Source organism: Amycolatopsis palatopharyngis, from assembly GCF_003385185.1.
GTDB classification, from domain to species: Bacteria; Actinomycetota; Actinomycetes; order Mycobacteriales; family Pseudonocardiaceae; genus Amycolatopsis; species Amycolatopsis palatopharyngis.
Genome location: NZ_PQHZ01000010.1, coordinates 1 through 114175, shown reverse-complemented (window position 1 = coordinate 114175; position 114175 = coordinate 1). Strand labels below are relative to the sequence as shown.

The 114175-nt window shown below is 67.3% G+C and carries 101 protein-coding genes and 1 pseudogene (1 of these 102 cut by a window edge); 48 read left to right on the top strand and 54 right to left on the bottom strand.

All coding sequences use genetic code 11. The annotated features are described in order from the left end of the window. The 3 genes from D0C15_RS10430 to D0C15_RS10420 form a co-directional block, all read right to left on the bottom strand. Positions 1-658, bottom strand: the 5' end (the start) of a protein-coding gene (locus D0C15_RS10430) for a glycoside hydrolase family 84 protein (RefSeq protein ID WP_116043450.1). The gene continues 1781 nt to the left of window position 1, outside the view; 658 of the gene's 2439 nt are visible here — the first part of the coding sequence; its start codon is at positions 656-658; its stop codon lies beyond the left edge, outside the window. A 79-nt stretch (positions 659-737) separates the two neighbouring features. Further along, positions 738-998 (bottom strand): type 1 glutamine amidotransferase family protein, encoded by a 261-nt coding sequence (locus D0C15_RS10425; protein ID WP_116043447.1) that lies wholly within the window; start codon positions 996-998, stop codon positions 738-740. Between the two features lie 123 nt (positions 999-1121). Continuing rightward, entirely contained in the window at positions 1122-3941 is a 2820-nt protein-coding gene (locus tag D0C15_RS10420; protein ID WP_116043444.1) for a translocation/assembly module TamB domain-containing protein, read from the bottom strand. A gap of 228 nt (positions 3942-4169) precedes the next feature. Between D0C15_RS10420 and D0C15_RS10415 the strand changes: the two genes are divergently transcribed. Together D0C15_RS10415 and D0C15_RS10410 are read left to right on the top strand one after the other, a co-directional pair. Further along, positions 4170-4586: a hypothetical protein gene (locus D0C15_RS10415; protein ID WP_162829990.1), complete on the top strand. Its 417-nt coding sequence runs from the start codon at positions 4170-4172 to the stop codon at positions 4584-4586. Between the two features lie 135 nt (positions 4587-4721). Continuing rightward, positions 4722-5036 (top strand): hypothetical protein, encoded by a 315-nt coding sequence (locus D0C15_RS10410; protein WP_116043438.1) that lies wholly within the window; start codon positions 4722-4724, stop codon positions 5034-5036. Positions 5037-5155: 119 nt separating this feature from the next. Here D0C15_RS10410 and D0C15_RS10405 read toward each other — a convergent pair whose 3' ends face one another. Beyond that, positions 5156-6037 (bottom strand): polysaccharide deacetylase family protein, encoded by an 882-nt coding sequence (locus D0C15_RS10405; protein ID WP_116043435.1) that lies wholly within the window; start codon positions 6035-6037, stop codon positions 5156-5158. After that, on the bottom strand, positions 6034-7506 hold the full coding sequence (locus D0C15_RS10400) for a purine-cytosine permease family protein (protein ID WP_116043432.1): 1473 nt from the start codon (positions 7504-7506) through the stop codon (positions 6034-6036). The genes D0C15_RS10405 and D0C15_RS10400 overlap by 4 nt, the downstream gene beginning before the upstream one ends. A 125-nt stretch (positions 7507-7631) precedes the next feature. Between D0C15_RS10400 and D0C15_RS10395 the strand changes: the two genes are divergently transcribed. Further along, complete coding sequence (locus D0C15_RS10395; protein WP_116043429.1) at positions 7632-9185, top strand: PucR family transcriptional regulator; 1554 nt, start codon at positions 7632-7634, stop codon at positions 9183-9185. A 13-nt stretch (positions 9186-9198) separates the two neighbouring features. On the opposite strand, the gene D0C15_RS10390 is transcribed toward D0C15_RS10395, so the two are convergent. From D0C15_RS10390 to D0C15_RS10375, 4 genes are all read right to left on the bottom strand, one after another. Then, complete coding sequence (locus D0C15_RS10390) at positions 9199-10008, bottom strand: IclR family transcriptional regulator (protein ID WP_116043426.1); 810 nt, start codon at positions 10006-10008, stop codon at positions 9199-9201. Positions 10009-10100: 92 nt separating this feature from the next. Then, positions 10101-11330 (bottom strand): M24 family metallopeptidase, encoded by a 1230-nt coding sequence (locus D0C15_RS10385; RefSeq protein ID WP_116043423.1) that lies wholly within the window; start codon positions 11328-11330, stop codon positions 10101-10103. Positions 11331-11364: 34 nt separating this feature from the next. After that, the gene (locus D0C15_RS10380; RefSeq protein WP_116043420.1) at positions 11365-12705 is read right to left on the bottom strand and encodes an MFS transporter; all 1341 of its coding nucleotides are present in this window, start codon (positions 12703-12705) and stop codon (positions 11365-11367) included. Between the two features lie 176 nt (positions 12706-12881). Beyond that, entirely contained in the window at positions 12882-13787 is a 906-nt protein-coding gene (locus tag D0C15_RS10375) for a LysR family transcriptional regulator (protein ID WP_116043418.1), read from the bottom strand. Positions 13788-13888: 101 nt separating this feature from the next. On the opposite strand from D0C15_RS10375, the gene D0C15_RS10370 reads away from it, so the two are divergent. The 6 genes from D0C15_RS10370 to D0C15_RS10350 all read left to right on the top strand — a co-directional run bounded on the left by D0C15_RS10370 (position 13889) and on the right by D0C15_RS10350 (position 18972). Beyond that, positions 13889-14812, top strand: coding sequence for a pseudouridine-5'-phosphate glycosidase (locus tag D0C15_RS10370; protein WP_116043415.1), 924 nt, complete (start codon positions 13889-13891; stop codon positions 14810-14812). Then, positions 14812-15696: a carbohydrate kinase family protein gene (locus D0C15_RS10365; RefSeq protein ID WP_116043413.1), complete on the top strand. Its 885-nt coding sequence runs from the start codon at positions 14812-14814 to the stop codon at positions 15694-15696. The genes D0C15_RS10370 and D0C15_RS10365 overlap by 1 nt, the downstream gene beginning before the upstream one ends. Positions 15697-15746: 50 nt before the next feature. Beyond that, a complete protein-coding gene (uriT, locus tag D0C15_RS10360) occupies positions 15747-17225 on the top strand; it encodes a uridine transporter UriT (RefSeq protein WP_116043410.1) in 1479 nt (492 codons plus the stop codon). Continuing rightward, a complete protein-coding gene (uriH, locus tag D0C15_RS10355) occupies positions 17222-18157 on the top strand; it encodes a uridine-preferring nucleoside hydrolase UriH (RefSeq protein ID WP_116043407.1) in 936 nt (311 codons plus the stop codon). The genes uriT and uriH overlap by 4 nt, the downstream gene beginning before the upstream one ends. A gap of 140 nt (positions 18158-18297) precedes the next feature. Beyond that, positions 18298-18465 carry a Rho termination factor N-terminal domain-containing protein gene (locus D0C15_RS34030; protein WP_162829989.1) on the top strand — a complete coding sequence of 56 codons (168 nt, stop codon included), beginning with the start codon at positions 18298-18300 and terminating at the stop codon, positions 18463-18465. Between the two features lie 105 nt (positions 18466-18570). Beyond that, positions 18571-18972, top strand: a complete 402-nt coding sequence (locus D0C15_RS10350) for a DUF302 domain-containing protein (protein WP_116043603.1) — start codon at positions 18571-18573, stop codon at positions 18970-18972. A 141-nt stretch (positions 18973-19113) separates the two neighbouring features. Here D0C15_RS10350 and D0C15_RS10345 read toward each other — a convergent pair whose 3' ends face one another. Together D0C15_RS10345 and D0C15_RS10340 are read right to left on the bottom strand one after the other, a co-directional pair. Then, positions 19114-20238 carry a M14 family zinc carboxypeptidase gene (locus D0C15_RS10345; protein WP_116043404.1) on the bottom strand — a complete coding sequence of 375 codons (1125 nt, stop codon included), beginning with the start codon at positions 20236-20238 and terminating at the stop codon, positions 19114-19116. Between the two features lie 147 nt (positions 20239-20385). Continuing rightward, positions 20386-21450: a LacI family DNA-binding transcriptional regulator gene (locus D0C15_RS10340; RefSeq protein WP_245975690.1), complete on the bottom strand. Its 1065-nt coding sequence runs from the start codon at positions 21448-21450 to the stop codon at positions 20386-20388. Between the two features lie 169 nt (positions 21451-21619). Here D0C15_RS10340 and D0C15_RS10335 point away from each other — a divergent pair, with 169 nt between their 5' ends. From D0C15_RS10335 to D0C15_RS35670, 7 genes and pseudogenes are all read left to right on the top strand, one after another. Further along, positions 21620-22639: an asparaginase gene (locus D0C15_RS10335; RefSeq protein ID WP_116043402.1), complete on the top strand. Its 1020-nt coding sequence runs from the start codon at positions 21620-21622 to the stop codon at positions 22637-22639. A 39-nt stretch (positions 22640-22678) separates the two neighbouring features. Then, positions 22679-23557, top strand: a complete 879-nt coding sequence (locus tag D0C15_RS10330) for a polysaccharide deacetylase family protein (RefSeq protein WP_116043399.1) — start codon at positions 22679-22681, stop codon at positions 23555-23557. A 163-nt stretch (positions 23558-23720) separates the two neighbouring features. Then, on the top strand, positions 23721-25001 hold the full coding sequence (locus D0C15_RS10325; protein ID WP_211323144.1) for an MFS transporter: 1281 nt from the start codon (positions 23721-23723) through the stop codon (positions 24999-25001). Between the two features lie 11 nt (positions 25002-25012). Continuing rightward, a complete protein-coding gene (locus tag D0C15_RS10320; RefSeq protein WP_116043395.1) occupies positions 25013-25816 on the top strand; it encodes an SDR family NAD(P)-dependent oxidoreductase in 804 nt (267 codons plus the stop codon). Positions 25817-25833: 17 nt separating this feature from the next. Further along, positions 25834-26583: an SDR family NAD(P)-dependent oxidoreductase gene (locus D0C15_RS10315; protein ID WP_116043392.1), complete on the top strand. Its 750-nt coding sequence runs from the start codon at positions 25834-25836 to the stop codon at positions 26581-26583. A gap of 93 nt (positions 26584-26676) precedes the next feature. Further along, on the top strand, positions 26677-27153 hold the full coding sequence (locus D0C15_RS10310) for a hypothetical protein (protein WP_162829988.1): 477 nt from the start codon (positions 26677-26679) through the stop codon (positions 27151-27153). Between the two features lie 195 nt (positions 27154-27348). Continuing rightward, positions 27349-27618, top strand: a pseudogene (locus D0C15_RS35670) (hypothetical protein); the annotation flags it as partial. A 99-nt stretch (positions 27619-27717) separates the two neighbouring features. Here the strand turns inward: D0C15_RS35670 and D0C15_RS10300 are convergent. Next, complete coding sequence (locus D0C15_RS10300; protein ID WP_116043384.1) at positions 27718-29205, bottom strand: purine-cytosine permease family protein; 1488 nt, start codon at positions 29203-29205, stop codon at positions 27718-27720. A gap of 127 nt (positions 29206-29332) precedes the next feature. Between D0C15_RS10300 and D0C15_RS10295 the strand changes: the two genes are divergently transcribed. Next, positions 29333-30982: a CocE/NonD family hydrolase gene (locus tag D0C15_RS10295; protein ID WP_116043381.1), complete on the top strand. Its 1650-nt coding sequence runs from the start codon at positions 29333-29335 to the stop codon at positions 30980-30982. Continuing rightward, positions 30979-31656 (top strand): GntR family transcriptional regulator, encoded by a 678-nt coding sequence (locus D0C15_RS10290; protein ID WP_116043379.1) that lies wholly within the window; start codon positions 30979-30981, stop codon positions 31654-31656. Before D0C15_RS10295 ends, D0C15_RS10290 begins: the two co-directional genes overlap by 4 nt. On the opposite strand, the gene D0C15_RS10285 is transcribed toward D0C15_RS10290, so the two are convergent. Beyond that, on the bottom strand, positions 31647-32915 hold the full coding sequence (locus tag D0C15_RS10285; RefSeq protein ID WP_116043376.1) for a Glu/Leu/Phe/Val family dehydrogenase: 1269 nt from the start codon (positions 32913-32915) through the stop codon (positions 31647-31649). The genes D0C15_RS10290 and D0C15_RS10285 overlap by 10 nt on opposite strands. Continuing rightward, positions 32915-34273, bottom strand: coding sequence for a 4-aminobutyrate--2-oxoglutarate transaminase (gene gabT, locus D0C15_RS10280; RefSeq protein ID WP_116043374.1), 1359 nt, complete (start codon positions 34271-34273; stop codon positions 32915-32917). Before gabT ends, D0C15_RS10285 begins: the two co-directional genes overlap by 1 nt. A gap of 107 nt (positions 34274-34380) precedes the next feature. Between gabT and D0C15_RS10275 the strand changes: the two genes are divergently transcribed. The 3 genes from D0C15_RS10275 (at position 34381) to D0C15_RS10265 (ending at position 38272) form a co-directional block, all read left to right on the top strand. Then, entirely contained in the window at positions 34381-35859 is a 1479-nt protein-coding gene (locus D0C15_RS10275) for a PucR family transcriptional regulator (RefSeq protein WP_162829987.1), read from the top strand. Positions 35860-36009: 150 nt separating this feature from the next. Continuing rightward, on the top strand, positions 36010-36906 hold the full coding sequence (locus tag D0C15_RS10270) for a carbon-nitrogen hydrolase family protein (protein WP_211323143.1): 897 nt from the start codon (positions 36010-36012) through the stop codon (positions 36904-36906). Further along, the gene (locus D0C15_RS10265) at positions 36896-38272 is read left to right on the top strand and encodes an APC family permease (protein WP_116043368.1); all 1377 of its coding nucleotides are present in this window, start codon (positions 36896-36898) and stop codon (positions 38270-38272) included. Before D0C15_RS10270 ends, D0C15_RS10265 begins: the two co-directional genes overlap by 11 nt. A 143-nt stretch (positions 38273-38415) precedes the next feature. Here D0C15_RS10265 and D0C15_RS10260 read toward each other — a convergent pair whose 3' ends face one another. Together D0C15_RS10260 and D0C15_RS10255 are read right to left on the bottom strand one after the other, a co-directional pair. Continuing rightward, complete coding sequence (locus tag D0C15_RS10260) at positions 38416-39285, bottom strand: diacylglycerol/lipid kinase family protein (RefSeq protein ID WP_116043366.1); 870 nt, start codon at positions 39283-39285, stop codon at positions 38416-38418. After that, complete coding sequence (locus D0C15_RS10255; RefSeq protein ID WP_245975689.1) at positions 39285-40880, bottom strand: FAD-binding oxidoreductase; 1596 nt, start codon at positions 40878-40880, stop codon at positions 39285-39287. The genes D0C15_RS10260 and D0C15_RS10255 overlap by 1 nt, the downstream gene beginning before the upstream one ends. Before the next feature lie 38 nt (positions 40881-40918). Here D0C15_RS10255 and D0C15_RS10250 point away from each other — a divergent pair, with 38 nt between their 5' ends. Further along, positions 40919-41536 carry a TetR/AcrR family transcriptional regulator gene (locus D0C15_RS10250; protein ID WP_116043363.1) on the top strand — a complete coding sequence of 206 codons (618 nt, stop codon included), beginning with the start codon at positions 40919-40921 and terminating at the stop codon, positions 41534-41536. Then, positions 41533-43065: a glycerol-3-phosphate dehydrogenase/oxidase gene (locus tag D0C15_RS10245; protein WP_116043361.1), complete on the top strand. Its 1533-nt coding sequence runs from the start codon at positions 41533-41535 to the stop codon at positions 43063-43065. The genes D0C15_RS10250 and D0C15_RS10245 overlap by 4 nt, the downstream gene beginning before the upstream one ends. A gap of 91 nt (positions 43066-43156) precedes the next feature. Here D0C15_RS10245 and D0C15_RS10240 read toward each other — a convergent pair whose 3' ends face one another. From D0C15_RS10240 to D0C15_RS10200, 9 genes are all read right to left on the bottom strand, one after another. Beyond that, the gene (locus tag D0C15_RS10240; protein WP_116043358.1) at positions 43157-43948 is read right to left on the bottom strand and encodes an ABC transporter permease; all 792 of its coding nucleotides are present in this window, start codon (positions 43946-43948) and stop codon (positions 43157-43159) included. Further along, a complete protein-coding gene (locus D0C15_RS10235) occupies positions 43945-44907 on the bottom strand; it encodes an ATP-binding cassette domain-containing protein (protein ID WP_116043356.1) in 963 nt (320 codons plus the stop codon). Before D0C15_RS10235 ends, D0C15_RS10240 begins: the two co-directional genes overlap by 4 nt. Positions 44908-44936: 29 nt before the next feature. Next, complete coding sequence (locus D0C15_RS10230) at positions 44937-45788, bottom strand: DUF4097 family beta strand repeat-containing protein (protein WP_116043353.1); 852 nt, start codon at positions 45786-45788, stop codon at positions 44937-44939. A gap of 79 nt (positions 45789-45867) precedes the next feature. Then, complete coding sequence (locus tag D0C15_RS10225; protein ID WP_116043351.1) at positions 45868-46386, bottom strand: Arc family DNA-binding protein; 519 nt, start codon at positions 46384-46386, stop codon at positions 45868-45870. Between the two features lie 119 nt (positions 46387-46505). Further along, entirely contained in the window at positions 46506-47174 is a 669-nt protein-coding gene (locus tag D0C15_RS10220; RefSeq protein WP_116043349.1) for a hypothetical protein, read from the bottom strand. Further along, positions 47174-48142, bottom strand: coding sequence for a membrane dipeptidase (locus tag D0C15_RS10215; protein ID WP_245975688.1), 969 nt, complete (start codon positions 48140-48142; stop codon positions 47174-47176). The genes D0C15_RS10220 and D0C15_RS10215 overlap by 1 nt, the downstream gene beginning before the upstream one ends. A 2-nt stretch (positions 48143-48144) precedes the next feature. Continuing rightward, a complete protein-coding gene (locus tag D0C15_RS10210) occupies positions 48145-49863 on the bottom strand; it encodes a hypothetical protein (protein WP_162829986.1) in 1719 nt (572 codons plus the stop codon). 8 nt (positions 49864-49871) lie between these two features. Then, a complete protein-coding gene (locus tag D0C15_RS10205; protein WP_116043342.1) occupies positions 49872-51449 on the bottom strand; it encodes a BCCT family transporter in 1578 nt (525 codons plus the stop codon). Between the two features lie 40 nt (positions 51450-51489). Beyond that, a complete protein-coding gene (locus tag D0C15_RS10200) occupies positions 51490-52947 on the bottom strand; it encodes an aldehyde dehydrogenase family protein (protein WP_162829985.1) in 1458 nt (485 codons plus the stop codon). Positions 52948-53072: 125 nt separating this feature from the next. On the opposite strand from D0C15_RS10200, the gene D0C15_RS10195 reads away from it, so the two are divergent. After that, positions 53073-53966, top strand: coding sequence for a LysR family transcriptional regulator (locus D0C15_RS10195; RefSeq protein WP_116043337.1), 894 nt, complete (start codon positions 53073-53075; stop codon positions 53964-53966). A gap of 91 nt (positions 53967-54057) precedes the next feature. Here the strand turns inward: D0C15_RS10195 and D0C15_RS10190 are convergent, their stop codons facing one another. The 3 genes from D0C15_RS10190 to D0C15_RS10180 form a co-directional block, all read right to left on the bottom strand. Next, positions 54058-55491 carry an LVIVD repeat-containing protein gene (locus D0C15_RS10190; protein WP_116043334.1) on the bottom strand — a complete coding sequence of 478 codons (1434 nt, stop codon included), beginning with the start codon at positions 55489-55491 and terminating at the stop codon, positions 54058-54060. Between the two features lie 102 nt (positions 55492-55593). Then, entirely contained in the window at positions 55594-56844 is a 1251-nt protein-coding gene (locus D0C15_RS10185; protein WP_162829984.1) for an LVIVD repeat-containing protein, read from the bottom strand. Between the two features lie 306 nt (positions 56845-57150). After that, positions 57151-58737, bottom strand: coding sequence for a PucR family transcriptional regulator (locus D0C15_RS10180; protein WP_116043328.1), 1587 nt, complete (start codon positions 58735-58737; stop codon positions 57151-57153). 98 nt (positions 58738-58835) lie between these two features. Between D0C15_RS10180 and D0C15_RS10175 the strand changes: the two genes are divergently transcribed. After that, positions 58836-60359 (top strand): CoA-acylating methylmalonate-semialdehyde dehydrogenase, encoded by a 1524-nt coding sequence (locus D0C15_RS10175; protein WP_116043326.1) that lies wholly within the window; start codon positions 58836-58838, stop codon positions 60357-60359. Continuing rightward, positions 60352-61719: an aspartate aminotransferase family protein gene (locus tag D0C15_RS10170; RefSeq protein WP_116043324.1), complete on the top strand. Its 1368-nt coding sequence runs from the start codon at positions 60352-60354 to the stop codon at positions 61717-61719. The genes D0C15_RS10175 and D0C15_RS10170 overlap by 8 nt, the downstream gene beginning before the upstream one ends. 19 nt (positions 61720-61738) lie before the next feature. Here the strand turns inward: D0C15_RS10170 and D0C15_RS10165 are convergent, their stop codons facing one another. After that, on the bottom strand, positions 61739-62635 hold the full coding sequence (locus D0C15_RS10165; RefSeq protein ID WP_116043321.1) for a LysR family transcriptional regulator: 897 nt from the start codon (positions 62633-62635) through the stop codon (positions 61739-61741). A gap of 157 nt (positions 62636-62792) precedes the next feature. On the opposite strand from D0C15_RS10165, the gene D0C15_RS10160 reads away from it, so the two are divergent. Then, positions 62793-64259: an NAD-dependent succinate-semialdehyde dehydrogenase gene (locus D0C15_RS10160; RefSeq protein ID WP_116043318.1), complete on the top strand. Its 1467-nt coding sequence runs from the start codon at positions 62793-62795 to the stop codon at positions 64257-64259. An 11-nt stretch (positions 64260-64270) separates the two neighbouring features. On the opposite strand, the gene D0C15_RS10155 is transcribed toward D0C15_RS10160, so the two are convergent. Together D0C15_RS10155 and D0C15_RS10150 are read right to left on the bottom strand one after the other, a co-directional pair. Next, positions 64271-67087: an FAD-binding and (Fe-S)-binding domain-containing protein gene (locus D0C15_RS10155; protein WP_116043315.1), complete on the bottom strand. Its 2817-nt coding sequence runs from the start codon at positions 67085-67087 to the stop codon at positions 64271-64273. Positions 67088-67259: 172 nt separating this feature from the next. Continuing rightward, on the bottom strand, positions 67260-69779 hold the full coding sequence (locus tag D0C15_RS10150) for a beta-L-arabinofuranosidase domain-containing protein (RefSeq protein WP_116043313.1): 2520 nt from the start codon (positions 69777-69779) through the stop codon (positions 67260-67262). Between the two features lie 270 nt (positions 69780-70049). Here D0C15_RS10150 and D0C15_RS10145 point away from each other — a divergent pair, with 270 nt between their 5' ends. After that, positions 70050-72653 (top strand): PA14 domain-containing protein, encoded by a 2604-nt coding sequence (locus D0C15_RS10145; RefSeq protein ID WP_162829983.1) that lies wholly within the window; start codon positions 70050-70052, stop codon positions 72651-72653. A gap of 54 nt (positions 72654-72707) precedes the next feature. On the opposite strand, the gene D0C15_RS10140 is transcribed toward D0C15_RS10145, so the two are convergent. The 6 genes from D0C15_RS10140 to D0C15_RS10115 all read right to left on the bottom strand — a co-directional run bounded on the left by D0C15_RS10140 (position 72708) and on the right by D0C15_RS10115 (position 78381). Then, positions 72708-73502, bottom strand: coding sequence for an acetoin reductase (locus D0C15_RS10140; RefSeq protein WP_116043309.1), 795 nt, complete (start codon positions 73500-73502; stop codon positions 72708-72710). Positions 73503-73536: 34 nt separating this feature from the next. Beyond that, the gene (locus tag D0C15_RS10135) at positions 73537-73869 is read right to left on the bottom strand and encodes a putative quinol monooxygenase (RefSeq protein ID WP_116043307.1); all 333 of its coding nucleotides are present in this window, start codon (positions 73867-73869) and stop codon (positions 73537-73539) included. 57 nt (positions 73870-73926) lie between these two features. Continuing rightward, entirely contained in the window at positions 73927-74952 is a 1026-nt protein-coding gene (locus D0C15_RS10130) for an NAD(P)-dependent alcohol dehydrogenase (RefSeq protein ID WP_116043304.1), read from the bottom strand. Beyond that, positions 74949-75710: a metal-sulfur cluster assembly factor gene (locus D0C15_RS10125; protein ID WP_116043301.1), complete on the bottom strand. Its 762-nt coding sequence runs from the start codon at positions 75708-75710 to the stop codon at positions 74949-74951. The genes D0C15_RS10130 and D0C15_RS10125 overlap by 4 nt, the downstream gene beginning before the upstream one ends. 1 nt (position 75711) lies before the next feature. Then, a complete protein-coding gene (locus tag D0C15_RS10120) occupies positions 75712-76710 on the bottom strand; it encodes an amidohydrolase family protein (protein ID WP_116043298.1) in 999 nt (332 codons plus the stop codon). A gap of 231 nt (positions 76711-76941) precedes the next feature. After that, complete coding sequence (locus D0C15_RS10115; protein ID WP_116043296.1) at positions 76942-78381, bottom strand: AAA-type ATPase lid domain-containing protein; 1440 nt, start codon at positions 78379-78381, stop codon at positions 76942-76944. 387 nt (positions 78382-78768) lie between these two features. Between D0C15_RS10115 and D0C15_RS10110 the strand changes: the two genes are divergently transcribed. Further along, complete coding sequence (locus D0C15_RS10110; RefSeq protein WP_162829982.1) at positions 78769-79764, top strand: sodium:calcium antiporter; 996 nt, start codon at positions 78769-78771, stop codon at positions 79762-79764. Positions 79765-79778: 14 nt separating this feature from the next. On the opposite strand, the gene D0C15_RS10105 is transcribed toward D0C15_RS10110, so the two are convergent. Then, on the bottom strand, positions 79779-81338 hold the full coding sequence (locus D0C15_RS10105) for a substrate-binding domain-containing protein (RefSeq protein WP_162829981.1): 1560 nt from the start codon (positions 81336-81338) through the stop codon (positions 79779-79781). A gap of 231 nt (positions 81339-81569) precedes the next feature. Then, positions 81570-81950 (bottom strand): SRPBCC family protein, encoded by a 381-nt coding sequence (locus D0C15_RS10100; RefSeq protein WP_116043292.1) that lies wholly within the window; start codon positions 81948-81950, stop codon positions 81570-81572. Positions 81951-81973: 23 nt separating this feature from the next. Here D0C15_RS10100 and D0C15_RS10095 point away from each other — a divergent pair, with 23 nt between their 5' ends. Then, positions 81974-82543 carry a TetR/AcrR family transcriptional regulator gene (locus tag D0C15_RS10095; protein ID WP_245975687.1) on the top strand — a complete coding sequence of 190 codons (570 nt, stop codon included), beginning with the start codon at positions 81974-81976 and terminating at the stop codon, positions 82541-82543. A 24-nt stretch (positions 82544-82567) separates the two neighbouring features. Here the strand turns inward: D0C15_RS10095 and D0C15_RS10090 are convergent, their stop codons facing one another. Together D0C15_RS10090 and D0C15_RS10085 are read right to left on the bottom strand one after the other, a co-directional pair. After that, complete coding sequence (locus D0C15_RS10090) at positions 82568-83575, bottom strand: Gfo/Idh/MocA family protein (protein ID WP_116043289.1); 1008 nt, start codon at positions 83573-83575, stop codon at positions 82568-82570. Beyond that, positions 83572-84591 carry a LacI family DNA-binding transcriptional regulator gene (locus D0C15_RS10085; protein ID WP_116043581.1) on the bottom strand — a complete coding sequence of 340 codons (1020 nt, stop codon included), beginning with the start codon at positions 84589-84591 and terminating at the stop codon, positions 83572-83574. The genes D0C15_RS10090 and D0C15_RS10085 overlap by 4 nt, the downstream gene beginning before the upstream one ends. Before the next feature lie 114 nt (positions 84592-84705). Between D0C15_RS10085 and D0C15_RS10080 the strand changes: the two genes are divergently transcribed. From D0C15_RS10080 to iolD, 8 genes are read left to right on the top strand one after another with little or no spacing between them, the layout of a single operon-like run. Beyond that, positions 84706-85644, top strand: coding sequence for a sugar phosphate isomerase/epimerase family protein (locus tag D0C15_RS10080; RefSeq protein WP_116043287.1), 939 nt, complete (start codon positions 84706-84708; stop codon positions 85642-85644). Then, a complete protein-coding gene (locus tag D0C15_RS10075; RefSeq protein WP_116043285.1) occupies positions 85625-86650 on the top strand; it encodes a sugar ABC transporter substrate-binding protein in 1026 nt (341 codons plus the stop codon). Before D0C15_RS10080 ends, D0C15_RS10075 begins: the two co-directional genes overlap by 20 nt. Further along, positions 86647-87693 carry an ABC transporter permease gene (locus D0C15_RS10070; RefSeq protein WP_116043283.1) on the top strand — a complete coding sequence of 349 codons (1047 nt, stop codon included), beginning with the start codon at positions 86647-86649 and terminating at the stop codon, positions 87691-87693. Before D0C15_RS10075 ends, D0C15_RS10070 begins: the two co-directional genes overlap by 4 nt. After that, a complete protein-coding gene (locus D0C15_RS10065; protein ID WP_116043280.1) occupies positions 87690-88490 on the top strand; it encodes an ATP-binding cassette domain-containing protein in 801 nt (266 codons plus the stop codon). Before D0C15_RS10070 ends, D0C15_RS10065 begins: the two co-directional genes overlap by 4 nt. Beyond that, positions 88487-89422, top strand: coding sequence for a 5-dehydro-2-deoxygluconokinase (gene iolC, locus D0C15_RS10060; protein ID WP_116043278.1), 936 nt, complete (start codon positions 88487-88489; stop codon positions 89420-89422). The genes D0C15_RS10065 and iolC overlap by 4 nt, the downstream gene beginning before the upstream one ends. Further along, positions 89419-90309: a Cgl0159 family (beta/alpha)8-fold protein gene (locus tag D0C15_RS10055; protein ID WP_116043276.1), complete on the top strand. Its 891-nt coding sequence runs from the start codon at positions 89419-89421 to the stop codon at positions 90307-90309. The genes iolC and D0C15_RS10055 overlap by 4 nt, the downstream gene beginning before the upstream one ends. After that, the gene (iolB, locus tag D0C15_RS10050; protein WP_116043274.1) at positions 90306-91172 is read left to right on the top strand and encodes a 5-deoxy-glucuronate isomerase; all 867 of its coding nucleotides are present in this window, start codon (positions 90306-90308) and stop codon (positions 91170-91172) included. Before D0C15_RS10055 ends, iolB begins: the two co-directional genes overlap by 4 nt. Continuing rightward, complete coding sequence (iolD, locus tag D0C15_RS10045; RefSeq protein WP_116043272.1) at positions 91172-93028, top strand: 3D-(3,5/4)-trihydroxycyclohexane-1,2-dione acylhydrolase (decyclizing); 1857 nt, start codon at positions 91172-91174, stop codon at positions 93026-93028. Before iolB ends, iolD begins: the two co-directional genes overlap by 1 nt. A gap of 68 nt (positions 93029-93096) precedes the next feature. On the opposite strand, the gene D0C15_RS10040 is transcribed toward iolD, so the two are convergent. From D0C15_RS10040 to D0C15_RS10025, 4 genes are all read right to left on the bottom strand, one after another. Beyond that, positions 93097-94266, bottom strand: a complete 1170-nt coding sequence (locus D0C15_RS10040; protein ID WP_116043269.1) for an MFS transporter — start codon at positions 94264-94266, stop codon at positions 93097-93099. A gap of 85 nt (positions 94267-94351) precedes the next feature. Beyond that, the gene (locus D0C15_RS10035; protein ID WP_116043267.1) at positions 94352-94699 is read right to left on the bottom strand and encodes a DoxX family protein; all 348 of its coding nucleotides are present in this window, start codon (positions 94697-94699) and stop codon (positions 94352-94354) included. Positions 94700-94902: 203 nt separating this feature from the next. Then, on the bottom strand, positions 94903-95943 hold the full coding sequence (locus D0C15_RS10030; protein ID WP_116043264.1) for a hypothetical protein: 1041 nt from the start codon (positions 95941-95943) through the stop codon (positions 94903-94905). A gap of 202 nt (positions 95944-96145) precedes the next feature. Beyond that, complete coding sequence (locus tag D0C15_RS10025; protein ID WP_116043261.1) at positions 96146-96730, bottom strand: DUF4232 domain-containing protein; 585 nt, start codon at positions 96728-96730, stop codon at positions 96146-96148. Positions 96731-96913: 183 nt separating this feature from the next. On the opposite strand from D0C15_RS10025, the gene D0C15_RS10020 reads away from it, so the two are divergent. Further along, positions 96914-98107: an aminotransferase-like domain-containing protein gene (locus D0C15_RS10020; protein WP_342768568.1), complete on the top strand. Its 1194-nt coding sequence runs from the start codon at positions 96914-96916 to the stop codon at positions 98105-98107. Between the two features lie 14 nt (positions 98108-98121). Here D0C15_RS10020 and D0C15_RS34665 read toward each other — a convergent pair whose 3' ends face one another. The 4 genes from D0C15_RS34665 to D0C15_RS09995 all read right to left on the bottom strand — a co-directional run bounded on the left by D0C15_RS34665 (position 98122) and on the right by D0C15_RS09995 (position 101432). Next, positions 98122-99132, bottom strand: a complete 1011-nt coding sequence (locus tag D0C15_RS34665; RefSeq protein ID WP_211323142.1) for a DUF6801 domain-containing protein — start codon at positions 99130-99132, stop codon at positions 98122-98124. A gap of 241 nt (positions 99133-99373) precedes the next feature. Then, on the bottom strand, positions 99374-100015 hold the full coding sequence (locus D0C15_RS10005; RefSeq protein ID WP_116043255.1) for a dienelactone hydrolase family protein: 642 nt from the start codon (positions 100013-100015) through the stop codon (positions 99374-99376). Further along, positions 99999-100931 carry a non-homologous end-joining DNA ligase gene (ligD, locus tag D0C15_RS10000; RefSeq protein WP_116043253.1) on the bottom strand — a complete coding sequence of 311 codons (933 nt, stop codon included), beginning with the start codon at positions 100929-100931 and terminating at the stop codon, positions 99999-100001. Before ligD ends, D0C15_RS10005 begins: the two co-directional genes overlap by 17 nt. 81 nt (positions 100932-101012) lie before the next feature. After that, positions 101013-101432: a WGxxGxxG family protein gene (locus D0C15_RS09995; RefSeq protein ID WP_162829979.1), complete on the bottom strand. Its 420-nt coding sequence runs from the start codon at positions 101430-101432 to the stop codon at positions 101013-101015. A gap of 268 nt (positions 101433-101700) precedes the next feature. On the opposite strand from D0C15_RS09995, the gene D0C15_RS09990 reads away from it, so the two are divergent. The 3 genes from D0C15_RS09990 (at position 101701) to D0C15_RS09980 (ending at position 104138) form a co-directional block, all read left to right on the top strand. Further along, the gene (locus D0C15_RS09990) at positions 101701-103026 is read left to right on the top strand and encodes a YjiH family protein (protein ID WP_116043248.1); all 1326 of its coding nucleotides are present in this window, start codon (positions 101701-101703) and stop codon (positions 103024-103026) included. Positions 103027-103160: 134 nt separating this feature from the next. Continuing rightward, entirely contained in the window at positions 103161-103679 is a 519-nt protein-coding gene (locus D0C15_RS09985; protein ID WP_162829980.1) for a hypothetical protein, read from the top strand. Between the two features lie 237 nt (positions 103680-103916). Next, on the top strand, positions 103917-104138 hold the full coding sequence (locus D0C15_RS09980) for a DUF3072 domain-containing protein (RefSeq protein ID WP_116043243.1): 222 nt from the start codon (positions 103917-103919) through the stop codon (positions 104136-104138). A gap of 11 nt (positions 104139-104149) precedes the next feature. Here the strand turns inward: D0C15_RS09980 and D0C15_RS09975 are convergent, their stop codons facing one another. Then, positions 104150-104626, bottom strand: coding sequence for an Lrp/AsnC family transcriptional regulator (locus D0C15_RS09975; RefSeq protein WP_245975686.1), 477 nt, complete (start codon positions 104624-104626; stop codon positions 104150-104152). A 99-nt stretch (positions 104627-104725) separates the two neighbouring features. On the opposite strand from D0C15_RS09975, the gene D0C15_RS09970 reads away from it, so the two are divergent. Together D0C15_RS09970 and D0C15_RS09965 are read left to right on the top strand one after the other, a co-directional pair. Next, complete coding sequence (locus tag D0C15_RS09970; protein WP_245975685.1) at positions 104726-105694, top strand: threonine ammonia-lyase; 969 nt, start codon at positions 104726-104728, stop codon at positions 105692-105694. 59 nt (positions 105695-105753) lie between these two features. Then, on the top strand, positions 105754-106101 hold the full coding sequence (locus D0C15_RS09965) for a DUF3817 domain-containing protein (protein ID WP_245975684.1): 348 nt from the start codon (positions 105754-105756) through the stop codon (positions 106099-106101). Positions 106102-106188: 87 nt separating this feature from the next. Here D0C15_RS09965 and D0C15_RS09960 read toward each other — a convergent pair whose 3' ends face one another. Genes D0C15_RS09960 through D0C15_RS09945 form a run of 4 tightly spaced genes read right to left on the bottom strand, consistent with a single transcriptional unit; the run spans position 106189 to position 110106 of the window. Then, on the bottom strand, positions 106189-108516 hold the full coding sequence (locus D0C15_RS09960) for a heavy metal translocating P-type ATPase (protein ID WP_116043238.1): 2328 nt from the start codon (positions 108514-108516) through the stop codon (positions 106189-106191). 25 nt (positions 108517-108541) lie between these two features. Then, positions 108542-109516, bottom strand: coding sequence for a hypothetical protein (locus tag D0C15_RS09955; protein ID WP_116043236.1), 975 nt, complete (start codon positions 109514-109516; stop codon positions 108542-108544). A gap of 51 nt (positions 109517-109567) precedes the next feature. Then, positions 109568-109774, bottom strand: a complete 207-nt coding sequence (locus tag D0C15_RS09950; RefSeq protein WP_116043234.1) for a heavy-metal-associated domain-containing protein — start codon at positions 109772-109774, stop codon at positions 109568-109570. A gap of 50 nt (positions 109775-109824) precedes the next feature. Then, on the bottom strand, positions 109825-110106 hold the full coding sequence (locus D0C15_RS09945) for a metal-sensitive transcriptional regulator (RefSeq protein ID WP_116043231.1): 282 nt from the start codon (positions 110104-110106) through the stop codon (positions 109825-109827). Positions 110107-110469: 363 nt separating this feature from the next. On the opposite strand from D0C15_RS09945, the gene D0C15_RS09940 reads away from it, so the two are divergent. From D0C15_RS09940 to D0C15_RS09925, 4 genes are all read left to right on the top strand, one after another. Beyond that, entirely contained in the window at positions 110470-111924 is a 1455-nt protein-coding gene (locus D0C15_RS09940) for an MFS transporter (RefSeq protein WP_116043229.1), read from the top strand. A gap of 25 nt (positions 111925-111949) precedes the next feature. Further along, entirely contained in the window at positions 111950-112474 is a 525-nt protein-coding gene (locus tag D0C15_RS09935) for a carboxymuconolactone decarboxylase family protein (protein ID WP_116043226.1), read from the top strand. A 157-nt stretch (positions 112475-112631) separates the two neighbouring features. Next, on the top strand, positions 112632-112979 hold the full coding sequence (locus tag D0C15_RS09930; protein WP_116043223.1) for an NADH-quinone oxidoreductase subunit A: 348 nt from the start codon (positions 112632-112634) through the stop codon (positions 112977-112979). A 208-nt stretch (positions 112980-113187) separates the two neighbouring features. Then, positions 113188-114175, top strand: a 988-nt coding sequence (locus D0C15_RS09925) for a proton-conducting transporter transmembrane domain-containing protein (protein WP_281270682.1), incomplete at its 3' end; no start/stop codon positions are given.

Genomic DNA, 114175 nt, shown 5'->3' with positions numbered 1-114175 from the left:
AGGCGAGCTGGTCGAGCCGTTCGGCATGGGTCCACGGGGAGCCGTAGAAGCCTTCGATGGTGCCGCGCAGCGGCATGCCCGGGTAGTCGGTGACGCTGACGCCCGCGATACGCCAGCCACCGTCGTCGGCCGGGACGAACAGCTGCCGCAGCGTCTGAACGGAGTAGTACTGACCTGCTGCGTCGACCCCGCCAAGGGCCACCGAACCGAGCGCGTGTCCCGTGCTGTCGATGTTGAGTGCGTAGCCTTCCGCGACATCGGGGACCTCGGTGTCGCCGAGCGACCGTGCGACGCCGGGCCGGTCAGCGGGTCCGAGGTGGACGACCAGTGGCGCGTGCCCCGAAGCCGTGGCTCGGATCTCCACCCGGTCGGCGCCATGCGCGCGCAGTGTTCGCACCAGAAGCTCGCGAGCGGCGGGATCGGTGGCGCCGTCGGCGACGACCTCGACCCTGCCCGGCACTACGACGTCGGGACCGCTGCGCTGCAATCGTTGTGGTGTCGGGGAAACCACCGGCAACGAGCCGCTCGACGAGCCTGCGACCTCCGGATGCGGACCTGCGTGCGTGCGGGCGACGGCAGTGGATGCACCAGACAACATCCCGGTCACCAGGGTCACCACGGCTGCGAGTGCCACCAGAGTTCTGCGGAACCGGGACATACGGTCTCCCTATGCGAGGCGGCAGGGTCGGCATGGTCTAGACCAGCACGAACACCTTCACCTGTCTGATCACTTCATGTCAAGACGCCGGACGGGCTCCGTCCGGCGTGCCCGCGGGCTGATCGAACCGCGGCGTCTCACCGAGCAGGGCGGACAGGTCCGCTCCCGGCGCGATCTCCTGCGCCTGAACTCCTCGCCGGAACAGCCGGGCACCGGTCTTCCCGCCGAGGGTGGCGCGCTCGTCGCGCACCGACAACCACGCGGCTTCGCGCAGCCCCAGGACCGCGACGTCGTTCTCCTCGTGAAACTCGGCCAGTCGCTCCTCCCTGGTCTCAACCATCGACAAGAGTCGTGGCGTTCGGGTTTTCGTCGTCTCCTGATGGACCGGCGTCCGAGCAAGGCAAGAACCCTGATCGGCACGAGATGTACGGCCGCGAGTTTCGCGAGCGCGGCTATCCGTGTGTCACCAGAGCGTGTCGTCCTCGCTGTCGGATTGGATCGTCGTGATCGCGATAGCGAGCGCATCGAGCGCCTGGCGAGGTTTCTTCTGGATCTCCGGGAAACGTTCGAGTGCGGCGATCTCCAGCTGGGACAGGTTCCGCGAGAGCACGATCGGTCCACTGTCACCCGGATACTTCACGATCATGATGGAACCGACGCGCAAGCAGGCCTGGGGAACGTCCTGCAGCGCCGCCAGCAACTGGGCAACCGCCTCCGCGGACCGAACGTCAACCTCCGCCTGCTGCCGATCGAGGGTAGCGACCTCGATCGCACGCTCCACCTTGATCAAACGCGTTGCCAACTCCTCAGAGGCCACGGCACGGCCGAGAGCCGCCTTCGCCCGGCGCCACCACGAGCCTCGCTGTAGCTGCTCCCACTCGGGGCGTTCGAATCCGAGCACCGAAGCCATATGGTCCAGTGCGGACAGAACCGCGCGGGCCGTCACGAAATCGTCGATGTCGAGGTAGGCGTCCACAACCAGGGCGCCCTCGATGACCTCGTCGTCCCGGCCACCGATGTGCTGCTGCTCGACAACCACAGCGAGGCGGTTGATCTCATGCCGAAGTGCCGCGATCTCGCTGGTGACCGAACGACTTCCACCGCTGCGATCGGACACGGACAGTCGTTCGCCGCGACGGTGAACCGCGGCGGTGAACAGGGCGAGCAAGAACACCAGCGACACGACGACAGTGACCAGCAGCAGCCATCTGCCTACCGTCCCGCCGGCCACGAGGGCCCCCGCCGACACGGCGATACCCAGCAGCACCACGAGCCAACCGAATGCGCGCGACGGCCGGTAGCCGTAACCGACCATGGATCGCTGCAACCAGCTCCAGAACCAGATTCCGCCACCGAGCAGCCGTGAGCCGTGGGCCAGCGCCTCGTAGCGGAACTGCTGCTTCTTCAGCTGAACGGTTCCAGCTTGCCGCTCGTGCCCGTGTGCGCGCAGGATCTCGGACAGCTGGTCGTAGGGACCTGGCCGAAAGCCGTCCATCGCGTCGTGCAGCATCGTCAGCCGCGTCCGGACGGTTGTGTCGACGTTCGGGGCGATCGGGATGTCGAGAGTGTCGTAACTGAAGTCTTCCAACCGGATGCCGCCGGTCGCCTGCCACAGTGCGGGTGTGTCGTTCAGCTTCCCGCACCGGGCGCGGCGCAGTACGACCTCGCCCGTCGGCGGCACATCTGGCCGCAGCTCGAATTCCGCGGCGCCGGCGCCGCTGGCGTCGAGTGCTATCCCGTGCTCTGGAAGAGATTCCAGGACAGCGCCGCTGAAATCCATTCGTTGTGCCACATTCGCGCCGGCCACGGTGACCCCGCCCGCCGCGTAGAAGCGACGATCGCCCGACGTGGTGATGTTGATGCTGTCGCCTACCTGCACGGAACGCAGATCGACCGACCAGCTCGACCCGGTCACCTCGGGTTGCAGCGCCTCCGTACCACGCAGATCGATACTGCCGCCAACGTTCATGCCCTGAAGGCGAAGACTGCCGGCCACAGTGGAATCGGTGAGCAGGAAGTTTCCGGACACCGTGCTGCGCCGGAACGAAATGGCGTCGCATCGCGGATGAAAGAAGTCCGCGTTGCGTATCACCACGTCGCCACGCACGGACACATCGGGCAGCCGGAGCTGTCCCACGATTCGCAGGTCCCTGCTGTCGATGCCGCCATCGATCGTGCTGCCGTCGAGTTGGATGGCACCCGCATGGTGGTTGGGACTCGGGCCCTGCGGAACACGCACCCGCGCGTCAGCCAGCCGCAGCGCCCCGCCGAGATGCGCGTTGAGCATGCGGATACTCCCCGTGACGTCGAACTGGTCGCTCAGCTCGACGTTGCCGTCCACGCGCATTCGGTCGGCGATCAGCGCAGGACGCGGGCCCAGGTACCAGTCGCCGGACTTCCATACGTCCGCGACGGTGTCGCCGACCTGGTCCACCTCCAGCCGCGCACCACGAAACACGATGTCGCCCACGACCCGGAGCCTGGGCATGAACAAAATTCCCCGTGCACTGAACCGGCGCAGGCGCGAGCGCGACCCGACGCTGTCGAAGTCGCAGCGCAGGCTGCCACCGACCCGCAGGTCACTGCCGTTGAGCGCGAGGCCCTCCTGGTTGTCGAGAGTCGCGCCGGAGAAACTGACGTCGCCCCCGGCTCGCAGGCCGGTGATGCCGACCTCGCCACGGGTTTCCAGCCGGCGGGCGATCAGGGAGCCGGTAACCACGAGACGGTCGGCCTGGACCGCGTTGCCACCAGGATTGCTGATCCTGGTCCCGCTGAGGACGAGCGAGCCGCCGATGGTCGCGTCGATGAGGTTCACCGCGGCCGGCGAGCCGCGCTCATCTCTGGCGGTGTACCGCGATGTCTCCTTGGTACCGGGGCTGTCCGCGCCGGCTCGCACAACGCTTCGGATCAGCTGGAGGTCGTTGTGGGTGCGCAGGTTGCCGGCTTCCAGGCCCGGCAGCCAGCACCTACGGAAGACCAGTTCCACCAGGTTCGCGTTGCGTACGTCTGGCGGCTGCTCGAATCGGCAGCGCACGAAGCGGAACAGGTACGGCAGATCGGCGGCACGGAGATCGAACACCCCGGTGATATAGGCATCCTCAACCTCCACGATCGGCGCTTTGGTAGTGGCCGGCTCGCGTCCGCCCACCGGCTCGGAGTCGTCCGGTTCCACGAACGTGCGCAGCAGGTCAGCAGCCCTGACCTCGTACCGGGGATGCGGATCTGGCAGGAACGGATCCAACGGAGGACGTGCGGATTCTGTCGGTTCTTCGCCATCCGCCATCAGCGCCTCCTCCGCCAGACCTGGCTCACCCTACTGCGACGACGAACGCATCGGACACGTTCCGTTTCCGGGTGTGACGGTCTCAAGCGGGTGCTCAGCGAGGACTTGTCGCGACCGATGCGCTCACCGCCGAACTCCGCTCCAGGGATTCGCGGCCACCTTCTCCCGATGACGATCGTGGGTACGCGGTGTCGATACTCGGCCCGCGATGATCGGGCCGGCGATACGATGACGCCTCCGACTCGCGAGGAGACCATGAACGCCGAACGGCCCCCACACAACTTCGGCCCGCCACCCTTTCCGCCCCCTTACCCGGCTCCGGGACAGTTTCCGCAACCACCTGCGTCGTATCCGAAGCGGACCAGCGGCACGACGTCGTTCGGGCGGTGCCTTCTCGCGAGCCTGGTCTGGGTCGGCGTGACACTGGTGATCAGTTTCGCGGCTCTCGGCCCGCCGAGCTCCGGGCGGGCTTTGGGGCAGGTGCTCGGCGGGATGCTGATCCCACTTCTGCTCGCCGCCCTCACCACGTGGCTCTTCTTCCGCCGCAAGCACACCGCGTTCTGGATTCTCGCGATCACCGCACTACCGGCGTTCGTCATCCTCGTTTTCCTGGTCACTGCCGCCCGCCTCGCCGGCCAGCAGTGACCTTCTGTACCGCTGTGGGCACCGGGATGTAACGGACTCGCGTTGATCCCGATTCCCGGAGATATGAACATCGGTGGCAAGTAGTGCGGGTTTCACGTCGCCCGCCCATCCGGAAGACAGCGAGCCCCGGCCGCCGTGAGTGAGGCCGCGAGCGAGCCGGCGGTCATCGGATGGGACGGAGATATCCGATTCCAGCCCTGGCAGGACGGGCTGGTCTATCAATGCCGGCGTGACATCCAGGAGTTGCAGCAACGTGCGATCGACACCGGCCACGGCAACTGCCTGTGGGAGGGCAGCCCCGGAGAATGCCTGGACGACCACCTGACAACGGTCATCTACTGGTGCCGGGATCATGATGAGGCGATGTACCTCGATCTGGAGTGCGTCCGCGACGCCTGCCGTGACTGCTCACCAGAACCAGCGTTCTACACCGGCGAGGGAAACCGTTGACCCCATCTCCCACTACCGACAACGCCGATCCCACACTCGGCCGGCGATGCGGGGCAACCGGCCGAGTGGGACGGGACGCTCGCGGAGCCTGGCGGGTCCCTCAACGAGACGAAGCCCAACTACCCGGGCGACAGTGTGGCCGGAACCAGGCCGGGGCTTTCGACTCGCCTCATCAGCCGGACCCCGGTCAAGGACGTCGCGGCCCATCCCGCGATCTCACTGAGTGTGGTGATCCACATGCCGTCGAGCGTGCGGACATCCTCTATGAGTCGTTCCAATGCGACCGCCTTCGATGGCCGGCCCGAAATGAACGGATGGTTCGTCAATACGAAGCAGCCGCCTTCCGCGTGGTGCGCCTCGGCTTCCAGCAGCCACATCTCGTGAACCTTTCTGGGGCTCTCGATCACTCCGCTGCCGGTCCAGCCCGGATAGAACGCGTACTGCTCCCAATCGTCCAGTGCCCAGTCCACCGGGATCTCCACCAGGCTCCCCTGCCGGCTCCCACCCTGGAGTCGGTATGGGACATCGTCGTCCAGCAGGCTCGAGTCGTAGAGGAACCCGCGTTCGATCAGTAGGTCCGGCGTATGCCAGTTCGTCTCCCACCAGGGGGCGCGATAGCCGACGGGCCGCACACCCAGTCGATCCAGTGCTTCGAGTCCACGATCGATATAAGAGGCCTCCGTCCGCGCGGAGATGCCTTGCATCGGCTCGTGGAGGTAGCCGTGATGCGCGACCTCGTGCCCGGCGTCCACGATCCGGCGCACCGTGTCGGGGTAGGTGTCGGCCGTGAACCCGGGCACGAAGAAGGTCGACGTGACCTGTTGCCGATCGAGCAGTCGCAGTAGCCGGGGAACTCCGACCCGTGGTCCGTACGACTGGTGTGTCATCAGGGACATGCGCGATGACGCACCCGGGTCGTGCGCCAGCACGCAGGACTCGGCGTCGACATCGAACGTGAACGCGGCTGCGGCTCGGTAGCCGTTCGGCCACAAGAAGCTCATACTCCCACCTCCGGCTGCTTGGCGACCGCCGGCACGGGGGCGCGCTGATATTTGGCCGCTGCGATCGGGCCGAGCACGGCGTACACGGACGCACTGGTGAGGCCGCCAGCCAGCCAGCTGAGGTCCACTCCGCCCATGGCGGTGGCGATTGGGCCTCGGAACAACGGGATGAGCCCGTACATGAACAACCACGTCGCGAGAATTCCCGCGAAGAACGCGGTGTAGCCGGCCCAGTTCACGTCGGCGATACGGGACGTCCTGACCGGCTCGAAGAGCCTGTCCACATCAAACCGGCCACGCTCGATCCGGTAGTAGTGCACGAGCATGATGCCGCCCCAGGTCGCCACCCAGGCGACGAGACCGACGAGCCACGTGTCCAGTACCGCGGCGAAGTCTTCCTGGAAGATGAGGAAGATGACCGCGACCATCGCCAGTACGCCGACGAACGCGCTGAGAGTTCTACGAGGCAGCTTGATGTCGAGCGCCTGAGTCGCGACCGTGAACGTGTAGATGTTGAGGATGTTCGTCGCAATCGGACCGTGCAGCACGAGCAGCAGCACGGGGACGGCCAGTACGCCGTAGTTCTCCGCGATGAGCTGCCCAGGATCGACGTCTCCGTTCTTGGTCGCCAGGGTGGCGCCGAGGACGCCGAGCCACACAACGGGAATGAACTGGCCGAGGGTACTGGCCAGGTAGAGCCGCCGCCGCGGCATCGCGGTGCTGACGAAACGCGAGTAGTCGGCGGCATAGGTGAACCAGGTGATCCCCCAGCCGATCCCGATAGCGGTCATGATGGCCGTCATCGCCGCGATTCGCTCGCTCCCGGCGAGCACCGCATTCTCCGGTCCGGCATATGACCAGTCGATGTCGAGGAAGAACCAGGCGACCACCGACATCAGGACCAGCACCACGATGGTCGGCGGGACGGTCCATCGCTCGAACGCCGAAATAGCGCGGTACCCGAGCCACGAGATGATCACTTGAATCGCCATCAACAGGGCCGCGACCCCGATTCGCGCGGCGTAGTTGTGGGCCGCGGGATCGACCAGGCCCAGTTCCCCCAGGAGTGCCATCACCAGGTCGAGGATGATCCAGGTGTTCACCGCACACCAGCCGATGGCCAGAGTGGCCTGGATCAGTGCGGGCAGGTAGTTGCCGCGCCTGCCGAACGCTGCCCTGGACAGGACCATTCCCGTGACGCCGGTCTTCTGCCCCATGAGCACGAAGAGGCCGAATACCGACATGCCGATCAGGTTCCCTGAGATCAGAACGATCAACGTGTCAGCGAGGCCCAGTCCGAGGTTGACGCCGAGAGCGCCGAGGACCCAGTTGATCGGTGCGATGTTCGCACCGCACCAGATCCAGAACTGCCCGGACACGCTGGCGGTCCTGGCCTCCTCGGGAATGGGTTGGAGTCGTTGTTCGACGTCGACGATGCTCGACGTCTCGCTGGCGGATTTGCGGGACATGCGCGAGAACCTCCGAGAGAAGTGGGGAGGGGCGGCGGCTGTGGCAGTCCATCTTGCGTGGTGCCGATCACACACAACAAGATGCATAATGTCAGGATGATTGGCCGATTAGTGGACGTTTCGTCGTGACTCTGACGCTGAGTCAGGTTCTCGCTCACCCGAGCCTTACTGTGGCGGACCCGGCGGTGCTCGCGGGTTCCAGCAATCTGGAACGAAGGGTGCGATGGATCCACTCGAGCGAGGTTCTCGACATAGCAACACTTCTGCGCGGTGGTGAACTCCTGCTCACCGGTGGCCAGGTACTCGGCACCGCCTCGGAGTCCGAGCAGCGTCGCTACATCCGGGGATTGTCCGAGCGCCGGGTCGCGGGTGTGGCGATCGAGACCGGGCCGGACCTGCCGGCCGTTCCCGGCGTGGTGCTCGATGAAGCGCGGGCATACGAGTTCCCGGTGATCGAGCTGCGCCGGGTCGTCCCCTTTGTCGGGGTGACCGAGGCCGTGAACGCGGAACTGGTCAACAACTCCGTGGCAAGGTTCAGGTACGGCGGCGAGCTCGCTCATTCCTTGGCCGCCATTCTCAGCAGGGGCGGCGGTGTGCAGTCGTTGCTCGAGGAGTTGGCTCACCGCACCACCTCCTCCGTGGCACTGTTCGACAGTGCTGGTGAACTGATCACGGAGGCGCATCCGGACGAGGAGGCACCGGCCGTATCGCCACTCAACGGGATGACCAGCCGGATCACGATCCGAGGCGCGCACGCCGCCACACTGATGTTCTATCCGAGCCAGGACTCCGATGTGGACCTGCTCGCCGTGGCAGGCGATCGGGCGGGTGAGGCGATCACGCTCGCGTTGTTGCGCACCAATCCCCCGTCGCCTCGGGACTTCGCCGCCAGCGAACTCGCACGCCTGACGGCTCGCGCCCCGGACCAGCGCCACCGGATTCTGCACCTCGGCGAAGTGGTCGGCCTGCGCGTTGACGACCCTGTGGTGGCCGTCGCGATTCATGGCCCGGCCGGCAGTCCGGCGCTACCCGGATTGGACGGAGTACTTCGCCGGTACGGCCGCGTGGCGCTCGACATGGGGGAAGCCGAAGTGCTCGGCGTCGTATCGTTGACCGATCGCAGCAACGCCGCCGTTGTGCGCAACGCCCTGATCTCCGGCCTTACGGCGTGGGCACGGGACGTCGACGAACTGGTCGTGGCGATCGGCCCCGTCGTGCCCGGCCTTTCGGCCGCGCCCGAATCGATGAGCCCCGCACTGTCCTGTCTGGAGCACAGAGTGGCGTACGGCGGCAGCGTGGTGGTCGATGCCGCCGCCACCATGGTCCTCGACTGGTTGCGCTCGGAAGCCCTCAGGCCGAAGGCGGAACAGATCGCCTACTCTCAGCTGGCCATGCTGAACGCTCTTCGCCGTCGCGAGGCGGATGTCTTGATGAGCACGCTCGAGGCGTACTTCGATGCGGGATGCAACAAGACCCGCACCGCGGAGGCGTTGCACCTGCAGCGGCAGTCCCTGTACGGACGTCTCGAGCGGGCGTTCGCGATGCTGGGCGGTGACCCAACCGGAACCGAACGCGCATTGGCGCTGCACCTCGCCTTGAAGCTGCGCCACATCCCTCGCGGTCTGGCCGGATTGCCCGGCGAATCGCCGATACACGGCCGGCGGATGCCCGACATCTGAACCGAACAGAGCGTCAGGCTGCGCCACCGAGCCGGGAACTGATCTCCCGGGCAGCTTCCGTGATCGCCTCGCCGATGACCGTGACCTGCTCGGCGGAGATTCGGAAGCGTGGAGCGGAGACGAGCACGGCCGCCACCGGGATTCCGCGGTGGTCTGTCACCGGAGCCGCGACGCCCACCTCCTCGAGCGAGGTCTCGCCGTAGTTCACGGCGAATCCCCGCTCGGCGACCTCCTGGAGGCGAGCCAGGTACGCGTCGAAGGCGACCTCGTCCAGATGTGGATGGTCGATCGTTCCGTTCATCAGCAGGCTGCGCGCGGTGAAGTTGTCGGTCTGGGCCAGAAACACCTGCACCGAGGAACTCAACGCGGTGTTGTAGCGGGTTCCCAACGGTGTCGTGTGCTTGACCTGGTGACGGCTGGGGACCTGCTCGACGCAGACGGCCTCGCGGCCGTCCCACACCATGAGCGCCGCGGTCTCACTGGTGCGGCGGCTCAACTCGGTCAGGACCGGATAGGCGACCCGGCGTACATCGAGGTCGGCCAGCAGCGGGCCGGCCATCCCGATGACACCGAGCCCGAGCCGGAACCGCTTGGTGCCGGCATCCCGCTCGACCAGTTCCTCGAGTTCCAGGGTGGCCAGGATGCGTGACACCGTGCTCTTGTGCAGACCGACTTTCGCGGCGATGTCGGTGACGCCGAGCGACGGCTGATCGACGCTGAAGCAGCGGAGGACGGCGAGACCGTTACGCAGTACGGAGATGCCGCGGGATTCGCCGCTGTCGTCGTCATCCTCACCGGAAGCGGTGTTCTTCGATGCCGTCATGGTGCCCCATCCTTGCGTATCGTCCGGGCCGGGACCGGGCCAGGCCGCAGCGAGATCTGCGATGCGGCCTGGCCGGACGGAAACAGCGGTGGTCAGGCCTGCAGAATGTTGTGTTCCGGGCCGAAGGGGAACTTGGTGATGTTCTCGATCCCGTCCTCGTGGATCACGAGAATGTCGTGCTCGCGGTATCCACCGGCGCCCGGCTGGCCCTCGGGCATCATGATCATGGGCTCCATGGAGACCACCATGCCCGGTTGCAGCACCGTGTCGATGTCCTCACGCAGTTCCAGTCCCGCTTCCCGGCCGTAGTAGTGGCTGAGCACCCCGAAGGAGTGTCCATAGCCGAAGGTGCGGTGCCCCAGCAGATCGTGCCGAAGGTAGATCTCGTTGAGCGTGTGCGCGATCTCGGAGCATGTGACTCCCGGCTTGATCAGCTCCAAGCCGGCACGGTGCACCTCGACGTTGATCTCCCACAACTCGAGCGACCGCTTGTCGGGCTCGCCGTAGAACATCGTCCGCTCGAGCGCGGTGTAATAACCCGAGGTCATCGGAAAGCAGTTCAGGCTCAGAATGTCACCGCGACGCACTCGGCGCGTGGTCGGCCAGTTGTGCGCTCCGTCGGTGTTGATGCCGGACTGGAACCAGACCCAGGTGTCCCTGATCTCGGTGTGCGGGAAGGTCCGAGCGATCTCGCGGACCATCGCGTTCGTACCGGCCAGCGCGACCTCGAATTCCTGGACGCCTTCGGATATCGCCTCCCGGATCGCCTCCCCTCCGAGGTCACCGATGCGGGCGCCCTGCCTGATGACGTCGATCTCCTCGGCGGACTTGATCATCCGCTGGCGCATCAGGCCCTGGGAGACATCGGTCACGACGGCATCGGAGAAGGCTGCCTCGAACTTCTGCCGCATCTGCAGGGGCACACTGTCGTCCTCCACACCGACGCGGGACGGCGAGATTCCGCGCGAACGCAGGCTCTCGCGGATCACCCAGATGTAGTTGTCACGATGCCAGTCGGTGTAGACGACGTTGTCGCCGAAGGTGCGGCGCCACGGCATACCGGCGTCGATGTTCGCGGAAACGGTGAACTGCTCGTCCTGGGTGACGACGTAGGCATAAGGCCTTCCGAACGAGGTGTAGAGGAAGTCCGAGTAATACTTGACGTTGTGGTAGGACGTCAGCAGGACGACGTCCACACCCTCGTCGGCCATGAGCTTGCGCAGACCCGAGAGCCGCCGCCGCATCTCCGCCGCGGAGAATGTCTGCCGCTCCTTCTCACCGTTGGGGATCAATTTCAGACGTTCGAGTTCGGTGATCGACATTCGGACGCTCCTTTTCGTGTTGCGTGTGGTGGAGTCAGTTCTCCCGAAGGGGTTCGCGGGAGGTCTCGCGGCTCGCGAGTACCGCGACAAGGGAGACGGCGGCTGCCGCGACGAGGTACCAGGCCGGGGCGATCTCGCTACCGGTCTGGGAGATGAGCAGGGTCGCCACGAACGGCGCGGTCCCACCGAAGATCGCGTTGGCCAGGTTGAAGCTGACCGCGAATCCGGTGTACCGGACCCTGGTCGGGAACATCTCGGCGAGGAAGCTCGGCAGGGCACCGTCGTTGACGGTGAGCATCGCCGCGAGCACGACCTGCAGCAGCAGTATCGTCAGGAAGCCGGCGCCGTCGAGCAGGACGAAGGTGGGCACCGCGGCGACGATGAACAGAACCGACGCCAGGATCAGCATGGTCCTTCGACCGAACCGGTCCGAGGCAAGACCGGTGAGGAACGTGAAGCCGACGTAGGCGGCCAGAGCGACGGTGGTCGTCACCAGGGACTCGGTCGCGCCGAAGCCGAGTTCCTGCGCGAGGTAGGTCGGCATGTAGCTCAGCAGCATGTAGAAGGCGACGGCGTTCAACAACGTGGCACCGAGTGCGAGCAGCAGTGGCTTCCGGTAGACCCTGAACATCTCCTTGACGGGAGTCTTGGAGACCTCTTCGCCGACCTCCAGCGCCTTGAACACCGGAGTGTCCTCGAGCCGGTACCTGATGTAGCGGCCGATCAGGCCCATGGGAGCCGCCAGCAGGAACGGCAGACGCCAGCCCCAGTCGTGCATCTGCGCGTCGGAGAGCAGTGCGGTGAGTAGTGCCGTCAGGAGCGAGCCGAACAGCAGACCTGCCGCGGTGCTGGCGGGTACCACCGCGGCATAGAGACCGCGCCTGCCGTCGGGCGCGTATTCGACCAGAAACGACGAGGCGCCCGCGTACTCCCCGGAGGCGGAGAAGCCCTGCACGATACGGATCACGAGCAGCAGGATCGGGGCGGCGATTCCCACGGCCGAGTAGGTCGGGAGGAACGCGATCGCGAACGTGGCGATCGACATGATCAGGATCGAGTAGGAAAGCGCCGCCCGTCGTCCGACCTTGTCCCCGATGTGGCCCCACACGATGCCACCGAGCGGCCGGACGAGGAACGAAATGGCAAAGACCCCGAACGTGAGCAGCAGACCGGTGGTCGGGTCGCTGGCCGGGAAGAAAACCGTCGAGATCGTGGCAGCGAGATAGCCGTAGACGGCGTAGTCGAACCATTCGACAAAGTTGCCGACGAAGCTGGCGGCAACGACTCGGCGCCTCGTGCCGCGATCCACCACGAGGGACTTCGTGTCAGCCGTGGACCCGACCGTTTCGGGCCCGGGAGTCGCAGGAGTGGTCATCGGGCACTCCATCCAGAGAAGGACTAGGAGTTGCGTGTGAAGCAACCCAGTTGCACTGTAGAAGTGAGAGAGGTCACCGTCAAGACTGATTCCCGCTCCCGTTCCCGGGCGACCCAACTACCTTGTTGCTTTACAGACAACCCGGTTGCCGGTTATGGCTGCCGCTGGACCCCGCGTCAGGCATCCTGCTCCCGTGCGCTCGTCGCGACCTTCTCCACCTCCTGAAGCAGGATCCGCGACGCCGGCGACAGCGGATCGACCCAGGCGACATCGAGCGGCAGCCAGCCAGGGACGCTGAGTGGAACGGCGCGCAGGTCAGGCGCCTCCGCGAGGGCGAAGTCCCGTGGAACCAGGGAGAACGCTCGACCGTCGTGCAGGAAGTACGACCGCGATCCCGAGATCCGTGAGGTTCCGGTGAGAATCAACGGGTCCAGGCGCCTGTCGTGGCAGATCGTGAGGAGCGCGTCGTAGTACGCGGGGTTGTGCTCGCGCGGCCAGAGCAGCAGTGGCAGCTTTTCCAGGCGGGCGAGATCAACAGCCGCTACATCCGGGCCGACCAGTTCCTCGGCGATGAGGACGTACACCTCGTCGTGGCCGATCGTGCGCACGTGTCCACTGTGCACAGGACCCACGTGATGGCCGAGCCCGACATCGGCCTCGCCGTTCTCGACCGCCTGACCGACCTCGCCCGTTTCCACCTCGACCGTGGTGATGCTGAGCTGGGGATGGGCGACTTCGAGGTAGCGCAGGATCTCGGGCATGAGCCGGTTGACGATGCTGGGAGAGGTGGCGACGCGCACTTCCGACGCGAGCCGTCGCTTGACGGTCGAAGCCGCCTCACCGAGGCGCGCGAGCGCATCGAGGGCCCGTTCGGCATGCGGCAGTAGTTCTTCGCCCTCCGCGGTGAGCGCTGTCCCCCCGGACGAGCGCTGAAACAGCTCGAGGTCGAGCGCTCGCTCCAGGCGGTGCAGCTCTTTGCTCACCGTCGGTTGCGACAACCGCAGCGAGGATGCGGCCCGGCCGAAATGCAGCTCCGTGGCGACCGCCCGGAACGCCTCAAGCTGACGCACCGTGAACTTCATAGACAAACACTATCAAGACATTCCTTCTTGATTCTCGACTGGAATGGGAAGCGTTCCTACGATGAGCCGGCAAGCAGTCAGATCGCGAGTAGAGGAGCAGCATGAGGGCACCGTCGGCCATTCGTCTCGGAGACCACGTCGCCAACGCGCTCAAGAACGACGTTCCGGTCGTCGCCCTGGAGTCCACCATCTTCACCCACGGTCTGCCGCGTCCGCGCAACATCGAGGTCGCCATCGAGGGTGAGGAGATCATCCGCGCGGCCGGTGCCGTCCCCGCCACCATCGGTGTGCACCGCGGGGTTCCGGTCGTCGGCCTGACACACGAGGAGATCAGCGAGCTCGCCGAGGACGACGACGCCGACAAGGCATCAATCCGGGAGCTGCCGCTGGGCGCGGTCACGAAGAAGAACGCCGGCACGACGATCGCCGCGACCGCGTTTCTGGCCAAGGCCGTGGGGATCGATGTCTTCGCCACCGGCGGGCTGGGCGGGGTGCACCACGGCGCCGAGAAGACCTTCGACGAATCCGCCGACCTGGTGGCACTTTCGAAGACCTCGATCGTCCTCATCAGCTCGGGCGCGAAGGCGATTCTCGACATCGGTGCCACCCTCGAACGCTTCGAAACCCTCAGCGTCCCGGTCGTCGGCTACCGCACCAACCGCTATCCGGGCTTCTACGTCACGGACTCGGGTTTCGAGGTGAACGCGCGCGCGGACTCGCCGGAGGACATCGCCACCATGCTCACCGCGCAGCGCGACCTCGGGATCCGCAGCGGCATTCTCATCGCCAACCCTGTGCCGGAGGACGAGCAGCTCGACCCCGCCGAGCTCGACGGCGTCGTGGAACGCGCGTGGGCCGCGGCCGAGAAGGACGGCATCAAGGGACAGGCCTCTACCCCGTACCTGCTCGACTTCATCCGTCGCGCCACGCAGGACCGCAGTCTCGAGGTCAACGTCGCGCTGTACAAGAACAACGTCCGCCTCGCGTCCGAGGTCGCAAAGGCGCTGATCGATCGGGAGAACTAGTGCTCGGCGTCGTGGGCGACATCGTCCAGGATGTCGTCGTCTGGCAACTCGAGCGGAGCCGCGAAGCGACCGACACGAAGGCCGAGATCTCCATGCAGCGCGGCGGATCGGCCGCCAATGTCGCCGCATTCGCAGGACCTCGGTACCCGACGCGCTTCATCGGCTGCGTCGGTGACGACCTCGGCGGGCCGGTTCTCCGTAAGGACCTCGAGGATCGTCAGGTGGAGGTGAAACTCCAGGTGCGGGACAGGACCGGAATGATCGTGGTCCTGATCGACGAGCAGGGGGAGCGGAAGATGTTCCCCTCACGGGGCGCTTCCGCCTGTCTCGAGCCGATCGAGCCGTCGTGGCTCGACGACCTCGAGATCCTCCACGTGACCGCCTACTCGTTCGAATCGGGATCCACCCCCGGAGCCGTCATGCACGCGGTTCAGGAGCACAAACGGCGCGGCGGCAAGGTGTCCATCGACGTCTCGTCGACTGGCATGATCGAGCACTACGGAGTCGACGCGTTCCTCGGCCTCATGACCGAATGCGACCCGGACTTCATCTCGGCCAATCGCGATGAAAGCCGCTTGCTCGGCCTGGCCGACGGAAACGAGCCCGGCGCCGGTCTCGCCCGTTTCCCCCGTGCGACGCTGCTGGCGCGCGACGGCAAGGAACCCACCAACATCTTCACCGGAGGGAAGCTGGCCGCGAGCGTGCCTGTCGCCCCCGTCCACGATGTCCGCGATCTGACCGGCGCGGGCGACTCCTTCAACGCGGGCTTCCTCGCGTCGTACCTGCGCACAGGCGGAGATCTGACCGCCAGTTGCGAAACGGCGCACGCCCTCTCCGCTCGGGTCCTGCGCTGCCCTGGCGCGACGGAGCCCGACACCGACTGACCGGCGGTTCCACACAGAAGTCCCCATCACACAGAGAGGTGTGACGTGACATGACGGATCAAACCGTCTCCCGCTCGCGTGGCAGCAACGTATTCGCGGTCGTCCTCGCGCTTCTGGCGGCGATCTTCGCTTTCCAGCTCAACGCCTCGATGCTCTCGCCCGCACTCGCCACCATGCGGGAGGAGTTGAGCGCCACCGACGCGGAGATCGGGCTGACGCAGACCGCGTTCTTCACGGCGGCGGCGCTCTTCTCGCTCTTCCTGCCGCGCTGGGGAGATCTGATCGGCCGGCGTCGCGTCATGATCGGGATGCTCGTGGTCACCATCGTCGGCAGCGTGGTCGCGGCGCTCGCGACGAACGTGACGATGTTGTTCGTCGGGCGGGTCGTGCAGGGGGTGTCGGGTCCCATCGTGCCGATGTGCCTGATCATGTTGCGCGTCCAGATCCTCGACCAGAAGCGATACGCGACGCTGCTCGGTGTGCTCACCGCGGTCAACGGCGGGATCGCCGGCGTGGACGCACTGGCGGGCGGCTGGCTCGCCGAGCACTTCGGCTTCCGTTCCATCTTCTGGGTCATGGCCGTCGTCGGCCTGGTGGCAGTGGTCGCGATCCGGTTCGCCACCGTCGAGTCGACCGCGACCGAGACGCCACCCATGGACTGGAAGGGCGTCGTTCCCCTGGTCATCGCACTCGGCACGGTCCTCACCGCCTTCAACGAGGCCGGAAAACTCGGGGAGGCCAACTGGCCGATCGTGGCGGTCCTCATCGTCGCAGGCATCGCGGCGTTCGCCGTTTTCTGGCGGATCGAGCACCATTCCGCGCATCCGCTGGTCAGCACGACCTACATGCGGCAGCGCCGCACCTGGGCACTGCTGCTCACCACGCTGCTGACGATGACCGGGGTCTTCGCGGTCATGAACGGCCTGATCCCCAACTTCGCGCAGGACAGCGCGGTCGGGGCGGGTATCCACGCAGACACCGTGTCCTGGGTGACGCTCACGCCGTACGCGCTCGCGGGTCTGGTCATGGGCCCGATCGCCGGGCGTCTTGCGGCATCGCTCGGCTACAAACGTGTCCTGCAGATCGGCCTGATCGGCACGGCCTTCGGCCTCGGGATCGCGGTGCTCGTCGTCGATGAGCCCAGCGGCGCGATGTTGCTGTTCATCTCGACCTTCATCGGCATCACCTACGCGGGAATCAGCAACATCATGCTCAACGGGCTCGGCATCGTCCTGAGTCCCAAGGACAACCAGGGATACCTGCCGGGCATGAACTCCGGTGCGTTCAACCTCGGTGCCGGGCTGAGCTTCGCGATCCTCTTTGCCGTGAACACCTTCCTCACCACGAATTTCGGCGCCGAAGCCGGCTACCGGGGTGGCGTCCTCACCGGCGCCGCCATCCTGCTGCTGGCCTTCGCCGTGTCATTCCTCATTCCCAGCGAGATTCCCGATTCCGAAGTGGAACGCGAGGACGCAGCCGTCGTCGGCGCGAACGCGCGACAGGAACGAAAGGCACGTGGAGCGGCATGACACGCAAGATCATCCTCGACTGCGATCCCGGGCACGACGACGCCATCGCGATCATCCTGGCGCTGGGCACTCCCGGCATCGACGTCCTGGGCATCACGACCGTCGGCGGAAACCAGACCCTGGAGAAGGTGACACGAAACGCCCTGAGCGTGCTGCGTGTCTGCCGGGACACCGATCTCCGGGTCTATCCAGGGTGTGCACGTCCGCTGGTCCGGCAACCCGAAGCCGCCCCCAGCATTCACGGCGAGTCCGGCCTCGACGGTGTCGAACTGCCCGAGCCGGCAGGTCCGCCGCAGGACGAGCACGCGGTCGACTACATCATCCGAACTGTGATGGAACACGAACCGAACACGGTCACGCTCGTGCCGACCGGCCCGCTGACCAACATCGCCCTCGCCGTCCGGCGAGAACCACGCATCGTGGAGCGCGTCCGGGAGGTCGTGCTCATGGGCGGCGGCTATCACACCGGCAACTGGAGTGCGACCGCCGAGTTCAACATCAAGGTCGACCCCGAGTCCGCGCACATCGTGTTCAACGAGCCGTGGCCGCTGACCATGGTCGGGCTCGACCTGACGCACCAGGCGCTCGCGACGCCAGAGGTCGAGGAACAGATCCGCGCCATCGGCTCCGACTGCGGCGGATTCGTACTCGGCCTGCTGGACTTCTTCCGGCAGAGCTACCGGGCGAACCAGGGCTTCGAGCACCCGCCGGTCCATGACGCGTGCGCCGTCGCCTACCTCGTCGACTCGTCCGTCGTGACCACCCGCCGGGTGCCACTGGATGTGGAACTACGCGGGGAACTGACGGTCGGCATGACGGTCGCCGATTTCCGGATGCCCGCCCCGGAGAACTGCACGACACAGGTCGCGGTCGACCTCGACCACAGGAAGTTCTGGCGCATGGTGACGGAGGCCATCGCGAGGGTGTCCTGACCCGAGCACTCGCACGCCTGCCGTCCACAGCAGATCGGCGGTCGGCGATCCTGACTGACCGAAGCCATCGAACTCCAAGGTTTGCTGATGCGCGATGGGGGTAGTCACGGCGTCAATGTGCCGGATCAGGAGGGTGTGTGATGAGCGATCGGGATCCGACCTGGCAGGACCTGCGGGATCAGGCCGAACACCTTGGCATCGAGAACTGCGCCTCGCTCACGACCGAACAGTTGCGCGCCGCCATCGACGAACGCCATCGCGCGGATCCGCCTCGATCGTCGAACCACGACGACGACCAGCGGCAGTAGCTGGCGGGAAGCGAGACCGGCGCTGCGCGCGGGACACCAGCCGTGATCAGCGCGGCCGCGGTCAAGCGCGCGCAACATCGCAACCCACGCGTCAGGAGGACCAACATGGACTACGCCCGTACGATCACGCTCGATCTACCGTACGAACAGGCCGTGCCGACAGTGAAGGAAGCGTTTCAGGCGCAGGGATTCGGAACGCTCACCGAGATCGATGTGCGGGCCACACTGAAGAACAAGCTCGACGCCGACGTGGAGCCTTACGTCATCCTCGGCGCTTGCAATCCCCAACTCGCGCATCGCGCCCTCGACATCGACCGGCAAATCGGACTGCTTTTGCCCTGCAACGTCGTAGTCCGCGCTGACGGGGAGGACAGGACCGTGGTCCAGGCTCTCGATCCCCAGGTCATGGTCACCGTGCCCGGACTCGACCAGCTTCAGCCCATCGCCGACGAGGCCGGACAACGTATCGACTCCGCCCTCGAAGCTCTGAGCCAGCGCGGCGGTTAGCGGTATCGCAGGCAGTGGAGCCCGGGGACGCAACCGAGCACGGGCCACCATTCGGAGCCGGAGGACCGTCCACGTGGACAACGACGGCCCCGTGCCGGTGCGACTTCCACCGGCACGGGGCTGTTCGCCGTTACCGCTCGCTCACTCGTGCGGGTCGGAGATGTAGTCGCCTCGCTCGCGGATCTGCTCGACCGGCTCCAGGCTCGTGGTCTCCCACGACCCGTCGGCCACGGCCTCGAGCACGGACATACCCGCGACCTCGGCGGTCTTGGTGATGTAGCCGTTGGACTTCGCGTCGATACCGCCGCGCATCTCGAACAGCACCGAAGCCGATCCCAGCAGGCCGTACGCGTTGCGTGCGATGCCGGGAGTCGTCGTGCTGGGATAGCGGGTGATGTTGGCGTAGCCGTACTGCTCCAACTCGGTGAGCATCACCGACACCGCCCGCTGTGACCTGGTGATCGTCTCGGCGAACTCGTCCTCGATGCCGAGTGCTTCCGCCTCCTCCAGGGCGTTCGGCCACATCGTCGACCCGGTGATCATCCGGCCGTCCTCGTCGACGTAGGTGCCCTGGTGGTGGAAGTCCATGACGAGCTCTGGCTTGCGCTCCTCCCAGAGCAGGCGCATGGCGATCGACTCGGGAACGGGGTTGAGGTTGTCGTCGCCTTCCAGGTACGGATGGTCGTACGCGTTGTCGCTGTAGGAGTGGTAGCGGTTCATGTCGTAGCCCCTGCCCACCTCGTAGAAGGGGTCGCAGGGTTCAACGGTGCAACTCGGGTCGTAGTTCTGCCGCCACGGCGTGGTGTTGCCTGCCGCGTCCTGAACATCGGCGTCGAACCCGTCGACGTTGACCCGCGGCACGATGGTGACGGTCAGGGCGTCGCGCATGGCCGTGGCCGTCGGCGAGTTTCCGCTGATGTTGCGCACCAGGTTGATCATCGCCTCGGAGACGACGTACTCGTTCCCGTGCTGGTTGGCGACGTACATGACCGACGTGGGCCCGTCCCCGACGGTGACGACGGGGATCTCCCGGCCGGTGTTGCTCTTGAGCGGCGCGGACGACAGATCGAACGCTCCCTTGGCGTGGTTCTCGATGCGCTCCAGCGCGTCCCACAGCTCTTCATAGCTGTGGATCGCGGCCAGATTGGACGAGTTCTCCCCCGGCCACGGGCCGTTCGGGGTGCTCTGTGGCTCGGCCACCGCGGTCGCCATGAGTCCCATCGGGACCAGGGCGACCGCGGCGGCAAGGGTGACCAGACGTTTCATAGCAAGCCTCCGGTAGAGAAGCAGCGTCGCGACGTTTACAGGGCTTCCACCTTCTACCGGCAACTCGTTAGCCAACGCAACGGTCTGGCCGGATTTCCACGCTTACGCCAACTCCGGTCGCCCTGCTGCTTCCCTCTCCAGCCGTCGTCATCGTCTCGATTGGAGACTCGACGCGCGTGCCTTGAGCTCAGGCTGGAGCGCGATCGATTCGCAATCCTCGCCGTCGATGAGGCGAACGAGGGTGCGTGCCGCTTCATGGCCCATCTCCCACATCGGCGAGCGCACCGAGCTCAGCGGCACCGAGAGTTCGGCGGCGAGTGGCACATCATTGAAACCAACCACGGCCACGTCCTGTCCCACCTGCAGTCCCGAGTCCCGAATCGCCCCCATCGCACCTATCGCGGCGAAGTCGTTGACCACGAACAGGGCTGTCGGTCTCGGGTCGCGCCGTAGCAGAACTTCTGCGGCTTCTCTGCCTCCCCGGACGTCGAAGCGCGAGTGCAGAACATGCGTGTCCGGGATCTCGACGCCCTCCTTCGCGCAGACCTCGCGAAAACCCTGTGTCCGATCGATCCCGGTAGAGGCGTACGGCTCGCCGGCGATCACGGCGAGATGGCGATGGCCGAGTTCGAGTAGATGCTCGGCGGCGAGCCTGCCTCCGAGCAGATCGTCGCAAGTGACCGACAGGATGCCTGGTATCCGCCGAGAAGTGAGCACCACTTTGCTTCCGCGGTCGATCAGCCCCTGTATCAGTGACGAGTCATTGCGCGCGTCACCGAGGATCAACCCGTCGACCCTTGCGGCGAGCAATGCCTCCACCCGCACTCGCTGGGTTTCCCGTTCGTCGCCACTGTTGGCCACGACGGCCTGGTAACTGGCTCCCGCCGAGCCGCTTTCGATGCCCTCGTAGATCGTGGCCAGCACTATGTCGGTCAGTCGCGGAACGACGACGCCGATCATCTTCGACCGGCCGGTGCGCAAACTCGTTGCCCCCGGATGAGGCAGATAACCCAGTTCTGCGGCCACGACACGAACACGTTCCGCCGTCTTGCGCCCGACCCCCTCACCACCACGCAAGGCTCTGGAAACGGTCGTGACATGCACCCCGGCGGTCTGTGCGATGTCGGCGAGTGTCGCGGGCCGCGAGATGCCGGTCGAAGGCCCCCGCTTCGAGGCCCCGGTCGCCTCGAGATCGGCCGAGCTGTCACTCAACGTTTTCCTGCCCCTTCCGCGCAGCCGCAGTATCCCGCATTGTCTCCCATCCCCTGCCCAACGCGAATCCTCCTCGGATCCGGTCCGGCGAAATTCCCCTTGACTGTCGTCCGTCGGTCAGCTCATGATACTACGCAATCGTTAGCGCTAACGTTAGCGAAGGAGGACAGTGCGACATCTTGCTCTGCTAGGTACGGGCGGCACCATTGCCACCCGTGGCACCGCTTTCGGCCGCAAGGTCGAGGTTGGGGCTGCCGAGCTGCTCCGGACCGCGAGGGACACCTGGGACCTCAGCGGTATCCAGGTCGAGGCCAGGGATCTGGCCGGTATCCCCAGCTTCGCCGCTTCAGTTCCCGATGTACTCGCGCTGGTCGAGGCCGTTCGCTCCGCGGCCGAAGAGGTCGACGGTGTCGTGGTCACGCACGGAACCGACTCGCTCGAGGAAACGGCGTTCCTGCTGGCTCTGGCTCACTCCGGACCGCAGCCCGTGGTGATCACCGGCGCACAGCGCCCTTTCGACGATCCGTCGCCGGACGGACCGCGCAACCTCGCCACAGCGCTGCGCTGGGCGGGGGCGCCGGAAGCGGAAGCGACCGGAGTCAGCGTCGCGTTCGCCGATGAGATCCTGCCCGCGGTCGGTGTGCGCAAGTCGCACAGCCTGGCACTTCGAGCCTTCTCCGCACCGGGCCGGTCGCCGATCGGTCAGGTCGACGAAGCGGGTGTTCGTGCGCACGGATCGGCCCCCCGCGTGGCTCTGCTGCGGCCAGGCACGACAGAGCTGCCCAAAGTGGACGTCATCCCGCAGTACCTGGGCGTGGACGCATCGGCACTGGACCACGCCGTTGCCGGTGGCGCGCGCGGTCTCGTGATCGCTGGTTTCGGCTCCGGCAACACCACCCCGGCAACGACACAAGCGTGTCTGCGACTGCTGTCCGACGGGGTCCCCGTGTTGATCACCAGTCGTACCGGCGCGGGACCAGTCACCGGGCTTTATGCCGGGGGCAGCACCGACCTCGCGGCAGCAGGAGCGGTGTTCGCGGGAGACCTTTCACCCTGGCAGGCCCGGCTGCTACTTGCCGCCGCCCTGTCGGTCGAGGAATTCCAGGACCGGGCGGCCCAGAGATGCCTGACCTGGCTACGCGAGACACATGTGGTGTCAGCCGACTACCGACTGGGCGTAGCCGAATAATTCGCAATTCACGCCCGTCTACGAAAGGAAGTGAATACCATGGCCAAGGAAATCCTCGTGGCGTACGGGGTTGACGTCGATGCGGTCGGCGGATGGCTTGGATCGTACGGGGGCGAAGACTCGCCTTGCGATATTTCCCGCGGCCTGTTCGCCGGCGAGGTCGCCGTCCCTCGGATGCTGGAAATGTTCCGGCGCGCGGACCTGCCGACGACCTGGTTCTGGCCGGGCCACTCGATCGAGACGTTTCCTGAGCAGTTCGACGCCTGCGTCAACGCCGGCCACGAGATCGGTGTACACGGATACAGTCACGAAAACCCAATCGCGATGTCTCGTTCGCAGGAATCCGCCATCCTGGACCACTGCATCGAACTGATCGAGACCCGCGCGGGCAGGCGACCCACTGGGTACGTCGCGCCGTGGTGGGAATTCTCCCCGGTCACCAACGAACTACTGCTCGAACGGCGCATCAAGTACGACCACTCACTGATGCACCGGGACTTCGAGCCGTACTACGTCCGCGTTGGAGATTCCTGGACCAAGATCGACTATGCAGAGCCTGCCGAAACCTGGATGAAGCCGTTGGAACGGGGCAAGGAAACCGGCCTGGTCGAGATTCCGGCTTCCTGGTATCTCGACGACCTGCCGCCGATGATGTTCATCAAGGCAAGCCCGAACAGCCACGGCTTCGTCAGTCCTCGCGATCTCGAAACGATGTGGCGAGACCAGTTCGACTGGGTCTATCGGGAGTCCGACTATGCGGTCTTCACGATGACCGTCCACCCGGACGTGTCGGGACGTCCGCAGAATCTGCTCATGCACGAGCGGCTCATCGAGCACATCAACGGGCACGAGGGCGTCCGGTGGGTCACCTTCGACGAGATCGCCGACGACTTCATCCGCCGCACACAGCGGCACTGAAACCGTCCGCAGGGGAGCGAAATCCGTTTGCTCCCCCACTCTCCCCTCCCCACCCCACTGCGCGGACCTCGCTCCTGTCCGCCTTCATATCCCATCCGGGAGTCCCGCTATGCCTGGACCACTCGATCTCCTACCACCCGGCGGCGCACCACTGAGTACGCGCATGATCCGCCGTGTCTCCCTGGTCTGCTTCCTCGCCTGGGTTTTCAGCGTTTTCGACCACACACTGTTCGGCACCCTGCTTCCTCAGATCGCGGCGGATTTCGGTTGGAGTTCGGCCGAGAGCACCGCCGTGGCCACGTGGGTCACGGCGGGAACATTCGTCGTGTCCCTCGCCGTGGGGCCAATGCTTGACCGCCTCGGTCGTAAACCCTCGCTGATGATCACCACGGCCGGCGCAGCCCTCACATCCGGATTCAGCGCGATCACCGGCGGCAAGTTCTCGATGATCCTGGTGCGATCCTTTTCCGGCCTCGGCTATTCCGAGGAAGTTGTCAACAGCGTCTACCTCAACGAGGTTTACGGCCGCAACGGCAAGCGCGGTTTCATGTACAGCTTCGTCCAGAGCGGCTGGCCGGTCGGGGCGATGCTGGGCGCCGCTCTGACAGCCGCGTTCCTGCCGCTTATCGGCTGGCGTGGCGTCTTCTTGTTCGCGACGTTCCCTGCGATCGTCATCGTCCTGCTCGCTCGGCGATTGCCTGAATCACCGGTGTTCGTGAACTTGCGCCACATTCGCAAGCTCCGCCGCGAGGGACGCGTGAGCGACGCTGACGAGGTAGCCGCTGCCGCAGGCATCGACGACGAACGCGCAGGCACCGTCCGCGACGTGTTCGCACCAGGACTGCGAATGCACACGATCAGCCTCTCTCTGGCGTGGCTACTGAACTGGATGGCGATCCAGGTCTTCTCCGTGCTGGGCACGACCGTGTTGACCGAGGGCAAGGGTGTCTCGTTCGACAGTGCGCTGCTCGTGCTGATCCTGGCCAATGCGGCGGGCTTCACCGGCTACCTTTTTCACGGCTATCTCGGCGACCGAGTCGGACGTCGCAACACGATCATCATCGGCTGGCTCATCGGGGGCGTGGTGATGACGGTGATGTTGTTCGGCCCGGACAGTTCCGGCTTCGTCATCCCTCTCTACGCCCTCGGTCTCTTCTTCCTCACCGGCCCGTACGCCGCACTGCTGTTCTACATGGGCGAGTCATTCCCGGCTCACGTTCGCGGCATCGGCCCCAACACCGCTCACATCATGGGCCCAATCGGAGCCATAGTCGGTTCCGCGGTGCTCACCGTGCTGATCGGTGCCGGACTGTCGATGACGATCGCGGCATTCTGCGCGGGTTCCCTAGGCCTGATCGGCTCTGGCATCGCCATGCTCGGCACCCGGAAGGTCGACCAGAACACTGCCGGCGAGCTCCCGTCGTTGACCACCACCACGTCCTGAGGAGGTCCATCATGAATCTCGGCCAGATTTCGGTTCCTGGGCGCGACGACGGCCTGGCCGGCAAGGTCGCGGTGATCACCGGTGGCGCGAGCGGCATCGGCCGCGCACTCGCACTGGCCTACGCCCGCGCCGGTGTCAGCACCGTCCTGGGTTACCACCCGGGTGACCCACACGATCCCGCCGCCGCGGTCGCCGACGTCGAAGCCCTAGGAGGGCGCACACTCGCGGTCGAGGCTGACGTCACCGACTCCAACGCGGTCCGTGTTCTCGTCCAGAACGCGGTCAGCGAGTTCGGCGGACTCGATATCGCCGTTGCCAATGCCGGGATCCTGCGCAGGGCAACCCTCGCTGACATGACCGACGAGCACTGGAACAGCATGCTCGATGTGGACCTCACCGGGGTCGTGCGACTACTTCGCGCGGCAGCAGGAGCGATGCACGGCAGCGGCGCCCTGGTCGCGGTCTCGTCGATCGCAGGTGGCGTCTACGGCTGGGGCGAGCACGCCCACTATGCCGCCGCCAAGGCCGGCGTTCTCGGCCTGATCCGTTCGGTCGCCGTCGAACTGGCACCGCGCGGAATCCGCGCCAACGCGGTGATTCCCGGCCTCATCGAAACACCCCAGTCGCTGGACGCGGAGAACTCGTTGGGCCCGGACGGACTCGAAGCGGCCGGGCACGGCATTCCCGCAGGCAGGGTCGGTCATGCCGACGAAGTGGCGCGAGCGATCCGATTCCTCACTTCCGACGACGCGTCCTACATCACTGGCGAACACCTCGTCGTCGATGGCGGACTCACTGTGCGCTTCCCCAGCTGACAAGCCAAAGGACCGTGATGAATGACGAACCCACCGGCGCCCTGGCAGGGCGTCGCTGCCTGATAACCGGGGCCGCGAGCGGAATCGGCGCAGCAATCGCCACCGCGTTCGACCGAGCGGGCGCCACCCTCGCGCTGGCCGACCTCGACGGCGATCAGTTGGAGCGATCGGCCGCCTCGCGAAACGCCTCCCGGCACCCGGTCGATCTCACCGATCCCCCTGCGGTGACCGCCCTGGTCGAGGACGTTCTCGAACAGCATGGCCAGATAGACGTCCTCGTCAACTGCGCCGGGATCCTCACCGAGGTGCCACTGATCGACATGGACCTGGCTACCTGGCAGCGCATGATCGACGTCGATCTCACCACGGTGTTTCTGACCTGCCGTGCGGTGGTCCCGCATATGCTCGCCGCCAACGGCGGGCGAATCATCAACATCGCCTCCCAGCTGGGCCAGAAGGGTGGATCAGGGCTCACCCACTACAGCGCGGCCAAGGCAGGCGTCATCGGATTCACCAAAGCACTGGCCAGGGAGGTCTCCGCGCGTGGAGTGCTGGTCAACGCAATCGCCCCCGGCCCGATCAGCACGCCGATGATCGACGGCCTCAGCCAGGAATGGAAGAGCGCGAAGGAAGCCGAACTCCCCCTCGGCCGCTTCGGGCTCCCGTACGAGGTCGCACCCACCGCCCTCCTGCTCGCCTCCGATCCCGGAGGCAACCTCTACACCGGCCAGACCCTGGGCCCCAACAGCGGCGATGTGATGGCATAGAAAATGTGCGGAGCTTGTGCGCCTGTCGGCGGGGGCTGGCCGGAACGCATCGCCCCCTTACATCCCGGAGCAGCCGCGCGCCGCGCCAGGGTGGTGACGACACTGCTCCAATCCCTGGATTCGCAGGCCGTACGGCGAGTGACGGTCACTCCCTGGCCCGGCGGGGGCCTTCGCTGGATGACCAACGGTGGTCTGCGGTTCGCCCGATCACTTTCGGAAGCGATACGAACCCTGACCCGCCAGTACGGCCAGTTGGTGCCGCTACCGGACGCGACATCGCTGTCCGGTAAGCATCGGGACCTGCCTTTCCCGGTGGTCCCCGAGGCTGCCGCGGTCTGGTGCGTCGCAGTGGTGGAAGCGGGATGGGCTACCGGACATCCCTGTTTCCTGAACCTCGGCGATCGCGAGATCGCCCTGCACGGCGAGCATGTGCGAATACGCGATCTACCCCGCGCGAATCCCAGCTTGCGAACGCCCTACGACTCTTCGGAACTGCTCGCTCACTGGGCGAGCACCTTCGGTGATTTCCGAGTTGAACAAGGGACACACCCGCGCCATCAACAGGCATGAACCCGAAGTCATAAGTCGCGGGTCGCCTGGAATTCACAACGCTACTGCAAGCCAAGCGCCTTGCGAACCGCCAGGTAGTTCAAGCCGGGGGTCGCCAGCAGGTAACCCCAAGGCAACACCTTCGGCACCCTCTTCCTCGAAACCTGTGACAGATGCCGACGGGCTCGCTCGCAGGCTGGACCGAGCGGCTTCGACGCGTGCGCGGCAGACCCATTGGGACGCATGTCAGTCACGGCTTCGGGGTACAAGCGAATGGCCACTGCGCTCGTGCAACTTGCCACCGAGCTGACCGGCGGAAAGATCGTGTTCTCGCACGAAGGCGGATACTCGCCGGTATATGTCCCCTTCTGTGGACCGGCTGTCCTCGAAGCACTTTCCGGGACGGAGACCAAGGGGGCGACCCCTACGCGGCAGCGTTCGAGGATTCGCCTGCGCACTCGCTCAAAGAATGGCAGGCCGACGTGATCGAGCAAGCTCGTCGGATCGCCCTCACATTACAACTCGAGTGTCCATGAGTGCGCCTTCCCGCGCCCTTGGTGCGACAGTCCGGTTGGCAGGTGGCGACTACTGTGGACTGTCGTTCGGGTTGGCGTGGGCTTTGGCAAGGTCTTCCAGGCCGAGGTCCGCTTCGGCGATGCGGTCACGTTCGGCTTCAAGGTCGAGGGAGCGAGTCAGAAACCAGTAGGCGATGCCGGAGGCCGCGATTCCGACGAAGTGGGCGACATCGATGCCGTCCAGCGCCTTCGCGATCGGACCGGTGTAGATGGCGGTGCTCTGGAAGGGAACGCTGGCGGCGAAGCCGATCAGGTAGGCGGCAAGGCCCGGACGGCTCCATCGACCGTACATACCGTGGGGGTTGAAGATTTCCCGAATCGAGTAGTGACCTTTTCGTACGACGAAGAAGTCGACGAGGTTGATCGCGGTCCAGGGCCCGAAAAAGTAGAGCAGGAAAACCAGGAACGTGCCGATGGCGGTCAGGAAGTCGGGCGGCAGGGCGTACTGCAGCGCTAGGCCCACGACGGACACCGAAAGTACGGCCGTGAGCCGGACCCTGGCGGTGGGTCGCACTGGTTTGAACGAGTCGACGATGGCAAGCAGGGTGAGCGACGCACCGTAGAGGTTGAGCGCGATAACGATGATCAGCCCCGGGAGCGCGACGAGCAGGGCGGTGGCTCCGAATCCTGGGAAGATCGCGTCTCCTGCGGTTCGGATCGTTTCGATCGGGCCAAGATCGGTGAATGCCTGGGCGATCAGGGCACCCAGGCTGAGCAACCAGATGCTGCTCAGCGCCATCCCGAGATATGTCCACAGGAAGGTCGACCGCACGCCCACGTCCGGCGGCAGGTAGCGCGAGTAGTCCGATACGTACGGTGCCCAACTGATCAGGTAGCCGGCGGAAACCGCGAACTGGAGCAGAAACGGCAACCAGCTGAAGCGTCCCGGGTCGAGCGCGCCATCGGGCAGGTCGAAGGTGGTGATCGCCGCGACGGAAAAGAACGCGTAGGCGACCAGAAACAGCGCGAGCAGCCAGCGGGACAACCGGTGGATCGAGTCGTACCCGAAGACGGCGAGAAGCAGAGCCGCACCCACGACCACCGGCGCCCACGCCTTCGAGGACCCGCCAACGACATTCTGGAGGGTGTCGCCACCGAGCGCGCCGGCGAAGACGTTATAGCCGATGTAGCTGATCAGCACGAACACCCAGACGAGTACCGCACCGCGGTAGCCGAACTGCGGGCGTGACTGGACCATCTGGGGCAGCCCGAGTTGCGGTCCCTGCGCGGAGTGGAACGCGCTGAAAAAGGTACCGAACAGCGAGCCCAGGACAATTCCGGCCAGTGACCAGAAGAGGTTCGCCCCTGCCGCGACGCCGATGAGGCCGATGGCCACACTCGCCACGGTGGCCGTGGCCATGATCCAGACCGGCCCGAGGTGCCAGGCTTTGCCATGACGCTCGGCAAGCGGCACATAGTCGATCGAGCGAACCTCGACCCGCCCCGCGCTCGGTTTGGTCGCCGACTCCGCCCCAGCTGGTGCTGCTGGTCTCGACATGCGCCTCGCCTCCGTTCGTACTGATTTGAATACTTAAGTGCCTTTGGTATACAAGAGAGCATCAAGTATGTAAATAGCCGATGGGTATGCTCAGGATGGTGGTGCTGTGCCGATACGGGGTGAGGCGATGCGAGCAGAGCGGGTGACGGCGGTGCGGCGCCCGTTCGCGCCAGTGCCGGATTCGGCCAGGCAGCACGCGGTGCGCATGTCCGATGGGGTGTTACTGGCCACCGACGTGTATTTGCCGGCGCGCGGTGCACGCTGGCCCGTGCTGGTGGTCCGCCTGCCATATGACAAAGCCGGCGACGAGTGCTTCGTGCCGGACATCGGCGCGTGGTTCGCCGAGCGCGGTTACGCCGTGGTGGCGCAGGACGTACGCGGCAAGGTGCGGTCCGACGGGCCGGTCGATCCCTTTGTCGCCGAGGTCACCGACGGCTACGACACCATCGACTGGGTGGCGTCCCAGCCGTGGTGCGACGGTTCGGTCGGCATGTTCGGCGACTCCTACTACGGCTTCACCCAGTGGGCAGCGGCGGCGTCGGCACACCCGGCCCTGCGCGCGATCACCCCGCGCGCGGCAGCCGCCGACCTCACCCACGCGCTCTACCGGCAGGGCGTGTTCATGCTCGAGATGGGTGCCTACTGGGCGGTCGAGACCTGGGTCGACGAGGCGCTCTACGACTATGACGGCGCGCTGGACTGGTCCGTCCGGCCGCTGTCGGACATCGCGCCCAGGGCATTGGATGGCCGCCGGCCCACCGGGCTGGACGCTTGGGCACACAGACGTTTCAGCGACACCGTGAGGTTGCCGGTGCGAGGCGACATCCCGGCGCTGCACATAGGTGGCTACTACGACTTCCTGCTTCGCGGCCAGCTCAGCACCTGGCGGCAGGCACGTACCGCGGGCCGGGCCACACAGCACTTGATGCTCGGGGCGGTTGACCACGTCGCCACACCCCTGCGCGAACCCGGCGAACCAGCGGTGGACCCCACCACGTCACCGGCGCTGCTGCGCCGGATGCTCGACGTCTACCTCGGTCCGCTGCTGCCGTTCTTCGAGCACCATCTCCGTGGCCGGGGCGACTACGACGTGGCGCCGGTGCGTTGGCAGTTGGCACGTGCGGACGATCGGTGGCGCGAAGATCACCAATGGCCGCCCACCGGCAGCCGGCCGGCCACCTGGTATCTGGGCGGCGATCCCAGCCACGATGATGGCGCCCTGCGCCTGCGTTCGGACACCACCGCTCGCACCGCCACGTGGACCCATGATCCGCATCATCCGGTGCCCAGCCGGGTCCATCCTTACTACACGTTGCTCGAACCGCCGGACGAGCACGACCTGCACATCCGCCCCGACGTACTCACCTTCACCACCGAGCCGCTGCCCCGCCCGCTCGATCTCGCCGGACCTGTCGAACTGCGGATGAAAGTTTCCGGGAGTGCGGCATCAGCGCATGTGATCGCAACCGTATGCGACGTGCTGCCCGATGGCCGCACCCAGCCCGTGCTCGACGGCGCCGCACTGGCAGCGGCCCCCTGGCCTGCGCGGCTGCGGATCGATCTCGGCGACACCGGGTATCGGTTGCGGCAAGGCCACCGCCTGCGACTGACCCTGGCCGCTTCGGCATTCCCCCGCTACGCCCTGCATCCGGGCACCGATGGACACTTCTGGACTACCACCCGCACCGCACTCGCTGAGCAGTCGGTCATCCTTGGTGGCCCCGAAGGCGCCCAGGTCACCTGCCACGTCCTTGCCGAGAGAGAGCAGCACCCATGAGAGGAATCCGACCGCAGGCCCAGCCACCTGGGCCAGACCGGCCCCCTGCCGTCGTCCGTGCCTACAGCGAGCTTCGCCGCAAAATCCTGCACGGCGAACTGCGGGCGGGGACGACGATCAGCGAAGCCGACACCGCCACCGTGCTCGGTGTCTCGCGCACCCCCGTGCGGGAAGCCCTGCGCGAATTACTCAACGAGGGCCTACTCGAAGAAGGTCGCCGCCGCCAGGTCGTCGTCGCGTCGTTGTCGGCCGAGCTCAATCGCGAGGTGCGGCTCATGCGAACCGCGCTGGAACGACTCGCCGCGCGTGAAGCCGCCGTCCATGCCACCGAGTCCGACCTCGACCAGCTCCGCCTGGTCATGATCCGCACTCGCCGTGCCCTTGCCGCCGAGGACACGAACACCTTCCTCGACTGCGACGACGAGTTCCACCTTGGCATCGCCCGCGCCGCGGGCCTCGCTATCGTCGAGGACACTGTCCGCAGGCTCCGCGGGTACACCCGGCTCGCCGGTCTCACCGCGGGCTGGAGCAGCGTCCACCTCGCCAGCTCCGCCGACGAACACGACGCAATTGTCGATGCCCTCGAGACCCACGACCCGGACATCGCCGAACATGCCCTGGCCCAGCACCTGGCCTCCCTGACCTCGCCGTCGCCGAAGGCCGGTCAGGGATAGAGGCCGCGCAACTGGTGTGCCTGAGCGACGCGTTCCACTGCCAGGCAGGTCGCGGCCGTGCGTAGTGGCACGCCGAGCCGCTCCGCGTGCCGGCTGACGTGCTCCCAGGCACTGAGCATCCGATCGGCCAGGCGCAACTCGACCTCGTCGGCGCTCCACCAGTACGCCTGATTGGCCTGCACCCACTCGAAATAGGAGACGATCACACCTCCCGCGTTGGCGAGGATGTCCGGGACGACGAGCCGGTCCGCGGCTCGCAGGACCAGGTCGGCCTCGGGGGTCGTCGGCCCGTTCGCGCCCTCCACGATCACCTGGGCACGAATCCGGTGGGCGTTGCCTCCGTGCAGCACCCCCTCGACCGCCGCCGGAACCAACAGGTCGACCTCGCTGGTCAGCAGATCGTCGTGGGTGATCTCCTCCCCGCAACCGAAACCGACGACCGAGCCGGTCGCGTCGACGTGCCGCTCGAGGGCGGCGATGTCGAGCCCGGAGCTCGACGCGACCGCACCGTACTGGTCGCTGACGGCTATCACTCGGACGCCGGTCTCGTCGAGAAACCGGGCAGCGTAACGGCCGACCTTGCCGAAGCCCTGCACCGCGGCGGTCGCCCGGGCGGGTTCGATGCCCCGGCTGCGCAGCGCGGCACCGGCGACGTGCACGACACCGCGCGAGGTGGCGGTGGCGCGGCCGAGCGAACCACCGAGGCTCACCGGCTTGCCGGTGGTGACCCCGAGGACGGTGTGCCCGTGCTGAACCGAGTACGTGTCCATCATCCAGGCCATGGTCTGCTCGTCAGTGCCGACGTCCGGGGCGGGAATATCGCGCTCCGGGCCGATCATCGGGCTGATCTCGCTGGTGTAGCGGCGGGTCACCCGCTCCAGCTCGGCCGTGGAGTACTGGCGCGGGTCGATTCGGACCCCGCCCTTCGCTCCCCCGTACGGCACGTTGAGCAGGGCGCACTTCCAGGTCATCCACATCGCCAGTGCCCGCACCTCGTCGAGGGTGACGTCCTTGCTGTAGCGCAGTCCGCCCTTCGCCGGGCCCCTGGAGAAGTTGTGCTGCACACGGTGCCCCGTCAGCAGCTCCGTGGTGCCGTCGTCGCGGCGCAACGGAATACTCACCGTGACCTCGCGCCGTGGCGAGGCGAGCATCGCGAACATGCCCTCGTCGTAACCGAGCAGACCCACGGCTTGCCGCAACTGGGTACGGGCGTCATCGAGCGGTTGCGGCGTGGAGACGGCGGGGTCGAGTACGTCCATCACCGGGTCTCCCCGAAGACGCGTTCGAGGACGTCGAGGCCCTCGGTGAGCAGATGGTCCGGAATGGACAGTGGGGGCAGGAAACGCAGCACGTTGCCGTACGTGCCACAGGTGAGCACGACCAGACCTTCGGCGTGCGCCGCGGCGGCGATCCGCTTGGTGAGGTCTGCGTCCGGGGTCGTGGTGTCCTGCTCCACCAGCTCGACCGCGATCATCGCGCCGCGTCCTCGCACCTCCCCGATGCGGGGATCGGCCTGCTGGAGCGCGGTGAGCCGCTCCTTCATGGTCTTCTCGATCGACCTGGCGCGGTCGATGAGGCCATCCGCTTCGATCGTCTCGATCACCCCGAGCGCGGCGGCGACGGCCAGCGGGTTGCCCCCGTACGTTCCGCCAAGGCCCCCACCGTGCGGCGCGTCCATGATCTCGGCCCGGCCGGTGACCGCCGAGAGCGGCAAGCCACCGGCGATGCCCTTGGCCGTGACGATCAGGTCGGGCACCACGCCCTCATGATCGACCGCGAACAGGGCGCCGGTACGGGCGAAACCGGACTGCACCTCGTCGGCGATGAACACCACGCCGTTCGCCCGGCACCAGTCGGCGAGCGTGGCCAGGAAGCCGGGCGCGGGGACGATGAAGCCGCCTTCGCCCTGAATCGGCTCGATCACGAACGCGGCGAGGTTCTCCACACCCACCTGCTGCTCGACCACCTCGATCGCCTGGCGTGCGGCCGCGACGCCGTCCATCCCGCCGTCGCGGAACGGGTAGGACACGGGAGCGCGATACACCTCTGCGGCGAACGGACCGAAGCCGTTCTTGTACGGCATGTTCTTGGCGGTCAGCGCCATGGTCAGGTTGGTACGGCCGTGATAGGCGTGGTCGAACGCGACGACGGCCGGCCTGCGGGTCCACGAACGCGCGATCTTGACAGCGTTCTCCACGGCCTCGGCGCCGGAGTTGAACAGAACGGTGCGCTTCTCCTCCGAACCGGGCGTCAGCCGGTTGAGCTCCTCGGCCAGGCGCACGTAACCCTCGTAGGGCGTCACCATGAAGCAGGTGTGGGTGAAGGCCTGGACCTGCTCGGTGACCGCCTCCGCGACACGCGGAGCACTGTTGCCGACCGTGGTCACGGCGATGCCGGAGCCGAAGTCGATCAGCGAGTTGCCGTCCACGTCCACCACGACGCCCCCGCCCGCGGCGACGGTGTAGACCGGCAGCACAGTGCCCACGCCCTGCGCCACGGCACTCACCTTTCGGGCGTGCAACTCGCGCGACTTCGGGCCGGGGACCTCGGTTACGAGCCGGCGCTCCTGGACGAGGGCGGGGCCACCGTTGTAGCCGGCGCTGTGACTCTCGGACATCGATGCTCCTGAAGTGAGGCGGTGATGAGTTGCTCCGACAGTAGAGAAATCATGCCCAGCCCGACATGCCAGGATCGCCCTCCTCCAGCAGGCCCAACTGTGCAACTATGTCACTCATGGTCGCGGTCGAGGAACTAGTTGGGCACCACTCGCTCGCGCTTGCCGGGGTGCACCTGCCACAGCCGGCGGCCGAGATCAGATGGGTGGCGACGAGCGAACTCCCCGATCCCTCGCCCTTCCTCGAGGGCGGCGAGGTCCTGCTCACCACCGGCCTGGAGATGAGGCAGTGGCGCAGCCAATGGAAGGGCTACGTCGCCCGGCTGGCCGCACGGAAGGTCGTCGCGCTCGGCTTCGCCACCGGCCTCACCCACCGCACCGTCCCAACAGGATTGATCGCCGCCTGCCGGCATGAGGGCCTGAACGTGTTCGAGGTGCCGAGGGAGACAACCTTCGTGGCCATCAGCCACACCCTCGCATCGATGAAGGAGACCGACGCCGAGCACGCTGCCCGCAGATCACTGGAGGCCCAGCGGCAGCTGACGCAGACCGCTCTTCGCCGGGATGATCCCGCGGCTCTCGTGAGCCGGTTGGCGGACATCGTCGACGGTGCGGCGACACTGGTCGGCCGCGACGCCATCGAGCCAACAGGACCCGCGCGCGCCGAGCTCGACCCGGCCCTTGTGGCGTCGGAGGTGGACAGGCTGCGACCACAAGGGCTGCGGGCCGCCACTAGCATCCAGACCGGTACCGCGACACTTGTCGTGCAGCCGGTCGGGCTGACAGGACCGCCGGTGGGACACCTCGCGGTGTACCTGCCCCATCGGGTCACCGACCGCGAACGGACGGCGATAGCGACGGCCGTCTCGCTGCTCAGCCTGGCGGCGCAGACCCGCCTCGAACGACGCGACGCTGATCGCCGTCTGCGCGCACGTGCGCTGGAACTGCTCGTCGACGCCGATGCGCGGACCGCGGCGATCGTGCTGGAGGCCAGGAGTGATCGTGGCGCGGCGCTACCGAAACACGTTGTCATCGCTCGGGTCACGGGACCGGACGACGCCTTGCGTGACGCTCTGGAGTCGGTAGAGGACTCCGTATCTTTGGCGGCGCGGGTGCGGGAGGAACTGTGGCTGGCTGGCACCCCCGTCGCCATCGACCAGCACATGCCTGCCATCGCCGCACGAGGTCTCCTCGGCGGCGTCGGCAGCCCCACGACGATCGACGACGCCCGTCGCAGTTGGACGAACGCGGGCCACGCCCTGGCCTCCGCCACCCCGGCCGCGCCAGTCGTGTGGTGGGAGCGGCTGGTCAACGAGGGCGCGATGGCGGTGCTCGACGACGACCGGGCTGCCGCGTTCGCCACTTCGTTCCTCGCCCGGCTGGACGACAAGGAACTGGTCCGGACTTTGAGTTCTTTCCTGCACCACCACGGCTCCCGGCTCAAGGTCGCCGAAGAGCTGGGGATACATCGCAACACCGTGGGCAATCGAATCGCGCAGATCGAAGCCGCGCTGGGGCGCTCACTCGACGATCCCCAGGTACGGGTGAACGCGTGGATCGCCCTTCAGGTAGCCACCGGCTCGGCCTGATCCGGCAGTCGCGTCGCGCCGCTTACACAATCGGATGACCCGCACCGCGGCTGACATGGTGCACAGGCGGGACCCGCCATATTGTGCAGTTCGTCCCTGTCCCGGAATCCGGCGGTCACGTACGTTCTGCGGAACTACACGGAGGTTCACGTGCGACTTCTCCCCGTGCTCCTGGCTCAGGCGAGTCCCCAGCCCCCGGACCGGGCAATTGGTCACCTGCGGCACGACGTCCTGGCCCAGATGGACGAGTTCCCGCGGACCCGCCTGCTCGTCTACCCCGAACTGCACACCTGCACGGTCGAAGGCAACCGCGCCGAGCGTGACCGGAAGTACCGGGAACTGGCCGAGCCACTGGACGGGCCCCGGGTGACCGAGTTGCGCTCGATCGCCAGCGAGGCCGGCGTGTGGCTGATCCCGGGGACGGTGCTCGAGCGCGGGGCCAACGGCGAACTGTTCAACACGGCCCTCGCCATCACACCTGACGGCGAGGTGGCGGCGAGCTATCGGAAGATCTTCCCGTGGCGGCCGGCCGAGCCCTTCGACCCGGGCACGGAGTTCGTCACGTTCGACATTCCCGAGGTCGGACGAATCGGCTTGGCCGTGTGCTACGACCTGTGGTTTCCCGAGGTAGTCCGGCACCTCGCCTGGCTGGGTGCCGAGGTCGTGGTCATCCCGACCCAGACCACGACCGCCGACCGCGAACAGGAACTCGTGCTCACCCGTGCGGCTGCGATCCACAACCAGGTGCTCGTCCTCAGCGCCAATGCCGCCGCACCCCTCGGCACAGGCCGGAGCACCATCGTTGATCCCGAGGGCCTCGTCCGCGTCCAATCGGCGGGCGAGTCGGCGGCTCGCCTCAGCGACGTGATCGACCTCGACAGCGTCACCAAGACCCGAGAGACCGGGACCTGCGGGCTGAACAGGATGTGGTCCCAGGCCAGACCTGGTGATCCCGTTCTCCCCCTCCCGCTCTACGAAGGCCACCTAGACCCCATCCGCTGGGATCCATCCCAGTCGCGCCACAGCGGAGATACCAGTGACATCTGACAAACAGCAACTCGAGCGCACGGTCACGCTCTGGCCACTCGTCCTTTTCGGAATCGCCTACATCACGCCGTTCATCGTCCTGACCACGTTCGGCGTGTTCTCCGAGGCGAGCAACGGGACACTGGCGACCGCCTATGCGGTGACCACCATCGCGATGATCTTCACCGCGCTCAGCTACGGCAAGCTGGCCGGCCTGTATCCCGCCGCGGGCTCGGCGTACACATACGCTCGCAGGGCGATCGACTCGCGAGTCGGGTTCATGGTCGGGTGGGCGGTCCTCCTGGACTACTTCTTCCTGCCGATGGTGGTCTGGCTGTTCGGCACGGTGTACCTGACCGAGCAGTTCCCGGCGGTACCCGGATGGATGTTCCTGCTCGGCTTCATCATTCTCACGACGGCACTGAACGTCATCGGCATGCGGGTAGCGACTCGAATCAACCTCGCCCTGATCGCCTTCCAGGTGCTGGTCCTGCTCTTCTTCGTCATCTTCTCCCTGGACACCGTTATCGGTGACTCCGGCGTCGGCGCCGTACTCAGCCCCGAACCCTTCTGGAACAGCACCTCCACCATCTCGGCGGTCTCTGCGGGCGCGGCGTTGACCGCCTACAGCTTCATCGGCTTCGACGCGGTCAGCACTTTCGCCGAGGAGACGAAGAATCCGCGCAAGACCGTGCCGCGTGCCATCGTGCTGACCGCCGTCATCGCCGGCATCATCTTCGTGCTGGTCGCCTACGTCATCCAGCTGGTCCACCCGGGAGGGCAGTTCCAGAACGCTGGTAGCGCACCACTGCAGATCGCCGAACAGATCGGAGGCGACTTCTTCGGCGCGGTCTTCCTGTCCACCGTCATCGTCGCGCAGTTCACCGCCGGCATCCCGATCCAGGCGGCAGGGGCCAGGTTGATGTACGCCATGGGGCGGGACAACGCACTCCCCCGCCGGATCTTCGCGAAGGTCCATTCCCGGTTCCACACGCCGATCTACAACCTCCTGCTCACCGGCGGGATCGGCCTTCTCGCGCTCGTGCTCAGCGTCACCACCTCGACATCGTTCATCAACTTCGGCGCTTTCACCGCGTTCGCCTTCGTCAACATCTCCGTGATCGCCCAGTACTTCCGCGACCGCGCCACGAAGCCGCGAAATCCCCTGACATGGGTCGTCGCGCCGCTGATCGGGCTCGGTTTCGTCGGCTGGTTGATCACGCACCTGGACTCGAATGCGCTCACACTCGGCTTCATCTGGCTGGCCGTGGGATTCTGCTGGCTTCTCTTTCTGACACGGGGATTCCGAGTCCCACCCCCCGCGGTGGATCTCGACGACAGTCCAGGTCGGAACGAAGACGCCCCGCAGGCCAACCCCGCTCACTGAGCATCCCAGGTGCCTGCGGTCTCGAACGTTCCACGCTCATCGCGCGCGTAGCCAGTCAGGCGCCCGGTGTGGAGAACTCGAAGGGCCGCGGGAAATGCCGCAGCGTCAGCCCGGCCTGCCCGCGGCGATCTCGGTGCTGCTCGTCAGACAGTGATGATCTTCAGGGCGGCCGGTCGCAGCCGGACCGTACGCGGTAGCCGCCCGAGGTCGTCACCATCGGCGCCGACGGGAAGGGGCCGATCCGCGCTGAGCGAGACCTCCTTGGCGCGGATCACCCGCACCTCGGGAAGGTGGACGTGCGCACCGGTCTTGGCTTGACGCATAAAGCGTCCCAGCCGCCGCTTCGGCCCCGCACCGACAATGAGAATGTCGAGCAACCCGTCGTCGAGGACCGCGTCCGGCACGATCCTGAGACCGTGCCCGTAGGCTCCGGAGTTCGCGACGACGACCATATGTGCCTTCGTGGTGATCCGCTCACCGTCGGCGACGATGGTGTAGGTCGGCGGGCGCCAGGTCAGCACCGTCACGACGGGTGCGAGCCGGTACAGCAGCGGCGCGGGGATCCACCGGCTGTTGTTGATCATCGCGGTGGACACCGAGTCGATCCCCGCGTAGATGTTGCCGATCACCAAGGCCCCACTGGATTCGAGCACGTCGATCTGCTGGGCGCGACCGTCGAGCAGCAGCGCCGCCAACTCGGCCGGTTCGGACGGCAGCGCCAGCTTGCGGGCCAGGTCGTTGCCCCGGCCCGCCGGGACCACCGCGAGTGTGCCTCCCGCGGCGGCCACACCCTCCGCGGCGTCTCGCACCAGGCCGTCGCCGCCGACCGCGACGACCACATCACCCCGGGCGGCGGCATCGGCCGCCGCACGCACCGCGTGACCGCGGCTTCGCGTGCGTTCGACGCTCACCTTCGCTCCGGCCTCGGCGAGCAGCTCGGCCAGTTGCTGCCAGCGCCGTGGAGCGACACCGCCACCGGAGATCGGGTTGACCAGCGCATGGAACGACCGCATCAGATCAGTACACCCGGGTTGAGCACACCCTTCGGATCGAGCGAGTCCTTCACCGCGCGAACAGCGCGCACGGCCAGCGGGCCGATCTCCGCGTGATAGGCCTCCCGGTGATCGGTGCCGACACCGTGGTGATGGGTGATGGTGGCGCCCGAGGACCGGATGGCCTCGTTGGCCGCGTGCTTGGCCTGAGCCCACTGTTCGAGCGGGTCGCCCGACTGCGCGCAGATGACGGTGAAGTACAGCGACGCGCCCGCCGCGTACACATGGCTGATGTGACACAGCACGAGTGGTGGCGTGCCCTGACCGGCGAGTGCCTCGGTGATCGACTGGGTCACCGCGGTCTTCAGGTTCGCGAGGTTCGACCAGAACGTCGCGGTCTCGAGCGTCTCCACCAGGCCTCCGGCGTCCAGCATCGGATCCCGCAGGTAAGGGCCACGGAATCGGCCCTCGCGCCAGGCCTCCCCCACCTCGGTGCCCAGCGCCGTGCCGCCAGCCGCGGCGAGGACTTCCGTCGCCGCAGCCCTGCGCGCCTCGACCTCACCCGGCGCGCCCTCATAACCGGTGACGACCAGGCAACCACCCGTGCTGCCGCCCAGTTTGCCGCTCGGATCGGCCAGGTTGACCGCGGTCTCCGCCTCGTCGGACAGCCGGAGCACGGTCGGCAGTGGCCCGTCCTGCGCCAGCGCGCGCAGCGCTTCCGCGCCCGCACCGAAGGACTCGAACCGCCATCCCTCGAACACCCTATGCCGAGGCACCGGTCGCACCTGCACGGTCACGGACGTGATGACGCCGAACGCGCCCTCGGAACCGAGCACCAGCTGCCGCAGATCCGGGCCCGCGGCGGACATCGGCGCCGTGCCGAGTTCGACGGTGCCCCTCGGGGTGGCCAGCACGAGCCCGACCACCATCTCGTCGAACCGTCCGTATCCGGCCGAGGACTGGCCTGCCGAGCGAGCCGCGGCGTAGCCGCCGATGGTGGCGCCTTCATACGACTGCGGGAAGTGGCCGAGGGTGAAGCCCTTGGCGTGCAACAGTTCCTCGGCTTGCGGACCGCGCATTCCGCTCTGCAACGTGGCCGTCCGGGAGACCTCGTCGAGATGCACCAGCTGGTCGAGGCGGTGGAGGTCCAGTGCGATCACCCCGGCGAAACCGTCCCGCACCGGAGTCAGTCCACCGACCACTGATGTGCCACCCCCGAACGGCACGACCGCGATCCGGTGTTCCGAACAGACTCGCAGCAGACCCACGACCTCGTCGTGGTCACCAGGGCTGGCCACCACGTCCGGGGCGTCGGTGCCGTCGCCCGCGCGTAGCTTGAGGATGTCCGGCGTCGAGTAGCCACGGGTGTGTTGCACCCGTGCATCATGTTCCGCCGCGACATACTTCGCGCCCACGACCGACACGATGGCCTCCCGTGCCGCGGCAGGCAGAGCCGAGTCGGGCAGCGAGACGTCGCCGGGATCCACAGCGGCGCTGCTTCGCGCGCCGAGCTGTTCGAGAGCCGTGGCAGCGATTCCGGGCAGTGCGCCCGGGGTCTGCGGGTTACCCCAGCGCGGGCGCCGCATCCGCACCACGGGCACGTCGATTTCGTTCACGATGGCCACTCCTAAAGTCAGGTGCTACACTTTGACACATGATGTCGCAGCGTCGCAATCCCCAGACGTCCGGCCAGTCCACCAATGCGGTCAGCGAAGACGCGATCCTGGACGCGACATACCACCTGCTCCTCGCCGTCGGGCTGCGCCGGATGACCATGGCCGACATCGCCCGGCACGCCGGAGTCTCCCGCGCGACCCTGTACCGCCGGTGGCAGAACGTGCGCGAAGTGGTCGCCGCGTTGCTGACCCGCGAGTGGTCGACCGCCATCAACGACACCGTCGACACCGTCGACGCGACCTCCGACGCCCCGAACGGCCGGCAGCGCCTGGTCGACGTCGTCGTCCGGACCACACACATGAGCCGCACCCACCCGATGCTGCGCAAGATCATCGAACTCGACCCGGAGTTCCTGATGCCGTATCTGCTCCATCGCCGTGGCGCCAACACCGAGCACCAGCTGGCCCTGCTCGAGAAAGCCGTCGGCAACGGCATCGCCGACGGCTCGATTCGCGCCGGAGACGCCTCGGAACTGGCCCGATCAGTGCTGCTGGTCGCCTGGTCGTCGGCGCTCACCGGGCCCGTACTGACCGACGACTTCGACGCGCTGGACAGCCACCTCCGCGACCTTCTGGAGAGGTACCTGACACCATGACCGCCTCCCTCAACGCCAACCGGCGTTCCCGCGAACTCGACGCGCTCTCCGCGGACGGTCCGGTCGACGTACTCGTCATCGGGGGTGGCGTCACCGGCGCCGGCGTCGCCCTCGACGCGGCATCCAGGGGGTTGTCGGTCGTGCTCGCCGAGAAACACGACCTGGCTTTCGGCACCAGCCGGTGGAGCTCGAAGCTCGTGCACGGTGGGCTGCGCTATCTGGCGTCGGGCGCTGTCGGCATCGCCCATGAAAGCGCCGTCGAGCGCGGAATCCTCATCGATCGCACGGCCCCGCATCTGGTGCGGCCGTTGCCTCAGCTGGTGCCGCTGCTACCGGTGGTATCGCGTTCCCAGGCAGCGCTGACCCGCTCCGGTTTCCTTGCCGGTGACGCACTCCGGGCGACGGCAGGCACCTCGCGCCACACCCTGCCCCGATCCCGCCGGATCACCCGCGCGGAAGTGCGACGACTCGCGCCGACCGTGCGGGTCGACGGACTGCGCGGCGGCCTGCTGGCCTGGGACGGCCAGCTTCAGGACGACGCACGCCTGGTGGTGGCTCTCGCCCGCACCGCCGCCGCACACGGAGCCCGGATTCTCACTCGCTGCGCGGCGACCGAAGCCACCGGGCACGGAGCCGTGCTGCGCGACGAACTGTCCGGCACAACTGTCGACGTCGACGCCAGGATGGTGATCAACGCGGCGGGCGTGTGGGCAGGCCAGTTCGCCCCCGGGATGACCCTGCGCCCCAGCAGAGGCAGCCACCTCGTCTTCGCCGCCGAATCCTTCGGTGCCCTCGGTGCCGGTCTGACCGTGCCGGTACCCGGTTCCGTCAGCCGCTTCGTGTTCGCACTGCCCTCTCCCGAAGGCCGGGTCTACGTCGGCCTCACCGACGAAGACGTGTCCGGCGAGATCCCCGACGTACCGCAGGCGGCGCCGGCCGAGATCGACTTCCTCCTGGAGGTGATCAACAGCGCACTGGCCGAATCACTGACCCGCGCGGACATTCTGGGCACGTACTCCGGACTGCGCCCACTGCTGGACACCGGTGGGGCCAGTACCGCCGACATCTCCCGTAAGCATGCCGTCATCACCGCGCCGGACGGCCTGGTCACCATCGTCGGTGGCAAGCTCACCACCTATCGGCGAATGGCCCAGGACGCCCTGGATGCCGCCCTCGCCGCTCGGGCGGCCGAGGCCGCACCCTGTCGCACCGCGCGTCTTCCACTGGTCGGCGCGGCGGCTCCCGCGGAGCTCTCCACCGTGGCGGCACCGCGACACCTGGTGCGGCGGTACGGCACGGAGGCCGCCGCCGTGGTCGCCGAAGCCAATCGCGATCCGGCTCTGCTGCGGCCTGTCGCCGACGGCGTGGACACCGTCGGCGCCGAACTGCGATTCGCCGTACGACATGAGGGTGCGCTGGACGTGGCCGACCTGCTCGACCGTCGCACCCGCGTCGGGCTCTCGCCTGCCGACCGCGAACAGGCCGTGCCCTCGGCCGAACGAGCGCTGTCGGACACGCGAGAGAGCTGACGTGATCCGGCGGCTGCCGCGCGAACCCGGTGCGGGACATGGCGAAAGCCGGTGGCTCGACCTCGAGTCGAGCCACCGGCCAGACGTCAGGTCACGCCGTGCGGTTGTAGAGCTTCTTCGCCCACACGTACCCGAGCAGCGCGATGCCCGCGCACCAGGCCAGCGCGATCCAGATGTCGTTGCCGACGGGGGTGTCCATCAGCAGCGCCCGGATGGATTCCATGATCGGAGTGAACGGCTGGTACTCGGCGAACCAGCGGACCCCGTCGGGCATCGAGTCGGTCGGTACGAACCCGCTGCCGAGGAACGGCAGGAACATCAGCGGCATCGGCAGGCTGCTGGCTCCCTCCACGGTCTTCGAGGCCTGGCCGACGGCCACGGTGAACCAGACCAGGGCGAAGCTCACCGCGGCGAGCAGGCCGACCAGCGCCAGCCAGCCGCCGAAGCCCGCTTCCGGGCGAAAGCCGATCGCCAGGGCGACCCCGACCACCACGGCGAGGCTCAGGAACGCCTGGATGATGCTGCCGACCACGTGGCCGGTCAGGACCGAGACCCTGGCGATGTTCATGGTTCGGAAGCGGGCGATGATTCCTTCGGTCATGTCCATCGCCACCGATATCGCTGTGCCCTGGACGGTGGACGCGATGGTCATCAGCAGGATCGCCGGCACCAGGTAGTTGACATATTCGGCACGGCCACCGGAAGGCCCGCCGATCCCGGCACCGAGCGTGCCCCCGAACACGTATACGAACAGCAACAGCAACAGCACCGGCATGGCGATCAGTTGCACGGTCATCGATGGATATCGCACCATCCGTCGCAGATTGCGACGCACCATCGTCGTCGAATCGCGCAACGGGTGGCTCGCGACTGCGGTGGTCATCTGATCGTCACCTTCTCATTGTCGGAATCACCGGTGAGGGCAAGGAAAACGTCATCCAGATCGGGGGTGTGCACGGAAAATCCGTTCACGTCGATCGACTCGTTGTCGAGCCGGTCAAGGAGTGTCTTCAGCGAGCGCAGGCTGCCGTCGTTCGGCACACGCAGGGCCAGCGCGTCACCGTCGGAGTGCGCGGCCTCACCGAGAACCCGTCGCGCAGTCCGCAGGCCAGTGGGGTCGGTGAACTGAAGCCGGACGTGACCGCCGGAAATCCGGCGCTTGAGTTCCTCCGGCGTGCCCTCGGCGACCAGCCTTCCGCCCTCCAGCACCGCGATCCGGTCGGCCAGTTCGTCGGCCTCCTCCAGATACTGTGTGGTCAGGAAGATGGTCACGCCGCCGGCCACCAGTTCCCGCACGATCTGCCACATCTGCCGCCTGCTGCGCGGATCCAGCCCCGTGGTCGGCTCATCCAGGAAGATCACCCGGGGACTGCCCACAAGCGTCATGGCCAGATCCAGCCGTCGCCGCATACCGCCCGAGTAGGTGGCCGCCGGTTTCCCCGCCGCCTCGGTAAGGTCGAAGCGCCCGAGTAGTTCGGCCGCGGTCCGTTTGCCCTCCTTCTTGGACAGATGGTTGAGGTCCGCCATCAGCCGCAGGTTCTCCTCGCCGGTGAGCAGGTTGTCCACGGCGGAGAACTGGCCGGTGACCCCGATCGCCGCACGCACCGAATCCGGATCGGCCGCCACATCATGTCCCGCGACCTCGGCGTGGCCACCATTCGCCGCGATCAGTGTGGACAGGATCTTGACCGCCGTCGTCTTGCCCGCGCCGTTCGCACCGAGTAGCGAGAAGATCGTGCCCTGTGCGACGGTCAGGCCGATGCCGTCCAGCACCACCTTGTCGCCGAACGATTTCCGCAGCCCGCTCACCGATATCGCCGGCTGGGCGACGTTGTTCGTCATCAGAGTTCCCTTCACGGTAGGAGCTGGGTTCAGGCCCGGTGGATCGTGATGTCGCCGAATCCGGTGCGCCCGCGTACTTCGACGGTCTGACCGGTCTTCTCGGCCGGTTGCTCCGTTTCTTCGAGCGCGTTGCGCACCTGCCCGAAGTTGGTCTGCACATCGAGCCAGGCAGCCGTGCCCGCGCCGATGCCGATCTCCAGGTCACCGTTGGAGGTCTCCAGTACGACGGAGCCGCGAACGAGCTCACCGACCCGGATGGCGCCGTTCGCGGTCTTCGCGGTCAATCCGCCGCCCGCCCGGTCCACCGCGATGTCCCCGTTCGCCGAGCGCACTCGCGCCTCGCCACCGACCGAGCCGATTTCGGTGTTGCCGTTGGAGTTCTTGATCGTGGTGCCGCCCTCGATGTCACCGATCCGGATCCGGCCGGACCCCGTGGTCACCTCGGCGTCGCCGGCGACTCCCTCGACCGAGACGTGTCCGGCGGACGTGTTCAGCCGCAGCGGTCCGGTCGGGCCCAGCCGAGCGTGTCCGGCTGAGGACTTGAACCGGCACTCACCGAGCCTGCCGGTGGACTGGAAGTCGCCGACCGAGGCGTCCGCGTGCACCTGTGAGCCCTCGGGTAGCTGGACGGTCAGGTCGACCGACCAGCTCTTGGTGGACAAGGACTCGAACGGGCGCGGGTTCTTGCCCTTGATCAGCAGCGTGCCGCCCGAGTACTCGACGCGGACCTGCTTGGCCGCCTTCACGTCCGACGGTTCGTTCTCGTTGGTCGGGAGCACCTCGACCACGGTGTCGGTGCGCTCGCTGGCGACGAACCGCACGTTGGCGACACTCATGTCGAGGGTCACGATGATCGGTTCCGGTGTGTCGAATTTTGGCATGGTTGTCCCCTTTGAATTGGTGAAGCCGACGTTCTCGCTGGTGAGAACGGTGAGATGCGGTGGCGCGCTGCCCGCGCGGCTAGCCGACCCAGCCGGTGTAGTGCTGCTTGCCCCGGCCGCCGCGCTGCTGTGCTGGCTGTTCCCTGCCCGGTTGCCGCAAGGCGGCCGAGGCGACCCGGCCAAGCCACGCGTTGACGGAGCGCCCCTCCTTCGCGGCGGCCTCCTCGATGGAGGTCTTGAGGTGTTCCGGGAGCCGGAAGTTGATTCGCGCGGTGGCTGCTTCGTCGGTGCTCGCAGGACCGGCCTCTGGTGTCGGCTCGGGCTCTGGAGCGGCCGTGGCGTATGCGGGCTCGGACGGCGGCGGCGTCACCACGAAGTTCGGGTCGCGTCCGCGCAGCCGGACCTCGACCGAACCAGGCGCGAGGTCACGGGTGATCTCGTCGGCCGCGGCCGACAACGCCTCCAGCAGGGTGAGGCGGACTGCCGACTCGACCGGCCCGGCCAGCCGCTCAGCCAGCGCGCGGGCCTCCTCGCCCCCGGCCTCAGCGGCGGTCGCGAGCTCCCTGCCGAGGAAATTCACATACGATGTCAAGTCCATGGCGCCACTATGGCACACCGATGGCGCCATCACAAGCCATGATGGCGCCATCGGACGCCATTCTGGCGTCTTACCTGGTCAAGGCCCATCGATGCCCGGCCGCGATGCGGCGAGCGGGCCTACGAGCACGTTGTCCCGAGCAGGAACTTCTCGGCCGCTCGCACCAGGGGTGTCCACTGCTCGCGCTGGACGGTGAGCCCGAACTGGCGGGCTCGTGCGAGTGCGGCTGGCACTTCGGGAAGCCGTCCCGCACGCCTCGCCTCGCTCGTGAGTGTCGCGCCGGCTCGGCGAACGCGAAGCGATACGGTCGGCAGAGCCGGGTATCGGCTGCCGATGTCGCCCCAGAGGCAGCAGTGACCAGCTCTGTCCACATGGCAGCCACCGCGGAGCCCGCGATCAATGCTGCTCCATTCGGCCGTCCACGAACCCCCGCACGTGTCGGCGACTCGGCGCAGAACACCGAGTGCCGCGTTGGGTTCACCCACGTTCAGCAGTGTGGCGTCGTCGCTCGTGCTGAGCAGATCACCGAGTTCGGTCGCGACAAGGAGTGCGCTGCCGCCACGGGCGTCGACCGTGTGGCCTTGCACGGTCGCGGTCGAGACGGGACGTCGCAGTGCCGCCGACAGCGCGGGCAGACCCGAACCGTCGACGACCTGTAGTTCCTCAACCAGATCCGCGGCCTGCCGGGCCGCGGCATAGGAAGCACCATGAGCACGCAACGACCGCAGTGCCACGTCGACGATCTCCCGCGTGGACACCTCGATTGAGCTGGTTCGCCCGGTGGTCATCAGCGTGGTTGCTTCATCGTCTGGTTCCACAGCCGCATCCAGTTCCCGCCCATTATCGCCTCGAGTTCACCGTCACCGAAGCCCGCGTCCGCGAGACCGTTCATGAGCCGGGGAAAATCCCTCGCATCGCGGAACCAGGGCTGCCAGCTCGGCCAGCTGGCAGCCGGGGCATCCGGCCTCGTACGTCCATATCGGAGCGTGGCCAGATCCTGGTCGGTCCAGTGACATGCGAGGTCGCTGCCGATGGCGACGTGTTCGATGCCGATCTGTTCGGCCAGCTTGACCACCATGGCGCAGAAGGACTCCAGTGATGTCTGCGGCCCGCCGATGAAGTTCGGGTACAGCGTGAGCCCGATGACTCCCCCTCGCCGCGCGAGCGCGTCGATGACCTCGTCGGGTTTGTTGCGCGGCGAGTCGCAGTACCACAGTGGATTGGCGTGGGTGATCGCGATCGGACCCGCCGCGGCATCGATCGCGTCCAGGGTCGTGCGGTTGCCGACATGGGAGCAGTCCACCAGAACACCGACCCGGTCCATCTCGGCGATCAAGGTCCGGCCGAAGCGGGTCAAACCGCCGTCGCGCTCGTCGTAGCACGCGCTGCCTGCGAGGTTCTGGATGTTGTAGGTGAGCTGCACGATGCGCACTCCGAGCCGGTGGAAGACCTCCACCAGACCCGGTTCGTCCTCCAGCGGGGCAGTGTTCTGGAACCCCAGCAGGATCGCGGTCCTGCCCTCCTGACGCGCCGCGAGAACATCAGCAGGGCAGGTAGCGGGCCTGATCAGATCGGCATGCTCCCGGAAGTGGCGATCCCAGCTGATGAGCCGATCCAGGGTGCGGCGGGCGTCCTCCCAGACCGCGACGGTGGCATGCACCGCGCTGACTCCACCGGCATGAAGGTGTTCGAACAGTTCCCGGTTCCAGTTGTTGATCTCAATACCGTCGATCACCGGAAAATCGGTCGGTCGCACACTCACTCCTCGTTCTGCTGGGGTAGGGACGGGAAAAGCTCGTGCTCGTAGCGGGCCTGCGTTGGCAACGACTTCCTGCTCGGAGCTCCATTGAGCAGAGTGACTCGGACCCAGTCGGTGGATTGCGGCACGAAATCGGCAGCGCCGTACATCGCGAGCTGGAAGCGCTGCAGCTGCAGCGGCAGGAAGCCGGCGGCGATCAGGTTGTCCCGGACTTCGGCGTAGCGCAGGTTCGCGTGGTTCTGCACGCGTGCCACGGCCGCCCGGTGCTCTGGATGCCGCAGCAGGAAGGCCGCGACCGATTCGTGCTCATGCCTGTCGCGTAAGGCATCGTCCATCGCGGCGACTGCGCGACTGATGTCGATGGGCATTTCGAACTCGGCCCCTCGGTCCACCCCCCGGATCCCGCGCCGGGGCTCTTCGTTGTCGCGCGCGTAGTACCAGAACCAGTGTTCCGAACCCGCGCGCTGGGCCAGGTCATGTGTCCAGGAGTAGCGGGCCAGCTGGGAACGAAGGTGGCCGACCGTGTCGGTGACCCGGGGGTCGTGTGGTTCACCTTCGACGTGCAGCCTTGCCTCCAGTTCGTCGTCGAATGAGTCGTCGAGATCGGTCAGCACGCTGGCGAGCAGTTCCTGGGCCTCGACTCCCATCCGGGCCTCGGCCTCGTGCCAGAGGAGATCGAACGGGTGCGGCCCCCGCGGTCCGCGTCGTACCAGTTCGCGGATGCACCGCAGCTCGGCGGCCAGGCTGCCGGTGTCCTGGAACGGCGAGCACGACCGGCCCGCCCGTGCCTCGCACCAGCCGATCAGGTGAGTCAGGCCGGCGTACAGCTCCGGCCATCGCCGATCCGCGCGGGGCGCGGATGTACCACGGGCGACGGCCAGCGCGGTTTCCCGGATTCCGACCCAGCGGTCGAGGATCATCGGATGGTTGATGACGTAGGGCACCATGCCCAGCCCGGTGGCGTTGCCGATTCCGAGGCACCGGCGCCAGCCAGGGTCCAGCGTCGCGGCGCCGGAGTTCCGTGAGCGGGCCATGTGGTCGACGAGATCGCAACTGAACTCGCGGAACAACCACGCCGCAAGCATGTGCGCCCGGTAGGGACTGGCCACCGCGGGACGGCGGCGCAGGCCGGGATAGGTGGCCATGCCGAAACGGCCGTTGCTGTAGTAGGCGGTACTGCGAACGAGGTACGGCGAGCTGCCGATCAACGCCGCGTCCGGCTGCTGGCCCTCGGCGAGCGCGGCCACGACATGTTCGAAGAACCGGCTGCTGCGGTTGCCCCGGGTCCAGATCAACGTCGCCGCGTCGGCGCGACCACGTTCCTGGCGGGGAACCTCGGTGCGCAGCTCGTGCAGCCGGTCCGCGTCCAGGTCGCCGTCGATCAGCGCCGCTGTGACGTCCCAGGACTTCGCGACCACGCGGTCGATGCGCTCGGTTTCCGCGATGACCGTGGAGAAGACGACGAAACGAAGCACGTCGGTCGGGGTGCGAATCCGGTACACAGCCTCCCCGGCCCCATCCCCGTCGACCACCCACCGTTCGATCTCGATGCGCCAACCATCCCGGACGGCCGTGCGCAACATGGAAGCCGCGAAACTGTGCCGGGTCGGACGCGCGGCACCCAGCCGTTCCGGTGCCATGACGACATCGGGGTCCCGTAACCACCGGTCGAACTGATCGAGCTCCATGGCCGCATCTCCGCCGCGGCTGACAGTCACCGCACTCATCATGACCCCACCGGTGTCTGAGCGCTCTTGTCCGGTTTGCCTTGTCGCGCGCTCAGCCCCTGTTCCCTGGCCAGCCGGCGGACGTACATCGGCGCTGCCCACAGCGTGGGCAGCATGATGAATCCGACCGGGACGGCGGTGATGACGATGAAGGACTGCAAGGCGGAGATGCCACCGTCGCCGACCGAGATCAGCACCGCGGCGGCCGCACCCATCAGTGAGGCCCAGACCGCTCGAAGCCGCGCCGACGGCTGCCCGGTGACCATGCTGGCCTGGGCGACGGAGTACGACATCGAGTCGGTCGTCGTAGCGACGAACAACGTGGTCAGGAGCAGGAACCCGATGCTCAGCACACCAGCCAGTGGCAGGTGCTCGGCAATGCTCATCACCGCTGCGGGCATACCGAACTCCGCCAGTGGCCCCGACACCAATCCCGGCTCCCGTTGCTCGAGCATGATGCCGGTGCCGCCCAGTACGGCGAACCACACGCACGTGGCGACCGGCGGCAGCACGGCCGTGCTGAACACGAGGTCGCGGACCGTTCTGCCGCGGGAGATGCGGGCGATGAAGATCGCCATGAGCGGGCCGTAGCCGAGGAACCAGCCGAAGAAGAACACGGTCCAGGCGGACGTCCACACCGTGTCACCGGTGTAGAGCGACATGCCTACGAAGTTCTGCGCGTAGGTCCCGAATCCCTCGACGAAGGCGGCGGCGACATAGCTGACCGAACCGACCGCGAGCACGAGCGCCATCAGCGCCAGCGCCAGCCAGACGTTGATCCTGCTCAGCAGCTGGATACCACGGCGGATTCCGGTCAGCACCGAAATCACGGCCACCGCCGTCAACACCACGATGACGGTGAGCTGCGTGGCATAGCCGTCGGCGATACCGAACAACGTGGACAGTCCATAGGAAACCTGCAGGCCGAGGAACCCGATGGGGCCGACGGTGCCCGCGACCACCGCGATGATGCACACGATGTCGGCTACCGTGCCGATCTTGCTGGTGGCCACCCGAGCCCCGAGAACCGGGTACAGCAGGGTGCGCGGTCGCAGTGGCATTCCGCGTTGCACGCCGTACATGATCACGATCGCGCCCAGCGATCCGAGGATCGCCCAGGCGAGGAATCCCCAGTGGACGAAGCTCTGCGCCAGCGCGGGCCCCACCGCTTCATCCGCGCCCGCGGGCACGTCGCCGAAGTAGGGCGGGGGGCTCGTGAAGTGGTACATCGGTTCGGCGGCGGCCCAGAACACACCGCCACCCGCCAGCAGCGTGCACATGATCATCGCGACCCACTTGAACCGGCCGAACTCGGGGCTATCGACACCCCCGAGACGGGCGCGCGCATAGGGCGTCAGTGCGACGACCACGGCTACGGCGAACGTGAGCAACAACAGGGCCTGCCAATAGATTCCGAACCAGGCGGCGCTCTTCTCGAAGCCGATGGCGACCCAGTCGCCGACCGTGGCGGGGGCAAGAACGGCCGCGAGCACGAACGTACCCAGTGCACCGGCACTGACTCCGGTGACCGTGCGGTCGACGCGGGTTCGCTCGGTGGGGGCGTCGGAGGTGGACATAGGTGCCTCGTCTCTCCCGGCAGCGCCGCCGGGATCGGTATCAGCGAACGGCGGTCGCGTAGATCGCCTTGGTTTCGGTGAAGAAGTCGCGGGCGGTCTGGCCTTGCTCCTTTGGCCCTGGCGCGGAGGACGACTTCATGCCACCGAAAGGCACATGCAACTCGGATCCGGTGGTCGGCTGGTTGATGTTCACCATTCCCGCGTCCACCTCGTCCGCCGCGCGACGGGCGAGGCGTTCGCTACCGGTGAAGATCGCCGCAGAAAGGCCGAACCGGGTGGTGTTGGCCAGCCTGAACCCCTCATCGACGTCGGCGAAGCCGAGCACGACCGAGACGGGGCCGAAGACCTCCTCACAGGCCAGGCTGAGATCGGGTTTGTCGGTCGCCAGCAGCGTCGGACGCACGTAGTAGCCACCGTCGAGGTGAGCGTCGTCAGCGGGTGCCGCGCCGACGAGCACATCGGCGCCTTCCGTGCGGGCGTTATCGACCGCCTGCCGTACCTCGTCCCGAGCCTCTGCCGAGATCAGCGGGCCGATCGTGCTCGCCGGATCCATGCCGTCACCGATCTTCACCTGCGACAGGGCCGCGGTGAGCCGGTCCAGCACGGCGTCCCTGACGTCGTCGTGTACCAGGATTCGCCTCGCGGCCGTGCACTTCTGCCCCGAACCGCTGACGACGCTGGTAACCAGGGCTCGCACGGTGAGGTCCAGGTCGGCGTCGGGCAGTACCAGCGCCGGGTTGTGCCCGCCCAGTTCGAGCTGGAAACCCGCTCCCCGCGCGGCGCAGATCCCGGCGATCCGCCTGCCGACGGCCTCCGAACCGGTGAATGTCACCGCGACGACCCGGGGATCCTCGACCAGTTGCTGGCCGCGCGCACCCGGACCGGGTACGAACTGCAGAACGCCCCGTGGCAGACCCGCCTCCTGCAGGATGCGCACCAGTGCCGCACCGGTCAGTGCCGCGTAGGAAGCCGGCTTCCACACGACCGTGCAGCCGTGCACCAGCGCGGGCGCGATCTTCCATGCCGGGATGTTGAGCGGGAAGTTCCAGGGGGTGATGACACCGACGACGCCGATCGGGACCCGGTGGGTCCGCACGATCTCGTCGTTGGCGCCACCGTGGAAGACCTCACCGCACGGTTGCCAGGCCTGCATACCGTGGAAGCGCAGCGTCTCCGCGGTGCGGACGACCTCGCCCCGCGCCTCCGCGAGGGTCTTTCCCTCTTCGAGCGTGAGCAATGTGGACAACTCATCGACCCGTGCCGCCACGAGTTCGGCGGCGCGGATCAGCACCCTGCCCCGTTCCTGTGCCGGACGACGACGCCAATCGGCCCATGCGTGCACCGCTCCTTCCACCGCGTCGTCGACGACCGCGCTGTCGGCGGTGGTGATCGCTCCGACGACCTGGCCGGGGTGTGCCGGGTTCTCCCGTTCGTAGCCCTCAGCTCGCCCGGTCAGCCAGGCATCGTTGACGAAGGGTGCGGCATGGGCAGTACTCACTGTGGGGCCTCCGGTGTGACGACGTTCACCTAGTTCTGTACCCAGGCTAAGCAGGGCACATCTAGTTGGTCCAAGACCTGTTGATGCATGATTGATGACTCAAATGAAACGATGAGAAGGCCCTCATGGAACTCAGGCATCTGCGCTACGTCATCGCCATCGCGGAGGAACTGCACTTCGGGCGGGCGGCGGAACGGCTGCGGGTCGCGCAGCCATCCCTGTCACGCCAGGTCCGCCAGCTCGAACGCGATCTCGGCGTGCAGCTGTTCGCCCGCACCAGCAGGCGGGTCGAACTCACCCCCGCGGGCATCGCCTTCGTCGCCGCGGCGCGCCACACCCTGGCCGCCGCCGAGGAGTCGCGAACCGCGGCGAGACAGGCCGCGGCCGGCGTCGTCGGCACCGCGGTATTGGGCTTCGTCGCGTCGGCGGCGGTGGACATCCTGCCGAGGGTGGTGCCCGCCCATCGTTCGGCGCGTTCGCAGGTTCGCCTTTCCCTGCGCGAGATGACTACCGAAGAACAGGTGCCGGCATTGCTCGACGGAGAGATCGATGTGGGCATCGGGCGGGACCTCGAACCACTCGACGAGTTACGGATCGAATCGCTGCATCGCGAACCCCTCATCGCCGCACTCCCGCAGGACCACCATTTACATCACCGGCGGCGGTTGTCCATGGCGGATCTGCGCGGTTCCCCCTTCGTCACGCTCCCCCGGCAGCGGGTACCCCGCGCCTGGGACAAGACGTTGCAGATGTGCCGGCAGGCCGGGTTCGTGCCGTCCTTCACGCAGGAGGCGAACCAGTTCGTGACGTTGCTGGCGTTGGTGGCCGCCGGACTCGGCGTCGCCGTCGTACCCGCCTCAGTGCGCCCGCTACGCCAGCGAGGAGTCCGCTACGTCCCGTTGAAGGATCTGGACGCATGGACCGAGATAACCATCGCCGCTCGGGCGAACGAAACCCACCCGACCGCGCTCGACCTCTATCGGCTGCTGCACGACGCGGCCGGCGCTCATGAGACCTGATCTACCTCGGTAGTCCACAACCTTCAGCCGCTGGAGGACCTTGAGCTGGAGGTGCCTGCGCCAGGCACCTCCAGCTCGTCGGCGTTCGGGATCAGTTCAGTGAGAAATCCTGGGTTTGCGGGTTGAGGTGCGGCAGTTTGATCGCGCCACCGGTCGCCGGGCTGGAGAGCCGGAACACGTTGAGTCCTGTCTGGATCTCGGATTCATAGATGAAGTTGTTGTACCAGTAGGTCGACCAGGCACCGCCGAGGTTGCTGGGCTCGATCGGCGACGGGTCGGAGAACCCGATCGTCCTCGGGTTCGACGGGTCGCTGAAATCAACGGCCCAGGTGCCCGCCTGGTAGTGCCCACCGACCGCGACGTACTTGCCGTTGCGCAGGGGCACCATGTTGTAGTTGTGGATGGTGCAGTTCTCCGTCTCGCTCTGCGCCCGCGGCAACGTCCACTGACCGAGCTTGGCACCGGTTCCGGCGTCGTAGAAGAACATGCTCTTGTCGATGTCCGGGTTGCTTTCCTGGCAACGTGCCTGCGCCCCGCCACCGGGCTCCCACCCGAGCGCGAGTACCTCGCCGTCCCAGGTGAACGCGGCCGAGTGCCAGCGTCCGCCGTCGCCGACCGCGTTGCCCTGTCCGTCGGACTCCTCGATCGCATAGAGGAACCGCGGGTTCTCCAAGGTGCCGCCGCGCGGCGCACCGATGGAGAAGACATTGGCGGCATGGCCGCTGGCGCAGGCCAGCAGGTTGACGTCGCCGAGGATGGCGCCCGCGTCGTGACAGCCGTTGTTGCTGCCCCGCGACCCACCGGTGAGTGGGGCATAGCCGATGTGCGAAGCAGCCGAAGGCGCGTCGAGCGGCACTTCGATGATGTTCATCGTGTCGCACACCGCCCGGCCACCACCCGAGGAGTTGTTGCTGTAGATGACGAGGCGGTTGTTGGCCAGGTCCGGCACCGCGGTCTGGGTGTGCGAACCGCAACCATCCGCCGTACCGCGCTGCGCGGCGCCCGCCTGGCTGAACTCGACCGCACCGATCAGGTCGGGATCCGCGGGATCACTGATGTCGAAGACGTGCACTCCCTCGAAACCGACCGGGACCGGCTCCCCGTCACAGAAGCGCCCGGCGGGAGCGGGTGAGTTCCATGACCGCACCACGATGTCGTCCCAGACGACGATGTCACCCTGGTCCCCGTTGCACTTCGGGTGCGAGACCAGCTTCGGATTACCCGGAGCGGAGATGTCGACGATGCGGAAGCCGTCGTAGTTGCCGTGGATGGCGTACTCGCCCCAGAAGGCTATGTCGGAGCTGACGGTGCGTTCTGCGGACGGGACGCCGAAGAACTGCGCGGGATGTTCACTGTGTCCCTGGGCGTGCATGTTCGCGGTGCTTTCACGAGACGTGTAGCTCCCCGGTTCACCCGGCGTGTCATCGTGATCCCCCTCCGGGTGCGCGCCCGCGGGAGGGGAGACAGCCAGCAGCGACAGCGCTGCGATAAGGACGAAAAGCCGTCGTCCTGCGGTTCTTCTCATTGTCGGGTCCTTCCTTCTTGAGGTTGCCTCGACACGGCAGGACTGGGGGCACCTGTTGTGGTGCCCCCGGCCCGGCCACGGTCGTTCACTGGGCAGGCGTCGTCAGCGGATGACCGACACCTGTGTCTGGGGGTTGAGGTACGGCAGCTTTCGCGCGCCCGCACGGGCGTCGTCACTGAGCAGGAAGATATCCAGGCCACGAAGAATGTCGTTGCCGTAGACGAAGCCGTTGTACCAGTAGCTCGACCACGTGCTACCACCCGAAGGCCGATAGAAACCGACCTCGGCGTCCGCCTCGCCGGCACCCGCGAGCAGCTTGTCCACGTCGACCACTGTCGTTCCACCGGTGTACGCCGAACTCACCAGCACCTTGCGGCCCTTGGTCAGCGGCAGGAAGTTGAAGTTGTGCATCGTGCACGTTCCATCTTCCGCACGGGGGATCTTGTAACTTCCCAGCTCTGCCCCCGTGGCGGTGTCCAGGAACCAGATGCGGCCCTGGTCGTCATCCGGGTCCGCACAACGTGCCGCCCCACCTCCGCCGGACTCGTCGCCGAACGCGACGACCTTGCCGTCCCAGCTGAACGTGGCGGAGTGGAACAGGTCGATTTTGGACGGCTGGACGATCGGGTTGTCGTAGCGCCGGACGAACTCGGGTTTCGCCGGATCGGAGATATCCCACAGCTGTGCCTCCGACATGCATGCCGCTGCCGCGAGATTCATACCGGTGAAAACGCTGATGTCGTGACAGGCGGTGAACGAGAACGTCGTGCCCTGGACCGGGTACGTCGCGGTTTCCGTCGCCGGGTCGAGGAAGGATTTGGCTACGCTGGCGCCCGTCGGGTCGTTCAACGGGACGTCGACAATGGACACGAACCCGTGTCCGCCACCGTCTTCGCCACGGACACAGTTGGGGCCAAGGGCCGCGGTACCGAGTGGATACGACGAGATGTAGACGAGTGCTCGGTTGTTCGCCGGATCTGGTACCAGAGTATTGGTGTGGGAGCCGCAGTCGGTGGCAACCGACGTCAGGTGGACGGGATCGGCCGGATCGGATACGTCGAAGATTCGGACACCCTCGAACATGCCCGGTGTCGAGGCCGTGACGCCCGTGCTGTCGCAGCCACCATGACTCTGTGGGGAGTCGACAGACTGGATCAGCAGGCCTCGATACACCGAGACGTCACCTTGAGCGCCGTTGCAGCGGAAGTCAGTGACGGTTCGCGGATTCTCCGGATCCGCGATGTCGATCACCCGGAAGCCGAGGTAGTTGCCCGCGTAGACGAGCTGGCCGTCGAACGCGAGGTCGGACTGTGTCGCGGACGCGGACCGCTGCACGTTGGCGAGCAGTTTCATGTTCTGACTATGCGCGTCAGGACCCGACGAACCGGGGCCTGAATGATCATGCTCGGGGTCGTGCGCGCTGGCCGTGGTAAGCGGCGCCAGCAGTGCACCGGCCGCGATCACGGAGATGAACGTAAGCCGCCATGATCGTGTCACGACAGCCTCCTATCTCTTCGGAGACGGACGAAAATGTCATCCCCGTGGAGGTCCCAAACAACCTGTCGTCATCGACCGTCCAAATGTGACGGCTATCACTCAGATGGCGCAATGGCGCCGCCTGACTGGCGTAACTCCCCCTCCACTGGCCCTGCCCCGCACCTAGGTAGCGAGGTCGGCGGCGATCAGGGCTACGTGGAGGGATACGCGGATGTCGGGGTCGTCGAGGGAGACGCCGAGCAGCCGTTCGATCTTCGTCAGCCGGTCGTAGAACGCTGCCCGGGACAGATGGACCGCGGCCGCGGCGCCGGACTTGCTCGTCGGATGCTCCAGCAACGCCCGCAGCACCTCGATCAGGTCGCCGCCGCGGCGCTCGTCGTGCTCTTCGAGCACGTCCAGTTCACGGGTGACGAACGCATGCACCCGTTCGTCGTCGCCGAGCATCGTGAGCAGGCCACGGAGGTGTACGTCCTCAAGCCGGTGGACGAGTCTTCCGCTTGTACCTGTGTGCACCGATTCCACCACGTGCTGCGACTCGCGAAGCGTTCGGTCGATATGCCCGGCCCTGGTGACCACGCGGCCGGCGCCGACAACGACCGAATGCCGGTCGGCCGCCCGATCCGCGAGCTTCTCCACCACACGCTCGTGGTTCACGGACGGCGCGAACGACAACAGCACCCGGACATCGCGGTCGATCTCGCACACCAAGGACGACAGACGAAGCCCGTGCGCCGCGTGCACCACAGCGGCGAGTACGTCGTCCACGGTGGACAGTTCGGGGTCGGACCGGCCGCCAAGGGGCAGCCGCGGACGGATCGTGAGGCCGACGAACTCCCGGTTCTCCGTTGGCAGCCCGGACAGTTCGCATCGGCGCAGCAGGTCGGTGTCGGTCGGATCCGCGAGCAGACCGAGCAGCAGCTCGTGGTGTGTGCGCCGCAGGAGGCTGTCGCGATGGCGATCCTGCAGCCGATGCATCGCCAGTGCGGAGGCGGCTCGTTCCGCCACCACGGCGAGTCGCCGCGCGGGCGCGGCTGGAGCCTGAACGATCAGCCGGCCCCAGTCCTTGTCACGCCGGCCAAGTCTGGTGACCAGCCAGCCGTTCGCCGCGTCCCAGGCCGTGCGTCCGGGGTGATCGACAGCGCGTGACCGCGATTGCCAGTCGGCCAGGAAACCGGCGATGTCCTCTGGTCCTGCCCGGTAGTCGAGCACTCTGTGTTGTTCGTCCTCCAGCACCACCGCGGCGCCGGCCAGGCGCTGCACGGCGGCCAGGATCTCGGTCGGGCCCGCCTCCTCCATGCTCAGCGCGGTGAAGGTGTCATGTACCCGCTCGGCCTCGCGAAGCTCCGCGAGCTGCTCGTCCACGATTCGCTCGCCCACCGCCTGGGTGACGGCGGCGAATCGCACCTCACGCGTCAACGCGACGAGCGGAAGGTCCAACCGCTCGCAGACCGAGACGAGTGCCGCGGGAACCGAAGCCCAGCGGCGGCCCAGTTCGATGAGCAGGCCCGCTGCTTCACTGTCCCGCAGGCTCCTCGCCAACGCCTCGAGGCCATCGTCGTTGCCGGGGAACGCGATACCTGTACTCAACACCAGATCGCCCCCGCGCAGCAGTGGTGCGATATCGGCCAGCTCGGTCGTATGTACCCACCGGACCTGACGGCCAAGGCCGGACCTGCCAGCGAGAACCTCGGGGCGCGCCGCCCGCAGCACGGACATCTCCAGCACCTGCTCCACAGTCACCACGGCCATGGCACACCCCTTTCGACGCCGACATAATGTCGGCAGTCTCCTCGAAATCCTACGATGTGTCGGCAAGTAATAGCGATCCGTCGAGCTAGCTTGGGCCCATGACCACCTCCATCACACACTGGGCCGACGGAGCCGAGTTCTCCGGCACTTCCGGCCTCTGGGCCGATGTCACCAACCCGGCCACCGGCCAGGTCAGCGGGCGCGTCGCGCTTGCCGGCGAGCAGGACGCCCAGCACGTCATCGCCTCGGCAGCCACAGCAGGCAGCGCCTGGGGCGCCACGTCGCTGGCCAAACGCACGCAGATCCTCTTCGCCTTTCGTGAGCTGCTCAACAGCCGGAAGGAGGAGTTGGCCCGGCTGATCACGGCCGAACACGGCAAGGTCCATTCCGACGCCCTCGGGGAGATCACCCGCGGCCAGGAGGTCGTCGAGTTCGCCTGCGGCATCTCCCACCTGCTCAAGGGTGGCTACTCCGGTAGCGCGTCGACCGGCGTCGACGTTCACTCCAAACGTGAACCGCTCGGCGTCGTCGGGATCATCAGCCCGTTCAACTTCCCGGCCATGGTGCCCATGTGGTTCTTCCCGATCGCTATCGCCTCGGGGAACTCGGTGGTCCTCAAGCCGAGCGAGAAGGACCCCTCCGCCGCCCTGTGGATCGCCGACCTCTGGAAGGAGGCCGGACTGCCGGACGGGGTCTTCAACGTGCTGCAGGGCGACAAGGTCGCCGTAGACGCGCTGCTGCGGAGCCCGGACGTGGCCGCGATCAGCTTCGTCGGCTCCACCCCGATCGCCCAGTACGTGTACGAGGAGGCGAGCCGCAACGGCAAGCGGGTCCAGGCCCTCGGCGGCGCGAAGAACCACATGGTCGTGCTGCCGGACGCCGATCTCGACCTCGCGGCCGATGCCGCGGTGAACGCCGGGTACGGCAGCGCCGGAGAGCGGTGCATGGCCATCAGTGTCCTGGTAGCGGTGGACCCGGTGGGCGACGATCTCGTCGCGCGCATCGCCGAACGCACCCGAACCCTGGTCACCGGGGACGGCCGCGAGGGCAGTGGCCCGGACGGCACCGAAGCCGACATGGGCCCACTGGTGACCAAGGCGCACCGGGACCGGGTCGCCGATTTCGTCGCCTCCGGTGAGGCGGCAGGCGCCAAGCTGGTGCTCGACGGCCGCGAGGTCGACGCTCGCGGCGCACAGGAGGGCCACTGGCTCGGTCCGACGCTGTTCGACCACGTCACGGCCGACATGGACATCTACACCGAGGAGATCTTCGGCCCGGTCCTCGCCGTCGTGCGGGTTTCGTCCTACGACGAGGCCGTCGAGCTGATCAACGCCAATCAGTACGGCAACGGCACCGCGGTCTTCACCAACGACGGCGGAGCGGCCCGCCGCTTCGAAACCGACGTCCAGGTGGGCATGATCGGCGTCAACGTCCCGATTCCCGTACCTGTCGCCTACTATTCGTTCGGCGGATGGAAGCGTTCACTGTTCGGCGACACCCACGCGCACGGCACAGAGGGCGTCCACTTCTTCACTCGCGCCAAGGTCGTCACGTCCCGATGGATCAACCCGGCCGCCCGCCCAGAAGGCGGCCTCGAATTGGGGTTCCCGCAGAATGTCTGAGCACTTCGCAGCCACGTTCGACGCCGAAAGGGCCTACGAGCTCGACCGTCGGCATGTCTTTCACTCCTGGTCGGCGCAGGCGAAGCTGGACCCGATGGTCATCACCAAGGCCGAAGGCTCCTATGTGTGGGACCGCGAGGGCAACCGCCTGCTCGACTTCACCTCCCAGTTGGTGTTCACCAACCTCGGGCATCAGCACCCCGCCATCGTCCGGGCGATCCAGGAGCAGGCGGCGACGCTGTGCACCGTGGCACCTGGCCACGTCAACGGGGCCCGGTCCGAGGCCGCTCGGCTGATCGCCGAGCACGCTCCCGGGGACCTCAACCGGGTCTTCTTCACCAACGGCGGGGCGGACGCCAACGAACACGCCATCCGGATGGCCCGGCTGCACACCGGACGCCCGAAGGTGCTGTCCACCTATCGCTCGTACCACGGCGGAACCGACCTCGCGGTCAACGTCACCGGCGATCCTCGCAGGTGGGCCAATGACACCGGTTCGGCAGGCGTCGTGCATTTCTTCGGCCCGTTCCGCTACCGCAGCGCCTTCTCCGCGGATACCGAGGAGGAGGAGTGCGGCCGCGCGCTGGCCCACCTGGAACAGGTCATCACGCTCGAGGGTGCGTCGACGATCGCGGCCATCGTGCTCGAGTCGATCCCCGGTACCGCGGGAATCATGGTTCCGCCACCCGGCTATCTCGCGGGCGTCCGGGAACTGTGCGATCGGTACGGCATCGTCTTCATCGCCGACGAGGTGATGTCCGGCTTCGGCCGGGCCGGGAAGTGGTTCGCCGTCGAGCACGGCTCGGACAACTCGGGCGGCTCGGTCGTCCCGGATCTGCTCACCTTCGCCAAGGGCGTGAATTCCGGATACGTTCCGCTCGGCGGTGTCGTCATCAACGAGGCCATCTACTCGACCTTCGCCGAACGGCCGTATCCCGGTGGGCTCACCTACTCGGGTCACCCGCTGGCCTGCGCCGCCGCCGTCGCCACGATCCGGGCGATGGAGGACGACCACATCGTCGAACACGCGGCGGCCCTCGGTGAGGATGTGTTCGGACCGGGACTGCGGGAGCTGGCGGAACAGCACGACTGGATCGGCGAGGTCCGCGGAACAGGTGCGTTCTGGGCTGTCGAACTGGTCGCCGACCAGGGTTCGCGCGAACCGCTGGCCCCCTACGGTGGGACGAGTCCGGCCATGAGCGCGATCGTCGCGGCCTGTCAACGGCGCGGTCTGCTGCCCTTCGCGAACTCCAACCGCATTCACGTCGTACCTCCGCTCACAACGACGGCGGAGCAGGCTCGGGCCGGGATCGGCATCCTCGATCAGGCACTGACCGAGGCCCGCGCGGCCCTCGGCTGACGTCGCCCTGGCCGGGCGATCACGGATCTTCCGGCAACACCTCGCTGCCGTACCGGCTCGCGCAGAACAGGCGGAGCCGGTCGGCCATCGCAGCCAGTGCGTGCGCGGCGTGGTGGTCGGGCGCCCAGGCCGCGTAGAGCTTGATCCGGAGGCAGCCGAGCGCGGTGTCGATCCGCAGGCCACGCAGGCCGAATCGAGGGTCGTCGGAGACGACCGCGATACCGCGGCCTGCCGCGGCCAGGGCCTGCGCGACCTGCGCGTTACCGCATTCGACGTACTCGGCCGCGCCGAGCCCTTCGGCGGCGAACGCCTCCCGCAGGAGCTGCCGCGGCCGGAAGGACGGATCGAGCACCACCAGAGGCTGCTCGGCCAGCTCGGCGAGGCCGACCGAGTCCCGTGTGGCCCATGGATGATCGTGCGGCACATAGGCCCACAGCGGCAGGACGGCGAGCGCCCGGCTGCTCCACGACGTGGGCGGCGGCCTGGTCACGATCGCCAGGTCCGCATCGTGCCGCAGCAGGTCCAACGCCCCCGGTTTGCTCGCCTCGCGCACCGTGGGCAACGGATCCGCGGAGACGAACGTGGCCAGGAACGGGGCGATGACATCGGTGAGTGTCGTGGTCGGAGCCGCGATGGTGAGGTGGACGAGCCGGCCGGCCGCGAAAGCGTCCGCGGCCGAGCGGACCGATTCCGCTCGGCGTACGAGATCGCGGACGACCGGCAGGAACTGTCGTCCGGCCGCCGTCAGTTCCAGTCTGCCGCTGCCGCGATCGAACAGCGTGACGTGCAACTCGCGCTCGAGCTGGCGAAGCTGCCGCGACAACGCCGGCTGGGTCACGTGCACGACCTGGGCCGCGGCGTTCACCGAGCCAGACTCGGCGACCGCGACGAAATACCTCAGCGTCCGAAGCTCCATGCCAGCAAGTATGCCGCAAAGTACTAGGAGCCTTGCAAAATACGCACTGGACGGCATGGCCTGCCTCCGGTGAGGATGCACCCAATGACCCGTCGGCAACGTCCCAGCCGCCGCTGAGACGGCACTTCGCCAAGCCCCGTCGTAAGAAAGGCAACCGATGTCGCTCATCGATACCTTGGAGCCCAGCGCCGGCCTGTACGTCGGCGGCCGGTGGACAACCGGAGCCGCCGGGCTGTTCGACGTGCGCGATCCGGCGAACGCCCGGGTGATCGCGACGGTAGCGAACGGTGGACCAGCCGATGCCGCCGATGCGGTGGACGCGGCCGCGGCCGCCGCTTCCGCATGGGCCCGCACTCCGGCCCGGCAGCGATCGGAGATACTCCGGCGCGCCTACGATCTGGTGCTGCGCGACCGCGCGGACCTCGCCGCGCTGATCACGGCCGAGAACGGCAAGTCATTGACCGACGCACTCGGCGAGGTCTCCTACGCCGCCGAGTTCTTCCGGTGGTACGCCGAGGAAGCCGTGCGTACCGAGGGCCGGTACGGACCGTCGCCCGCCGGCGGTGCCCGGACCGTGGTGACCTATCGCCCGGTCGGCATCGCGGCCCTCGTCACCCCGTGGAACTTCCCTGCCGCCATGGCCACCCGCAAGATCGCACCCGCGCTCGCGGCCGGATGCACGGTCGTGCTCAAGCCCGCGGCCGAGACGCCACTGACGGCTCTCGCGATCACCCGCCTGCTCGCCGAAGCAGGTGTTCCCGAAGGCGTCGTCAACGTGGTGCCGACGACCGACGCCGCGGGCGTGGTGAGCACGTGGATGGGGGATTCCCGCGTCCGCAAGATCTCGTTCACCGGATCGACCGGGGTGGGCAGGCTGCTGCTGCGCCAGGCCGCGGACCGCGTGGTCAACGCCTCGATGGAACTGGGCGGCAACGCACCGTTCATCGTCACCGCCGACGCCGACCTCGACGCCGCTGTCGCCGGCGCGATGGTCGCGAAGTTCCGCGGCGGCGGCCAGGCCTGCACGGCCGCCAACCGCTTCTACCTCCACGCCGACATCGCGGACGAGTTCGTGGCACGGTTCGGAAAGGAGGTCGAGGCATTGCGCGTCGGCGCCGCCGCCGACCCGGACAACCAGGTCGGCCCGCTCATCAGCGCCGAAGCCGTCAAGAACGTGACCGCACTGGTCGACGACGCGATCCGGCGCGGAGCCCGGACAGCGGCCAGCGCGGCCGTCCCTGCCGACACGGACGGATACTTCTTCGCCCCCACGGTGCTCACCGATGTGCCTGCCGATGCCGACATCGTCCAGCAGGAGATCTTCGGCCCGGTGGCACCGATCGTCACCTGGCAGAACCGGGACGAACTGCTCACGCTCGTCAACGACTCCGAAATGGGCCTCGCGGCCTATGTATTCGCCGGGAACCTGCAGGACGCCGTGCGGCTCGGTGAGTCGATCGAAGCGGGCATGGTCGGGATCAACCGCGGCATCGTCTCCGACCCCGCGGCCCCCTTCGGCGGGGTCAAGCAGAGCGGGCTGGGCCGGGAAGGAAGCCACGAAGGCCTGCACGAGTTCACCGAGCCCCAGTACCTGAGCCTCGACTGGCCGGAGCTTCCGGCGTAGCCGGTACGAACTCAGCGGCGGATCCGGGCGGCGAGCAGTTCGGCCAGGTGGATCCCGTCGCGCTCGGTCAGGTGCTCGAGCTGGGTCCGGCAGGAGAACCCGTCGGTGAGCACGGTGACCGTCTCGTCCGCGGCGCGGACCGCGGGCAGCAGATTGTCCTCGGCCACCGCGATGCTGAGGTCGTAGTGGCCGCGCTCGGCGCCGAAGTTGCCGGCGAGGCCACAGCAGCCGTCGACCGTCGTGACTTCGGCGCCGGCCCGGTCCAGTAGGGCCCGGTCGGCGCCGAAGCCCATGACCGCGTGCTGATGGCAGTGCGGTTGGGCGACGGCCTTCGTGCCGGCGAGATCAGGTGGCTGCCACCCCTGCACCTCACCGAGCAGCTCGGCGAGCGTTCTGACGGCTCCCTCGACAGCGGTGACGGCGGGGGCGGGACCGAGCAGTTCCGCCGCATCGCCACGAAAAACCGAGGCGCAGGAGGGCTCGAGACCGACGATGGGGGTGCCTGCCTCGGCCGCGTCCGCGAGCGCGTTGACACTACGGCGAAGCATCCGGCGGGCGGTGCCGAGTTGCCCGGTGGAGATCCAGGTCAGCCCACAGCACAGCTTCTGGTCCGGAATGGACACCGAGAATCCGGCGTCCTCCAGTACGGTGACGGCCGCGACGCCGACCTGTGGGGTGAAGTGATCGGTGAAGGTGTCCACCCAGAGCAGGACCGGCTCCCCGGACGCCTTGGGATGGTCGGAGAACCACTGCCGGAACGTCTGTTTCGTGAACGTGGGCAGTGTCCGGCGGCTGTCGACGCCCGCCATCCGCTTGCCGAGCGCGGCCAGCGGCCCGGACATCGCACTGTTGACCAGGCCGGGCATCCGGGACGCCAGCCGGGCCCATCGAGGCAGCCAGCCCAGTGAGTAGTGGGCCGCCGGACGCGGCCGGTGGCGATAACGCTGGTACAGCGCCTCCGCCTTGTAGGTGGCCATGTCCACCCCGGTGGGACATTCCGAGGCGCAGGCCTTGCAGGAAAGGCACAGATCGAGAACGTCCTGGACCTCGGGTGCGCGCCAGCCGGACACAAGGGATCCGTTGGCCAGTTCCTGCAACACCCGCGCCCGGCCTCGGGTGGAGTCCCGCTCGTCCCTTGTCGCCCTGAAGGAAGGGCACATCACCCCGGATCCGGTTGCCACCCGGCACTTCCCCACCCCGGTACACCGGTGCACCGCGGTACTGAAATCGCCACCATCGGCGTGGTAGGCGAATCCGAGCCCGGTTCGCAACGGGCGCGCCGACGGCAGGCGGAGGTCCGCGTCCGCCGGGCTCGGGCGGACGATGATCCCGGGGTTGAGCACATCGCCGGGATCGAAGACGTCCTTGACCGCGGCGAAGGCCTCCAGTGCGGCCTCCGAATACATCAACGGCAGCAGTTCGCCCCGGGCGCGACCATCGCCGTGTTCTCCGGACATCGAGCCGCCGTAGCCTGCCACGAGTTTCGCCGCCTCGACGAGAAACCCGTGGAAAACCGACCTGCCTTCCCGCTTGGTGAGCGGGAAGTCGATACGAATGTGCACGCATCCGTCCCCGAAATGTCCATAAGGGACACCAGCGAGACCGTGTTCGGCCAGCAGGGCCTCGAATTCCCGCAGATACGCGCCGAGGTGCTCCGGTGGTACCGCGGCGTCCTCCCAGCCCGCGTGGCCGGGCCGCTCCGGGTTCACCCTGGTGGCGAGCCCCGCACCGTCCTCACGGATCTTCCACAGCGCCGCCGCCTCACCTGGGCCACGGGCGACACGGCCGTCGTTGGCCCCGCCCGCGGCGAGCACAGCGGCGGCCCGCGCTTCGACCTCGGCGGCATCGTCGCCACCGAGTTCCACGAACAGCCAGCCCGCGCCCCTGGGCAGCTCGGGTACCGCCGCTCCGCCCTTCTTCCGGCGCACGACGTCCACGATCCGTGCGTCCAGGCCCTCGATGGCGACCGGGTCGAAGGGCAACAGAGCGGGCACCGCATCGGCCGCGGCGGCCATGTCCGGGTATCCGAGCACCACCAGGACGGTGGTCGTCGGAGCGCGGACCAGGCGGACGGTGGCCTGGCGCAACACTCCCAGTGTCCCCTCGGTACCGACCAGCGTCTTCGCCAGGTCGAACCCGCGTTCGGGCAGCAGATGCTCGAGCGAGTACCCGGACACCTGCCGGGTGAACCTGCCGAACTCGGTCCGGATAACTCCCAGCCGCGAACGCACCACCTCGTCGAGCGCCGTCAGCGTCGGTGAGGAGCTGGGATCGCGGTCCCGGGCGGCGTGCAGGTTCTCGCCCGTTCCCGTCACCAGGTCGAGGTCGACCACGTTGTCCGCGGTGCGGCCGTAGCCCAGGGCCCTGGACCCACAGGCGTTGTTACCGATCATCCCGCCGATCGTGCAGCGGTTGTGGGTGGACGGATCGGGGCCGAAGCGAAGGCCGTGCGGGGCGGCCGCGCGCTGCAGATCGTCCAGGATCACGCCCGGATCGACAACAGCCGTCGCGGTCTCCGGATCTATGTGGTGTATCCGGTCGAGGTGCCGGGAGAAGTCGACGACCACGCCGGGCCCCACCGCGTTGCCGGCGATCGACGTCCCCGATCCCCTCGCGGTCAGCGGCATTCCCGTCGACCTGCAGACCTCCACCACGGCTGCGACCTCATCGGCGGCCCGTGGGAAGACCACGACCGAGGGCACGACTCGGTAGAGCGAGGCGTCGGCGGAGTACTCCGCCCGGCAGCGCCGCGAGTCGTCGATATCGGTGACACCGGCCCCACGTAGCGCGGCAACCACCTGGACAGCAGAATCGGCCGAGATACTCATCGCTGGGATCATCTCAGGCGCCGTCGGCGTCCGCTCGGCAGGAGATCGCACCCTGGCACCGCCCCAACTCCCCTCTCGCACTTTCCCGGGAAAGTGCGAGCCCTGCCCAGCTCCAGCGCCCAGAAATCCGCACTTTCCCGGGAAAGCGCGCTGGGGGCCGGGCCGCGTGCTGTCAGGCGGTGAAGTCGAGCTGGAGGATGCCTCCGGAGAAGCCGGGCCGCAAGGTGGCCTCGACCCGCAGCACCTGGGCCCGCACCTGATCGAATCGGACCGTGTGGAGCAGGTCCGGGTCGGTGCCGTAGGTCGACGCGCCGGTCACCGGCCGCCACGTGCCGCCGTCGAGCCACAGCACCCGCCACGACTCCGGCACCCGGCACTGCCCGAAACCGGTGTCGTCGAACCAGTAGACCGAGGCCTGCGACACCGCGCGCGGCTCCCGCAGGTCCAGCTGCACCCACTCGGTACTACCCCGGCGGTCCCACCAGGTGAATCGCGGGATCGACGTGTCGGCCGAACTGGCAGGCGAGCGCCCGTCGTACAGGGCCTCGTAGGAGTCGCTCCCGTTGATGTGCGAAGCGACGGCATGCGGTAGCAGCCGCCACTGCCGACCGCCCGATCCCGGTGTGGTCGTCGGGAACGAGGTGATCCGCAGTCGCGCCGCGCCCATCGGGATCAGCGTGATCGTCTCGATTTCGGCAGCCGACCTGGCCGGGCTCGGCTGCAGCAGGCCGACGACGTTCTCGCTGTCGGCCTCCCACTCCGCGATGCGTTTGGCCCGCGCCCGCAACTGAATCGGCGCGCCCTCATGGGTGAACGGATTCGCACCACCCTCCACAGCGCGCTGTACGACGTCGAAGCGGCCGTCGGCGGGCAGCACGAGGCCGTAGTTCCACGGAGATTCGGGGTACATCGCCAGTTCCGGCCAGTCGGGCGTGCCTGCGAATCGCTCCACCCGTTCCTCGATCCGCAGGGAGTACGTCAGCGGGCCACGGTCCACGGAAACGGAGTCGTGGTTGTCCTTCCACCTTCGCGTGGACGTGCGCATCGGCAACCGCAGGGTCAGCCGGTCGCCGTCGTGCCACGTGCGCTCCACCTTGGCCCAGTCACCTGCGCTCGTACGCACGGGCAACGGCTCGCCGCCGAGCCGGATCGTCGCGTCTTCCGCCCATCCGGGTATCCGGAGATATAGCGGGAACGACACCGGTTTGGACGTCGCCACGGTGAAGGTCACCAGGTCGTCGAACGGATACTCGGTGTCCTCGGTGATCGCGACCTCGGTTCCGTCGCCGACGAGGGCGCGCACGTCGCACGCGGAATACATCGAGGCGGCAAGGCCCGCGTCCGAGGTCGCGAGCCACAGTTCCTCGGTGAAGTACGGCCAGCCCATGCCGTAGTTGTGCGGGCAACAGCGGTACTCGTGCACCGCGGGTTTGTAGGCCTGCATCGGGAAGCCGTTCTGGAACTGGCCGTGCTTGAGTTCGTCGTCCAGCTGGATGCTGTTGGCGCTCGTGACGTAGTGCAACACCCGCTGCTCCGCGTCGTAGGACGCGGGCAACAGGTTGAACGCCAGCTCCTCGCACCGGTCGGCCCACCCGATGTCGCCGGTGAACCGGGTCAGCATCTGGAAGCTGTGCATGAACTCGACGATGCCGCACGTCTCGAACCCCTGGCGGGGATCACCGAAGCCAGGACGACAGTTCTCGTCGCCCGCGAACCCACCACCCGCGAACTGGCCGTAGCGCCCCATCACGGTCTCGTAGTTGCGGTAGGTGGCGTTCCGGAACTTGACGTCGCCGGCGAGCAGTCCGTACTGCAGCGGCTCCCGGAAGCCCTGCGCGAGGTTCACGTTGTGCCAGTTCGGGATGCCACTCGTGTAGTCGGCGGAGCCCTGGTGCATCTTCGTCGCCAGATCCAGTAACCAGCCGTCCCCGGTTCGGTTGTAGAGCCAGTAGACGCTGTCGATGTTGTCGCCCCAGCGGAACGCACCCCACGAGCGGTTGAACACTTCGGGCGGCTGGTTGTTCTGGAAGGCGAAGTACTTCGTCATGAACGGCAGGACGGCATCGTCACCGGAATACTCGTGCCACGATCTCAGGGCACCGAGCAGGGGCATCCCCGGCCAGAAGTCGGGGCCGCCTTCCAGCGACGTGCGCAACCCGTTCGGCCCGAACCAGCCGTCCGAGGCCTGCGTGGCCATGATGCCCCGGATCCATCGCTCGGCCTTGGCGAGAACGTCCTGGTCGCCGGTCACGTAGCCGAGGTCGCCGAGACCGCGCAGCCAGTACGGCAGTTCTTCCCACGCCCACTTGCCGGGGTCGACCCAGCCGTTGGTCTCGTAGACCAGGAAGTCGGACACCTCGTCGTAGCGGCCGCTCAGACCGTTGACCTGCAGGTCGAGCTGCTGCCGAAGCCAGCCCCTCGCTCGTACCGCTCCGGGCGGGAGCTTCTGGAAGGGCACCGGTTGCAGTGGTGCCTCGTTCGGCACGTAGTGGCCGCCACGGGAGGGGCGGGGACCGCCGGTGGCCGTGCGAATCCCACCCTCCGCGGCTCCGGCCACGGGCATCGGGAGTCCCGTGGACACCAGGGCGGCGCCGCCTGCCAGCGCCAGTCCGCCCAGGAACCGACGACGGCCGACGGCCGGTCCGGTCCGAGAATGCCTGGGGTGATCGTGGTTGAACGGCTGCCGACTCATGGAGACCTCGTCTCAGACGGTGGGCACGACTCGCACATTAAGATTCAACTTCCAACGGAAAAAGTCAATATTCAACATTGACATCGTCGGCATGTTGTCTACCTGCTGTCCTGACTACGCTGCGCATACGCAGTTCGCGCTAGGTATGCACGGCTGCGCCGTGTGGTGGAACGTGTCGCAGTTTCCCTTGACGCGATGGAACCTGTTGGGTTTTGTTTAGAACTCGACGATTTCCCGCACTCCAAGTCCGATATCGGCAAGGAGCAAGAGATGCGACACAGACGATCAACGGTGTTCGTCGCCACCGTGCTGACCGTGCTGCTGGGCCAGTCGTTGTCAGCAACGGCCACCCCGACCAGCACGACCACGGCCGACGAGACGACTCGTCCGGGGCTGAAGGGCGAGTACTATACATCCAGTGCGCCGGGCGCCTTCGATTTCGCCGAACACAAGGCGACGATCCTGGACCGTAACGTCGAATTCGGTGACCTCAACCCGATCTTCGACTCACTCACCGGGCAGGCGGACAACACCGCCGCCAGATGGACCGGCAGGCTGCGGCCCGCCGAATCGCAGGAATACACGTTCTCGATGATCGGCGACAACGGCTTCCGGCTCTGGATCGACGGTCAGCTTCTGATCGACAACTGGGAGGACAACTGGGACGTCGAGAAGTTCGCCGAACCGATCTCGCTCGATGCCGATCGCGCCTACGACATCAAGGTCGAGATGTTCGAGCATCACGGGGGCTCGAACCTCCGCCTGTTCTGGCAGAGCCCGATCCTGGACAAGCAGGTCGTACCGGCCGAAGTGTTCTCCGTGCCGGAAGGCTGGAATCCGCCCGGCCCGATCACGGCGAAGCTCGGTACCGACGGCACCGTGCTGTCGATGGACTTCGAGGACCAGATCGAGACCTTGCCGTCCTCCGCGCCTGAGCACTTCACCGTCGACGTCGGCGGTACCTCGTGGCCCGTCGAATCGGCCGGTCTCGATCCCGCGGATGCCTCCGTCGTCGATCTCGGGCTCAGCGAACCCGTCCCCGGCGTCGGCAACTCGGTCATCCGCGTGCTCTACGACGGCGCGGGCGGCGTGAGCAGGAGTGAGGGAACCGAACTCGAGGCGTTCAACTCCCCTGTGGACAACAACTCCACCTACACCATCACCTCTCGCTGGGCGGACGACGTCGATCCGGACAACCCGCTGCCCGAGTACCCGCGTCCCCAGCTGACTCGCGATGAGTGGCGCAACCTCAATGGCACATGGGAGTTCGCGCCAGCCGAGGAAGGCTCGTCCCCGCCGTTCGGTCAGACTCTGGACGAGCGCATCGTTGTGCCGTTCCCGGTCGAGTCCAAACTGTCCGGACTGCAGCGGCACGAGGACCGGATGTGGTACCGCCGCACGTTCACCGTGCCCGAGAACTGGTCGAGCCAGCGGATCAAGCTGCACTTCGGTGCCGTCGACCAGCAGGCCGTGGTCTACGTCAACGGAGAGCAGGTCGCGACCCACACGGGAGGCTTCGACGCCTTCAGTGCGGACATCACGTCGGCCCTGCGGCCCGGCGGCGAGCAGGAACTCGTCGTCGGCGTCCACGACCCGACCGATCAGGGCACGGGCGCCGTGGGCAAGCAGCGCCTCAATCCCGGTGGCATCTTCTACACGTCCGTCTCGGGCATCTGGCAGACGGTCTGGATGGAGCCGGTATCGAACGCGTCGGTCAGCAGACTCGATATGACTCCCGACGTCGCAGCGGAGGAGCTCGATCTGACGGTGCGGGCGGACGGCGCGACCGACCAGGTCGTCGTCGCCACGGCCTACCGGAACAAGAAGCCCGTCGGAACCGTGACCGGCCAGGCCGGACAGGCCCTCTCCTTGCCGGTACCTAAGCCGCGGCTGTGGTCGCCGCGAACCCCCTTCCTCTACGACCTGAAGGTGGAGTTGCGGGACCCGGCGACCGAAGAGGTGATCGACTCCGTCGGTAGCTACTTCGGCATGCGCACGATCAGCAAGGGCATGGTGGACGGCAAGCTGCGTATGCTGCTCAACGGCGAACCCGTTTACCAGCACGGTCCACTGGACCAGGGCTTCTGGCCGGGCGGCATCTACACCGCACCCACCGACGAGGCGTTGAGGTACGACCTGGAGCAGACCCGCCGGATGGGCTTCAACACCGTTCGCAAGCACGTCAAGGTGGAGCCCGCCCGCTGGTACTACCACGCGGACAAGCTGGGACTCATCGTCTGGCAGGACATGCCGTCGATGACCGAACCCCCCGCGACCGCCCAGGGCAGAGCACAGTTCGAGCACGAGCTCCGCGAGATGGTGGCCGAACACCGGTCACACCCCTCGATCACGATGTGGGTTCCGTTCAACGAGGCGTGGGGCATCTACGACGCGGGCCGCATCGCCGACATGGTGAAGGGCTGGGACCCGTCTCGGCTGGTGTCGGCGAACTCGGGGTCCAACATCTTCCGGCCGGACCCCGGAAACGGTGATCTCGTCGACGACCACGTCTACGTCGGTCCGGGAACACCGCGTCTACCGTCCGACACCCGCGCGTCGGTGCTCAGTGAGTACGGCGGGCTCGCACTCTCGGTGTTCGGCCACCAGTGGACGGGAACCGGTTGGGGCTACAACACCGAACCGGACACCGAAGCGCTGACCGAGCGCTACCTCTCGCTGAACGAGCGGCTGAAGTACCTCGCGGCCTGCAACGGCCTGAGCGCGTCGATCTACACGCAGACCACTGATGTGGAGACCGAGCTCAACGGCCTGATGACCTACGACCGGGATGTCGACAAGATGGACGTCGGCGCGATCAGAGCGTCCAATCTGGACCTGATCAACTCCGGTAGTCATCCACAATGCACTGAATGACGGTTCAGGGGACTCGCGGCGCGCGTCGTCGCGAGTCCCCTTTTCCGTCCCCGGTCAGGAGAACTGAATACCTCCGTCGATCATCACGGATTGCCCCGTCATGTAGTCGGAGTCCACGGACGCGAGGTAGGAAACGAAGGCGGCCACGTCCTCGGGTACCGAAACCCGGCCGAGATGGATCAGTTCCGAGTACTTCTTGATGGCCGCTCCCTTGCGCAGCCCCTCGTTCTCCGCGAGTTTCTCATCGATGTGATCCCACATGGCCGTGCCGACGATGCCCGGGCAGTAAGCGTTCACCGTGATGTTGTGCTGGGCCCATTCCATCGCGGCAGCTTGCGTCAGCCCCCGGACCGCCCACTTTGAAGCGGAGTAGGGTGCGAGCAGCGGGAACGGCCGATAGGCCACGATCGACGCCGCCCCGATGATCTTGCCACCGGAACCCTGGTCGATCATCTGCCTGGCGGCGGCCCGATAGCAGAGGTACACACCGCGCAGGTTGATCGACATCAACTCGTCGAACTCATCAGGAGTGGTCTCCAACAGCGGTTTCACATGGGCGACCCCGGCGTTGGCGACCATCACGTTCAGCTGCCCGAGATCGGTCGCCACTCGGTCCACCATCGTCTGTACCGCGTCCGGATCGGACACATCCGCCAGGACGGCCGTCGATCGACTGCCCAACGCCTCGATCTGTTCCGCCACCTCCTTGAGCTGTGCGCTGTTGGCCTCGATGTCGTTGACCGCGACATCGAGGCCGTCCGCGGCCAGTCGCAGCGCGATACCCCGGCCAATACCTCGTGCGGCACCCGTGACGAGCGCCACCCGGGCTGTTTCTTCTCCTGCGGTCATGACTTCCTCCTAGTTGCCCGGCGAGCGGGGGTGGTCATTTCTGCTCCTGAACCGACATTTCTCCGAGCCTGGACCAATCGTCCTGCGGAACCGTCGCGTTGATGATCCGTGGAGTTTCCGCGAGGTACGGTGGAAGTGACTGCTGTGCTGCCCTGAAGTGCTCGGAGTTGACGTGTGCGGCACCAGCGGCGTCATCGCGAAAGGCCTCGACCAGAACGTATTCGTTCGGATCGTCGACACCGCGGGACCAGTCGTACCAAAGGCATCCTGGTTCGTTTCGGGTTGCCTGAGTAAAGGAACTGGCGATGTGGGGCCATTGATCGGCATACTCGGGACGCACCCGGAACTTCGCGGTAATGAAGATCATTGCTTTCCTTTGCCTGTCTTCTGGGGACGTTTTCCGCGCGGTTCTTCGCGCACCCGATCAGGGAGTGAGGATGGCGCGGCCACGGATGCGGCCCGCTTCGAGATCGTCAAGGGCGTCTTGGAAGTCCGCGAGCGGGAACTTGGTCGTGTGCAACCGAACCAGTCCCTGCGCGGCCAGGGTCATCAACTCGCACAGGTCGGTGTAGGAGCCGACGAGGTTGCCGATGAAGTTGATCTCGGCTGAGATGACATCGATGGTCGGGACGTCGATGTTCTCTCCGTAGCCGACCACGTGGTAGTCACCCGCACGGCGCAGCATCGCCGTACCGTCCGCGGTGGCGCCACCTTCCCCGACGAAATCGATGACCGCTTCCGCTCCGTGCCCACCGGTGAGCTCGAGGACCTCCTCGACCTGGCCGCCTTCGGCGATGATGCCGTGGTCGGCGCCTATGTCCATCGCCAGCTTCACGGCATCGGGATTGCGGTCGACGACGACGAGTTCGGCGGCGGTGATGGCCTTGAGCACCTGAATCCCGATGTGCCCGAGTCCACCGGCGCCGATCACGACGCAGCGGTGTCCTGGCCGCAGGGTGCGTGCGGCCTTCGCCGCGGCGTGATACGCGGTCAGGCCGGCGTCGGCAAGGGCCGCCACGTCCGACGGTTCCAGGGAATCGTCGATCCGGACGACACTGCGGGCCGAGGTCTTGAGGTACTCCGCATACCCTCCGGCCGTGTCGATGCCGGGAAAGAGCGACTGACCGCAGTGCACGTCGTCACCGGCGCGGCAGGCGGGGCACAGACCACAGGTGATCAGGGGATGCACGATCACCTTGTCACCTTCGGCGACGTTGGTGACCGCGCTGCCCGCGGCGTGTACCCACCCCGCGTTCTCGTGCCCGATGGTGTAAGGGAGAGTCACGCCGGATTTCTGCGCCCACTGGCCTTCGAGGATGTGGATGTCGGTCCGGCACACCCCGGCCCCACCGATTCTGACGATCACGTCGTGCGGTCCCGTGACCTCCGGTGCTGGCACCTCCACCATGCTGAGCTTCTCGCCGTAGCCGGTGACCTGGACTGCCTTCATGGTGTCTCTCCTTGAACATCGCGGGCACCGACGCGAGCACCTGCTCGCGCGCGTGGCGCCTGGTCGTGCACGGAGTCCGGGTATCGGGTCCGTAACAGGTCGCGGCAGAAATGGGCGTTTCCCTCGATCGAGATCCGGACCGATCGAGCGAAGCGCAGCCGGAGGGGAACCTCGTCGCGCGGGTAGGGACTGCCGTGGTCGTCCACGAGTACCCTCGCCCCGCCCGCGCGGCTCAGTCCGATCGCTTCCCGCCGCCGCAGCAGGGCCCGGGTGGCAGGCGCCTCGGGAAGATCGTCGAGGGTGATCTCGTGCAGGTCCTGTTCGGCGAGGTCGGGATCGCTTCGCAACAGCGCGGTCAGCGACCGCTCCATGGCCGCCGTATGCGCCTTGCGGCGGAACGTCAGCCGAAGCTCCTCGAGATCCTGCGCGGCCTCGTCCCCGAACGTACCGCGGTAGCCGGCATCCGCCGCCAGACCTCGGTTGATCCTGTCCGAGTCATGATGATCGTCCAGGATCACCACCACGCCGGTCGCCTGAGGCAGACCGGACAGGGCGTCCTTGGCATCCGCGACCATCAGATATGCGAAGTTCGGCGCACAGAACGACGTCGGCAGTCTCAGGTGGACGGTGAAGACCCCGGAGGGCGACACCTCAAGGGAGCGGACGAATCCGAGGTCGGTGATCGGCTCATCCAGCTCCGGATCGAAGACCTCGTCCAGCGCCGCGCGCGCGGCTTGTTCCAGTGGTTCCGTGCCCATCTCAAGCCGCCACCGGTGCGGTGATCCCGAGACTCTCCGGCACCTCGATGTCGTACATCGCGGCGGCGTTGAGACCGAGGATCTTCTTCTTCTGGTCAACCGTGATGGGTGCGTACTCGGTCATGTCCTCCGGGATCTGGAAGTCGACGAAGCGCTCCACCAGCCAGCGCGGCGTCCAGAGCGCGTAGTCGCTGGAGAACTGGATCCGGTCCTCATCGAGCCAGTAGAGAAGTTCACCGATGATCTGCGCGAAGTACCGTGGCCTGCTGTGAATGAACGGCATCGCGACGGCGAGACCGGCGTGCACGTTCGGTTCCTGTGTCGCGATCCAGCAGAAGTCCTCGAGGCGCGGCAGGCCACAGTGCTCGACGACGAAGTTGAGCTCCGGGAAGTCGGTCGCCGCCTTGTCGACATCCGCGACGTCGAAGGCGTCGCGGTCAAGGGGCCGAATCGTCGGTCCTTTGTGGATATGGATGTTGCGGATTCCCAGTTCCTGACATGCGTCCAGGTACCGGTAGGACCACAGATCGTCCAGCTTGTAACCACGGGAGTCGTCCCGCCACTCCGCGGTGTAGAGCTTGCAACCCTTGAGTCCGAACCGTTCGGCGTCCCGCCGCAACTGGTCGAGCCCGGCCTGTTCGAGACGCGGATCCCAGCAGTGGTTGTAGGTCAGCTTGTCCGGATGCCGCTGAGTGAGCGCGAATGCTTCCTCTGCCTGGCCGAAGCCGTTTCGGTAGAACGCACCGAGGTGCGCGGGCTGGAAGATGGCGTGATCGACGTATCCGTCGGCGAACAGATCCTTCATCAGCCGGTCGCCGCCGTAGTAACGGAACTCCTCGTACGACCATAGTTCGGATTCGGGACTCAGGTTGCGATGGTAGTCGTAGAAGCAGTCGATGAATTGCTTACCGTGGATATTGCGCTGGTTTTCCACGCGAGCGTCCCAGAGTGCGATATGCGCATCGAGGATGTAGTACGACTCGCCATTCTTGCTGTACATGTGCATCCTCCAGATTTGTGCCAGTTTTGCTGCGTTGGCAGGGATGCTAGGCGGGGCCCACAGGAGCGGGGCGTCAACGATGTCTCAGTTTGAGACCGCGGCCGTATTCGGACGAAAACGATTCAGTCTTCACCAAACGCCACTGGTGACTCCGCCGGAACGGTCGCAGGACACAGTGAATCCCGGCCACGCAAATGCCGTAGCCGGGCTGCCGAATGCTGGAGCGAGGCGTCAGTCGGGCGTACGGATGCCGTATTGCGTGATCTTGCGGTAGATCGTCGCCCGGCTCATACCGAGGATCTCCGCGGCACGGGTGACCGTGGTGCCCGGCTCGGTGAGACAGCGCGCGATCTCGTCCCGCTCGAGGGTTTCGATCCGCGTCAACGTACGCGTCGGCCCGCACAGCACCTCGGGGGGCAGGTGCCGGGCGTCGACGACGTCGCTCCTCGCGGCTGCCTCACGGACGACCCTGCGGAGTTGCTCAGCGTTGTCCGGCCAGTGGTAGGAACGCAAGGCACGGGACGCCGCGGGGGTGAACCGGACCTCGCGGCCGCGAGCTCGGTTGCCGAAGTGTTCGGCCAGCGGAAGGATGTCATCGACCCGCTGCCGCAGTGGCGGGAGCTCCACCACAGTGTCGATATGGCGCGCGAGCGCGTCCGGAATCGCGGTCGCCGCACTGGCGGTGACCGTAAGGGGACGTCGAGCGTGCGCCGTGACAATCCCGGCCAGTTCCGTGGCCGCCCACGAGGGCAGGGCGTCCACCCCCGCCGCGATGACGCTGGTGCTGTCCTTGGCGAGTTCGGGGGTCCACAGGGTGAGCCACCACTTGGTATCGCGCGGATTCGGCGGCCGGGCGTTGAGGATCCGGTCGTGCGGCTTCTCCGCACGTATGGCCGCGGTCAGCAGGGCGGTCCTACCGGCCCCCTGCTCCCCGACCACCCCGACCGACAGCCCTTCGGCCAGCGCGGCCCGAACCTCGGTCATCGCGGTTCGCCACGGTCCGGAGAGCTCGGAAACAGGAGCGGAATGCGCCGCGGCGTTCATCAGAAAGACCTCACCGCGAGGCGTCGGGCGTGGCCGCAGCCCGTGACCACGCGACAGCATCAGCGCCGCGGTGTGTCCGGCAGCCGTCTGGGCGAGGGCGAGCAGCAGGTTCGCGGACTTCTGCGACCAGGTGGTCAGGTTGACGCTGCCGAGCAGGCGTCCGTGTACGGGGTCGAGTACCGGGACGGCCGCGCAGGTGTAGTCCCGTAGTCCGCTGCAGTAGTGCTCGTCGCCGCGGACCAGCGAGGGCGTGCGGTCGGCGAGCGCGAGACCGAGGCCGTTGGTCCCTGCCTCCCGTTCGGAGAAGGCGAAGCCGGGAGCGAGATAGGTCTTGTCGAGGGCGTTGACCAGCTCACGGTTGTGACACGTGCGACTGAGGACGTGACCGTCCTCGTCGGTCAGCATCAGGCCGATCGGCTCGTTGGCGAGCGTCTCGTACAGGCCGCGCAGGACCTCCTGGCCGCATTGGAAGAACAGTGACTCGTCGTCGACGGAACCGATGAAGACCGGATCGACCCTTTCCGCGGGTGCCCCGTAGTTGTGGCTGCGGCGCCATGACGCCGACAGTCGCGGCGTCGCGGCGACCGTCGCACCACCCGTACGGACCCGTTCGGCGAGCTCATCCATCCGGGCACCTCCTCGTGCACCTCGCTGGCCGGTACCGACTGTGACACAGCCAGCCTCCAGTACAGTGTGACCGGCGTCTCAAATTGAGACGGCACGTGTCAGCGCTGCCGCTCAGTGGAGGTCTGCGAGCCAATCGCGCAGCTCGGCGCCGAGCCCGGTCCGCGTAACGCCTGCCGTGCTCCAGCGGGACGACACGGTCATCGGCCGCCCACAGCACCCGGTCGACCCAACCCGGACAAGCAACACCCCTCACCACCACGGCCACCCCTTCGCACTTTCCCGGGAAAGTGCGATGACTGGGCGCGCTTTCCCGGGAAAGTGCGACGAAGGGGGTGGGGTGGTTGTCGCAGGTGTGGGAAGTCGCTCAGTGGGTAGCACGCACTCATGATGACGACCGTTCTCCTGCTCCTGCTGAGCTTCGTCATGATCCTCGCGGGTGCCTTCGCGTTCACCAACGCCGTGGAGTGGGCCGGGATCCGGCTCGGACTCGGCCATGGCGCGGTCGGCAGCGTACTGGCGGCCGTCGCAACCGCCCTACCCGAATCGACCATTCCGGTCATTGCGATCATTTCGGGCGAGGAAACCGGGCAGATCGCCATCGGCGCGATCGTCGGCGCGCCGTTCCTGCTGGGCACCCTCGGCATGGTCATGGTGGGTGGCACCGCGCTGCTCGCGAAGAACCGGCGCGAACAGGGTGACCGGCTGAAACTGCATCGGCAGTCCACAGTGCGCGATCTGTCCGTTTTCCTGGTACTGCTCACCACCGCGCTGGTGCTCGGCCTGATCGGGAACAAGGCCGTGAACATCGTGGTCGCCATCGCTTTCGTGGCCGGCTACGGCGTGTATGTGTGGCGGACGGTGAAACACGGTGGTGAAGCAGGTCAGGAGGACGAACTGACCGACCTGTTCTTCGATCCGTCCAAACAAAACCCGCCGAGGAACATCCAGATCATCCTGCAGATCGTGGTCAGCCTCGCACTGATCATCGGGGGCGCCCACCTGTTCGTCACCGAGATCGAACACATCTCGAAGACGCTCGGCATCGCGCCCCTGGTGCTGGCGCTAGCACTCGCGCCGCTGGCGAGTGAACTGCCGGAGAAACTCAACAGCGTGCTGTGGGTCCGCCGGGGCAAGGACTCCCTCGCACTGGGCAACATCACCGGCGCCATGGTCTTCCAGTCCTCCATCCCGATCTCGATCGGACTGGTGTTCGTCGACTGGCGCCTGCAGGCACCCGCGGTCGTCGCCATGGTCTGCGCACTGATCGGCGGTGCACTCGCCCTGATCAACGTGCGGTTCTTCAGTCGCTTCTCCGCGCCGTGGGTACTGACCTGGCTCGCCCTGTATGCCGGCGCCTTCACCTATGTCTTCGCGGCAGGCTGACGGGCCGTCTTCGGTCACTCGGATTCCGGCCGGCACAACACCGGGTTCTCCAGCTCCGCACACGGCCGGTCTCCATAGGAGCGGAGGATGTCCGCGCCGACCTGGTTGGTCAGGTATCGCAGAAAGCTGGCGGCGAGTGAGTCGGCCTTCGGCTCGCCGTGGGTGTAGGCGTACTCGGTCTGCCAGAACGGGTAAGCGCCGTGATCGGCGCCCTCGAGGGTGGCCGCGTGCCCGTCGATCCGGACCGTGCGCACCTCCTCGCGCCGCGCGGCCGCACCCAGTTCGCTGTAGCCGATGGCACCGGGCGTCGTCGCCACGGTCTCCAGCATGCTCGCGGTACCGGCCCGGCGACAGCGGACTACTTCTCCTGCCAGCTCCGGCGCCTTGGGTTCGATGCAGTCATTGGAGTTCTCCCCCGGCTCGACCGCACCGAGCACCCGCCGCTCCAGAGTCGTCCGGGTCCCCGATGCGGACTCCCGGTCCACGATCCGGACAGGGAGGTCGTTTCCGCCCAGTTCCTTCCAGTTCGACACCCGGCCGGCGAAAACGTCCCGCACCTGCGTCCGCGTGAGGTCCTGGACCCCGGTATCGGGGTTCGTGACGAGCGCGAACAGCAGGAACGCGATCGGTCGCGGCAGCAGTTGCGGTGCGCGATTTCCCTTGGCACCGTCGGAGAACGCGAGCATGTCAGGTCCCTTGTCCTGACTGAGCCTTTCCAGGCCCGCGGAACTGCCCGCCATCTCGAGGACGAACTCCGCGCCGGGGCACGTCCGCGCATACGCGTCCGTGGCCTCGCGCAGGACGGGCGCGAACGCGGTCGAACCGGTAATCGTGAGCTCGCCGGTAGCGCAATCGAGCGGAGCTGGATCCGCCGTGGTCAGTCCGATGACGAACGGTTCGGCGAGCGCGACGGAGACCAGGAAGTAGATCAACACGGTGACCCAGCGCGGGATTCCCGTACGACTTTTGGTCTCCCGAATCGCACCGTTGTGCACGCCGCCCTTGATCCCGGCGATCACCTCGGGTTCGGCGAAGGTCTTCCCTTCGTGGCCCGCCCGTTCCAGAACCGTCAGAACCTTGTAGTGCTGGCCGGCATTCAACGGGACTCTGGGCAGCTCGATGACGCCCACCATGCGGTTCGACTTCTCGACGTTACGCACACCGAGCCCGGATTCGGGGCCGAAGTTCTCCCGCAGGAACTCGTCACTGAGTTCGGTCACCACCATCCCGGCCACCCTGCGCCCGGGAAAATTGATCTTGATTCCACCCTTGACGTCGTCGAGGACGGCGTAGTCGGTCGTATCGACGTTGGTCGTGCCGGTGTTCTCGATGCGCAGCAGGACGAACGACGGGTCAACCAGTGGCGCCCCGCCCTCGCGCTCCAGCCGCCGCAAGGCACCCGCGTTCTCGGACGCCACCTCCTGCCGGGCGGTGGTGTCCATCTGCACGCGGTAGCCGAGCCGTTTGCGGCCGACGAGGACGAACTCCCACAGGAACGCGAAGATCGGCACGACAAGTGCCAGAACCGCCAGGACGATCTGCCACGGGAAGTCGGACAAGCAGACCTCCGTCATGCCGGGGACACAGGAAGAGACAGAGGTCCATCTTGTTCGAGTCCGGTCGGCGGGGGCCGTCGATCAGCGGGCTGTTCGGCAGGTGTTCACCTGGTGTTGGACGGCCACATCGCACGGCGCGCTCGCACAACCTGACGGCGGCGACCACCTGCCCTTGGCCACCGCGTTCTGGTCAAGGACCTACGTCCCGGCTCGGTGGCCGTGGCGTGACCTGCTTCTCGGCGGCGGCTTTCAGACCCAAGGCCTCAAGCTGGACGTAGCGACGCATCCGCCGCCCGAGCAAAGCCCGACCACCGGTGCCAGCGCACCGCGTTGCGTCAGCCCGAGTACGAGGCGGCTACGGCGTCCTGCGTCGAGTTCATCGATGACGTGGGTTGCGGTCGTGGTGACCCCGCCCGCCGACGCGGTCCAGGAGAAGGCCTGCCCAGGGAGGAACTCGGACACGGTCCAGACCAGGGGCCGCATCCTCGGCTGGGCGATCCGCACCCGGCGACCCGGGCCCAGCCGGGGGTCGAGCATCTCGACGGAGTCGATCGAGTCCGTCCATTCCGGCCACGCGCGCGGATCCGACAACGCCGCCCACAGCGCCGCGAGCTGGGCGTCTACCTCCATCTCCGATCTGTACCATATGGTACATGGCGGATGAGGCGGGCAAGATGAGCGGCAGGGACACGCTGCTGCACGCGGCCCTCGAACATTTCGCCGACCGGGGCGTGACCGACCAGAGCCTGCGCGGGCTTGCGGCGGAGATCGGGACCAGCCATCGCATGCTCATCTACCACTTCGGTTCCCGTGAGGGACTGCTGGCCGAGGTGGTCGGCACCGTCGAGCGGCAGCAACGAGCCACCCTCGCGGAACTGGCCGACACGGCGGACGCCGAACCGCGGGAAGCCGTCCTGCGCTTCTGGTCCCTCGTCGTCGGACCCGCACTGCGCTACGGCCCGTTGTTCTTCGAACTGTCCGCCCACGCGATGCAGGCACAGCCGCACGCCCGCGCGCTGCGGGCCGCGCTGGTCGAACCGTGGCTCGACGCGTTGTCCCAGTTGCTCCGGCGCGCAGGCCACGCCCCGGCGACTGCCCGGGTACACGCCAGGCTCGGCCTTGCCGTGGCGCGTGGATTGCTCCACGACGTCCTGCTCACCGGCGAGGTGCGGGCAGTGGACGAGGCCATGGAGTCGTTCGTCGACCTCGTCCTGCCGGGCTGAACCGGTGGTCTGGCTCCGGCGCGCTCAGGGCTCCTGGCGTACCTCGGCCAGGCGCACCGGACGATGCTCCCGGCGAGACAGTTCACAGGCCTCGGCGACATAGCTCGCCGCCAGTGCGTCGGCCACGGTGCACGCCTGCGTGGGCATACCGTGCACCGAAGCCACGAACGCCCGCAGTTCCGCGACGTACGCGGGCTGAAAACGCTCGATGAACGTCGCGTACGCGGGCCCGGCAGGCCAGGCCGTTCCCGCCTCCGCCGAGCGCAGCGGCATCCGCTCGTCCAGCCCTACCGCGAGGCTCTGCCGTGAGCCCATCACCTCCAGCCGCACGTCGTAGCCCGCCGCGTTGTAGCGGGTGGCCGAAACCAGCGCGATCGTGTCGTCGGCAAGGGTCAGCACCGCGCCGAGAGTGTCCACATCGCCGGCCGCACGGATGAAGTCGTCGCCGCGGTTGACACCCACCGCGTAAACCTCGGACACCTCCTGTCCGCTCACCCACCTGATGATGTCGAAGTCGTGGACACTGCAGTCGCGGAACAGACCGCCGGAAGTGGGGATGTACGCGGCGGGCGGCGGGGCGGGGTCCAATGTGGTGGCCCGCAGGGTGTGCACCCAGCCCAGCTCCCCCGAAACCACGGCAGCACGCGCGCTCGCGTAGCCGGGATCGAAGCGGCGCTGGAAGCCGATGTGCACCGGTACATCGGCGTCGGCCACGCGGCGCAGCACGCGAACCGTCTCCCCGATGTCAGAGGCGACCGGTTTCTCGCAGAAGGCAGGGATCCCTGCCTCGACCGCCTTGACGATCAGCTCGGGATGCGCGTCGGTGGCGGCGGCGATGACCAGTCCGTCGAGGCCGGAGGCCAGTAGCGTGGCGACCGAATCGACCTGTGCCGCACCGAGTTTGCCCGCGACCTCCGCGGCACGCTGCGGGTCGGCGTCGGTGATGACGAGTTCGTCCACCCCGTCCAGCCCGCGCAGGATCTCCGCGTGCATGGCACCGATCCGGCCCGCACCGACGAGTCCCAGTCTCATCCTTGTTCTCCTCCGGTCACGGATTGCGGGGATTCGGTGGTCGCCCTGACCACCAGTGAGGGGTGCAGCAGGTGGCGCACCGGATCGGCGCGGGCGCCGCGAACGCGTTCCAGTAGTGCCTCGACCGCCAGCCGTCCCATCTCCGTACGGGGCTGATCCACAGTGGTGAGGGAGATGTGTTTGAGCGCGGCGAGCGAGGTGTTGTCATACCCGACGACCGAAACGTCCTCCGGCACACGCAATCCGGCCTCCTCGAACGCGGAGATCGCGCCGACGGCGTTGAAGTCGTTGCCCGCGAACACCGCGGTGGGCAGGGGCACATCGGAGGAGAGCAGTTCCCGCACCGCCTTCTCCCCCGCCGTATCGGTGTGTTCGCTGCGAATGACCAGCGGTTCCAGCCCATGGCGAGCCATCGCCGAGCGGTAGCCCTTGCGGCGGGCCGCGGCCGTCGCGGCGCCGTCACCATCGAAATGCGCGATGCGCCGGTGACCAAGTGCGACGAGATGATCGATCGCCAGTGCCGCGCCCGCCTCGCCATCGTCGTTGACGGTGTCTACTGTGGCCAGTCTTGAGGTCCGGGATACGAGCACCACGGGACATTGCCCCGCGGCCTCCTCGATGGCCGCGGCGGGCAGCACCGGCGAAAGCAGTACGACGCCGGCGGGACGGAAGGAGAGCAGGCTACGCAGCGCGGAGCGTTCCCGGCTCGGCCGCCTGCCTCCGGTGTTGAGCACCAGATGGAAGCCCGCCGCGCTGGCCGCCGCGTCGAGCCCCTCCACCACCTCGGCGAAGAACGCGTTGCGCAGGTCCGACACCATCACTCCGAGCACAGTGGAGGTCCGGCTGGCCAGCGAACTGGCCAGCACGTGCGGGGAGTAGCCCAACTCCTCCGCCGCCTTCAGTACCGCCGCCCTGCGTTGGTCACTCACTTTGGGTGAGCCACGCATGACCAGCGACACCAGTGCACGTGACACACCGGCCCGCGCGGCCACGTCCTCCATGGTCGGTCGGACCACCATGCCTCCCCGCCGGAAAAGTCCTCCCTTGACACTGCTGTGACGCAGGCTACATCCTTGGAGCGCTCTAATCAATAGAGCGCTCCAACGCCCGGAGCGCGGGAGAGGTCACCGATGACAGTGCTGTTGAAGCCGTCCGGCATCCGCATCGCCGGCGCCCCGATCTCCTGGGGTGTATGCGAAGTTCCGGGTTGGGGCCATGTGCTCGATGCGCAGACCGTGCTCGGACAGATGTCCGAGCTGGGCCTGCGGGCAACCGAACTCGGGCCGCCCGGCTACCTGCCCCGCGACCCCGCCGCGCTACGCGACCTGCTCGAGACCTACCGGCTGAGCTTGGTCGGCGGCTTCCTCGCCGTACCACTGCACGAACGGCCCGGCGCCGCATTACGTGAGGCCGCCGACTCCGCCGCGCTGTTCGCCGCGTGCGGAGCCGACGTGCTCGTACTCGCCGCCGCCACGGGGCTCACCGGCTACGACGAGCGGCCCGCACTCACCGAGCGGCAGTGGCACACCCTCGTCGACACCGCACACCAGGTGGCGGACACCGCCGCACGTCATGGCCTGCGCACGGTGTTGCACCCGCACGTCGGCACGCACGTCGAGACCGCCGTGGAGGTGGAACGTTTCCTGGCCGACTCCCACCTGCCGCTGTGCCTGGACACCGGGCACCTGATGCTCGGTGGCACCGACCCGGTGGACCTCGCCAAACGCCATCCCGGCCGAGTGGGCCATCTGCACCTGAAGGATGTGCGAGCCGATCTCGCGGCCCGGGTACGGGCGGGTGAGATCGGCTACCAGGCCGCGGTGGCGGAGGGCCTCTACGTCCCGCTCGGTGACGGAGACGTCGACATCGAGGCCATGGTCAGGTTCGTGCACGAAGCCGGCTACGACGGGTGGTACGTGCTGGAGCAGGACACGGCACTCGCCGAGGGCGGCTCACTCGACCGGCCAAGCGACGACACCGCGCGAAGCCTGGCGCAACTGGCCCGAATAGTCGATCGTCTCACACGGTTCCCGTCGAACAGGAGTGACAATGGCGTCAACGAAATCTGACCTGTCCAGATCAACCAGGTCGATCCGTTTCCCCCGGCTGACCCGAGTGCTGACCATCGCCGCGGCCGGGTTGCTGCTCGCCGCGTGCAGCGGACCGGGCGGGGAACAGAGCGGCGGCGATGTGGAGCAGAACCAGCAGGCCGAGGGCGCGCTGCGCGTCGCGGTGATCTCGCACGGCACCGCCGGTGACGCGTTCTGGAACGTGGTGAAGAACGGTGCCGAGGCGGCAGGGCGCGATCTCGGCGTGCAGGTCGAGTACAACTCCGACGGCGACCCGGGCAACCAGGCCAAGCTGATCGACAACGCCGTCGCGCAGGGGGTCGGCGGGCTGGTGGTGTCGATGGCCAACCCCACCGCACTGCGCACCTCGATCCAGAACGCGGTGGACGCCGGGATCCCGGTGATCACCATCAACTCCGGTGACGAACAGAGCGCCGAGTTCGGCGCGCTCACCCATGTCGGGCAGAACGAGACCATCGCGGGCGAGAACGCGGGCGCCAAGTTCAAGGAGCTGGGCAAGACAAAGCTCCTGTGCGTGATCCACGAGGCAGGCAACATCGGCCAGAATCAGCGCTGCGACGGTGCGCGGCAGGGCTTCGGCGGGGACGTGCAGACCCTGCAGGTCGACATCAACAACCCGGCCGACGTGGAATCCCGCATCAGGGGTGCCGTGCAGACCGACTCCGCGATCGACGCGGTACTGGCGCTGAACTCCCAGGTGGCCGCGCGCGCGGTGACGGCGATCCAGGCGGCGGGATCAGAGGCGCAGGTGGCGACGTTCGACCTGAACTCCGACGTGGTGGCCGCGATCAAGTCGGGCGACGTGCTGTTCGCGGTCGACCAGCAGCAGTACCTGCAGGGATATCTGCCGGTGTCCTTCCTGAAGCTGCACCGGGACAACGCCAACATCGTCGGCGGCGGCAAGCCCGTGCTGACCGGGCCCGACCTGGTCGAGAAGGACGACGTCGACCGGATCGGGCAGTTCGTGGAGCGAGGCACCCGATGACGGTGACCACGTCGCCGCCACCCGTCGACGAGCGGGTGGCCACCCCGCGGCTGTTCGAGCGGCTCATCGTCCGGCCGGAGATCGGCGCACTGCTCGGCGCGGTGGTGGTGTTCCTGTTCTTCTCCGTGGTGACCGAGCAGTTTCTCAGCCCGAGCGGGGTGGCCACCTGGCTGGACGACTCCTCCACCCTTGGCATCATGGCCGTCGGCGTGGCCATGCTGATGATCGGCGGAGAGTTCGACCTCTCAGCGGGGGTGATGACCGCCTCCACCGCGCTGGTCACCGCGACACTGGCCACTCAGGCCGGCTGGAACGTCTGGCTCGCGCTGCTGGCCTCCCTGGTGTTCGCACTGGGCGTTGGTGCCTTCAACGGCTGGCTGGTGTTGCGCACGGGGCTGCACAGCTTCATCGTCACGCTCGGCACCTTCCTGGCGCTGCAGGGGCTCAACCTGGGTGTCACCCGCTTGGTGACCGGCACGGTTCAGGTGTCCGGCATGCGCGCCACCGACGGCTACGAGTCCGCGGGACTCGTGTTCGCGTCCACACTGGACATCGGCGGCACCTCGTTCCAGGTATCCATCCTGTGGTGGATCGGCTTCGCCGCTCTCGCCGCGCTCATCCTGGTCCGCACCCGGTTCGGCAACTGGATCTTCGCCGTCGGCGGCGCACCCCTGAGCGCCCGCGCGGTCGGCGTTCCACTGGTGCGCACCAAGATCATGCTGTTCATGACCACCGCGCTGGCGGCGTGGCTGGTCGGCTCGATCAACGTTCTGCGCTTCGCCAGTGTGCAGGCCAATCAGGGCATCGGGCTGGAGTTGCAGTTCATCGTCGCCGCGGTGGTCGGCGGCTGCCTGCTCACCGGCGGGTTCGGCTCGGCGATCGGCGCCGCGATCGGTGCGCTGATCTTCGGGATGGCCCGGCAGGGCATCGTGTTCGCCCGCTGGGACAGCGACTGGTTCATGCTCTTCCTCGGCGTGCTGCTGCTGGCCGCGGTACTGGTGAACAACACGTTCCGGCGCAGGGCGGAGAGGGTACGACGATGAGCGAAAGGGCGAAAAACCAGCCACTGATCGAGGTCGCCGAAATCGGCAAGACCTACGGCAGCGTCATCGCCCTGCGCGATGTGTCCACTGTGGTGAGGGCAGGTGAGGTCACCTGCGTGCTCGGGGACAACGGTGCCGGTAAGTCGACATTGATCAAAATCCTCGCCGGAGTACACCAACACGACTCGGGCGAGTTCCTGGTGGAGGGTGAGCCCGTGCGGTTCGCCTCCCCCCGCGACGCACTCGACCGCGGAATCGCCACCGTGTACCAAGATCTGGCGGTCGTCCCGCTGATGAGCGTGTGGCGCAACTTCTTCCTCGGCTCCGAACCCACGAGACGCCTCGGGCCGATCCGGCTGCTCGACCGCCGCAAGGGCAGGGCGACCACCAAACAGGCGCTGGCCGACATGGGCATCGACCTGCGCGACGTGGAGCAGCCGGTGGGCACGCTTTCCGGTGGTGAACGCCAGTGCGTGGCGATCGCCAGGGCGGTGTACTTCGGCGCGAAGGTCCTCATCCTCGACGAGCCCACCGCCGCGCTCGGGGTCAAACAGGCCGGTGTGGTGCTGCGGTACGTGGCCCAGGCCCGCGACCGCGGTCTCGGTGTCGTGCTGATCACGCACAACCCGCACCACGCCTATCCGGTGGGCGACCGGTTCCTGTTACTCAAGCGCGGTGCCCCGCTGGGCAGCTACGAGAAGTCGGAGATCGAACTACCCGAGCTGACCAGGCAAATGGCAGGCGGCAGCGAACTGGCGGTACTGGAGCACGAGCTGCGTTCGGTGGAGAGCCAGTGACTCCGGAGGTTCTGACGATCGGCAGGGTCGGGGTGGACCTCTACCCCGAGCAGAGCGGGGTGCCACTGGCCGAGGTACGCACGTTCGCCAAGTCACTCGGCGGGACCGCGACCAACGTGGCGGTGGCGGCCGCACGGCTGGGCAGGCGCACCGCGGTGCTCACCAAGGTCGGGCCGGACGGCTTCGGCGACTACGTGCGCTCGGCACTGCGGGGGTTCGGTGTGTCCGCCGCTCACGTCGGCACCGCCGAACACCTGCGCACACCCGTGGTGTTCTGCGCGCTGGACCCGCCGGAGGATCCGCCGCTGCTGTTCTATCGCTCCCCCGTCGCACCCGACCTCACGCTGACCGAGGAGGACGTGCCGTGGGAGCTGGTACGGCAGGTGCCGCTGTTGTGGGTCACCGGAACCGGAGTCTGTACCGAGCCCGCGCGCGGCACGCAGCGCAAGATCCTGGAACACCGGGAGCGGCGCACGAACACCGTGCTGGACCTGGACTACCGGCCGATGTTCTGGCCGGACCTGGCGACCGCGCGCACCGAGATCGGCGCGCTGCTCGACCACGTGACGGTGGCCGTGGGCAACCGCGTCGAGGCCGAAGTGGCCGTCGGCAGCGGCGACCCGGCCGAAGCGGCGCGCCGGATGCTCGACCGCGGGGTACGACTGGCGATCATCAAGCTGGGGGCCGACGGGGTGCTGATGGCCACGCCGGACGGGTCGTGGACGGTGCCGCCACGGCCGGTGCGGGTGGTGTGCGGTCTCGGCGCGGGCGACGGTTTCGGCGGGGCGCTCGCACACGGACTGCTGGCCGGCTGGGATCCCGTTCGCACAGCCCGCTACGCCAATGCCGCCGGTGCGCTGGTCGCGTCCCGGCTCGCCTGCGCCGATGCCATGCCCACCACGGAGGAGATCGAGGAGTTGCTGAGCACATGATGTCCGACGCTCGCTGGCGGGAGCTGTTGAGTACGCGCGCCACCAACCCGGGCGCGGTGGCGCACGCCTACGGCAACCGGCGCAGGCGCCCTTCGCTGCTTTCCGGCGACGGCACGCTGTTCCTCGTCGCCGCCGACCATCCGGCCCGCGGTGCGCTCGGAGTCGGCGACGACTCGCTGGCGATGGCCGACCGCCGCTCGTTGCTGGAGCGGTTGCTGGTCGCGCTCGAACACCCGGCGGTCGACGGCCTGCTCGCCACCCCGGACGTCGTGGAAGAACTGCTGCTGCTGGATGCGCTGCACGACAAGGTGGTGATCGGTTCGATGAACCGGGGCGGGCTGGCCGGCGCCGACTGGGAGATCGACGACCGCTTCACCGGTTACACCGCTCGGGCGATCGCCGAAAGCGGCCTCGACGGCGGGAAGATGTTGCTACGGCTGGTGGATTCCGACCCAGGGACGGTGCCGACACTGCAGTCCTGCGCGCGGGCGGTCTCCGAACTCGCCGCGCACGGGCTGATGGCGATGGTGGAGCCCCTGCCATACGAGGCACAGCCCGGCGGCGGACTGCGACTGCGACGCGATGCGGCCGCACTGGCGCGAGCCGTCACGGTGGCCTCCGGCCTCGGCGAGACCTCGGCGCACACGTGGCTCAAGCTGCCCGCACCCGAGGACGACGTCGCACTGAATGCGACGACGCTGCCGATGGTCGTGCTCGGTGGGATTCCCTCGCCCGATCCGGCGGCAGACCTGCGGTCCTGGGGGCGGGCATTGCGGCATCCAGGTGTTCGCGGTCTCGTGGTGGGCCGTGCACTGCTCTACCCGCCCGACGGCGACGTGGGCGCGGCGGTGGACGCGGCGGCGAAGGTACTGGAGGCGGCGAGATGAGTTCGTTGCACCGTCCATTGGGGACGTTGCGGGACGGCGCCGACCCGGTGTTGCTGACGCCGGAGCGGGCCGGGTGGCATTACACCGGGCTGCGGGTGCTGCGGCTGGAGCCCGGTGTGGCTCGGACGATCCAGACCGGCGAGTTCGAGGCCTTCATCCTGCCGTTGTCCGGGGGCTGCACGGTGCGTGTCGACGATGAACGGTTCGTCCTACACGGCCGGGACTCGGTGTTCAGCAGGGTCACCGACTTCGCCTACGTGCCCCGCGCTGCCGAAGTGGAACTGCTCGCCGTCAACGGCGCCGAAGTGGCACTGCCGATGGCGCGCTGCACGCGCAGGCTTTCACCGCTGTACGGCCCCGCGGAGAACGTGCCGGTGGAGGTACGCGGAGGGGGCCGGGCGACCCGGCAGGTGAGCAATTTCGGTGTGCCGGGGGTGTGGGACCACGCGGACAAGCTCAATGCCTGCGAGCTGATCACCCCGGACGGCAACTGGTCGTCCTACCCGCCGCACAAGCACGACGAGGCGACCGAATGCGAGGTGGTCAATGAGGAGGTCTACTACTTCCGGATTTCTGGTGCGGGCGGCTTCGGGCTGCATCGCACCTACACCGCCGACGGTGCACTCGACGAGAACGTGGCGGTGCGCGACGGCGACGTCTTCCTGATCCCCCGGGGCTACCACGGACCATGCGTCGCGGCGCCCGGATACCCGATGTACTACCTGAACGTGCTGGCCGGCCCCGCCGAGGAGCGGTCGATGGCCTTCTGCGACGACCCGGCGCACGGCTGGGTACGCGACACCTGGCAGCACCAGGAGTTGGACCCACGGTGCCCGATGACGAACGCGGAAGGAGTGTCCTGATGCGACTCACCACCGCGCAGGCGCTGGTTCGCTGGTTACTGGCACAGCGCTCGGAACTGCTGGACGGCAGGGAGGTTCCCCTGTTCCCCGGGGTGTTCGCGATCTTCGGCCACGGCAACGTGCTCGGTCTCGGCAGCGCGCTGGCGGAACATCGCGAGGAGCTACCGGTGTGGCGCGGGCACACCGAGCAAGGGATGGCGCTTGCCGCGGTGGGGTACACGCGGGCCACCCACCGCCGCCAGGTGGGCGTCGTGACTTCCTCGATCGGCCCCGGTGCGTTGAACATGGTCACCGCGGCGGGGGTGGCGCACGCCAACCGGCTGCCGCTGTTGTTGCTGCCCGGCGACACCTTCGCGGGCCGCGCTCCGGACCCGGTGCTGCAGCAGGTCGAGCATTTCGGCGATCCGACGGCGACGGTGAACGACGCGTTCCGCGCCGTGAGCCGCTACTTCGACCGCATCACGAGACCCGAGCAGCTGATCGCGACGTTGCCGCAGGTGGCCAGGGTGCTCACCGATCCCGCCGACTGCGGACCCGTCACCCTGGCACTGCCGCAGGACGTGCAGGCGGAGACGTTCGACTTCCCGGATGCCCTGTTCGCGCCGCGGATTCACCGGGTACCCCGGCCACGCCCCGATCCTGGTTCGCTGGACGATGCCGCGGCCGTACTCCGGCGGGCTCGGCGGCCACTGCTGGTGCTGGGCGGCGGGGTCCGCTACTCGGGGGCAGCCGGGCGGGCGCTGCGGTTCGCCGAGCGGCACCGCGTGCCGGTCACCGAGACCACGGCCGGGCGCACGCTGGTGCCGCACGATCATCCGCTGCACGCCGGACCACTGGGCATCACCGGGTCGGCTTCGGCGAACCGGCTGGCGGCGGAAGCCGACGTGGTGCTGGCGGTGGGCACCAGGTTGCAGGATTTCACCACCGCGTCGTGGACGGTGTTCTCCCCCGATATGCGGCTGGTGACCCTCAACGCGGCCCGGTTCGACGCGGTCAAACACGGGGCGCTCGCGGTGGTGGGCGATGCCGATGCGGGACTGGCCGAGCTGAGCGAGTCGTTGGCGCAGTGGCGCGCGGACGAGGAGTGGACAGTACGTCCGGCCCGCGAACGCGCCCGCTGGGACGCGCATATCGACGCACTGCGCACGCCGGGCGGCGAGCCGCCGACCTACGCGCAGATGGTGGGGGTGGTCAATGAGCAGACCGGGCCGGAGGACTACGTGCTGACCGCCTCCGGCGGACTGCCCGGCGAACTGATCGGCGGCTGGCGCGCCACCGGGGTGTCCACAATGGATGTCGAGTACGGGTTTTCCTGCATGGGCTACGAACTGGCCGGCGCCTGGGGCGCGGCGATGGCCCGGCCTGCGGGTGTGGTCACCACCCTGCTCGGTGACGGCTCGTACCTGATGCTCAACTCCGAACTGTTCTCCGCCGCATTCGCCGGTCACCCGTTCGTCGCGGTGGTCTGCGACAACGACGGGTACGCGGTGATCGCTCGGTTGCAGGAGGGCCAGGGCGACGCCCCGTTCAACAACCTGTACGCCGACTGCCGCAGTAAGCACGCGGACCCGCCACGGGTCGACTTCGCGGCGCACGCCCGCGCACTGGGTTGTGCGGTGTTCACCGCCTCGACGGTCGCGGATCTCGCCGCGGCCTACCGTGAGGCCAGGACCGCGGCGCTGCGGCAACGGCGGCCTGCGGTCGTGGTGATCCGCACTCACCCGGCGGCCTGGACCGAGGCGGGCGCGTGGTGGGAGGTGGGTGTGCCCGAACACCTGGCAGGACATGCCGAACTCGCCCCGCACAAGGCGGCGCAGTTGCGTTACCTCGCGCCGCCTGACGAAAGTTCTCGCTGAAACCCGGTACGAGCACGCATTCCGTTCCACCCGGCGCGGACAGGGTTTCGGGCGAGGACCGGCGCCGGTCAAGCGGGGACCGGACTGGCGTCAGGCAGTTTGGGCGCCGCCGGTTCGGGCAGTGCCCGGAACAGCAGCCAGCTCAGGGCTGGCAGTGCGATCAATGGGACGAGGGCCCACCGCAGAGAGGTGGCGTCGGCGAGGCCGCCGATGAGAGGGCTCGCGAGTCCACCGATGCTCACGGTCAGGCCAAGGGTGATGCCGCTGGCCGTGCCGACGCGGGAGGGCAGGTAGTCCTGCGCGAGGGTGACCTGCAACGAGAACGGGACATAGAGGCCGACAGAGGTCAGCGCGACGAAAACGTAGAACGCGGGACCGGGAACGAAAACGACACCTGCGACCGCGCCCACCGTGAGCAGATAGGACCAGCGCACGACGCGAACCCGCTGCCAGCGATCGGCCAGCCGGCCACCGAGGACGGTACCCATCGCTCCACCGAGGTAGAGCACGAACAGCGCCACGGTACCGGCGGCGACTCCGCTCGCCGTACGCTGCTGGGCATAGAGCGAGATGAACGCGCTCAGGCCGACGAACACAATGGACCGGCATACGACCGCCAGCGACAGCTTCAGGAACGACTTCCTGTCGTCGGCCCCCGGCGCGGCTTCCGTACGGGAACCGGTGTGTGCGGTCCTGGACAGTGCGCGCAGAACGGGCAGGCACAGCACGCTGCCCGCGATGGCCGGCACCATGAGCAACGGCGAGAGCCGCAAACCGCCGGTCGCGACAACAGCGGCGACCAAGAGGGGCGCGAGGGCGAACCCGATGTTGCCACCGAGGGCGAACCAACTCATCGCCGAGTGACTGCCCCGGCCCGCGATTCGGGCGAGGCGGGCGGACTCGGGATGATAGGCGGCGACGCCGATCCCGGACACAGCAACGAAAACGAGCGTCAGCGGGTAGGAACCGGTGATGCCACTCAGCGCGATTCCCAGCCCGCCGACGATCGTGCTGACCGGCAGCAGCCAGGGCAGTGACCAGCGGTCGGTCAGCGCACCGAACAGCGGTTGCGCCACCGAGGACAACAACGAAGCGGCGAGCACGACTCCCGAGACCGCGGCGAAGGTGTACGCGCGTTCGGCCACGAAGAAGGGGACGAGCGCGGCCACCGCGCCCTGGTAGACGTCCACACAGGCATGGCCGGCAGACAGCAGGATGATCAGTTTGTTTCTTGACACCTCCCCATGCTCACCGCTCCGGGAGTTGTCCCGCTTCCGAGAAACTGCCTGTCAGTATCGCTAATCCGCCAATTCGCGAACCGCCCTAGGCGGCGAAGCCCAGGGCCAGCGACCCAACCACCGGCGCCAGGTACAGCAACGGGAACGGGATGTGCGAGTACGAGTGCGCGCGGACCACCGTGGCGACGGCTCCGGCGAAATACACCACAAGCCCGATTCCGGCCAGGAGGCCGACGAACGGCACCAGCAGGCCAGCCAGCAGCCCCGCGGCGCCTGCGGCCTTCGCCGTGCCCAGCCAGGGCCACCAGGAGCGGGGGACGCCGTACTGGGTCAAGGGTTCCACCACCCAGGTGGATCGAAAGAACACGGAGCCGGCCGAGAAGGCCACCATCGCGGCTGCCAGAACAGTGACGACGACGTACGCGGTAGACATCAACGATTCTCCTCGTCTGCTTGCGAATGACGGGCGGTTCGAGCTCGTCACTGTCCTGACACGGCCGGCATCGCGAATGTGACAGCGCCCCGAACCGCACCCGCCCCGGGTCCCGATCGCACTTTCCCGGGAAAGTGCGATCGGGTGGTCCAGGGGGAGGACGAAGGCCAGGAAGGGGCCAGGGGGAGTTCCAGGGGATGGGTTCAGGGGAACCGGCTGATCTGGAAGACCCCGATGTCGTCGGCATCACGGCCCTGACTGGGAGAGCTCTCGTTGAACGATGCCTCTACCGCGACCCAGCCGTGGAATCCGCCGTCGCTGTCGATGATCTGCATCATCGGCTTCACGTGCGAGTTGCCGGTGTAGCAGTACTCACCCCGATTGTCCGCGAGCGCGGTACGCCAGTGCCACAGGGTGTTACGCCGGTCCGTGGAGCTGGAGTTGGCCGTGCCCAGATAGTACTGCGTGGCCGTCGTCGTCCCGCCGAGACAACGTGCGCTGTCGCAGCGCTGCCAATCCCGCATCCAGAAAGGACTGCCGGAGCCCTCATCGACGTAGGGCTTTCCGGAGTTGGTCTTCCACAGGTGATAGTCGTGCCGGAACTCGCCGTGGTCGGCCGCGGCGATCGTGGCCATGGACGCCCTGTCGTTCCACTTCGCATTGCTTCCGTAACCATAGCCGTGGGTCGCGCCGAACGAGCTGCGCTTGAACGCGAGTTTCGCCAGCTTGCCCTCGATCGGCTGGCTCACGGTCCACTCCTCCCAGCCGTTGCCGTCCCACTGGATTCGCAACACCGATCCGGTAACGGTGTACGTTCCCTGCAGCTTCCGCGGCGGCGAACTGGCCTGGAATCCCGTGGCCGTCTGAACCTGACAGGATCGGGCACGGCAGCCCACCCCACGCACTCCGGTATAGCTCCGCTTGCCGGGCGAGCGCTGGGTCCAGTGGAAGTGCGACTCATAAGCCTTGCCATCGGCCGTCAACGAGTAGTTGGCGAGACGTACCCAGTTCTGCCGCGAACCGGCGTCCACTTTTCCGACCGCCACCACGAACCTGTGCATGCCGGCGGGCGCACCGGCAGCGGTAGCTGGCTGAGCCACGGCCGGCATCAACGCCGCGCCGACGACGAACGTCAGCGCGGCCGCGAGCACCACCCGCAGTCCGCGTCCGGGGCGGGGCGCGGCGTCGGTGCAGGCGGTGGCCGAGAGCATCGGCCACCGTTCTGGTTTCCGGATGATCCCCATGGTCTCTCCAAGTTCAGCTTGGTCGAACTGGCTGTACGGGCGCCACCACGAGCCATCGCGGTCGCGACGTGCACGAGAAACCGTTGCGCCAGAACATGTCAGCACCATGGCGGAGGCAACATCTCATCAGCAAGGGAAAGGATCGAGCCAAAATACTTCCAACTCGATACCGGAGCGCTCCGGTGACTCGCGGATTCGCGACTCACCTGGCGAGCGCCACATCCCAGGCGGTCACCTCGATCTCGCCGGTGGTACCCAGGTCGGTTTCCACTTCGAGAGTCTGCGGCTTCTGCCCTGGCAACGACGAGACCGCCAGCGCGGCCCCGGTCTCGGACTCGCCGTCGGTGACCGTCGCCGACCACGCGACGACGGACAGCAGCGAGTCTCCGGGGTCGAGCTCGATCGTCTTCGGTCCGGGATCTATTGCCATATAGGAGGAATCGTGTCGCACCTCGACGTCCACGGGTACTCCGGCCGGGTCAAGAACGGCAACGGCAGGGTAACCGGTGACAACTCGCGGGACGGACCCACAGTTGACCAGGGTCAGCACGACCGCGCGGTGCCCGAGCGCCGCCTCCACCTGACCCGCCTCGTGACGCACACCGGAATCGGGGCATGCCTTCGGTTCCGGGTTCGCGGGCTCACTCGGCCGCCACACCGTGGGCGCCGGGGTGAAGGTGGTCCCCGACGTCGTGGTAGATCGGGTCAGTGCGGTGTCCCCCTGCCCGCACGCGCCCACCGAAAGCAGTACCAGTGCGGCGACCGCGACCCTCTTCCCGTCCCCCATACGACAACACTAGCGCCGGCGGGCGATGCCCCGCGCCAACGCCCCGGCTCCTGACATCAGCTCCCGAATCCGGGTACACTCACTCTCGCTCCTCACAAAGGTGCTCCTGCTCCGCGCACGGGTGACGACGGCAAGAACGTATCCCCGGACGCGATGTCCCAGAGCCGTACCGAGGAGTCTCACGTGTCCATCGCTGTGCCTTCCATGTCCAGGAACCTGAACAACGTCGCCCGTTCGCCCGTTCGCGACCTGCTCGCCCTCACCCAGCGGCCCGAGGTGATCTCCTTCGCGGGCGGTCTGCCGGCCCCCGACCTGTTCGACCTCGACGGCTGGCGCGCGGCGTTCGCCCACGCCCTCACCGAAGGCAGCGGCCGCCGCAATCTGCAGTACGCACCCACTGAGGGCAACGCACAGCTGCGGGCCTTCGTGGCGGAGCGCATGTCCGGGCAGGGTCTCCCGACCGGCGAGGCGGACCTGCTGGTCACCACCGGCTCCCAGCAGGCGTTGACCCTGGTCGCGAGCACACTTCTCGAACCGGGAGCCGTTGTCGCCGTCGGCGAACCCACCTACCTCGCCGCACTGCAGGTGTTCCAGTTCGCGGGCGCGCGAGTCGTCGGGGTTCCGGAGGACGAGGAGGGCATGGATCCGGACGCGCTGGCGCGGGTCATCGCCAGGGAACGCCCCACGCTGGTGTATCTCGTCCCGACCTTCGCCAATCCGACCGGTCGAACGCTGAGCCCGCGGCGGCGGCAGGCGATCACCGAACTGACCGCCGCCAACGGCGTCTGGGTCGTCGAGGACGATCCCTACGGCGAACTGCGCTACCGGGGCACCGGAGTACCACCACTCGCCGCCGCGCTCGGCGCCCAGGACCACGTCGTCTACCTCGGAAGTTTCTCCAAGATCGGTGCGCCCGGCCTGCGACTCGGCTGGGTTCGTGCTCCGCGCCCGCTCAGGGCCGCGATCATCGTCGCCAAACAGGCGGCGGACCTGCACACCTCGACCATCGATCAGGCCGCTGCCGCGCACTACCTCGCCACCGCCGACCTCGACGCACACGTGCTGCGCCTGCGCGGAAGCTACCGGGAACGGCGGGACACGATGGTCGCCGAACTGTCCGCCGCCATGCCTGCCGGTACCCACATCGACGATCCGGACGGTGGCATGTTCGTCTGGCTCCGGCTCCCGTCCAGCATCGACGCGCAGGACGTGCTGCACGCGGCTCTGCGGCGTGACGTCGCCTTCGTGCCCGGCGCGGCGTTCTTCGCCGGCATCCCTGACCGGGCGACCATGCGGCTGTCCTTCACGACGCATACCCCGGAGGAGATCGCCGAGGGTGTGCGCAGGCTCGCGGAAGCGCTGGATGCCGTCGGGTAGCGCACCTGATCACCTCACTCGGTCTGGCGGTGATGCCGGGTGAGCAGGGCCGCTCCGGCGCCGATCAGCAGCAGACCCGCCGCGACGGGCAGACCGACCGAGACACCGGTGCTCGCCAGTTGGCTGTATTCGTCCTTATCGCCCATCGGGATGTACGAACCGTCGTAGCCTCCGGGCTGTTGTGGCCCGCCGGGCGGCGGAACCGTGGTGTCGGGCTCGCTCGGCGCTGTCGGCGTGGTCGATTCTGTGGGCTCCGCTGGTTCCGTGGGCTCGGTCGGCTCGGTCGGCTCCGTGGGAGTCGTGGGCTCCGTGGGCTCCGTCGGAGTCGTGGGCTCTGTGGGCTCTGTGGGCTCCGTGGGCTCTGTGGGAGTCGTCGGCTCGGTCGGCTGGGTCGGCGTCGTGCCACCGCCCTCGCCGGTGATCTCGATCGTGGCCAGCACGGAATTCTGCCCGGGGTCCTGCGTGCATGCCGAATCGAAGGTCCCGAGTCCGGTCTCGGCACCGTCCGCTGTTCGCGGAGTCAACGTCAACAGCAGGTTGCCCACCGTGATCGTCGCCTTCCCCGGCTCGCTGAACGTCAATGAAGGTGCGGCTCCCGTCGCCACCACCTCGAACGGACCGGAAGCTGGAACCTGCGTCTTGGCCACCGTCGTCGGAACCTTGACGTCCAATGAACCCTGCGGTGCGTCGACGGTCGAATCCGCCAGCGCCGTACCTTCCACCGTCTTCGCACCGACCAGCGTCAGACCTTGCGTCGCGGTTTCCGGCACGGTCGATACCGCCGTGATGTCGAACGCGGGCGTCGGGACTCCTACCTCCGCCGTTGCCGGCAGATCGGCCGAGATCACCACCTTGATCGGTTGCACGCCGATCAACGGAAACGGGCACTTGTACCCGAGTTCCAAGGTCACCGGCTCCGCGGCACTCGTCCCGGCCCCCAGCATCAGCCCGGCTGCCGCGACGCAGGTGGCCGTCGCGGCCAGTCCGGCACCGAATTTACGTGATCTCGTCAACACGCCGGTCATTCCTCTTCCGTCGGGCCGGATGACCCCACTGAATTCTTGGCACCCGGAGAATACTTCCGAAAAGGGAAAAGGGCGCCCCTTGCGACGTTCATCCTGTTGCTACCGCGTGGAAAGCTACTGCAGCACCGCGATGACAACAAGGTATTCGACGCCGCGCGAAACAATTCCCGCACAGCCTCTGATCGACGTGACAAAATCGTTCGCGACAACGCTCAGCGACGCACAGTTCAGTGGTACACGCTCAGGCAGGACACGAACCGACCGGCGCCAGGCCCAGGAACGCGGCCGCTCTCGTCAGCGCGTGCTCGGCTGCGTCACCATCGTGATTCGCGTTGTCCTTATCGCAGAATCCGTGCCCACAGTCGTAGACCTCCGCGGTGACATTCCTCGTGCCGGCGAGCCCTGCGGCCACGCGTCGAGGGGAGAAACCCGGTTCCACCGCGGCGAAAAGCGACAGGCACGGGCAGGCCGGTCGCAGATCGAGATGGTCGCGGATGCGTGAACCATAGAGGCAGACCACGGCGTCGAAGACGCCGCTGTTCGCGGCGATCCAGCTGGCCGTGGCGCCGGCGCTGAATCCGAGCGCGAGGACCCGCCGATACCGCGGTCGCAGTGATTCGGCGACGCCGATCAGCCTGCCGGCCATGGCGTCGACACCACCCGTGCGCCGCAGGTACCCGACGGCGGCCCGTTGCTCGTCGTGACGAAAACGCCGGGTTGGATCCTCGAACAACGCTGGTGTGTGGACATCGCAGGAGTAGCGAGCGAATCGGTCCCGCATCCGTTCGATGTGCGCGTTGAGACCGAGAATCTCGTGCGCGATCACCAGTGCTGTCACCTCACACCCCGGCGCGGCCGCACCACGCTCAGCTGTCGAGCCCATCGCGGTCCGCCCATTCGAGCAGGGTGTCAAGTGTGTACGCGGTGTCGTCGATACCGTCGTGCAGGTCGCCGAACTCGGCGAACCTCCCCGGCACGGTGGCGATCGTGCAGTCACCGGGCTCGACGTCGTCCACCTCCTGCCAGGTGATGGGGGTGGAGACCGTCGCCTCGGGGACACCACGCACGGAGTAGGCACTGGCGATCGTGTGGTCCCTGGCGTTCTGATTGTAGTCGACGAACACCCTGCTGGGGTCGCGTTCCTTGCGCCACCACGCCGTCGTCACCTCGTTCGGCGCACGGCGCTCCACCGCCTTCGCGAAGGCGAGCGCCGCCCGCCGGACCTCCGAGAATCCCCAGCGCGGCTCGATACGGACATAGATGTGCAGGCCGTCGCCCCCCGAGGTCTTGGGCCAGCCGACCATCCCGAGCTCGTCCAGCACCTCGTGGGCGACGTGGGCGACCTTGCGCACGGTGCCGAAGGCACAGTCCGGCATCGGGTCGAGATCGATGCGCCATTCGTCCGGCCGCTCGGTGTCGGCCCTGCGCGAGTTCCACGGGTGAAATTCCACCGTGGACATCTGCACCGACCACACCACACTGGCCAGTTCGGTCACGCACAACTCGTCCGCATGGCGCTTGTAGCGGGGGAAGTCCACCCGCACGGTCTCGACCCACTCAGGCGCACCCTGCGGGATCCGCTTCTGGTGCACCTTCTCACCCGAGACGCCGGACGGGTAGCGGTGCATCATGCAGGGCCGCTCTCGCAATGCCCGCACGATGCCCTCGCCGACGGACAGGTAGTACCGGGCGAGGTCAAGCTTGGTCTCACCCCGAGCCGGGAAGTACACCCGGTCCGGGTTGGAGATGCGCACCGTCCTGGTCCCGACCTCGAGTTCGACCGCAGAGTCCTTGGCCATGGAACAGAACGTAGCCGGTAACCGGCCCACAGGCCGCACGAATCGGCTGACTGGTTGTTCTCGTGACCACCCGCGGCCGGTTCAGGGCCAGCGCCGCAGCGGCTTCTCCGAGGCGACTTCACCGGAACTCGGCGCGGGCACCGCTGTGGCCGGCGGAGGGCCCGCTGCCTGGGGCGGGATCGGTTGCCCGCCGGGCGGCGTGAATGCCCCGTTGGCGTCGGGCATGGCCGGCTGACTCGCGGCCGGGTAGCCCGCCAGCGCGTTCTTGTGATCGCGGCGTGGCGACCGCCGGAGCAGGCCGAGCAACCCCAGCAGACCTGCCAGTCCGAGCAGGCCCCACAGTCCGTCATCGTCCTCGGTCACCGGGTCGGCCTCCTGAACCTGGAGGGGTACGCCGTATCCCCGCTCCTGTGGCGCGGGCTGGGCAGCGGCCAGCGGCGACGACGACATCGCGACACCGACGGTCGCCGCGATTGCCCACACTCGCATCCTCTTCGACATCACGGCAGAGCTCCCAACGTCGAGCAGCCCCTGAGCCGGTCTCCGGGGCAAACCGCCGACATACCCCGGCGAATGGCCGATCACCACATCATCACTCGGAGGTGTACCCGTTTTCGCTGATTCGGGTGGCCGCGGTCGCGTCTTGGATACCAGACGTAATCTCCATGTCCACTCTGGAACCGCTTGGGGTCGCGGGGTGCAATGGGCCAACTCGGTGGCCGGGCGCGTAACCCGGCACCACAACGCCGTAGTCGGAGGTGGCCACGCGATGACGACGACAGACCCCACGAGCCCGGCCGTCACCCGCAGGCTCGTGCTCGCCACAGTTGCCGGCGCCCTCTTCTTCCTGCTCCCGGTGCGCTGGGACGGCAGCTGGACGGTTCCGTTCGACGTCGCGGTCAGCACGATCACGGGTGAACTCAGCTGGTTGGTCGAGTACTACAGCCTCGCCCTCATCCTCGGCGCGCTGGCCCTGACGGTGGCGGCCTACGGTCCTGCCGGCGAGCGGTGGTCGTTCGTGCGGGGTTTCCGCGCACCGTGGCTGATGATCCTGCTGCGGGTCGCAGGCGCCGTGCTGGCGCTGATGATCGTGACCCGAACCGGCCCTGACGCCGTGCTCGCCCCAGGGGTCGGCGGGCTGATGTACGGCAAACTGGTGGCCGCGGTCGCGGTGATCGTGCCGATCGGCGCGCTGTTCGTGACGCTGTTCGTCGCCTTCGGTGGTCTGGAACTCGTCGGCACTCTCGCCCGGCCGGTGATGCGGCCGCTGTTCCGGGTGCCGGGCAGGGCGGCACTCGATGGCATCGCCTCCTACGTCGGCAGCTACTCCGTCGGGCTCTACGTCACCAACAAGATGTATCTGGAGTCGCGCTACTCCGCCAGGGAGGCCGTCGTCATCGCGACCTGCTTCTCGACGGTCAGCCTCGGCTTCTTCGCCGTCGTGGCCTCCACCCTCGACCTGCTGCCGTACTTCGGCCTCCTGGTCCTCGTCGTCTCCTTGCTCACGCTCGTGCTCGCGGCGATCCTGTGCCGCGTGCCGCCCCTGTCCCGCATACGTGACAGGTATGTCGGCGAGCCCGTCCGGGAACCCGAGGTGCCCGGCAGGCTGTGGCCCGCGGCCGTCAAGGCGGGCAGGCATCGCGCGGCGGAATCGGGCTCCGTGCTGTTCGAGACGAAGCGGGGCCTGATCGACGGCGTACGCCTGGCCATGACCGTTGTTCCCGCCATCCTCACCGTCGGCGTGCTGGCCGTCCTCGTCGCGAACCACACCCCGCTGTTCGAATGGCTCAGCGCGCCGGTGGAACCGCTCATCTCGCTGGTGGGGATTCCGGACAGCGAGGTGGTCGCACAGTCCACCGTCATCGGGATCAGCGAGATGTTCCTGCCCGCGTTGCTGGCCGTCGACGTCTCGCTGCAGGCGAAGTTCTTCGTGGCCGCGATGTCGCTGACCCAGATCTTCTTCTTCAGTGCCACCATTCCGTTGCTGCTTTCCCTCGAACTGCCGGTACGGCTGTGGCACTGCCTGGTGTTGTTCGTCCTGCGGACGCTGATCAGCATCCCGATCCTCGCGGTCGTCACACACCTGCTCTTCTAGCCTTGCCATAGCGGCGCGGACGGACGACGCGCTACCTACTTTCGGCGGGGAAAGTGTGTTTCTGATTTGGGTACAGAATGGACAGAGCGCGCTATTGTTCGGTGGTCATATCGAACTGAAGAGCGGATTGATCCATGAGAACTCGTCGTGCCGCGGCTGCGGTCCTGATGGCCGTATCGGTCACCGTCACACCAGCCGTACTGGGGGGTGGCGCGCAGGCGTTCGCTGCGTGCCCCGAGGTGGGCAATGTGTACTACTCCATCTCCAACGGGGCCAAGAGCTGGTTGAAGACCAATCTGCGCAGTGACTATCTCAGAGGCCCCGGGACCATCACGTACAACAAGACGACGACGTCGTCGGTGAACGCGTCGGTCTCGGGCACGACCAGCGCGGAAGCGGGCGTCGTGTTCGCCAAGGCGAGCGTGTCCCTGAGTGTCACGGTCGGCGGAAGCTACGCCAAATCGGACTCCTGGTCCTATGCGGCACATGTCTCCGCCGGGCAGACCAAACGCCTGCAGCAGTACAAGGAAAGCCGTTCTTTCACGGCGAAGAAAACACGCATCGTGGCCCCCTGTAACAATCGCACCGAGTGGTCGCGCAAGTTCAACGCTCCGGTGAAGAGTGCGACCTACAAGTGGCAGCTCGACAGCTGAACCGGCTACCGAGGTAGAGGTGGGCCCTGACATCCGGTGGACGTCTGGGCCCACCCTTCCCGCGCGAAACCGCCACACCGGGATCCGCTGCGAGGTTACCGCGGCCGGGAACCTGTACGTCCGTCGTGGGCCACACGGACGCGTCGAGGGTGGGAGTTACGCCGAGGTCCTGTGCGGGGTGTCGAGCCCGCCGATCAGGGGTAAGGCCCAGAGGTCCACGAAACGAAGGAGGACCGGATGAGCGAGCAGCGCAGCCGAGACGAGGACCAGGTGTCGCCGACCCCGGAGAAGGATCCGGGCGAGTGGGTCACCGGGGACGAGCCGATGACCGGCCTGCAGCGGTCCTATCTGCACACCCTCGCCCAGGAGGCCGGTGTCGAGGTACCGGACGGGCTGAGCAAGGTCGACGCGTCACAGTGGATCGACAAGCTGCAGGAACGGACCGGCCGGGGTGAGTGAGCGACACTCCCTCATCCCGGCAGCGGTACCGACCGTCCCGTCTTGATCGCGTCGAGTACCGGCAGGGTGTCGAACCTGCGCACGTTCTCGTCGCGCATGAAGAGCCGGTCCGACAACTCCCTGCACTCGCGTAGGTCGCGGGTTATCAGCACGACCAGGTAGTCCCACTCCCCCGCGAGGTCGTAGCACTGCTGCACTCTGGGTTCGGCGAGCATCCGCTGCCGAAAGACCGCGTGATGTTCCGCGGACTCCCGCTCCAGCGTCACCAGCACGGCCGCGAGCGCGGTACTCCCGACGCGCGCGGGGTCCACCACCGCCACCTGTCCGGTCACCACGCCCGCGGCGCGATAGCGCGTGAGCCTCCGCTGTACGGCACTCGGCGAAAGACCCACCGCCGTGCCGAGGTCGTGCAGCGGGCGACCGGCATCCTCCTGAATCAGTTCCAGGAGATGCCGGTCGATCGGGTCGAGCACCAGTGGTTGTCGCACGCAATAATCTTGCGCTTCAGCGGTAAATTTTTCAATCGGCGCCACCGGCACCCGCTCTAGCGTTGAGGTTCGTCAGGTACCACCCGAAAAGGAGTTCCCGTGCGCGCCAGCCCGCCCCGGCTCGATGACGAGTCCGTGACCGAACTGTCCCTCACCCGCATCGCCGAAGCGTCCGCGGTGATCGATCCGGAGTTGCGGAACACCCCGCAGTTCGTGGACGAACAGCTCTGCGCCGCGTTGGGCAGGCGCGTCCTGGTGAAGGTCGAGACCCTCAACCCGTTGCGCAGCTTCAAAGGGCGCGGGGCGCAGATCCTGGTCCAGCGTTTCGCGCCAGGCACCACATTGGTCGGTGAGTCCACCGGCAATTTCGGTCAGGCGCTGGGCTACGCGGCTCGCGGCAGGGGGCTGAACGCCGACGTCTTCATGGCGGAAGGGGGAAATCCGGCCAAGATCGGCCGGATGCGGTCCTTCGGCGTGACCGTCCACGAGGTGGCAGGGGACGCGCGTGCCGCCGCCGTGGCCTACGCGGGCGAACGCGACGACCGGGTCTTCGTGGAGGACGGTGACGATCCGGCGATCGCCGAGGGGGCGGGAACGATCGGTGTCGAACTGCTCGCGGCAGGGCCCATCGACACCGTGGTCCTCCCCATCGGGGACGGCTCGCTGATCACCGGCGTCGCCCGCTGGATCAAGGATCGCTCGCCGGCTACCCGGATCATCGGGGTCTGCGCGGCTGGGGCCACGAGCGTGGCGGAGAGCTGGCGTACCGGCCGGGTGATATCCAGCCGAGCGGACACGATCGCCGAGGGGATCCGGATCGACCGGCCCGTGCCGTCGTCACTGTCCCGGATGCGCGCGCTGGTCGACGACATCGTGCTGGTCGAGGATTCGGACATGCTGGCCGCGATCCACACCGCCGCGACCACCCTGGGACTGGTACTGGAACCCTCGGGCGCCGCGGGGCTCGCGGCTATAGCCGTGCACGACCTGCCGGGAGACCTGGTCGCGACCGTCCTCACCGGATCGAATCTCGACCCGGCGCTGTTCGGGGCGGTCTTTCCGCGCTGATGTGCGGGCGGCGATGGGGAGACTCAGGCGACGCGGGAGCGGTGGGCCACAATGACGCGGTGACCACTTTGCTGGATGTGAGTACCCCCGCCACCCGATTCCGCCTCGTCGCCGTCGCTGAGGCGATCTCCTGGGCGGGCCTGCTGACCGGGATGTTCTTCAAGTACGTCGTGGTGCACAACGAGATCGGCGTGCAGATCTTCGGACCCATCCACGGTGCGGTGTTCATCGCCTACGTCGCGATCGCACTCTGGGTGAGAAAACCACTGGGCTGGAGCGGGCGCACCATGGTGATCGGACTCCTCGCCAGTATCCCGCCGTTCGGCTCCGTGTGGTTCGAGCGCTGGGCGGCCCGGCGGGGAGCTATGGCTGAGCTGTCCACCGGACAGGACGAACCGACGCGCTGAAACGTTGAGCGCTGGGCCACTCAGCGCGGAGGCGGTGAGCCGGAAATCCGGCCCACCGCCTCGTTCGCGCGGTCCGCCTGCCGCGGATCAGGCGACCGCGACGGGCTCTCGCGTCCTGCCCTCGGCGCCCGCCTCCGCCGAGGCGGTGCTGCGGAAACCCCGCAGTCGCAGGCTGTTGCTGACCACGAACACCGAGCTGAAGGCCATCGCGGCTCCCGCGAGCATCGGGTTGAGCAGTCCGGCCGCCGCCAGTGGCAGGGCCGCCACGTTGTAGGCGAACGCCCAGAACAGGTTTCCCTTGATCGTGCGCAGGGTCCTGCGCGACAACCGGATGGCGTCGACCGCGGCCCGCAGGTCACCCCGCACCAGAGTGAGGTCGCCGGCCTCGATCGCCACATCGGTACCGGTTCCCATCGCGAGCCCGAGGTCGGCCTGCGCGAGCGCCGCCGCGTCGTTCACCCCGTCACCGACCATCGCCACCACATGACCTTCGGCCTGCAACCTGGCGACGACGTCCACCTTGTCCTTCGGCAGCACCTCGGAGATCACGGCGTCATCCCCATCGATCCCCACCTCAGCGGCGACCGACCTGGCGACGGCCTCGTTGTCCCCGGTGAGCAGCACCGGGGTCAGCCCGAGACCACGCAACTGAGCGATCGCCTCGGCCGAACTCGCCTTGACGGTGTCGGCGATCACGAGTACCGCCTTCGCCTGCCCGTCCCAGCCGACGGCGATCGCCGTGCGGCCCTGCCGCTCAGCCACGGCCTTCGCCTCCGCAAGTTCGGCCGGCAGCCGCAGGCCCCACTGATCCAGCAGCGCGGTCCTGCCCGCGACCACGGCGTGGCCGTCGACCACACCCTGTACACCAAGGCCCTCGGTGCTGGTGAAGTCCTCGACGTCACCCAGTTCGCCGACCTTGTCCCGCGCACCCTTCGCGATCGCGCGGGCGATGGGGTGTTCCGAGGCGTTCTCCAGTGCCCCGGCAAGGTGCAGCACCTCGTCGGCCTCGACGCCGGGCGCGGTCAGAACGTCCACGAGGGCCATCTGCCCGGTGGTGACCGTGCCGGTCTTGTCGAGCACGATGGTGTCCACCCGGCGAGTGGACTCGAGGACCTCCGGGCCCTTGATCAGGATCCCGAGCTGGGCGCCCCGCCCCGTGCCGACGAGCAGCGCGGTCGGCGTGGCCAGGCCCAGTGCGCACGGGCAGGCGATGATCAGCACCGCGACAGCCGCGGTGAACGCCGCCGCGACCGAGCCGCCCGCACCGAGCCAGAAGGCCAGCGTCCCGACGGCCAACGCGATCACGATGGGTACGAACACCGCGGACACCCTGTCCGCCAGTCGTTGCACGGCGGCCTTGCCCGTCTGCGCCTCCTCGACGAGGGTGGCCATCTGTGCGAGCTGGGTGTCCGATCCGATCCTGGTCGCCCGCACGACCAGCCGTCCACCCGCGTTGACCGTGGCGCCGACGACATCGTCGCCGGGGGACACCTCGACGGGCACCGACTCGCCCGTGAGCATGCTGGCGTCTACGGCCGAGTTGCCCTCCTCGATGACCCCGTCGGTCGCGATCTTCTCCCCTGGCCGGACGATGAACCGGTCGCCGACCACCAGCGCATCGGTGGGGATGCGTTCCTCGTGACCGTCACGGAGCACGGCGACGTCCTTGGCGCCGAGTTCGAGCAGCGCCCGCAGGGCCGCTCCGGCCCTGCGCTTGGACCTCGCCTCGAAGTACCGGCCCGCGAGGATGAAGGTGGTGACACCGGCCGCCACCTCGAGGTAGATGTTCGCGTCACCACTCATGCGCTCGATGGTGAATTCGAACGGGTGCGTCATTCCCGGCACTCCCGCGCTACCGAAGAGCAACGCGTACAGCGACCACAGGAACGCCGCGGTCGTCCCCAACGACACCAATGTGTCCATTGTGGCCGCACCGTGGCGCAGGTTCGCCAGCGCGGCCTTGTGGAACGGCCACGCCGCCCACACGATCACTGGTGCGGCGAGGGTGAGTGAGATCCACTGCCAGTAGGTGAACTGCAGTGCGGGCACCATGGCCATCGCGATCACCGGAACCGACAGCACGACGGCGGCGATCAACCGCTGCCGCAGCGACCGCGTCGGGTCTTCGGCCTCGGTACCGGGCTCGTCGGACGGCTCCGAGCGCCGCGGCGCGGGCAGGGCCGCGGCGTAACCCGCGGCCTCGACCGTCTTGATCAAGACGCTGGGGTCGATCTCCGCTGGACCGGTGACCTTGGCCTTCTCGGTGGCGTAGTTGACCGTGGCGCTGACGCCCTCGAGTTTGTTCAGCTTCCGCTCGATCCGCATCGCGCAGGAAGCGCAGGTCATCCCACTGATCGAGAGTTCGTAATCCTGCCCCGCGACCTGCTGGGAGTCGTGCACGTCGGCGCTCGTCATGGCGCTCCTTCCCGCGTCTCGCGCGTCAGCGGTGGCCATGTTCGCCACCGTCTTCCTCATGGGCACCTTGGGAGGTGACCGGCGGCGCCGGGGCGCCGGCGGCTTCCGGGACGGCACCCGCGGTGGTGACGGTGAACTCCGCGGTACGCACTTCGCCCTCGTGCCGGAAGTCCAGGAAGAGCCGGTAGGTGCCGGCAGAGGGAACCTCTGCGTGGAAGGTCACCCCGGGCCCAGCCGCCGTCCTCCCGTCACCGGGAGTCCCATCCGGATGCACGTGGAGATAGGCGAGATCCCCGTCACGCAATGCGACCAGGTGCCCGTAGGCGTCCAGGTAGGGCTCCAGATCGGTCACTCCGCGACCGTTCCTGGTCACCGCAACGGTGACCGCTGAAGACCGCCCCGGCACCAGGTCACCGGAGAGGCGTACCTGGTAACCGTCCACGTTCGCCACCGAGGAGGATTCGTGCACGGAGGGCCGGAAATCGCCGGGTACGGCGAGGTCGACACCGAGGGTCATCGGCTGCCCACCGGCCGGCACGAAATCGGCGAAGGCCCGGTAACTGCCCGCCGCGGGGACGTCCAGCGGCACCGACCAGGTGCCGTCGCCCTTCATCCTCGGGTGAACGTGCTGGAACTCCGTGGTGTCCCGTCGCACGACGATCAGATGCATCCGCTTCTCGTGCTCGACATCGAACCCGGTGAGGGTCGCACCGTCCGGGCCGAGAACGCGGAAGGTGAACGGCTGATTCGTACCCGGCTCGAGCGTCGTACGGGTGGGCGTGAGGGTGTAACCGCCCCTGGACGACGCCAGCCCACCGGGCTGGTCCTGCTCGGCCCCCGCGACGGTGCCGCTGTGGTCGTCCCCGTGCTCGGCGTCCTCACTACCGAGCGCACCGGCCGAGCCGGTGAAGGGACCGACAGCGGAGCCGATCGCCGTGGCGCCCGCGGCGACCAGGGCGAGCGCTACACCGTAGGCGGAGAGCTTGACTGCAGTGTTCATGCCTCTTCCTCACAGCAGGTCATCGACCTGCGGCTTGAGGAGCTGTCGCCGTCAGGCGCTCAGCTCGTATCCGGCTTCCTCGACGGCAGCGCGCACCTCGTCGGCACCGAGTTCCTTCGCGCTGGTGACGGTGACCGCGCCGGTGGGCAGGTCGACAGCCACGTTGGTCACGCCCTCGATCTCACTGACCTCCTCGGTCACGGAACGGACGCAGTGGCCGCAGGTCATGCCCTTGACGGTGTAGGTGGTCTCAGCCATGGAAAGTCTCCTTACTCGTGGTGAACGGTGTATGCGGAGTTGGAACGACCTCAGGAGCGGACCAGGCGAGCGATGGCCTCACTGGCCTCGCGGACCTTCTCGTCAGCGGTTTCGCCACCCTGGGCGACCGCCTCGGCCACACAGTGCCGCAGGTGCTCGTCCATCAGGCCGAGTGACACCGACTGCAGTGCCTTGGTGGCCGCCGAGATCTGCGTCAGCACGTCGATGCAGTACTCGTCGTTCTCCACCATTCGCTGCAGCCCGCGAATCTGCCCCTCGATCCGGCGCAACCGCTTCAGGTAAGCGTCCTTGTCCCCGGTGTATCCCCGCATGACCCTCTCCTTCACATCAGCCGACGGCTCTACCTAACGATACCCCTTACCCCTAATCCCTCAGGCAATGCTCGGGGTTGCCGCCGACACGACATTTATACCCACAGGGGGTATCCCAGTCAAGTCCGCCACGGGATGTCCCCGCCGTGGCCGGCCGATGTCCACTTGTGACCGGCCGACCATCCCGGCCCGACTTCGGCTTCGACTTTTCCCTTTGCCGGCAACGACGCTTCCGCCTGGGCCACGCGGACGCCGATTGGCCACATCCGACGCGAATTCGCCAGGGGAAGGAATACCCGCTGGTGTATCTGGTTGACTGCTGCTAGCTTCACCGCATACCCCCCACCCGTAAGGAGTTATCCAATGTCCACGACCACACACGGGACGAGCCGCCGCTGGTGGGCGCTCGCTCTCATAGCCGCGGCACAGTTCATGGTGATCATGGACACCTCGATCATCGGGGTGGCACTCCCCCGGATACAGCAGGACCTCGGCTTCTCCCCGGAGAACCTGTCCTGGGTCTTCAACGCCTACGTGGTCGCCTTCGGCGGCCTGCTGCTGCTCGGCGGACGGCTGTCCGACCTGCTGGGCGCCCGCCGGGTGTTCACCGCGGGCTGGGTGGTGCTACTCGCCGGCTCCGCGATCGCGGGAGCGGCGGGCGAGGTGTGGGTCGAGCTCGCGGGACGTGCCACCCAGGGCATCGGAGCCGCGTTGATCGCACCCTCGGCGCTCACCCTGCTGATGGTGCTCTTCGGCAGTGAGCCGAAGGACATGACCAAGGCACTCGCACTCTATGGAGCGGCCGCTCCGGCAGGTGGCACCGCGGGAGTCTTCCTCGGCGGAGTAATCACCGAGTACATCAGCTGGCCGTGGGTGTTCTACATCAACATCCCGATCGCGCTGATCGCACTGGCAGCCATTCCCGCACTGATGCCGCAGGGGCAGACGAGGCGCGGCTCAACGGACTTCCTCGGGGCGATCACCGTCACCGCGGGCCTGGCCGTCGCCGTGTACTCGATCGTCCGGGCGTCGGAGGCCGGCTGGAATTCGGCGCAGACACTCGTCGGGTTGCTGGTCGCCGTCGCACTTCTCGGCACGTTCCTCGGCATTCAGGCCAAGCGCCGTGCTCCGCTGGTCCGGCTGGGCATCTTCCGTACCCCCAACCTCGGCGCGGCCAACGTCGCACAGCTACTCCTCGGTGCCGCGTGGATTCCGATGTGGTTCTTCCTGAACCTTTACCTGCAGCAGGTTCTCGGTCTCGACGCCTTCGCCAGCGGCTCGGCGTTACTGCCGATGACCACGATCATCATGGTGATCATGATCGCGCTCGCACCGCGACTGATGAATCGGTTCGGCGCGAAGCCGATGGTGGTGGCCGGGCTGACCGTCCTGGCCCTCGGACTGGGGTGGCTGTCCCTGCTGCGGCCCGACGGCGGCTTCTGGGTCGACGTACTGCCCGCCTCCGTCGTCGCGGCGACCGGCATGGCGCTGGCGTTCATCCCGTCACTGGGCACCGCCATCGCCAGCGCACGCCCGGAGGAAGGTGGCCTTGCCTCCGGCATCGTCAACACCAGCTACCAGATCGGCTCGGCACTCGGCCTCGCGGCGATGACCGCGCTGGCCGCGTCACTGGGCGCGGGCAACTCCGACGACGTGGTCGCGCTCACCGGCGGTCTGTCGGCGGCATTCCTCGGCGCGGGCGCCATCGCCGTCGCAGGTGCGCTGATCGCCGCGCTGACGCTGAACCGGAGCCGGTCACGGCACACAACGCCGGGCGAACGGAACGACACAGCGGCCCGGTCCGGCGTCACCGGCTGAATCCGATACAGGCTAGGAGCACCTCATGCGCAACCTCATCCCCCCTGAGACCGCCGAAGCACCGCAGAAGTCGAGTGAGCTGCTGACCGGGATCATCGAGCGCCGCGGTTCGGCGGGCGACATGATCCGCACGATGGCCCACTCGCCTGCCGTGCTCCACGGCTACCTCGACCTCTCCCGCGCCATGAAGCGGAGCAGATTGGCTCGCCCGTTGAGCGAGAAGATCTCCCTCGCGGTACAGGAATGGATCGGTTGCGCACTCTGCCTGCGGGCACATGCCGAGGCTGGACGGGCAGCGGGCCTGAGCGAGACCGACATCGTGCTCGCGAGGCAGGCAACGGCAACCGACCACCGCGAGGCGGCTCTGGTGTCGTTCGGCCTGCGCGTACTCGCCGAGCCAGGGTCGATCGCGAATGACGATGTAGCCGGCCTGCGAGTCCACGGCTGGAGTGACCGGATCATCGCCGACGTCGTCGGCCTGGTCGCGCTAAACCAGCTGACCGGCTCGTTCAACCTCGTCGCTGGTATCGAGCCGGGCCCCGAGGAGTGACGTTTGGGACCGGCGCAACCGAGCAACCCCTGGCTGCGGTGTCTCCTCCGCCGTAGCCAGGGGCCAGGCGACGACACCGGCATCAGGTCGCGGGTGTGGGCAGAGAGGAATACGGTCAGGAGTTCCGGCACGAGCCGAACGGGAGGCGCAGGACCGGGTGAACGTCGAGGGAACGCTTCTCCTGCTCGCGCTGACATTTCTGGTCATCGCAGGTCTGTACGGGATCGCGTTCCTCGTCCGTCTGGGTAGGACGATCGCCGACGTCCGTCCCTTCCTCTCCGGACATCCACCGGCCGAACATGCTCTCTCTCGCTATCACGCGCACTGGTACGCGGTCACGATGGTCTTCCTCGCCTTCGACATGGAGATGGTCTTCATGTACCCATGGGCGCTCGTCGTGGCGAAGACCGGTATCTCCGCCGTGGTGGAGATGTTCGTCTTCCTGGCGATTCTCCTGGCCGGTGTCGTCTACGCCTGGCGAGAGGGGGCACTGCGGTGGACCTGAGATGGCGTCTGGAACCGCGGATTACGAGGTCATGGTGACGGAGGGACCTCGGCCGACGAAGTCCCGCTATCGAGGCGGCAGGGCGCCGAGCAGCAGAACACAAGGCCCCCTGGGAGTCAGCGCCCTGGCGACTCGATCGCGGACCCGAGTTCACAGACGAACACTGAGAGCCTGGTTGCTCCGGCAGACGCCCCCACGCCCTCTGCTGGTGAACACGCCGGGCGGAACCGAAGCGCGGCTGGCTGTCGAACGTCAAGTGCGGGAGCGAGGGTGGCGGTTCGCGGCGAGCCCGGCGGAGGCGAACCTGCTGGTTGTCGCCGGGCCTGCCGCACACGCCCTCGAGCCGTATCTGGACCGGGTGTGGCGGTCCATTCCCGCACCGAGGGCACGGGCAGACATTCCCACCGCCCTTGATGCGCTCACCCGGCTGGAGGAGGCCGTCGACCGCTTGCGGGGTGACCGGCGGGAGAGTGAGTTTGTCGTCCTGGTGCTGCTGGCGGCACTCGGTGCCGTACTGCTTGCCGGTGCCGGTGATCTGCTGCTGCCGATGGCGGCCTACCTGTTGGCCAGTGTCCCGCTCTATGCGCTGACCGGGTCCGCCAAGGACGCCACCGGCACCGAGGCGTCGTTGAAGTACTACCTGCTCGGCGCCCTGCTCGGGGTTTTCCTGCTGTTCGGAGTCATGCTCCTGTTTGGCGCGGGCGAGGCCACCCGGTACGCGGAGTTGTCCGACCGGTTGCCCGCCGCGCCGATCGCGCTGGTAGTCGTCGGCGGCATCCTCGTGCTGGCGGGCCTGCTGTTCAAGGCCGGGGCCGTCCCAGCCCACTTCTGGGTACCGGACGTCACCGAGGGCGCACGCCCGGGTGTCGGAGCGCTCGTCACCACGGTGCCGAAGATCGGCGCGGTCATCGCGATCCACCGGCTCGTGCAGGGGGCTCTGCAGCCGGCAGACCTGGACTGGGGCCTGTTGCTGGCGCTGATCGCGGCGGTCATGATGACCCTGGGCAATCTAGCCGCGTTCTTCCAGAACAACGTGCGTCGTCTGCTCGCGTACTCGACGATCAGCCAGGTCGGCTACCTGCTCATGGCGCTCGCGGCCGCCGGCCATAGCACTCTGGCCCTACCCGCCCTGCTGCTCTATCTCGGGGCGTACGCCGTCACTCCTGACAGCCCTACAGGCCCACCCACCCCACTAA

What these genes read in the sequence shown, in the direction of transcription:
- D0C15_RS10110 (WP_162829982.1), top strand. Translation starts at nt 78,769, where the DNA reads ATGACGACCGTTCTCCTGCTCCTGCTGAGCTTCGTCATGATCCTCGCG.
- D0C15_RS09940 (WP_116043229.1), top strand. Translation starts at nt 110,470, where the DNA reads ATGTCCACGACCACACACGGGACGAGCCGCCGCTGGTGGGCGCTCGCT.
- D0C15_RS10030 (WP_116043264.1), bottom strand. Translation starts at nt 95,943, where the DNA reads ATGGGGATCATCCGGAAACCAGAACGGTGGCCGATGCTCTCGGCCACC.
- D0C15_RS10140 (WP_116043309.1), bottom strand. Translation starts at nt 73,502, where the DNA reads ATGACCGCAGGAGAAGAAACAGCCCGGGTGGCGCTCGTCACGGGTGCC.
- D0C15_RS10290 (WP_116043379.1), top strand. Translation starts at nt 30,979, where the DNA reads ATGAGAGGAATCCGACCGCAGGCCCAGCCACCTGGGCCAGACCGGCCC.
- D0C15_RS10330 (WP_116043399.1), top strand. Translation starts at nt 22,679, where the DNA reads ATGGCCAAGGAAATCCTCGTGGCGTACGGGGTTGACGTCGATGCGGTC.
- D0C15_RS10180 (WP_116043328.1), bottom strand. Translation starts at nt 58,737, where the DNA reads ATGGCCGTGGTGACTGTGGAGCAGGTGCTGGAGATGTCCGTGCTGCGG.
- D0C15_RS34665 (WP_211323142.1), bottom strand. Translation starts at nt 99,132, where the DNA reads ATGACCGGCGTGTTGACGAGATCACGTAAATTCGGTGCCGGACTGGCC.
- D0C15_RS10080 (WP_116043287.1), top strand. Translation starts at nt 84,706, where the DNA reads ATGACAGTGCTGTTGAAGCCGTCCGGCATCCGCATCGCCGGCGCCCCG.
- D0C15_RS10065 (WP_116043280.1), top strand. Translation starts at nt 87,690, where the DNA reads ATGAGCGAAAGGGCGAAAAACCAGCCACTGATCGAGGTCGCCGAAATC.
- D0C15_RS10070 (WP_116043283.1), top strand. Translation starts at nt 86,647, where the DNA reads ATGACGGTGACCACGTCGCCGCCACCCGTCGACGAGCGGGTGGCCACC.
- D0C15_RS10235 (WP_116043356.1), bottom strand. Translation starts at nt 44,907, where the DNA reads ATGACGAACAACGTCGCCCAGCCGGCGATATCGGTGAGCGGGCTGCGG.
- D0C15_RS10125 (WP_116043301.1), bottom strand. Translation starts at nt 75,710, where the DNA reads ATGGGCACGGAACCACTGGAACAAGCCGCGCGCGCGGCGCTGGACGAG.
- D0C15_RS10075 (WP_116043285.1), top strand. Translation starts at nt 85,625, where the DNA reads ATGGCGTCAACGAAATCTGACCTGTCCAGATCAACCAGGTCGATCCGT.
- D0C15_RS10005 (WP_116043255.1), bottom strand. Translation starts at nt 100,015, where the DNA reads ATGGGCTCGACAGCTGAGCGTGGTGCGGCCGCGCCGGGGTGTGAGGTG.
- D0C15_RS10205 (WP_116043342.1), bottom strand. Translation starts at nt 51,449, where the DNA reads ATGTCCACCTCCGACGCCCCCACCGAGCGAACCCGCGTCGACCGCACG.
- D0C15_RS10425 (WP_116043447.1), bottom strand. Translation starts at nt 998, where the DNA reads ATGGTTGAGACCAGGGAGGAGCGACTGGCCGAGTTTCACGAGGAGAAC.
- D0C15_RS10415 (WP_162829990.1), top strand. Translation starts at nt 4,170, where the DNA reads ATGACGCCTCCGACTCGCGAGGAGACCATGAACGCCGAACGGCCCCCA.
- D0C15_RS10185 (WP_162829984.1), bottom strand. Translation starts at nt 56,844, where the DNA reads ATGAAACTGCTCGCCAACGTGCAGCGGTCCGCGTCCGCGACACAGTCC.
- D0C15_RS10375 (WP_116043418.1), bottom strand. Translation starts at nt 13,787, where the DNA reads ATGAAGTTCACGGTGCGTCAGCTTGAGGCGTTCCGGGCGGTCGCCACG.
- D0C15_RS09955 (WP_116043236.1), bottom strand. Translation starts at nt 109,516, where the DNA reads ATGAACACTGCAGTCAAGCTCTCCGCCTACGGTGTAGCGCTCGCCCTG.
- D0C15_RS10155 (WP_116043315.1), bottom strand. Translation starts at nt 67,087, where the DNA reads ATGAGTATCTCGGCCGATTCTGCTGTCCAGGTGGTTGCCGCGCTACGT.
- iolD (WP_116043272.1), top strand. Translation starts at nt 91,172, where the DNA reads ATGCGACTCACCACCGCGCAGGCGCTGGTTCGCTGGTTACTGGCACAG.
- ligD (WP_116043253.1), bottom strand. Translation starts at nt 100,931, where the DNA reads ATGGCCAAGGACTCTGCGGTCGAACTCGAGGTCGGGACCAGGACGGTG.
- D0C15_RS10405 (WP_116043435.1), bottom strand. Translation starts at nt 6,037, where the DNA reads ATGAGCTTCTTGTGGCCGAACGGCTACCGAGCCGCAGCCGCGTTCACG.
- D0C15_RS10250 (WP_116043363.1), top strand. Translation starts at nt 40,919, where the DNA reads ATGATGTCGCAGCGTCGCAATCCCCAGACGTCCGGCCAGTCCACCAAT.
- D0C15_RS10025 (WP_116043261.1), bottom strand. Translation starts at nt 96,730, where the DNA reads ATGGGGGACGGGAAGAGGGTCGCGGTCGCCGCACTGGTACTGCTTTCG.
- D0C15_RS10090 (WP_116043289.1), bottom strand. Translation starts at nt 83,575, where the DNA reads ATGAGACTGGGACTCGTCGGTGCGGGCCGGATCGGTGCCATGCACGCG.
- D0C15_RS10275 (WP_162829987.1), top strand. Translation starts at nt 34,381, where the DNA reads ATGTCACTCATGGTCGCGGTCGAGGAACTAGTTGGGCACCACTCGCTC.
- D0C15_RS09980 (WP_116043243.1), top strand. Translation starts at nt 103,917, where the DNA reads ATGAGCGAGCAGCGCAGCCGAGACGAGGACCAGGTGTCGCCGACCCCG.
- D0C15_RS10120 (WP_116043298.1), bottom strand. Translation starts at nt 76,710, where the DNA reads ATGTACAGCAAGAATGGCGAGTCGTACTACATCCTCGATGCGCATATC.
- D0C15_RS10295 (WP_116043381.1), top strand. Translation starts at nt 29,333, where the DNA reads ATGCGAGCAGAGCGGGTGACGGCGGTGCGGCGCCCGTTCGCGCCAGTG.
- D0C15_RS10260 (WP_116043366.1), bottom strand. Translation starts at nt 39,285, where the DNA reads ATGCGGTCGTTCCATGCGCTGGTCAACCCGATCTCCGGTGGCGGTGTC.
- D0C15_RS09935 (WP_116043226.1), top strand. Translation starts at nt 111,950, where the DNA reads ATGCGCAACCTCATCCCCCCTGAGACCGCCGAAGCACCGCAGAAGTCG.
- D0C15_RS09945 (WP_116043231.1), bottom strand. Translation starts at nt 110,106, where the DNA reads ATGCGGGGATACACCGGGGACAAGGACGCTTACCTGAAGCGGTTGCGC.
- D0C15_RS10390 (WP_116043426.1), bottom strand. Translation starts at nt 10,008, where the DNA reads ATGACGGCATCGAAGAACACCGCTTCCGGTGAGGATGACGACGACAGC.
- D0C15_RS10400 (WP_116043432.1), bottom strand. Translation starts at nt 7,506, where the DNA reads ATGTCCCGCAAATCCGCCAGCGAGACGTCGAGCATCGTCGACGTCGAA.
- D0C15_RS10220 (WP_116043349.1), bottom strand. Translation starts at nt 47,174, where the DNA reads ATGACCACCGGGCGAACCAGCTCAATCGAGGTGTCCACGCGGGAGATC.
- D0C15_RS10380 (WP_116043420.1), bottom strand. Translation starts at nt 12,705, where the DNA reads ATGACCACTCCTGCGACTCCCGGGCCCGAAACGGTCGGGTCCACGGCT.
- D0C15_RS10115 (WP_116043296.1), bottom strand. Translation starts at nt 78,381, where the DNA reads ATGGATGAGCTCGCCGAACGGGTCCGTACGGGTGGTGCGACGGTCGCC.
- D0C15_RS10195 (WP_116043337.1), top strand. Translation starts at nt 53,073, where the DNA reads ATGGAACTCAGGCATCTGCGCTACGTCATCGCCATCGCGGAGGAACTG.
- D0C15_RS10345 (WP_116043404.1), bottom strand. Translation starts at nt 20,238, where the DNA reads ATGAAACGTCTGGTCACCCTTGCCGCCGCGGTCGCCCTGGTCCCGATG.
- D0C15_RS10225 (WP_116043351.1), bottom strand. Translation starts at nt 46,386, where the DNA reads ATGGACTTGACATCGTATGTGAATTTCCTCGGCAGGGAGCTCGCGACC.
- D0C15_RS09950 (WP_116043234.1), bottom strand. Translation starts at nt 109,774, where the DNA reads ATGGCTGAGACCACCTACACCGTCAAGGGCATGACCTGCGGCCACTGC.
- D0C15_RS10035 (WP_116043267.1), bottom strand. Translation starts at nt 94,699, where the DNA reads ATGTCTACCGCGTACGTCGTCGTCACTGTTCTGGCAGCCGCGATGGTG.
- D0C15_RS10320 (WP_116043395.1), top strand. Translation starts at nt 25,013, where the DNA reads ATGAATCTCGGCCAGATTTCGGTTCCTGGGCGCGACGACGGCCTGGCC.
- D0C15_RS10385 (WP_116043423.1), bottom strand. Translation starts at nt 11,330, where the DNA reads ATGTCGATCACCGAACTCGAACGTCTGAAATTGATCCCCAACGGTGAG.
- D0C15_RS10135 (WP_116043307.1), bottom strand. Translation starts at nt 73,869, where the DNA reads ATGATCTTCATTACCGCGAAGTTCCGGGTGCGTCCCGAGTATGCCGAT.
- D0C15_RS10370 (WP_116043415.1), top strand. Translation starts at nt 13,889, where the DNA reads ATGAGGGCACCGTCGGCCATTCGTCTCGGAGACCACGTCGCCAACGCG.
- D0C15_RS10165 (WP_116043321.1), bottom strand. Translation starts at nt 62,635, where the DNA reads ATGGAGCTTCGGACGCTGAGGTATTTCGTCGCGGTCGCCGAGTCTGGC.
- D0C15_RS10170 (WP_116043324.1), top strand. Translation starts at nt 60,352, where the DNA reads ATGTCTGAGCACTTCGCAGCCACGTTCGACGCCGAAAGGGCCTACGAG.
- D0C15_RS10240 (WP_116043358.1), bottom strand. Translation starts at nt 43,948, where the DNA reads ATGACCACCGCAGTCGCGAGCCACCCGTTGCGCGATTCGACGACGATG.
- D0C15_RS10285 (WP_116043376.1), bottom strand. Translation starts at nt 32,915, where the DNA reads ATGGACGTACTCGACCCCGCCGTCTCCACGCCGCAACCGCTCGATGAC.
- D0C15_RS10160 (WP_116043318.1), top strand. Translation starts at nt 62,793, where the DNA reads ATGTCGCTCATCGATACCTTGGAGCCCAGCGCCGGCCTGTACGTCGGC.
- D0C15_RS10325 (WP_211323144.1), top strand. Translation starts at nt 23,721, where the DNA reads ATGATCCGCCGTGTCTCCCTGGTCTGCTTCCTCGCCTGGGTTTTCAGC.
- D0C15_RS09990 (WP_116043248.1), top strand. Translation starts at nt 101,701, where the DNA reads ATGACGACGACAGACCCCACGAGCCCGGCCGTCACCCGCAGGCTCGTG.
- uriH (WP_116043407.1), top strand. Translation starts at nt 17,222, where the DNA reads ATGACACGCAAGATCATCCTCGACTGCGATCCCGGGCACGACGACGCC.
- D0C15_RS10100 (WP_116043292.1), bottom strand. Translation starts at nt 81,950, where the DNA reads ATGGAGGTAGACGCCCAGCTCGCGGCGCTGTGGGCGGCGTTGTCGGAT.
- D0C15_RS10420 (WP_116043444.1), bottom strand. Translation starts at nt 3,941, where the DNA reads ATGGCGGATGGCGAAGAACCGACAGAATCCGCACGTCCTCCGTTGGAT.
- D0C15_RS10245 (WP_116043361.1), top strand. Translation starts at nt 41,533, where the DNA reads ATGACCGCCTCCCTCAACGCCAACCGGCGTTCCCGCGAACTCGACGCG.
- D0C15_RS09960 (WP_116043238.1), bottom strand. Translation starts at nt 108,516, where the DNA reads ATGACGAGCGCCGACGTGCACGACTCCCAGCAGGTCGCGGGGCAGGAT.
- D0C15_RS10350 (WP_116043603.1), top strand. Translation starts at nt 18,571, where the DNA reads ATGGACTACGCCCGTACGATCACGCTCGATCTACCGTACGAACAGGCC.
- D0C15_RS10145 (WP_162829983.1), top strand. Translation starts at nt 70,050, where the DNA reads ATGCGACACAGACGATCAACGGTGTTCGTCGCCACCGTGCTGACCGTG.
- uriT (WP_116043410.1), top strand. Translation starts at nt 15,747, where the DNA reads ATGACGGATCAAACCGTCTCCCGCTCGCGTGGCAGCAACGTATTCGCG.
- D0C15_RS10315 (WP_116043392.1), top strand. Translation starts at nt 25,834, where the DNA reads ATGAATGACGAACCCACCGGCGCCCTGGCAGGGCGTCGCTGCCTGATA.
- D0C15_RS10130 (WP_116043304.1), bottom strand. Translation starts at nt 74,952, where the DNA reads ATGAAGGCAGTCCAGGTCACCGGCTACGGCGAGAAGCTCAGCATGGTG.
- D0C15_RS10300 (WP_116043384.1), bottom strand. Translation starts at nt 29,205, where the DNA reads ATGTCGAGACCAGCAGCACCAGCTGGGGCGGAGTCGGCGACCAAACCG.
- D0C15_RS10230 (WP_116043353.1), bottom strand. Translation starts at nt 45,788, where the DNA reads ATGCCAAAATTCGACACACCGGAACCGATCATCGTGACCCTCGACATG.
- D0C15_RS10105 (WP_162829981.1), bottom strand. Translation starts at nt 81,338, where the DNA reads ATGACGGAGGTCTGCTTGTCCGACTTCCCGTGGCAGATCGTCCTGGCG.
- iolB (WP_116043274.1), top strand. Translation starts at nt 90,306, where the DNA reads ATGAGTTCGTTGCACCGTCCATTGGGGACGTTGCGGGACGGCGCCGAC.
- D0C15_RS10095 (WP_245975687.1), top strand. Translation starts at nt 81,974, where the DNA reads ATGGCGGATGAGGCGGGCAAGATGAGCGGCAGGGACACGCTGCTGCAC.
- gabT (WP_116043374.1), bottom strand. Translation starts at nt 34,273, where the DNA reads ATGTCCGAGAGTCACAGCGCCGGCTACAACGGTGGCCCCGCCCTCGTC.
- D0C15_RS09985 (WP_162829980.1), top strand. Translation starts at nt 103,161, where the DNA reads ATGAGAACTCGTCGTGCCGCGGCTGCGGTCCTGATGGCCGTATCGGTC.
- D0C15_RS10190 (WP_116043334.1), bottom strand. Translation starts at nt 55,491, where the DNA reads ATGAGAAGAACCGCAGGACGACGGCTTTTCGTCCTTATCGCAGCGCTG.
- D0C15_RS34030 (WP_162829989.1), top strand. Translation starts at nt 18,298, where the DNA reads ATGAGCGATCGGGATCCGACCTGGCAGGACCTGCGGGATCAGGCCGAA.
- D0C15_RS10175 (WP_116043326.1), top strand. Translation starts at nt 58,836, where the DNA reads ATGACCACCTCCATCACACACTGGGCCGACGGAGCCGAGTTCTCCGGC.
- D0C15_RS09995 (WP_162829979.1), bottom strand. Translation starts at nt 101,432, where the DNA reads ATGTCGAAGAGGATGCGAGTGTGGGCAATCGCGGCGACCGTCGGTGTC.
- D0C15_RS10150 (WP_116043313.1), bottom strand. Translation starts at nt 69,779, where the DNA reads ATGAGTCGGCAGCCGTTCAACCACGATCACCCCAGGCATTCTCGGACC.
- D0C15_RS10055 (WP_116043276.1), top strand. Translation starts at nt 89,419, where the DNA reads ATGATGTCCGACGCTCGCTGGCGGGAGCTGTTGAGTACGCGCGCCACC.